The sequence below is a fragment of the Nocardia terrae genome (assembly GCF_009760405.1).
Lineage (GTDB): Bacteria > Actinomycetota > Actinomycetes > Mycobacteriales > Mycobacteriaceae > Nocardia > Nocardia terrae.
Map to the genome: position 1 here is coordinate 1015706 of NZ_WRPP01000002.1, position 111521 is coordinate 1127226.

Here is a 111521-nt window from a genome sequence, read left to right on the forward strand (position 1 = left end):
CGGGGCGCTGGTGGCCACATTCGACGACGGCACCGTTGGCGTCGGTGACCTCGGCACGGCAATCGCCGTTCTCGACGCAGACGGCGATGTTCTCGATCCCATCGGCCCGATCACGCTGGTCTACCCATGTGGTGACGGAGAATGCCAGGTCGTCACCGCGGTAGTCGGTGCGGATTCGGACCCGCTCGCTCGGCCTCAGCCACCGGTCCTCTCCCAGTGGTTCCAGCCAGAGAATGAGCCATCCAGTGGAGTCATTGCACACGTCCATTACAGCCATACCGAAGCGTAGCCAGCACTCTTGGGCTGTTCAGCATTCGTGACGGCAGTTGCGGACGATCCGCCGACCTCGAATCGGCACGGCCAGTGGGACTGTGGCGCCCCCGCCGGCTGGGTCGGTCAGGGTAGGTATTCGGATTCGAGGACCAGGTCCTCGAGGAGGGATTGGTATTCGGTGTGGGTGTGGTGCTCGGTGGTGTGCCAGATCGTGCCCTCGGAGTCGTGCATGTAGCGGCGGTAGCCGGGGGCGCCGGGGATGCCGACATTGTCGGCGACCACGATGCTGCCCGGATGTAGCCAGCCCTGGTCCAGGATGGTCTTCAGGTCGGGGAGATAGGCGCTCTTGTCGTGGTCGATGAAGAGGAAATCCAGTGTGCCGGGGGCGAATCCATGTGCGGTGGCCAGGCGCTTCAGGGTTTCGCCGCCGTCGCCGATCGTGCCGACCACCACACTGACCCGGTCGGCCAGGCCCGCGTGGGCGAGCAGGGTGCGGGCGATTTCGGCGTTGTCGGGGTTCATCTCGACCGATATCAGCCGGGCGTCGGCGTCGAGTAGGCGTGCGGTGCGGATCGCGCTGTAGCCGCAGTATCCGCCGAGTTCGAGGAGCAGCTTCGGGGTGGTCTTGCGCAGGGCCGCATCGAGAATCAGGCCCTTCTCGTCGCCGATGTTCACCAGCAGGCTGTGGTTGCGGGCGAAGTCGTCGAAGGCCGCGAGCGCACTGTCGGGATCGCCGGCGGGGGAGTGGGCCAGTACGAAGTCGCGCGCGGCCCGCTCCCGGCCGTCACCGACCTGCCCGGTACGCACGAAAGTCGGCCCGCCCAAAAGGAACCGGAGGACCGACCAGCGGAGGAGGGGCACCCGGTCGCGAACCGCGGCAGCGAAGGATCGTCCACTCATGGACCGATTATCCGCCCTGGTCATCGGCCTGAGTAGCGGAAACGAACATATGTTTACGTAGATATGCGCATCGAAACATGAATTACCTTCTCAGCTTCAAGTCACCTAACAGCCCCTCGCCTCTAAAGACTTCCTAGAGGCGAGGGAGCTGTCTCGTTCGAGCGGTTACCAGTTGGAGGGTTCGTAGTCCTTGAGGAAGCAGCCGAAGAGCTCGTCTCCGGCCTCGCCGCGCACGATCGGGTCGTACACCCGCGCCGCGCCGTCGACCAGGTCGAGGGGTGCGTGGAAGCCCTCCTCGGCGAGGCGGATCTTGGTGTAGTGCGGGCGTTCGTCGGTGATCCAGCCGGTGTCGACGGCGGTCATGAGGATCTTGTCGGTCTCGTACATTTCGCGAGCGCTGGTGCGGGTCAACATGTTCAGCGCGGCCTTGGCCATATTGGTGTGCGGGTGGCCGGGGCCTTTGTAGCCGCGGGCGAAGACGCCTTCCATGGCGGAGACGTTCACGACGTACTTGCGCTCGGCGGCCGCGGCGGCCATGGCGGGACGCAGGTGCGAGATGAGGATGAACGGCGCGACCGAGTTGCACAGCTGCACTTCGAGGAGCTCGGTGGCGTCGACTTCGCCGACGGCCTGCACCCAGCTGTTGGTGTGGGCGAGGTCGGGCACCAGTCCGCCGGCGTCGATGGCGACGCCGCGTGAAATGCGTTCGGGGGTGGCTGATCCCGCGACGAGGGCGAGGTCGGTGATGTCGGCGCCGGACAGGCTGGGTGTCAGCGAGGCGGTGAGCGAGGCCGGGTGGGCCTGCATGGTCTTGCCGAAGCTGATCATCTCGGGCAGTTCGCCGGCGGGCAGCGGCCCGTTCTCGGCTTCGACGAGCGCGCTGTAGGCGCCGGTGGTGCGGCGCACGGTCTGGGCGGCGTTGTTGATGAGGATGTCGAGCGGGCCTTGTGCGGCAACGTCTTCGGCGAGGGCGACGACCTGGGCGGGGTCGCGCAGGTCGATGCCGATGATGCGCAGGCGGTGGAGCCAGTCGGCGCTGTCGGGCTGGGCGGCGAAGCGGCGGATGGCGTCGTTGGGGAAGCGGGTGGTGATGGTGGTGTGGGCGCCGTCGCGGAGTAGTCGCAGGGCGATGTACATGCCGATCTTGGCGCGGCCGCCGGTGAGCAGGGCGCGGCGTCCGGTGAGGTCGGTGCGGGCGTCGCGTTTGGTGTGGCTCTTGGCGGCGCAGTCGGGGCAGAGCTGGTGGTAGAACGCATCCACTTGGGTATAGCGCTGTTTGCATATGTAGCAGGGACGCGGCCGCAGCAGGGTTCCGGCGCTGGCGCCGACGGTGGTGGAACTGATCGGGATTCCGGCGGTTTCGTCGTCGATCCGGTTGGGTGAGCCGGTAGCGGTGGCGGCGACGACCTGCTTGTCGGCTTCGGAGATGGCGTCGCGCTTGGCGATCCGCTTGTTTTGTTTGAACTTCTTGAACATGTATCCGACGGCGCGCTGTACGGCGACGGAGTCGGGGTGTTCCTTGTCGAGTTGTCCCGCTTGTTCGAGGACGCGCAGGCAGATGGCCAGCTCGTCGGGGTCGATGGCCGGTGCGTCGGTCGGTGTTGCCGGGGTCGTCTGGTCGGCCATCGGAAGCTGTGGTGATCCTTCGTGCGGGGGTGGTGGACGAGCCATTCTCTCAAAGGGCCGGATATGGGAGACGCCCGGCCGTGGAGGCGGCCGGGCGTCGGGGCTGGGGGTGTGGCTAGTTGGCGGTGGTGGTGAGGGGTTCGAGTTGGGCGGCGTCGGCGTCGCGGTCGAGTTCGCGGGCGCGTTCGGCGAGCAGGGTGAGCAGGCGGGCGGGGATTTCGGCGCGGACCTGGATGAGGGCCTGCCACACCGTGTCGGGGGTGTCGGGGGTGAGGGCGGAGAGGAATTCTTCGATGTCGTCCATGCCGTCGATGAGGGTGAGGACGCGGGTGCGGCCTTCGGTGTTCTGGGCGAGGGCGATGTCGACGAGGGTGTGGATGTTGTCGCCGCAGGAGGCGGTGAGGACGGCGGCGAGGAGTTGTTCGCGGGTGAGGTCGCCGATGAGGGCGGCGAGTGTGGGTTTGGTGGTGTCGGGGAGGGCGTCGACGAGAGGCAGTGCCTGCGACCACAGGTCGTGGTCGGCGGTGGCGGTGATGACGGCGGTGAGGACGTCGGGTTCGGTCATGACGGGTAGTCCGGCCAGGCGGCGGCGGTGTTCGTCGGTGAGGGCGAGGGCGACGGGGATCATGGCGGCCCAGAGTCCGGCGGTGTGGGCGTCGCGGATGAGGTCGCCGAGGCGGTCGTCGTCTTGGTCGCCGACGCGGGCGGCGATGAAGGCGAGTTGTTCGGCGGGTAGGTGGGATGCCAAGGGCAGCAGGTTGACCCATTGTCCGCCGTCGAGTGCGGCGTCCATGATGGCGGCGAGGATGTTTTCGTCGTGGACGGTGGGTCGTTCGGCGAACAGGCGCAGGCTGTCGGGGCTCATGGCGCTGGTGATGGGCAGCAGGGTGGCCCAGGCGTCGAGTTCGGCGACGGCGGTGATGAGGGCGTCGAGGACGTCGGGTCCGAGTCCGGCGGTGATGTCGCCGATCCAGGCGCGGTTGTGGGGTGCGATGGAGTCGAGCAGGTCGATGCCTTCGGCCCACATGTTCTGGTCGTAGGCGGCGCGGATGACGCCGGGGACGCGGTCGGCGACGATGTGCAGGACGCGGTCGATGGCGGTTTTGTCTTCGAGTAGGAAGCCGATGCGTAGCAGGTCGGCGTCGCTCATGACGGGTGCGGCGGCGCGCAGGGCGGGTTCGGGGACGACGTGGACGAAGCGGCCCATGGTGATGTGGTCGCCGCGGGCGAGGAGTTCGCGGGCGACGTCGGTGACCATGGTGGCGGGGACGGCGGCGATGATGGCGGCGGTGCGGCGGGGGTCGAGTTGGACGGCGCATTCGGCGAGGAATGTGGCGTGTAGGTGTTTGGCGATGTCGACGGCGCGGTGGGGTTCGACGGCGCTGGCGACGGCGGCGCACAGGACGGGTCCGAAGGCGCGTTCGGCCATTTTGGAGCTGAGGGCCACGGGGACGATCTTGCTGGCGGCGGCGATGCCTTTGAGTCGCTTGGTGTCTCGGTCGAAGAGTCGGTCGGTGACGCGTTCGCGGTATTCGCGGATGGCGGCGGATGGCAGGTCGACGAGGAAGTCGAGTTCGGTGGGGTCGGTGATGCCCAGTACGCGTGCGAGTTTGGTGGTCTCGGCGACGGCGGCGAGGTGCTCGCTCATAGTCCCAGTGCTTTCTTGACGGCCGGGCGCATGAGGCGCGGGACGATGTCGAGGGAGTGGCCGATGGCGGCGTCGAGGGTGGCGCCGTGGTGGTCGAGGGCCTGGGTGAGCAGGCGGTCGAGTTCGGCCAGGTCGGTGTCGGTGAGCTGGTCGAAGGCTGCGGGCAGGGGTGCTCGCAGGGTGTCGCTGAGTTGGCGTGCTGCGTGGGACATCGGCTGCTTTCCGGTTGTGCGTACTGCCGGTACGAAGATCGATACTGGCAGTACGTTCTGCGTCAAATCAATCCCGGGTTGCGGCTAGCGCTATGTGGCTTGTATCACGTGACGGGCCGGTAATCTAGGGTAGAAGGGCCCGGCGAAGGGAAGTTCCCGTGCGTACTGTCGGTACGTGTACACTCCGGGCGTGGCTCGTAGCAGTGCCGGAGCGGTCCGGATGGTGACCCGTGAGGACATCGTGGACGCGGCGATCCGGGTGATCGATCGGGCGGGTCCGCGTCCGAGCATGGATGACATCGCGCGCGAAGCGCAGATCACCAAGCCGCGGCTGTATCGGCAGTTCGCGGACAAGGGCGATTTGTTCACCGAGATTGCGGCGCGTATGTCGCGGCAGGCGTTCTCGGCCGCGGGGTCGGATATGACGTTGATGCTGCAGCCGCCGCGGCAGGCGTTGCGGCGCGTCTTCGGCGAGTATGCGGCCGGGATTCTGGAGCATCCCAACGTGTTCCGTTATCTGGGTCAGGCGCCGGTGTTGCAGCAGTCGGGTGCGGGTGTGCTGCAACTGGATCTGGGCCGGGATGCGGCGCGGCGGTTGGAGAAGCTGGCGCGGTCGGTGGCCGAGGCGGTGCCGTTGGATACGCGGGGCCTGGATTATCTGTCGCGGGCGTTGATCGGTGCGGTGGTGTCGATCACCGATCTGTGGTTGTCGGATTCGGATACCCCGTCGGTGGAGCAGACGGGTGAGTTCGTGGATCAGGCCACGGAGTTGGTGTGGGGTTTGATCGATGGGTTTCTGCGGCGTCAGGGCATCGAGGCGGATGCGGACACGCCGATTTTCGCGACTTTCGCGGAGGTGAATCAGTCGCGGGCGAGCGGCGACTGACACATTGTTGACACTCCGCCAATAGCCGTGCACGCTGAGGGGCGAGGCGCTGACGCGCACCCTGATGGCAAGCGAAGGATCACACCATGGCACGCCCCGCATGGAGCGACGACGAGGTCGAGGCGGTACGAGGACTGGCGACCACCTTCTTCGAGAAGGAGGTGATTCCGCACACCGAGAAGTTCATCGCGCAGGGCCATCCCGACCGCAAGCTCTACAACCGTGCCGGCGAACTGGGCCTGCTGTGTGCGGCCATCCCTGCCGAATACGGCGGTGGCGGCGGCACTTTCGCGCACGAGGCGGCCATCATCGAGGCCCAGGCGCACGCCGGTGACGGGTCGCTGGGCATGTCGGTGCACTCCTCGATCATCGCGCCCTATATTCACGAGTTCGGTTCCGAGGAACTCAAGCGCGCGGTGCTGCCCAAGGCCGCCAGCGGGGAGATGGTGCTCTCGATCGGCATGACCGAGCCGGGCACGGGGTCGGATCTGCAGGCGATCAAGACCCGCGCGGTGCGCGAGGGCGACGAGTACGTCATCACCGGTTCGAAGATCTTCATCTCCAACGGCTGGCTGTGCGACGGCATCATCATCGCCTGCAAGACCGACCCGTCGCTGGGTGCGGCGGGTGTCTCGCTGATTTTCGCCGAGGTCGGGGAGGACACACCGGGTTTCACCCGCGGACGCATCCTGTCCAAGATCGGCGGCAAGGCGCAGGACACCGCCGAGCTGTTCTTCGACGGCCTGCGGGTGCCCGCGACGAACCTGCTGGGTGCGGCCGAGGGGCAGGGCTTCTATCAGATGATGCAGATGCTGGCCCAGGAACGGCTGGTCACCGCGATCATGGCGGTGGCGATGACCGAGAAGGCGGTCGCGTTGACCGTCGACTACACCAAGGGGCGCGAGGCGTTCGGCAAGCCGCTGTTCGCGATGCAGAACACCCGGTTCGAGCTGGCCGAGTGCGCGACGATCGCCAAGGTCGGGCGGGTCTTCCTCGACGACTGCATCGGCAAGCACCTGCGCGGGGAGCTCGATATCCCCACCGCGGCCATGTCGAAATACTGGTTGACCGATCAACTCGGTAATGTGGTGGATCGCTGCCTGCAGTTCTTCGGCGGCTATGGATACATGACCGAATACCCGATTTCCCAGCTGTACACCGGCGCTCGGGTCCTGCGAATCCTCGCGGGAGCCAACGAGGTGATGAAGGATCTCATTGCCCGCTCACTCTGAAACCCCGACCATCGAGCCGGCCTCCTCCGAGGACACCGGCGACGCTCCCTCGCGTCGGCGCCGGCTCGAACCCGACGAACGCCGCGCGCAGATCCTGTCCTGCGCGATCGACATGTTCGGCGAACGTCCCTATGCCGCGGTGTCCACCGCCGAACTGGCCCAGCGGGCCGGGGTGGCGCGCGGACTGATCAACCACTACTTCGGCAACAAGCGCGATCTGTACCTGGCGGTGGTGCGGCGCATGGTGACGCTGCCGCGGCCGGAGAAGATGTCGGTGCCCGCCGGGTCGACCCGGGATCGGGTGGACGCGAGCGTGTCGTGGCTGCTGGACACCATCGGCGAGCACGGCAGCACCTGGGTCAAGGTCACCGGTCACGAAGGTGTGGGCGACGACCCGGAGGTGCAGCGCATCCTCGACGAGGCCGACTACGCCGCCGCCGACCGCATGGTCGCGATGATGGGCCTGGACGATTCGCTGCATTCGGGCGAATTGCGGGCGCTGGTGCGCTGTTACGGCGGTCTGGTCAAGGCGGCGGGGCGCGAGTGGATCGTGCGCGGCAGCCTGACCCGCGAGCAGGTGCACCACCTGCTCGCCGACGCGCTGCTCACCCTGGTCACCCAGACCTTTCCGAAGGTCGACTCGGCCAACTGAACACCACGTACTTCGCCCCGGTCCACCCGCATGGTGTGGGCCGGTGCGCAGTACGTTGCGGTGCAAGGGAACACGCCGCGGTCCGAAATTCGCGGCGCAGGCGCCCGGTGCGGACCGGATGAGCGGCGACGAGCTGCCGGTGCGGATCGGCCTGCCTGGGGCATCGGATGGGGTTGCTTCCGCCGCCGCCGATTCTGTCGAGGCGCCTGCCGATCACCGCCCCGCGCCGTGGATCAGACCGCCGCGAGCGTTTCCACCTGCCAGGTGATTCCGTGGTCGGTGAGTGCGGCCAGGAATCCGGCGGGGTCGAAGACCTGTGCGGGAGTCAGGGTTCCGGCCGGTGCGCCGTCGGTGACCAGGCGGCGGGCGGCCTCCACGGCGATGACCGCGGTGGAGCCGTAGGGGTCGAATCCGGTGACCCAGCCCCGGGCGCGGCGGCCGTCGACGCCGGTGGCCTCGGCCAGCACGAACCAGCGTGAGGCCGCCAGCACGGCCGGGTCGGGGATCTCCGGAATCGTCTCGGCCACTTCACCACTGAGCCCGGCGAAGAGCTCGCCCACCTCGGTGCGGATGACCCCGCGCACAACCGGGGAGTCGACGTGACGCGGGACGGTGTACACGCCGGGCAGGGCCAGCGGAGTCACCGTGACCGGTTCGGTTTCACCGGGTTCGGTCAGCGTGCTCGCCGAGTCGGCGGCCGGACGCCAGTCACCGTCGCGGTATTCGATCTGATCGAGTACCGCGATGGCGGCCATCGAGCGGGCGGTGCCGCGCGAGGCCGCGCCGGGGCGGCGCAGGTCGGCGACGACGATCTCGGCGATCGGGGCGTCGAGGCGAGCGGCGGCCAGGGCGGCGATCAGGTCGCCGGGTACGCCGTCGTCCTGGACGGCCGGAAGCACCGCGATCCCAGCGTCTTTGGCGGCCTGGTCGTAGGTGGTCAGGATCTTGTGCAGGTAGGCGGGTTCGCCGGTGGTGTCGAGATAGGGGCGGCGTGCGGCGATCGCGGCGCGGACCACCGGCTCACCCCAGAAGGTGAACGGTCCGGCGGCATTGATGACCGCGTCGCAGTCGGCGAACGCGGCGGCGAGGGCTTCGATGTCGTCGAGGGCGGCGACCCGGATCTCGGCGTCGGGCAGCCCCGACTTGTGCGCGACCCGGCGCAGCCGGGCCGCGTCGCGGCCGACCAGCACCGGGGTGATGTCGCGGCGAACCAGTTCGGCGACGATGAGCGAACCGGTGAAACCGCTCGCGCCGTGGACAGCAATACGCATGGGGGACAACTCCATCGAGTGGGAACGAAGCCGCGGGATCGGCTCGCTTTCTCACGCTAGGGACCCCGGCCCGGACGATCGATGCTCGAGAATCCGGTCCTGATATCCGATCGTCCGAAGCCGCCCCGGGCGCCGCTACGGTGGAGCAGTGGACATTCTCAGCGACGCCGTCGCCGCGATGCGGTTGGGCATCCCGCACTCCAACCGCACCGTCAAGATCGCGCCGTGGCGCACCTACTTCCCGGCGGAGGGCAACAGCGCCGGATTCCATGTGGTGCTGCAGGGTTCGTGCTGGCTGGTGCCCGACGGTGGCGCGCCGGTGCACCTGCAGGCCGGTGATGTCGCGTTCATGCCGCGCAGCCGCGGCCACGCCATCACCGACAGCCTCGACACCGCCACCGAAACCGGCACCGAAACCGTATTGCTGTGCGGCGCTTACTATCTCGACGGCTCGCGGGAGCACCCCGCGTTGGCGGAGCTGCCCGATGTGATCCACCTGCCCGCCCGGGTCGGTCACCACAGCCCGCTGCGCACCGCCATCGAGCTGCTCGGCCACGAGGTCGAGTCCCGCCACGGCTCGGGTGCGATCGCGCCGCTGCTCGAGGTGCTGCTGCTGTTCATGCTGCGCGCCTGGCACCAGACCCACCCCACCGACACCGGATGGGTCGCCGCGCTGGGAGATCCGGTGATCCACGCGGGCCTGCAAGCGATCCACGCCGAACCGGCCGCGCCGTGGACGGTACAGACGCTGGCCGCGCGCGCGGGAGTGTCACGCTCGGTGTTCGCCCAACGCTTCACCGCCACCCTGGGCACCGGGCCACTGACCTACCTGACGTGGTGGCGCATGACGTGCGCGGCGCGGCTGTTGCGCGAATCCGACCTGCTGCTGCGCGTGGTCGCCGAGAAGGCCGGGTACACCTCCGAATACGCCTTCGCCAAGGCGTTCAAACGCGAATTCGGGATATCGCCCGGACAATTCCGCACCCACGCGGGCCCCGAGGCCGCCTGAGCGGTACTCAGATCCTGCGGGCGCAGATCGGCGGCAGGGGTGTGGAAGGCGTTCTCGCGCGCCGTCAACCGGCGCGGGAAACCGAGGCCGTCGATACAGCATCGGCCGATGGCGCAGATCGGCGCTTACTCCGACGACCCCCGCGGGACGGGCAATGCCGCCGCCGACATGCTGACAGCGGCATTCCCGTGCGGGGCGCGGCGTCTAGGGCAGCAGCACCAGACGCCCGCGCAGCCCGCCCTTTTCGAAGCGGGCATGCGCGGCGGCGGCCTCGGTGAGGGGATAGGTTTCGGCCACGCGCAGGGTGAGGGCGCCGGATTCGACGAGGTCCACCAGTTCGGCCAGGCGGCGGCCGTCGGGAGCCTGCTGGACGGCGGTCACCGTGATACCGCGTTCGGCGGGCGGCGCGACCGTGGGCAGCAACGCGACGAAGACGCCGCCGTCGCGGACCACCGGCAGCACCGCGCCGCCCAACAACGCGGCATCGATGACGGCGTCGACACCGTTCGCGCCGAGTCGCCGCGCCAGATCCGCACCGCGCGTGGCGAATTCGTGCGCGCCCAGGGAGCGCACCAGGTCCTCGTCACCCGCCCCGGCCACCGCGATCACCGTGGCCCCCGCGGCGGCGGCCAACAGCACCGCGTAGCCGCCGACCCCACCGGCCGCACCCGTCACCAGCACCCGTCTGCCCGGGGCCGCGCCCGCGGCGGTGACGGCCAGGTCGGCGGTGATCCCGTTGAGCGGCAAGGTCGCCGCGGCCGTGAGATCGACACCGGTCGGGGCCGCGGCCACCAGCTCGGCGGGGATGACCAGGTAGTCGGTGTAGCTGCCCGCGAAACTGGCCAGCCACGGAATCAACCCGATCACCGGCTGCCCGGCCTGCGCGGAGCCGGCCTCGGGACCCACCGCCTCGATCCAGCCGGAGAACTCCACCCCGGGCACGTAATGCTCACGCTCGGGCAGCAATGCCGCGAACGCACCCGCCCGCGCCCCGATATCGACCGGATTCACCGGGGCCGCAGCGACTTTCACCAGCACCTCACCGGGTCCCGGCACAGGGACGGGCACCTCGAGCAGCTCGAGGACCTCCGGCCCGCCCGGACGTGAGAAAGCGACAGCACGCATGGAAATGCTCCTGTTGATGCGAAGGAATGAAAGCCCACCGGTGGAACGCCCGCCCGCCGATCCCGGCGGTGCGGGGCGTGATTTCACCGTAGGACGAGCCGACAGGTCCCGGCCAGTAGGCACCCGGAAGTTCCCAGGTCACCCCTATGCGTGCGGGCATCGGTGACACCGGCGGCTGCGGCGGGCGGCCTGTGGGGCGGGGAATGGCCGAAACCCGCTGCCGTGAGCGGGAATGCGCTGTGGGGTGCGGGCCGCTGAACCTGTGGTGACGACCACCACCGCGGCCCAGCGGCGCGAACAGGCCCGGGTCGACTACAACGCCTTCCTCGCGGCGTGTCCGACCCATCAGATGCTCGACACCATCAGCGACAAGTGGGTGTGTCTGATCCTGGCCGCGCTCGGGTCCGGTCCGCTGCGCTATGGGGAACTGGGCGCGATCGTCGCCTCGGTCAGCAACAAGATGCTCACCCAGACCCTGCGCACCCTCGAACGCGACGGCCTGGTCACCCGCCAGATGACCGCGCAAGTGCCGGTGCGCGTGGACTATTGGCTCACCGAGCTGGGCCACAGCCTGCTGCCGGTGCTCTCGGGACTGCAGCACTGGGCCGAGGGTCACATGGACCAGGTACTGGCCGCGCGCGCCGAGTTCGACGACGCCGGGAATGCCGACCGATCATGAGCTGTTGGCCGTCGATATGGCATTCGAGAACGTCGGAAAGTTCGGTGCATGGCAGTTCTACACGCAGTTCACCCCTGAAACGGTGGCCGAGCTCGAAGGACTCGGCTACGGCGCGGTCTGGCTGGGCGGCTCGCCACCGGCGGACTGGGACGGCTACGAGCAGCTGCTGGCCGGCTCGGACTCGATCGTGGTCGGCACCAGCATCGTCAACGTGTGGGGCTCACGGCCAGAGGTCGCCGCACGGACCTACCTGCGGCTCGAGGACAAATTCCCCGGCCGGTTCCTGCTCGGTATCGGTGTCGGACACCGCGAACACACCGCCGCGTTCACCAAACCCTATGACGCGCTGATGAATTACCTCGATGTGCTCGACGCCCACGGCGTCCCCCAGCAGGGACGCGCGCTGGCGGCGCTGGGTCCGCGGGTGGCCAGGCTCGCACGCGAGCGCACCGCCGGGGCACTGCCGTATCTGACCGTGCCCGAGCACACCGCCGAGGTGCGCGGCATTCTCGGCCCGGACGCGCTGCTGGCCGTCGAGCACAAGGTGGTCCTCGACCAGGACGCCCAGCGGGCGCGTGCGGCCGGCCGCGAGAAGGCCGGCTACTACCTGGGCCTGGTCAACTATGTGAACAACCTGGGCCGCTTCGGTTTCGACACCGACGATCTGACCCAGCCCGGCAGCGACCGCCTCATCGACGCCGTGGTCGCCCACGGCAGCGCCGACCAGATCGCCGACCGGCTCGCCGAGCATGTGCGCGCGGGCGCGGATCACGTCGCCGCGCAGGTCATCAGCGAGGACTACCTGTCGGTGCTGCGCACGCTGGCGCCCCTGCTGGCGGAACGGCTGAACTGAGCCGGTTTCACCGGGTTTCGAGGCCCTCGAGCGCCTTCCGTAGTCGTGAAGCCCGGGTATTCGGGGTGCGTGCGCGGTACAGCTCCAGCGCGATCGCGTACTGGCTGGTCCGGTCCAGGGCGTGGTAGGCACGCTTTCGCGTGCGGGTGCGCCGCGAGCGCGGCGGCCAGATCCTCGGGCACGGTGAACGCGGACTGTGAGGGATAGGCCGCCGCCCAGCGTCCGTCGGCGCGGGCGGCGGCCACCTCGGCCAGACCGGGCTCGCGCATGCGCCCGGCCGCGGTCAGGGCCGCGACCTTGTCGACATTGACCTGCGACCATTGGCTGCGCGGGCGGCGCGGCACATACTTCTGCAGATAGTGTCCGGCGTCGAAACCCTTGCGCTGCCCCGAGATCCAGCCCCAGCACAATCCGACATCGACCGCCTCGTCCTCGCTCAGCGACGCGATGCCCGAACCCTTCTTGGCCATCAGGATCCACAGCCCTTCCGGGCGTGCGTGATCGGCCTCGAGCCAGGTGTCGAAGGCGGCCGCGTTGGTGAAGAACACCGGATCCATGCCCTCATGGTGGCAGAGGCCACCGACAACCCGACCGCACCCCACCGGGCGAAAATTGTCCCAGACACACCTTGTTCGTGGGGTGTGCCGCGGTTACCGTGAATCGATGACGACCTCCAGCTCCGCCGCCGCTGCCGGACTGCCCACCGGGGTGAGCGGTTTCGCCGACCCCCGATTCGCCTCCGCCGTACGCACTTTCGCCCGAATCTTCGCCAACCGCGCCACCAACGGCGGCGCCCTGGCGGTCTACCGGCACGGCGAACCGGTCGTCGATGTCTGGGCCGGCGCCTCCGACACCGCCGGCACGCCCTGGAGCGCCGACACCGGCGCCATGATCTACTCCGCCTCCAAAGGTGTCTCGGCCACCGTCCTGCACCGCCTGGCCGACCGCGGCATGCTCGACTACGCCGCCCCCGTCGCGCAGTACTGGCCCGAATTCGGCGCAGGCGGCAAATCCGCGATCACCGTCGCCGAGCTGCTCAGCCACCGCGCCGGCCTGTCGGCCCTGCCCGCCACCACCGCCGCGGAGGTCCTCGACCACGAACTCATGGAAAACCGGTTGGCCGCCGCGAAACCCGACCACCTGCTGGGCAGGCCGATCTACCACGCGCTGACCATCGGCTGGCTCATGACCGGACTGGCCCGCGCCATCACCGGCCGCGACATGGCCGCGCTCTACCGCAGCGAGATCGCCGAACCCCTCGGCGTCGACGGCATCCACCTGGGCGCCCCGCCCGCCGGAGCCCGCACCCTGGGCGCGGACCTGGTCGGCTCGGTGAAAACCCTTGCCGAACGCGACATCCCGGCACCGGTGGCCACCCTCGTCCCGCGCTTGCCCCGCCTGCTGCGCGACCCGTTGTCCTCGATCTACGTCCCCGGCCTGGAATCGATCTTCCGCGGAACCAACCCCGCCATCCTCGACACCGCCCTGCCCGCCGGCAACGCCGTGTGCACCGCGCGCGCCCTGGCCCGGATGTACAGCGCGCTGGCCTGCGACGGATACGTCGACGGCCGCCCGTTCCTGTCCCCGGCGACCGTGCGCGAACTCGAACGCGTGCGCACCTACCGCATCGACCACTCACTGCTGGTCCCGTTCTGGCACTTGGGCTATCACAGCCTGCCCGCCGCCCGCGCCCCCCGCGGCTACGGCCACATGGGCGCCTTCGGCTCCACCGGCTGGGTCGACCCGGTCTCGGGCATCTCCGTCGGCTTCGTCCACAACCGCATGGCCCTGGGGTGGAGCCTGCTCGACCAAACCTTCGCCGTCCCGCTGCTGCACCTGATCCTGCGCGCGGCCCGCGTGCCCGCCCGCGAAATCGAACGCCGCACCGTCGGAGCCGCCTGACCTGTGCGGTACACCGTCACAGCGGCCGGACCTCCTCGATGGTGCCGGTCTGCTCGTCGCCACCGCCGTCGCGGCCGAAGACGCCGGGCCGCAGCGGACTCGGGCCGATCAGATCATCGATCGTGGTACGGGACTGCGGCCCGCGGACCGCGGCCAGGGCCCGCTCGACCGCGTCGGCGTGTTCGCCGGTCCACCAGGGATCGGTTCTGATCAGCACGGGCGGTGTGCCCGCGGCGAACAACACCGCCCGCCCCCGCGGCAACGACCGCAGTTCGGAGACCCCGAGAGTGTGCTCGGCCGAGATCGCGGTCGAATAGCCGAAACCCTTGGTCGACAACGACACCGTGCGCGAGTGCACCTCGTGGGTTCCGATCCCTTCGACCCGCTCACGCAGGAACGGCACATCGTCGACACCGCCGCCGATCACCTTCACCGTGGCCGCCGACCACAATTCGCTCATCCCGCCGTGCCCCCAGCAGCGCACGCCCTGCGCCCAGGACTGCAACACGGTCATCAGGATGATCCCGTGTGCACCCAGCGCGCTGTATCGCTGCGGAAGATCGTTCCAGGCCACCACGTTCGCGGCATCGTCGAACACCGCGAGCAACGGAATCGGCAACCGGGCACGAGGACTGTGCGCGGCCTTGCGGATCGCGACCTCGAGGACGGCTTCGGTGAGCGCGCTGACCAACGGCGCCGCCGACGAACGGCCCGCCACCGACAGCGAATACAGCGTCCCGTTCCGCTCGAGCAGATCCAGTTCGTCGAACCGTATCCGGTTTCCGCCAGCGGTCACCCACGGATGGACCTCGGGGAACTTCAGACAGCGGATCATCCGTGTGGCATGGGCGAAAACCCGGTCGCGACGCCACGGATCAGCGTTGTAGAGCGCGGCCAGCCCACTGGCCGCACGATGGTGCTCGTAGCGGCGCAGGATTTCCACCGGCTCGGTATCGATCTGATTGGCCGCCCATTCCCACGCCTGCAGGATCGATCGGCAATCCACCGACGCCGCCAGGAACAAGGCCGCCAGCAGCTCCTCGGCGTCCAGGTCCAGGTGGTCACGATCGTCGATACCGGTCAGCGCGTCGGCGAAATGGCCCGCCAGCTGGGTGGCCCGCACCAGACTGCGATCGACCCAGGCCATCGGATCCCAATACCAGTCCGGCGGCTCGTCACCGGCGATACCTTGGGGATCGAACACCAACACCGGATTGCCCTCGGCCGCGCGCACATCCCGGGTCGCGTCGACGACATCGCGGTGGGAGGCCGTCACGATGACCGGTCCCACCGCATCGAGGATGGCCGGAATCACCCGGCACGCCGACTTGCCCTGCCGCGGGCCCCAGATATCGAGGTGGAGGTCGGCATAGGAGCCGAACAGCGGTTCACCATCGGCGACAGCCGTGCCGATCGCGATGCCCGGCACCGCGACCGTGCGCGGCCGCCCCGGCGACCGCAACGAATGGACCGGGACATCCAGTGCCCGGGCCACTTCCGTGACCCCGGCCGCGGTGAAGGGTCGCAGGGCCTTGCCGGTTCCCATGAACCCGGCCTTGGCATCGATGCTGTGGCGCGCGCGTGCCCGCCGCGCACCGGTCACCGCGCGGACCACGAGCCCGACTCCGATCAGCGTGGCCAGCCCGGCCACGACCCCGGTGGCGGCACCCGGCCAGCGCAACTGCCCGCTCCACAGCTCACCGAGCAACGTGATCGGATCGGCAGGCACGTGCTGTCGTTGCGGTGACCTCGCGTTGCCCAGGTGCACGGCCACGACGACGATGCCCGCCGCGACCGCGATCCAGATCAGTCCACGCAGGAACCACGTGATCTCCGCGTCCTGCCTGCGCCGCACCTTCACCATGACGATCCCCCCTTCGAACATGCTTCGAATACAGGGTGCCAACGCCGGTCGGTGATCGCCAGTGGACCGGGGTATCGGAACGGACAAGCTTGCGGCGCAGCGTTATTCGCCGCCGGTGTCCTTACGGGCCTTGGAAGGCTGCACGCGCGCGGGCTCATTGGGCATCTTCGGATAGACCGGGGGCCAGGGGGCATCCATGAGGCCCGCGGCGATGTCCTTGTCCGACATCTCCAGCAGCGGGGCGATCGACTGCGGGGTGCGGTCGGCCCACGGGTCGCCCAACTCGGCGACGCGGGCGGGCACCGTGGCGATGGTCAGCTCGTCGGGCACGATCGCATCCAGCGCCTCCCAGGAGATCGGGGTCGAGACCTGTGCGCCGACCTTCGGGCGCACACACCAGGCACCGAAAACCGTTTTGTGGGGGGCGTTCTGGTTGAAGTCGACGAACACCCGGGAACCGCGCTCTTCCTTCCACCAGGCCGCGGTGATCTCGTCGGGGTGGCGGCGTTCGAGTTCGCGGGCCAGCGCCACCGCGGCCGCACGGACCTGGTAGCCGTCCCAATTCGGTTGCAGCAGAGCGTAAATGTGCAGGCCGCGTGAGCCGGAGGTTTTGACGCGGGCGTCGATGCCCAGCTCGGCGCACAATTCGCGCACCCGGAAGGCGGCCGCGCGCAGATCCTCGAAGCTGATGCCGGGGGAGGGGTCCAGATCGATGCGCAGCTCGTCGGTGACCCCGGTGGGCGGCAGCACGTTTCCGGCCGCGTCGTGCACCGGCGGGAAGGTGGAGGCGGCCTCGGCGCCGGCGTGGGTGGGCCAGACGTGGAAACCCAAGCAGCCCAGGTTGACCGCCCACAGGATGTGCGCCATGTCGACCGCGACCAGGGCGTCGGACTCGGTGCCGTTGGGGGTGGACACGACCGTGGTCTGCAGCCAGTCCGGCACCGATTTGGGCACCCGCTTCTGGAACCAGGATTTGCCCGAGGCCCCGTCGGGGTAGCGTTCGAGCAGCACCGGGCGACCGCCGATGGTCCGCATGATCGGATCGGCCACGGCCAGATAGTAATTCACCAGATCGAGCTTGGTTTCCTCGCGTTTGGTGAAGTAGACCTTGCCCGGATTGCTGATCGTGACCGTGTGCCCGGCCACCGCGAGATCCAGCGAATCACTCACCGCGCGGACCCTTTCGCCTCGGCGAAGATATCGGCCAGCTCGGCCGGGGCGACCTCGTCGAGCTGGGCGTAGGTGCACGACTCGGGAGTGCGGTCGGTGCGGAAGCGCACCAACCGGCCGCCGTGGCGCAACCGCCCGGCCATCACATGCTCATAGCGCACCTCGGCCACCAGCTCCGGACGCAACGCCTCCCACGACAGATCCTTGCCGCCGGTCCAGCGGCTCACCCCGCCGGGCATCTTCCCGTCGGCCTTGGCCTGCGCGGCCGCATCGGCCCACGAACGCCACGGATGATTCTCGAGGGCGCCCGCGCGCAACGGTTCCAGCTCCTCGACCAGCTCCTTGCGCCGCGCGGCGGTGAAACTCGACGCCACCCCCACATGGTGGAGGTTGCCCTCCTCGTCGAACAGCCCCAGCAGCAGTGAACCCACCCCCTGGCCGTCCTTGTGCCAGCGGAATCCGGCGATCACACAGTCGGCGGTGCGCTCGTGCTTGATCTTGAGCATCACGCGTTTGTCCTGCAGATACGGCAGATCCGACGCCTTGGCCATCACCCCGTCGAACCCGGCGCCCTCGAAGCGGGTGAACCAGTCCGCGGCGGTGTCGGCATCGCCGGTGATCGGGGTCAGGTGCGCGCGCGAAAACCGGCCGTCGAGCACCGATTCCAGTATCCGTCGCCGTTCGGCGAAGGGCCGGTCGGTCAGATCCTCCTCGCCCAGGGCCAGCAGATCGAAGCCGACGAAGCTGGCCGGAGTCTCCTCGGCCAGCTTCGCCACCCGGGAGGCGGCCGGATGCAGCCGGTTCTGCAGGGTGTCGAAATCCAGTCCGTTCTCGGTGACGACGACGATCTCCCCGTCCACCACGCACTTCTGCGGCAGCGCCGCGCCCAGTAGTTCCACCAGTTCGGGGAAATACCGGGTCAGCGGCCGATCGTTGCGCGACCCCAGTTCGATCTCGTTGCCGTCACGAAAAACGATGCAGCGGAAGCCATCCCATTTCGGCTCGTACAGTAGCCCCGGTTCGCGGGGCAGTTCGGAGACCGATTTGGCCAGCATCGGTTTCACCGGCGGCATGACGGGCAGTTGCACACGACCTCCTGAGGTTCGCGGTGGACCCGGAACCGATCGTAATGCGAACCGGTCAGTTTTCCAGCCACCCGTGCTGATCCGCGAAGCTGGTGAGCCGATCCCGGATCGTGATGATCTCCCCGGCCGTCAGCTGCGGCGACGCGTCGAGCAGCAACTCGGTGATCAACCGCCGATGCTCGGCCGCGCTCAACAGCGACGTCCCGCGATGATCCTTGTTCTTGTGCCGGACCGCCGGGGCGTTCTGCCCCGGCACCACCGCCAAGTTGATCGCCTTGGGCCCGCGATCACCCTCGGTCACATCGAATTCGAAAACCCGCCCCTGGCGCAGCTCGTCCTCGTCCAGCCCGATGTCGTTGACGTGCACGAACACATCCGGACCGCCGTCTTCGGGCCGAATGAACCCGAAACCCCGAGAACTATCGAACGACACCAATTTCCCGATGGACACCTAAACACCCGCTCCTCGTCGCCGCGTCCCTCTCAGACGGCCACTCTAGTCCGCGGCCTGATCATTGTTGGAAGAAAGTGCCTTTTGCAACGAATTGAAGACCGTCAAGCCTTGGCCCACCATCCCGTTGACGATCTCGGAGACCCCGTCGGGACCGTTGAGCACGGTCAGATTCGCCTTCGACAGCCCCGCCGAGGCCTGCTTGACGATCTCGGGCAACTGCTCGATCAGCAGCTGATCCAACGCGATCCGGTTGTTCGACGCCGCGGCCTCGGCCTGGATGCGCGTGCGGTCGGCCTCGGCCTCGGCCAGGATGCGCACCCGATCCGCCTCGGCCAGAGCGGGTTTGACCACCTCGGCCTGCAACTGCTGCTCACGCAGCTCGGCCTGCTTGCGCGCCTGCTCGGCCTGCGCGGCGAGCACCTCCTGCAGGGCGTTGGCCTGGGCGAGCGGACCGGCCTGCGCGGCTTCGGCATTGGCCTTGTCGATGTCGCGCTGGTACTGCGCCTTGAGGATCGCGGTCTCGCGCTGGTACTCGGCCTGCTTGCGCTGGGACTCCTGCTCGGCCTGGGCGGCGAGCTGCGCGGCGGCGGCCTGGGCGATCTGGGCGTCGCGCTGCACGGCGGCATTGTGCGGGGCCGCCAGGGCGGCGATGTAGCCGAGGTTGCCGTCGTCGATGTGCTGGATCTGGAACGAGTCCACCCACAGCCCGATATTGCTCATCTCCACCTTCGAGGCCACCAGCACCTCGTCGGCGAGCTTCTGGCGCTCGCGGATGATCTCCTCGACCGTCATCGAGCCCACGATCGAGCGCAGGTGCCCGGAGAAGATGCGCCCGGTCAGCACGCTCATCTCCCGCTCCTGCTCGGACAGGAACCGTTGGGCGGCATTGACGATCGACTGGGTGTCGTTGGCGACCTTGAACGCGATCACCGCCCGCACATCGAGCTGGATGGCCTGCTTGGTGACACAGCGTTCACCGATCTCGGCCTCGAACATCGCCAGCGACAGATACCGCACCTTGCGGAACAGCGGCACCACCCAGGTGCCGTGACCGATGATCACCTTGAACGGCGCGCCGCCGTCCTTGCCGCCGTGGCGGCCACCGCTGACCAGCATCGCCTCGTCCGGATCGGGCACGTGGTATCCGAGCATCGCTGTCTCCCTCTTCGCGTCGGTGAAAAAGATCTCTCGACCTATCGATCGCCCGGAAGGGGAATCCACGCAACAACATCGACCAGCCGCCCCGCATGCGCGGCCACCACGAGCACGGTGGCGCCGGCGGTGAGGGGTTCCTCGGCACGGGCGATGTAGAGCTCGGTTCCCCCTCGAATGGCGATGCGCACCTCGCCGAGGGATCCCTTCCCCCGGATCGGCGAGGTCAGCGTACCGGTCAAACCCACCACGGGGTCGGTCATCGCGCGCGAACTCCTCGGGAAGGACTGCCTGAAAACGCCAGCGTACGCGCGTGAGCCGGGGTGATCGGCGACGCCGACACATTGCCAGAGGATTGCTACCGCTCGGTATGATCGGCTGGTCCGGCTCCCAGGCGTATCCCGCACGGCAGAGAGGACCCGCTCGTGAACACTCCTGCGAGGGTGGTGGATCCCACCGGATCCCACGGTAGAAGCGATGTGGCGCAACCGGTTCCGGGTGATGGGCGCGCACTCGAAGCGCGCGGTCGCGCCGGTGCCCGGGACGCGGCGAACCCGCGCGAGCACGACGACGGCCGCCCCCGTGCACGGCTGCTGCGGTGGCTGCCACGATGCCGTCCCGCGCCGACATCAAAATGTGCTGGTTTCGTCACCGACCGGCTGGCAGGCTGAAGCGGTGACCACCCCTCCGGATACCGCGGCGGCCGATTCCGCCGACGACAAGCTGGACATCGGCGTCTTGAAGATCGCCGGTGTCGTGGTGCTCGGCGCCATCATGTCGATCCTCGACGTGACCGTCGTGACCGTAGCGATCCCCACCTTCCAGCACGACTTCAACACCACCACCGCCATCGCCGCCTGGTCGATGACCGGCTACACCCTGGCCCTGGCCAGCGTCATCCCCCTGACCGGCTGGGCCGCCGACCGATTCGGCACCAAACGCCTCTACATGATGGCGCTGGTGTTCTTCGTGCTCGGCTCGGTGCTGTGCTCCACGGCCTGGAACATCGAGTCCCTCATCGCCTTCCGCGTCCTGCAGGGCCTGGGCGGCGGCATGCTCATGCCCCTGGGCATGACGATCATGACCCACGCCGCGGGCCCGCAGCGCATCGGACGCGTCATGGCCGTGCTGGGCGTGCCCATGCTGCTGGGCCCCATCATGGGACCCATCCTGGGCGGCTGGCTCATCGACTCGTTCTCCTGGCACTGGATCTTCCTGATCAACGTGCCCATCGGCATCATCGCGCTGAGCCTGGCGTTCATCGTCTTCCCGCGCGACAACCCCGAACCCTCACAGACGTTCGACTTCGTCGGCATGCTGCTGGCCTCACCGGGCCTGGCGGCCTTCCTCTACGGCGTGTCCTCGATTCCCGGTGAGGGCACCGTCAAGTCGGCCAAGGTCCTCATCCCCGCGGTGATCGGACTGATCCTGCTGGTGGCGTTCGTGTTCCACGCGCTGCGCACCGAACACCCGCTCATCGACCTGCACCTGTTCCAGAACCGCTCGCTGCGTTTCGCGGTGCTGACCATGGTGTGTTTCGCCATGGCGTTCTTCGGATCCGGTCTGCTGCTGCCCAGCTACCTGCAGCAGGTGCGCGGGGAATCCACCCTCATGGCCGGTCTGCTCATCGCCCCCCAGGGCCTGGGCGCCATGCTCACCATGCCCATCGCCGGCCGGCTCGTCGACAAGATCGGCCCCGGCAAGATCGTGCTCACCGGCATCGTCGTCATGAGCGCGGGCATGGCGTTTCTGACCCAGGTCAGCGCCACCACCCCGTACGCGGCGCTGTGCGGGGCGCTGTTCGTGATGGGTCTGGGCATGGGCTGCACCATGATGCCGACCATGACCGCCGCCATCCAGACGCTCACCCACGCCCAGGTGGCGCGCGGCTCGACCCTGATGAACATCGTCAACCAGACCGCCGGATCCATCGGCACCGCCACCATTTCGGTGGTGCTGACCAGTCTGGAGAACCGGGGCGACACGCTCGGCTCGCGTGGGGTGCCGGTGCCGCCGGGAGCCAAGGATCCCTCCCTGGCCAACGCGGCCATCGGCTCGCGCTACAGCGACCAGCTCGCCCACCTGCCGCACACGCTGCTCAGCGAGGGATTCGACCTCGCCGCCAAGGCCTTCGCCCACACCTTCGTGGTGTCGCTGTGCATCCTGGTCGCCACGCTGATCCCGGCGTTCTTCCTGCCGCGCGCCAAACCGGCCGTGCCCGCCGAGGACGCCGCACCGGTCGTGGTGCACTGAGTGCGGTGAGGCACTCGATGCCGTGAGGCAGTGAACGAAAAACGCTGAACGAAAAACGCTGAACGAAAAACGCTGAACGAAAAACGCTGTGGCCCACCCGGAATCTCGATTCCGGGTGGGCCACAGCGCGTTTCAGGGCAGCTGCGAGCCGATCGTGGACAGGTGCTCGCCGTAGAAGGTGATCAACCCCGTCGCCGAGGCGATCGCCGCCAGCAGCCAGAACCGGATCGTGACCGTGGTCTCCGCCCAGCCGGTCAGCTCGAAATGATGATGGAACGGCGCCATCTTGAACAACCGGGTGCGGGTGGTGCGGAACATGACCACCTGCAACAACACCGACAGGATCTCGGCCACGAACAACGCCCCCACCGCGATCATCAGCAGCTCGGTGCGGCTGGTGATCGACAACCCGGCCAGCAGACCACCCAGCGCCAGCGCACCGGTATCACCCATGATGATCTTCGCCGGAGCCGCGTTCCACCACAGGAATCCGACACACGCACTGGCCGCCGCCGCGCACACGATCGACAGATCCAGCGGATCGCGCACCGTGTAGCAGCCCGGCACCGCCCTGAGCGCGCACGAATGGCTGTACTGCCAGAAGGTGATCAGCACATAGGAGCCCAGCGCCAACCCCATCGAGCCCGCCGCCAGCCCGTCGAGGCCGTCGGTGATGTTGACCGCGTTCGACCACGCCACCACCAGCACCGCGGCCGCCACCAGGAACCCGGCCAACCCCATCGACACCGTGGTGATGTCACGCACGATCGAGACGTGCTTGCTGGCCGGGCTCAGCCCGCCCCCGCCGCGGAACCCCAGCGCCAGCACCCCGAAAATCACCGCGGCACACAGCTGCCCGAGGAACTTGCCCGACGCGGTCAACCCGAGACTGCGCTGCTTGGACAGTTTGATGTAGTCGTCGAGGAACCCGACCCCGCCCAGCGCGGTCGCCAGACCCAGCACCAGCAGACCCGAGGCGCTGGGCCCGGTCCCCTCGTAGTAGACGCCCACCAGGTGCGCGGCCAGATAGCCCGCCCACACCCCGATGCCGATCGCGATACCGCCCATGGTCGGGGTGCCGCGCTTGGTCAGATGCGTCGCGGGCCCGTCCGCACGGATCTGCTGGCCCCACCGGCGATGGGTGAACACCCGGATCAGCAACGGCGTCACCGTGATCGACACCGCCAGCGCCACCATCGCCGCCACCAGAATCTGCCGCATCCGCCCCCCTCGAGACCCGAATCCGGTCACATGCTAACCGCCGCCCGGACGAAACGGACCGCCGTGATTGTTAGCGTGAGGTATGAACACCGTGGGCCGGCGCCGAGAACAGCTGCGAGAGTTCCTGCGCGACAGGCGCGCCCGCCTGACCCCCGAACAGGCCGGACTGCCCGCCGCCGGACGCCGGCGCACCCCGGGCCTGCGCCGCGAGGAACTGGCCATGCTCGCCGGCGTCGGCGTCAGCTGGTACACCTGGCTCGAACAGGGCCGCGACATCACCGTCTCGGCCGAGGTCCTCGACGCCGTCGCCACCGCACTGCGGCTCACCGCACCCGAACGCGGCCACCTCTACACCCTCGCCGGACTCAACCCGCCCTGCCACACCGCCGATTCCGGCCCCGCCATCAACGCGCAAACCCGCAACCTGCTCGACGCGTGGGGCACCCGCCCCGCCGTACTGCGCGACCGCTACTGGAACGTGCTGGCCCACAACGACATCGCCCACGCGGTCTTCGGCTACGACACCCCCACCCCCAACTGCCTGGTCACCTACTTCACCAACCCGCGCTACCTGGCCCTGCACGACACCTGGTCCGCCGCCGCGCCCGCGGTCGTGGCCGCCTACCGCGCCGACTCCGCGCGCTGCCCCGCCGACCCCGGTTTCACCGCCGTCATCACCGAACTACGCACCCGCAGTACCGAATTCGCCCGCCTGTGGTCGCGCCACGACGTCGGAACCCCCACCCAGGCCGTCAACGCCCTGCACCACCCCGAAGTCGGCGAGCTCCACTTCGACACCACCACCCTCACCCTCGCCGACCAGCCCGACCGCCACCTGGTCCTCTACAACCCCCGCCCCGGCCACGACACCAGCCGACGCCTCGAACACCTGCACCGCCTACGCCTGGCCCCACCGGCGTGAACCCCACCGCACCGACTCCTGCGTGTCCGACCCCCGGGCCGCCACGACCGCGTCGGTGACGAAGGTGCCGATCTGCGGAACACCGTCCAGCTCCGGCACCTCGGCCAGCAGGTGCAGACAGGTGCCATCGGCGAGGCATGCCGCGACGGGCTGCTCGAGACGATCGAGATCGGCCTCCCCCTCCGGACCGAGCGCGCCCAGCCGAGCCCTGGCGTGGCTTCGAGGGTGGTGGTGGCACACCCACGATCACTGCGCACTGTTTGCCAGCGGCCGGGTTCGGCAGGCTGAAGCCATGACAGACAACGGATTCCGGTACACCGACAAGATCGCGCTCATCACCGGCGGCAGCAGTGGGATGGGGTTGGCCACCGCGCGGCGGCTGATCGCGGAAGGGGCGCGGGTGATCGTCACCGGGCGCGACAAGACCCGGCTCGACGCGGCGGTCGCCGAGCTGGGGGAGCGGGCGTTCGGGGTGGCCGGGGACGCCACCGACGCCGCGGAGCTCGAGGCATTGGCGCGGGTGGCCGGTGAGCGGTTCGGGCGCCTGGACGTGGTGTTCGCCAACGCGGGAATCGGTGCGTTCCAGCCGGTTTCGGCGGTCACCGCGGCCGAGTTCGATCGCGTGGTCGCCATCAACGTCAAAGCCGCGTTCTTCACCGTGCAGCACACGCTGCCGCTGCTGGGCGCCGGGGCCGCGATCGTCATCAACGCCTCGTTCGCGCTGCATCGCGGGGCGGCGGGGGCCGCGCTGTATTCGGCCAGCAAGGCCGCGGTGCACAACCTGGCGCGCACCCTGGCCGCGGAGCTGGCGCCGCGCGGGATCCGGGTGAACTCGGTCAGCCCCGGCTACATCGACACCCCCGCCTTCCGCGCCGAACTCACCCCCGAGGCCCGGGCCGCCGCCGCGTCGCTGGTGGCGGCCGGGCGGGTGGGCACCAGCGAGGACGTCGCCGCCGCGGTGGCGTTCCTGGCTTCCGCCGACGCCTCCTACATCACCGGGGTCGACCTGCTCGTCGACGGCGGCCTGACCACCGTCGTGCCCACGGCCATGGTGTGAGCGGTGTTCAGGCGCCGCGCAGATCCGCGGCCGGGTCGGCGGTGATACGCCCGGAATCGGTGTCGTAGTCGTACAACTCGGCGTAGCGGCCCCACTCGATGGCCAACTCCAGCTGGCGGCGCGCGTCCTCGTCGGAGAAGCCACGTTCGAGCAGATCCAGGATGAAATCCGCGCGCACCGTCTCATCCGGCGAACCCACCAGCGCCGAACAGATGGTGCGCACCAGCGGAGCCCGCCGGCGCGCCTGCGCGGCGAAAACGGCCTTGCTGGCCTGGATGTCGGCGTTGGTGAAGTTCGCGCCCACATTGGTCAGGATCACATCACCGGATTCCACCAGCAGGAAACCCAGCAGCGCGGCCGCGTCGACCAACGGCATCAGATCATCGAGCTCGAAGTTGAGCTCATCGGCCACCACCGGCAGATCCGCGCGGCCGCTGTTGCCGTAGACCAGCTCGAGCAGACCCGCGATCCCGCCCACCGAGGCATCGGGCAGCGGCACCGCGAACGGGGTCGAGGTATCCACCGGGGCGGTGGAGATCTCGGTGTCGCGCCCGGTGAGCAGACCGTAGATCTGATCCACCAGCGCCTCGAAACCAGGGGCGCGTCGATCGCGCGGGCGCGGGGCGTCCACCGCGATCTCGGCGATGATGCGGCCCGGATTCGACCCCAGCACCATCACCCGGTCGGCCAGCTGCACCGCCTCCTCGATGTTGTGGGTCACGATGCACACGCACTTGGTCGGAAAGTCCTTGGTGGACCACAGATTCACCAGCTCGGTGCGCAGGTTCTCCGCGGTCAGCACATCCAGCGCCGAGAACGGCTCGTCCATCAGCAGCAGGTCCGGCTCGAGCACCAGGGCGCGCGCGAAACCCACCCGCTGGCGCATACCGCCGGACAGCTCCTTGGGGTAGGCGGTCTCGAAACCGTCCAAACCGATCCGGTCGATCGCCTCGAGCGCGCGCTGACGTCGCGCTGCCGGCGCCACCCCGCGCGCGGCCAGACCCAGCTCCACATTGTCCTGCACCGTCAGCCACGGCATCAGCGCGAAGGACTGGAACACCAGCGCCGCACCGGGATTGGCGCCCCGCAACGGCGCATCCCGGTAGGTGACCTGCCCGCTGGTCGGGGCCAGCAGGCCCGCGATCAACCGCAGCAGCGTCGACTTGCCCGACCCCGAGCGGCCCAGCAGCGCCACGATCTCGCCCTCGCGCAGTTGCAGATTCACCGCATCGAGCACATTGAGCCGCTCACCCGAGGCGCCGGTGAAGGACATGTCGATATCGCAGAGCTCCATCAGGACCTCGCCGGTGGCCAAGGATTCAGTGGTCATGGCAGGGTTCCCTTCACAGCGAGTAGCGGCGTTGCGCCAGGGCGTAGAGCCGACGCCAGAACAAACGGTTGATGCCGACGACGAACGCGCTCATGGCCAGCACGCCGATCAGGATGCGCGGCCAGTCCCCGTCACGGGTGGCCTCGGCGATGTAGGCGCCCAAACCCGTCGCGGTCAAGGTGGTGTCCTTCCACTGCACGATCTCGGCGACGATCGAGGCATTCCACGCCCCACCCGCGGCGGTGATCGCGCCGGTGACGAAGCTGGGGAAGATGGCGGGCAGGATCAGCGTGCGCCACCACAATCGGCGCGGCAGGCGCAGATTGGCCGCCGCCTCGCGCAGATCGGTGGGCACCGCCGCCGCGCCCGCGATCACGTTGAACAGGATGTACCACTGCGCGCCCAACGCCATCAGCAGGATCGCCGCCCATTGCAGGCTCGCCCCGGTGGCCACCAGCACCCCGGTCACCAGCGGGAACAGGAAGTTCGCGGGAAAACTGGCCAGCACCTGCACGATCGGCTGCGCCAGCCGCGACACCCGCGGATTCAACCCGATCCACACCCCGACCGGCACCCACACCGCGGTAGCGAAGATCAGCAGCACGACCACCCGGCCCAACGTGATCAGGCCCAGCCCCAACGCGTGGGCGACCTCCCCGAAACCGGCGGAACCCTCGATATAGCGCACCATCGCCACGGTGCCGGCCGCCAGGGCGGCCGCGACCACGATCGTGAACACCGCATCGGCGGCGCGCCGGCGCACCGGGGGCACATACAGCGGATGCTCGGCCAGCCCGAACACCCGCATGAACCGGTCGATCGGATACACCAGCGGACCGAAGACCCGGCCCAGCAGCTCCGGGATGTGGCTGCGGCGCAACAGATCCAGCATCAGGCTGCGCGGGGCGTCGGCGGACTCGGTGTCCTCCATGCGGAATCGCTCCGCCCACACCGTGATCGGCCGCCAGAACACGATATTGAGCCCGATCACCATCACGATCATCACCACGATCGCCAGTGCCACCTTGGACTCGTCGCCGTCGGCGGTGGCCACCGCGACATAGGAGCCGATGCCCGGCAACACATAGCTGCGGTTGTCGACGCTGATCGCCTCCGACGCCGAGACGAAGAACCAGCCGCCACCGAAACTCATCATCGCGTTCCATACCAGCGGGAACATCCCCGAGGGCACATCCACCCGCCAGAACCGCTGCCAGCGCGACAACCGCAGATTCCGCGACGCCTCATCGAGCTCGCGCGGCTGCGAGACCAGACTGTGGTGGAACGCGAACGCCATGTTCCAGGCCTGCGAGGTGAAGATCGCGAAGATCGACGCGCACTCGAGGCCCAGCGACGAACCCGGGAACAAGGCGATGAACCCGGTGATCGTCACCGACAGGAAACCCAGGATCGGCACCGACTGCAGAATGTCGAGGATCGGCAGCAGCACCTTGTCCGCGCGCGGCAGCCGCGCCGCCGCGGTCGCGAACACGAACGTGAAGATGATCGACGCACCCAGCGCGATCATCATCCGCAACAGCGAACGCGCCGCGTAATAGGGCAACTCGGCCGGATCGGTGGAAATGGTGGTGGGCGCGGCATTCTCGTCGAAGGGCACATGCATGCCCGCCGACACCTTCACAATCGCCCAGATCAGGATCGCCGCGCCCACGAACACCGCCACATCGGCCCACCGCGAACGCGGCCGATCCAGCGCCCCCCGCGAGGGATACGACCGCAGCGCGCTGCTCACTGCTCGACCTCCACCGGCGCGGGCACCGTGCGCCAGCCCACACTGGTCACCGACGGCTCGAGGCTCAACCGGCTCACCGCCGCCTCCATCTGCCGATCGTCACGGCGATCCCCGGTCAGCTCCGCGCGCACCTGCACCCGGCCCTCGGCGGTGTCGTGGCTCGAGATCGAGTTCAACCGGAAATCGGTGCGCGTCAACGACTGCACCAGCAGCGCCCGCACATGCGCCTCGTGCGCGTCGTCGGTGTCGGCGGTGAACGCATACAGCGCCTCCACCGCCTCGGGGCCGTCGGTGATCGGGCGATCCACCGTGCGCGCCACCGTGCGCAGCGCGGTATTGACCACCACCACCGCCACCGTGCCCGCCGCCGCGGTCGAATACATGCCCGCACCCGCGAGCGCACCCACCGCGGCCGCACACCACAGCGTCGCGGCCGTGTTCAGGCCCCGGATATTGAACCCGTCACGCAGGATCACACCCGCGCCCAGGAACCCGATACCCGAAACGATCTGTGCCGCAACACGAGTCGGGTCCGCGGAGGCGCCGTTGAACCCGTGCGCCGACAACAGCACGAACAGTGTCGCCCCGGCGGCGACGAGCGAGTTGGTGCGCAGCCCGGCCATCCGAGCCCGGAACTGGCGCTCGAACCCGATCACCGCACCCAACCCGACACCGGTACCCAGGCGCAGCAGCATTTCCCACGTGGTCATTGCGATCTCCGAACAAAAAGGGAGGACGGCGCACTCGCAATCGGACGCTACAGCCAGCGCGGTAGCGGACAGAGGATTGCGGCGGTGTCGCCGAGTGAACGATTGGCTAACGGACTTCGATCCGGTCCACCGGGCACGACCACCACCTCCTCGACGCAGTAGGCAAGGACTGCCGCACAGGGTGGGACCAGCGGGAAATCGCCGGAACGGGTACCACCCCTCGTAAGACCTTCAGCACTCCACGGCGTAAACCCACCCGCGGGGGTAGGAGCCGGTCGGGGCGGCCCCTTAACTCGGGGCAACCTGTCCTGATCCGGGGCGTCTCTCGACGTTCGGGATCGCCGGCCTGTATCCGTGAAGGAGCCTCAGCTAACGACGGCACCTTGCGGGGACGAGTAAACACCCGCCCGCCGCGATCGGCAACTCGGCGTGAGCGCGGTCGCTATCGGTCCGGCGGATGCCGATGGATCGGTGGCGGTGGACACAGCCGGGCCGGCAGTGCCGCGCGAGCAGGGGCGACGGCGGTGGGCGCATCCAGCAGACGTGCGCGGGTCACCACGGCATGACTCAGGGCGTCCGGCTCGTAGGCCCGCAGCTGCGGCGGGGTGTCGGGGGCCGCTCGCCCGCCTCGAGGGCGTCGCCGATCATGGCTACCTGCAGGGCTTCCCAGCCCCGCAGTAGTTCACGCAGCCGATCGTGGACCGGGCCGGGCGACGACCCGGTCGGCCCACTACCTCACGCTGCCCTTCGACGTGCAACCGGCGTAATACTCAGCGGGACACGAGGATTCGCGGGTGGTCGAGCGCGACCCGCGCCCCGAGTCGCAGCAGGCACAGGCCCGCGACGGCGGCACCGAAAATCTGTACCGCCGACAGCAAGCCGGTCGTGCCCGCCAGCAGGCCGACTCCGATCACCGGGCCGCCGGTGCCGCAGTAGGCCATGACGAAATAGGTCGAGATGACATCGGCGTGGCGCTCGGCGGGGGCGGCCGCGTTGATCGCGGTCAGGCCCGACAGGAACACCAGCCCGTGCCCGGCCCCGGCCAGGGCCGCGGCGGCCAGCAGCAACCACAGCGAGGACACGGCGCCGGCCACCGCCAGCAGCACCAGTCCGGCCGCCAGCAGCGGCAGCCCGGTGAGGTCCAGTGCCCGTTCGGATCGGCCGTAACCGGCCAGCTGCGCCAGTGCCCAGGTCACCGGCAGCAGGGCCGCGGCGGCACTGGCGATGACCAGGTTGGTGCTGCCCGACAGGGTGGCCGCGTAGGTGGGGATCAGGGTCAGGGACACACCGACCACCGCGAAACCCAGGAAGGTCGCCGAACCCGCGGTCGCGAAGGTGCGGCCCATCCCGGCCGGGATACTCGGGCGGCGCGGTCGCCACGGTGTGCGGACACCGGTCTCGGGCAGCCCCGCCACGACCATCACCGCCGGCGCCAGCAACACCAGGTGCGCCACGAACGGTGTCACGTAGGGGTCCGGAAGATATTGCGCCACCAGCGCCCCCATCAGCGGACCCGCCACCATGCCGCCGGCGGTGGCCACCGCCGCGACCAGGGCCGCGCGGCGGCGATCACCGCGCGGCTCGAGCTCGGTGATGGCCGCGGTCAGCGTGCCCGAGGCCGCACCCAGCGCCACACCCTGCAGGATCCGCGCCGCGAACAGCCACCCGACATCGGTGGCGAGTGCGAATCCGAGACTGCCCGCCGCGGCCGACCCCAACGCGGGCAACAGAATCCGCCGCCGTCCCAGCGCATCCGAGGCCGGGCCCGCGATCAGCAGCGAGGGGATCAGCGCCCCGACATAGACCGCGAACACCAGCGTCGTGGTCAGCGCCGAGATCCCGAAGCGCTGCGCGTAGCCGTGATACAGCGGTGTCGGAATATTGGTGCCGGTCAACAGGATCAGCAGCGCATAGGCGCTGCCCCAGAATCTCGTTCGGCTCCCCACCGGTGAATCATGCTGTGCCCCAGCGCCCGCGGCGCCGACTGTGATCGATTCCTCGACGGTCATGCGTTCCTCCCAACCCAAACATGTTCGATAATTCCGAACATAACAGGATGTTCGGAAATTGTGAACATATGGATTAGGCTGAAGCCCATGGCAAGCCGAACCGCCACCGAACTGACCCACCCCGCCCGCGATCAGCTGCGGTTCACCACCGTGCTGGCCGCGCTCTCGGACCCGGTGCGGCTTTCCATCGTGGCCCGCCTGGCCGCGGCACAGGGCGCGGAGCTGGCGTGCGCCACCTTCGATCTACCGGTCAGCAAATCCACCCAGAGCGGGCATTTCAAAACCCTGCGCGAGGCCGGGGTGATCGCCCAGCGCGACGAGGGCACCCGCCGGATGAACCGGCTGCGCACCGCCGACCTCGAGGCCCGCTTCCCGGGCCTGCTCGAGCTGGCGATCACCCACGGCCGCAACCCGACCCTGGGCGCCGAGGCCGGGCCTCAGTCGCGATAGACCCCGCGGTAGGCGTCGATGGTGGCCACCAGGTGATCCACGATCTGCTCGCGGGTGGCGCGCAGGGTGCCGTTGAGCCAGGCCGAGAACATCCCCGCATTGCCCGAGGCCATGGTGACCGCGGCCAGGCGCCGGCGCACCGGATCCTGCACGTGGGCGAACAGGTGGTCCTGGATCAGGCGGGTGAAGGTGGGCATCACCGCGATGGTGGTCTGGCCCAGTCCCGTCGAGGAATACGGCTCCACCAGAAACAGCCGCGATTTGCGCGGATCTTCGAGGACCTTGTCCACCAGCGCTTCCGAGAGCGCGCGATCGCGGTCGGGATCATCGCCGACGGCGAAGGCGGTCATCGGATCCAGGAACTCCTCGGCGATCTGGCGGTAGAGCACGTCCAGCAGTTCGTCTCGGCTGGCGAAGGATTCGTAGAAGTAGCGGTCGGTCAGTCCCGCGCGCCGGCACACCGCGCGCATGGTGACCGCGCCCGCCCCCGATTCCCCGATCAGATCCAGTGCGGCCTCGAGCAGCGCGGCGCGGCGCGCCTCCCGGCGTTCGGTCAGCGTCGTGCCACCCCAGATGCGGGGCTCGGCGTCGGAAGGCGGTTGCTCGGTCTGCACCGGGTCAAGAGTAATGCCGGTGCCGGGCCGGCACGCACACCCGGCACCGGAGCCGGGCGATCGCGACGACCCGCCGGGTGGTGCGCTCAGCCGGTGACGAAGCAGGCACTGCCCAGATTGATGCCGGTATTGACGGTCAGCACCGCGTACTGCGAGCCGTTGTAGGACCAGGCCTGCACGTAGTGGGTGCCCGTGGAGGTCGGGGTCCAGCTCGCGGTGGCGCTGCCGCCGCTGCCCAGGCTGAACTGCTGCGGATTGAACGTGGCCGAGGCGCTGTCGTACATCCACACATATTCGTTGGGACTGCCGTTCACGGTGATCGTGTAGGAGCAGTTGGTGCCGTAGCCGCCGCCGATGCTGGTGCCGCTGGACACGCTGACGCTGGTGACGTACGCCCCGGCGTCGGGTGCGGCCAGCACCAGGGCCGCGGCCGCCGCGGCGAAGGTGGTGCATGCGGTGAGAACCGGCTTTCGTGACCGAATCATCGTCGATCATCTCCCCAGAGGAGCGGGTGAATGAGGAACCTGCGACGCCATTGGCGCATATAGGCAGTGTCTGCGTACAGGGGACCCGACACGCGAATATCGCGGTACTCGTTGCGGATTCGGCCAAGCCGTGCCGTACTCCGCCGGAGCCCGCAACCCTCCGGTGCCGCGCGGTTGAAGCGAAAACGCCACAGCCCCTAGTGATCCCCTAATTCCGCTCCTCGGCTGGCTCAGGAGCTAACGGCCCGCTACCGTACCGATTGTCCGGATCCGCGAGAGGGCGAAACGCGCAGGCGCCTCCTCGCGGCAGGACCGCGGCGAGCCCGCTTCCCCGAGGCTCGCACCGGCGTCCCCGCACCACCGCGAGGCCGCGCGAAACCCGGCGTCGCCGAGGCGGATCCGATCCCCGCTTCGGCGACGCCGTCTGCTCCCGCCGCGGCCGCGGCTGTGAAGACCGACAGGATTCCGGCACAAAGACTTCGCGAAACGGACAGCGCTGGAATGATCACGGGCGTTCGATTCCCTCGCAGAAGGACCGCCGATGATGGCTCGCAGTCTGTCCGTGCAGAACCCGGCCCCCGCCCGGGCTCCCGAACCCGTCGAACCCTCCGAATGGGGACACCATCTGGGCGTGGGCGAGGACATCGCCGACAGCCTCTACGCCGACCAGCTCGGCGCGCTGATCTTCGTGCGCAAACTGGTGCGCGCCGGATACCTGTTCAACGCCCTCGTCGCGATCGCGGTCTGGGTGGCGATCACCCTGTGGGGCCGCTATTCCGGGCCGCGCTCCTTCCACGACTGCGCCGCCGTGCCCGGCTTCCAATCCGGCTGCAACCCCGACCTGGAAGCCTGGATCGTGGGCGGGCTCAGCGGTTTCGTGCTCGCCATCGTCGTGTTCACGCTGCTGTCGTTGCCCTGCTTCGTGGTCGCCTACGCGGTGCGCTGGTCGGCGCGGGCGATGGCCGACCGCAACTAGCGCGGCCCGGGTGGGGGAGCGGCGGCGACGATCTCGCGCAGCGCCGCGATATGGCCGTCGAAAGCCGCACGCCCGGTGGCGGTCAGGCGCGCGCGCAGCTTGTGGCGGCGGCCTTCCAGGCGGCGCTCGGTGGCGACGTAGCCGGCCTCCTCGAGCGTCGAAAGCTGTTTCGACAGCGCCGAATCCGACAGGCTCAGCCGGTCCTTGAGGTAGGCGAACTCCGCCCAGTCCGCGGCCGCCAGTGTCGCCACCAGGTTCAAACGCGTACTGGGATGGATCAATTCGTCGAACCGCGCCCCGCTCACGCGCGTGCCCAGCGTCGCAGCACCGACAGGATCTCCGGCCCGCCGAACCCGACGATCGCCGCGATCAGCACCGCCGACCAGGTGCGCGGATGTTCGACGCCGTCGGCGTTCAGGGCCAGCGCCGCGGCGACGGTCAGCCCGACCAGCCCCAGCAGCATGACGATCACGACCAGGGGGGTGCGCCGCCCGGCCACCGCGGTACTGACCTGGATGCCCGCGGTGCGCCGGCGCCCGTCGAGCAACCGCGACGCCAGGCCCGAATGTCCGGCGCCGAACACCAGCGTCGCCACGATCATCAGCCACGGCGGCCCGAAATCCCCGAGCAGTCCCAGCGTGACCCAGCCGCCCGCCATCGCCCACCAGTACCCGCGCGGCAGGCCGACCTCGTCGGCCACCTGCCGACGTGCGTGTCCGGCGGCGTCGAGCGCGGCGCGCGCCTGATCGGGAGTGATGCCGTCCATGATGACCCCTTCACTTTCCTGCTTGGAAAGTAAGACTCCACTTTCCCGGTGGGAAAGTCAAGGGGTGGGTGAAACCGCCGCGCTAGCCCAGCAATTCGTCCAGGTAGCACCAGCGCCAGGACTCACCCGGCTCGACGCTGCGCATCACCGGGTGGCCGGTGTCGTTGAAATGCTTGGTGGCGTGATTGCCCGGCGAGGAGTCACAGCAGGCGACATGACCGCACTCGAGGCACATGCGCAGGTGCACCCACACCAGGCCCTCGTCGAGGCATTCGCCGCAGGCGTCGGGGGTGTCGGGCACCCGCACACACGGCGCCTCGCGCAGATGCTCGCAGGCCCCGGCGGTGATCGGGGACGCCAGGACAGTGCCGTCGTCCTCGTCGGCCTCGGAGATGCGGTCGATGGTCGACTCCTCGATGTCGAGGGTCGACATGACCGCCTGCAGCACTTCCTGGTCGACCTGCCCCGAATCCCGGATGCCCAGCACCGTCTCGCGTTCGGCGGCCAGCATCGCCAGCCGCAGTCGCCGGTATTCACCGCTGGGGGTGACCCGCTGGGATTCCGAGCGGCCCAGCAACTCCCACGCCGCCTGCGCGCGCACCACCACCCGGTTGCGCAGCGCGTCGACCACATCCGGGGGAGTCTCCGGGGCGATGTTCTCCTCGAGCGCCTTCAACCCCGCGGAGGTGGCCTGCTGCAGCAGATTCGCCTGTTGCAGCAGGTCTTCGGCCTGGCTCGGTCCGCGTAGGCGCAGCACCCGCACCAGCGCCGGCAGCGAGAGTCCTTGCAGCAGCAGCGTTCCGCCCACCACCACGACCGCCACCAGCTGCAAGGTCGCCAGCTCCGGGGTGTCGGCGGGCAGCAGCAGCGCCGCGGCCAGCGTCACCACCCCGCGCATGCCCGCCCACGACACCACCGCCGGGCCGGTCCACTGCGGGCGGGGTTTGCCGTGGCGGCGGCCCGCGAACCGCCAGGTCAGATACGTCGTCGGGAACACCCAGATCGGGCGCGCCACGATGACCGTGGCCAGCACCGCCACACACGTCAGCAGCAGTGTCGTGTGCGGCAGATCGCTGTGCCAGGCCGCCTCCACCAGATGGCGCACCTGCAGCCCGATCAGCAGGAACACCGCGGACTCGAGAATGAATGCGATGGTGCGCCAATTGGTGTGCTCGGCGATGCGCGAGGCCGCGCTCTGCCACTGCGGGGCGCCGTGACCCAGGATCAGCCCGCAGGTGACCACCGCGATCACCCCCGAGGCGTGCACCGCCTCGGCCGGCAGGTACGCGATCCACGGGGCCAGCAGCGACACACTCGTATCCAGCACCGGGTCGCTGATGCGCCGGCGCAGGAACGCCAGCACCATCGCCGCTACCACACCGAGCAGCGCGCCACCTCCGGCCGCGCCGATGAAATCCGCGCCCGCCTCCCACAGCGTCACACTGCCCGCCATGGCCGCCACCGCGGTCCGCAAGGTCACCAGCGCGGTCGCGTCGTTGAACAGCGACTCACCTTCGAGCAGGGTCACGATCGGGCGCGGCATCCCCACCCGCCGCGCCACCGCCGTGGCCGCCACCGCGTCCGGCGGGGCCACGATCGCCCCGATCGCCACCGCCGCCGAGAACGGCACCGGCAGCAGCCAATACACCACCGCGCCCACCGCGAACGCGCTGAACAACACCAACCCCACCGACAGCAGCGTGATCGAGGTCTTCTTCGGCCGGAAATCCACCAGCGAGGTGCGAATCGCGGTCGTGTACAACAACGGCGGCAGCAACCCCAGCAACACCAGCTCGGGTTCGATGTCGAACTCCGGCACGAACGGCAGATACGACGCGATCACCCCGGCCACGGTGAGCACGAACGGCTCACCCAGCCCCAGCCGCCGCGCACCCGCGGCCAACGCCACCGCCCCCGACACCAGCACGACCAGTCCGAACGCCCACTCCACGAGAACATCGTGCCAGCCGCACCCGGCGATCCCGGCATCGGCTCGCCACGGGCGAACAGCGCCGCCCGCACCCGATGGCTACTCGGCGTGCCCCGAACGCGAGCGCGAGATCGCGAACACCGCGATCCGCGCGATCAGCGCCACTACCCACAAACCCACCCCGACCAGCTTCAGATCCGACTCCGCATCGGAATAGGCCCCCACCAGGATGGCCACCACCCCCGCCCCGAAACACAACGCCGTCACGGCATTACAGATCGTCCGGGTGACATGCAGGCCCACGGGCAACCCCGCGGTTCGCTCGATGCTGATGGTGAAACTCCCTGCCCGACTACTGAACTGGACCCCGCGCACCCTATCGCGTCACCGGCGAAACCGCCGACCCGCTCCCGTTTCCACTGGCCCGCAGCCCGTTTGACGCCGCGCTCACCTGCGGCGAAGCACCGGCTGCGGCGCCGACAGCGCGAACAGCCCGCAGCCGCCCGCCGGTCTCGTCCCGGCGTCGGGAGCAGGTGTCGACGCGGGGCCCTACCATCGGCTGATGATCTTCGGGGCGGGCAGGCGGGGATATCCCGGCTGGCTGAGCTGGGTGCTGGCACTGGTCCCGGTGTGGTCGTGCGGACTGCTGACCACACCGTTGTTCATCGTGCTGGCCATTCGCGCGCGCTCGGGACGGCTGGCGCTCGCGGCGCTCGGATACACGCTGGCGCGGGCGGTGGCGCACTGGTCCAAGGACTCGCATCCGGTGCCGTTCTACCTCGCCTGGGCAGTCCTGTACGACTACCGGACCGATGACAGCCCGGTGCTGTGCGCGGGATCCCTGCGCGGCCCGCCGCGATGTCCTCGACGGCGAAGTGCCGGTGGACCTTTCACAGCACACGATCCAACTGATGCTGCCGGCCTTCCTGTGGGCCGTCTTCGCCATCGGGCCCGTCCTGCTGTTCGCCGGGACCCTCGGCCGACTGGGCCACCATCCATCCGCCACCTGGCTGGCCCTCGGCGTGATCGCCCTCGCGATCCTGACCTCCCTGCTCGAGTCGCTGCTCGTGGCCGTGTGGAAACGCGACGCGGGCGAGATGCTGCTGGCAGCACCTTTCACCCTCGCCGCGGGCGCGGGCCTGTGGTGGGTGCTGCATGCCATGCCCCCAGCGTCGCTGCACATCTGACCGCTGAATCACGTGGCCGACCGGCTCGAACTTCCCGGGTAGGCGGATCATCTCCACGCGCCGATGCTGCTGCGCGACGACAGCGTCGTGTCCGGACGAAGCCGTTCACCGCAGGGCGTCGATGTTCGTGCCGCGGTTGCGTGTCAGTCGGGGCGGGGGGAGGACTCCATCGGTTTGCCCGCATCCCGCCACGCGGTGATACCACCGGCCAGGCTGAAGGCGTCGTAGCCGGCGCGGCGGGCCAGAGCGGCGAAACGCAGGGAGACCTCGCCGACGGGGCAGACGAAAACGACTGGGCGGGAACGGGAGAACGGGACGCCCTGGGTGAGCATGTCGTCGAGCTGGTCGTCGCGGATGTTGAGCGCGCCGGGGACGTGGGCGATGCGGTAGGCCATCGCGCCGCGGGTGTCGACGATGGTGGGGCGGGCGGTGCGGTCCAAGGATTCCAGGGCGTCGGGGGACAGGGCCGGGGTCGCCGACAGTTCGGCCGGGGTCGGGGCCGGGGCGCGGCCGGGTTTGCCGAACAGTTCGGGGCGGCGTTTGCGAATGTAGGACAGGTACGGTTCGAGCCGGTCGCAGACGATGAACACCGCCACCAGCGGATCGGGTTGCGGCGGCAGGGCTCGCAGGTGTTCGAGGGCGGCGGCATAGGTCGCGCCGCTGGTCGGGCCCGCCAGCACGCCGTGGGCGGTGGCCAATTCCAGGGTGGCATCGACCGCGCGCCCGGCCTCGATGGCCATGATGCGGTCGTAGAACTCGGGCTGGAACAACCCCACATCCCACATCTCGGTTTCCGAACGGATGCCGGGAATGAAGTCCCCGCGCTCGGAGACCACCGCGACCGTGGCCAGATCCGGATTGTGTTTGCGCAGAAACGTCGCCGTGCCGCGCGTGGAGCCGGTGGTGCCCAGACCGCCGATCAGACAGTCCACGCGGGTGATGCCGTCACGGGCGAGATCCTCGTGGATCTCACGCCCGGTGCCCTGATAGTGGGCCTCGATGTTCTTCTCACTCGTGTACTGCGAGGGGTGATACCAGGCGCCCGGCGTGCGGGCCATGGTCGATTCGATGACCGAGTACACGTCGTTCGGCGCGGTCGGGTCCGGGCATTCCGACAGCCCCGGCAGCTCCTCGATGTCGGTGCCCAACAGCGCCAACAGCTCTCGCACCTCGGCGACCTTGATCCGATTGGTGACCGCGCGCAACCCGACCCCGTGCATCGCGGCCAGAATCCGCAACGCCTTGGCCGTATTGCCGCTCGACGCCTCGATGAAACTCTGCTTGCGGGCGACGATGTCGTCGAGATCGTCGCGGATCATCCCCCACGCCACCCGGTCCTTGACCGACCCGAACGGGTTGTAGAACTCGAGTTTCGCGTAGAGCTCCACGTGCGCGAGCCCGTGCACGGCCGGATCCAGCCGCAACAACGGTGTGTTGCCGATCAGTTCGGTGATGTGGTCGTAGCGCATCAAGCCCCCTCGTGCCGGTAGTCGACGTCACGGCACACCGTGAACGTCCCCGACCGTTGCACCACCGCCAATTTCGGTGGCACCGAATGCATCGATGCGCGCGCTGCCGACAAATCCATGTGATAAGCGCCGGTATTGGGGAACACGATGAGATCCCCGGGCGCCGGGCACCGCGGCAGCCACACCTTGTGATTGGTGATCAGATCCCGCTCCAGGCACAACCGCCCGGCCAGGAACACCCCCACCGCACCGTCATCCGCGCCGGGGTTCATCCCGGCGGGCACCAGGATCGGATCCACCATCACCTCCTGATCGGCCGGGGTCACGGTGTCGCGGCTCAGATCCAGATTCACCAGCGTCGACCCGTCGGCGGTCTCCTTCACGAATTCCACCCGCGCCACGGTGATTCCGGCATGATCCACCAGAGCCTTGCCCGGCTCGAGCCAGATGTCGAGCAGGTTCTCCGCGGCGATGCGGGCGATCGTGCGGCCCCCGTGCGCCTCCAGCCCGGTATCGAGCAGATCGGCCAGCATCGTCCGGGCATCCACAATGTTGGCATATTTGTGAAAAACCGGTGTCCCGTGCACGGCGCCGTCCTCGAGATGGAACCCGAAAGTGTTGCCGCCCCAGGTCATCGGCTCCCCACGCCCCAACAGCGATTCCCGCAGCGCGTGCACGTATGCATCGAACGCCGCCGCGTCGGCGGTGAACACCTGCCGGAACCCGCCCCCGATATCGAGCACCGACGGCGTCAATCCGGCCGCGTACGCCTGCTCGGTCAACATCAGGCAACTCTCCACCGCCCGCACCCGCTCGGCGGGCTCACCCGAATCCAGGTGAAAGGCGAACCCGCGGAACTCGATCCGCTCCCGCTCGGCGACCAGCACCTTCACCACCGCCTCCAGCCGCGCCACCGGCACCCCGAACCGGCTGACCGGAGTCCCCGCGAACCCGCTGACCCGCACCAGCACCGGCACCCGCACCCCCGGACCCGCCAGCGCGGCAATGCGTTCGAGCTCCCACACATTGTCCACATTGATCGTCACCCCACTGCCCACCAACCGCGCCAGCAACCCCTCGCCCTTGGGTCCGGTCACCTCGATCCGCCCCGGAGCGAATCCCGAGCCGAGCGCACTGTCGAGCTCGGCGGCCGAGGCGACATCGATGCCCACCCCCGCCGCCTGCGCCACCTCGACGAACGCCCGCGACTGATTCACCTTGTGCGCGTAGCAGATCCGAAACCCCGCCACCCGCGCCGCCAACTCCACCCGCAACCGCTCCAGGTTCTCGGCGAACACCTGCGGAAACACCAGATGCGCCGGCGCCCCGAACTGCGCCACCGCGGCGTGGACCGCGCCCGGCTCGGCCAGGAACGCCCGCACCAGCGCATGCATCTTCGCCGGGAGTCCCGGCGGCGCGGCAGCGCTCATACCGCGGTTTCGGTGGCGGCGGGCGCGGGCGTGACCAGGGTCGGGGTGTAGCCGCTGTCGCGCAGCGCCTCGAAGGCGCGGTGGCGGTTGCGGGGGCTGCGGAACTCGGCGATCACCCGCTTGCTGACCAGATCGATCTCGGCGACCCCGATGCTCATCGACTCGAGCACCCCGGTGACGGTGCGGATGCAGTGCTTGCAGGTCATGTCGGGCACGTAGAAGACGCGGTCCTCGGCGCCGAGTTCGGCGGTGTCCGAACCGGTGTCGGCCGCGACCTCGGCGACGGTGACCCGGTCCACGATGCGGGTGAACGCGTCGGTGAACTTGTCGATGACCACCGGCAGGATGCTGTAGTGCTCGCCGTCGAGCTGATGGGGCATCGCGGCCAGGCACGCCGGGCGGGTGCCCGGCGCCAGCAGCGCGTACTGGCGCGAGATCAGATCCAGCTCGTCGTGGTACTTGGCGATGGCCTCGGGCACGCTCAGCCCCTCGACGAGGGTGGCGCGGCGCATCACCCGGTGCGCGTCCTCGATGGTCATGTCCTTCATCGCGCGCAGCGTCGCCACCGTCTCCGCCGAATACCGCACGGTCCCATCGGGTTGGGTGGCCAGGGTCACCGCGATCATGCCGCGCCGGTAGCTCGAGGCTTGCAGCTCCCAATACCAGCGGGTCGCCACCGCCGAATAGATCCCCGAATCCCGCATCCCGACCGCGAATTCGGCCGGACTGCGATACGGGGTCCAGCGCGCCAGCAGCGCATGCTGGGCCAGTGCGCGCCCGGCCGCCTCGATGCCCACCCGGAAGATCTCGAACGGCTCGTGATCGGTGGTGGTGCCCTCGAGCACCGCCTCGTCGCGGGCGCTGAGCTGCGACATGCGCTGGGCCAGAGCGGTATCGGCCTGCAGCGCGTGCCACAGCGTCAGCACCGTCTCGCGCATCGCGATCGGCACGATCGGACCCAGGCCCCCGGCCCGGAAATGCCCGGTGTTGGGGATGCCGTCGCTGTCGGTCCAGGCGATGCGATGGCTGGCGCTGGTCACCTGATCGGCGCGGCAGGGCCGCATGAACCGCTCCAGATACAGTCGCTGCGACATCGTCAGATGCGAGCCCGGCTCGGGTTGCAGTGGCGCGCACGTGTATTCGATGCGCCGCGGCGGCGGCAGCACCGCGGGCGCGCCCAGCCCGGGCCGGGCCAGCGCGGCCAGCACCCGGGAGGCGGCGCGGCGGTCGTAGCGGGGTTCGGGGCCGCTGGTAGTCAAGAGACCTCCTCGGCAATCGTGGCGACACACTCGGTGAACCGGTCGATCTCGTCGAAGGTGTTGTAGACGTGGGCCGAAACCCGCACCGAGTCCTCGTCCATGGGCACATCGTCGGCGGGCACACAGTGCGCGCCGGTGCGCACCAGGAACCCGAGCTCGCTGAGCACGAAACCCAGATCGGTGGCGCTGATCCCGGCCAGGGTGAAAGACACGATCCCGTAGCCGGTTTCGCACGGGGCATGGGCGGGGCCGGGCAGGAACTCCACGCCCGCGATCGCGCGCAGCCCGGCGATCAGCCGTTGCGTCAGCGCCCGATTGTGCTCGGCGATGGACTCGAGGCCCAGCTCGCCCAGCACCTCGAGGGCCGCGCCCAGGGCCAGGATGCCGGGCAGATTGTGGGTGCCGCCCTCGAGCAGCTGCGGCATCGACCCGCCCAGCAGCCCCGAATCACCCAGCGACACCGCCGAATTGCCGCCCGGCAGAAACGGCGCCAGCTCCCCGTGGCGTCGGCGGCGGCAGTACAGCACCCCGGTGCCGGGCGCACCGAACATCTTGTGCGCGGAGAACACCGCGAAATCCGCGTCCAGCTCCTGCACCCGCACCGGCAGATGCCCGCCGGACTGGCTGCAGTCGAAACACAGCGCGATCTGCGGATCGATGCGCCCGCGCAACTCTTCCAGGGTGCTCAACGCCCCGAACACATGATGCAGATGCCCCACCGTGATCAACCGGGTGCGCTCGCTGACCCGTGCCGCCACATCCTCCACATCGGCCTCGCCCAGTGCTGTCACCCGATACGGCACCAACCGGATCTCGCGCCCGAACCCGCCCAGCAGCCGGCGCAGATGATGCCAGGGATACACATTCGACGCATGATCGCGCGGACTGTAGAGGATCTCGTCCCCATCCCGAAGATTCGTCAACCCCCACGACAACGCCACCGCGTTCAACCCCGCCGTCGACCCGCCGGTGAACACCACTTCGTCGGGTGCGGCCCCGATGAACCCCGCCATCGCCTCGCGCACCTGCTCGAGCCGGCGGCTCAAACTCGTCGCCCACGGATAGGTGCCGCGCCCGGCATTGGCGGTGCGCTCGGTGTGATACCGGTGCACCGCCCGGATCACCGCCAGCGGCTTCTGCGTCGTCGACGCCGAATCCAGGTAAATATCGGACGTTTCACCCAGGGCGGGAAAGAGTCCGCGCACAGCAGCCCCCGCCGATCCCCGAGCAGCGGGCGGCGTGGGTATAGAGGCCGCAGGTGCGGAGGCGCGCACCGGTGCCCTCCCTCCCAAGGAGTTCGCGCTGGACCTCACCAACGATACGCACAATCACCGACCCGCTCGAAGGTTCTCGCACCCAACCACTTTCGCCGGTACCCCTTCGTTACCGACCAGAACGATGCAGCGCGCGGTGCGCTGTGGTGCCCGCGCACGGGCTCGACTCGGGATCGGGTGCGGATCGATCGATCGACCCGAACCACGATCGGGCCGCCGCTAGCGCTCGGGGCCGCCGGGGTTGCAGAAGGCCGCGACCGTCGCGTCGTAACCGACGGCGGGACGCCAGGGTTCGAGGTTCCAGCTGGGTTTGTCGGGGGCCACGACGCGGGCCCATTCCCAGTGGCAGCGGAATTGGTCGTACATGCCGGGGGTGTCGGCGTCGGGGGCGGAGGTGAGGACTTCGGACCAGGCGCGGTCCAGGGCGGCGGGGTAGGTGTCCTTGCGCCCGGCGGTGGTGGGGTAGACGTGCAGGCGGCGGCCGTCGATCTCGTCGGTCCACTCGGTGTGGTCGATGAGGGCTTGGTCGGGGTAGGGATCGACCGTCGGGACCACCGCGGCCTGAGCGGTCGGGGACGGGGCGGCCACGGGGGCGGCCGAGCCGGTGGGCTGGCCGGGAGCCGGGGTGGGCGAATGTGGCGCCAGCGTCAGCGAACTCACCACCACCGGCGCGGACTCCTCGGCCGCGCCGCAACCGGTCAGTACCAGCGCCAGTGCCAGCACGGGCGGGCCACCCGCGAGTTTCCAGCGCCACCGCATGGGCTATTGCCCCTTTCATCCGATCCGTCCCGCCCGGACTCGACGCTACCAGCGGTGAACATCCGCTCACCGAACCCGGAGGCAAATAGGAACTTCAGCGTTCCGAAGTGGACCCCGCGCTGGTGCATTGGCCCAGACAGACCCTACGATGGCACGCGCAGGGCGGTTCGTGAAAGAGGGGACCGTCCGGCACCCTTGGTACCGGATGGTTGCTGACTGGTAGGGGCTCGATGAACGCCGCAACTGTGAAACTGCTTGTGTGGGAGTGCGACAACACCCTGTGGGACGGGGTGGTGTGCGACTCGACCGCCGGAGCGCTGCGCGCCGAGGCGGCGCGCTCGCTGCGCATCCTCAACGAGCGCGGCGTCATGCACGCCGTCGCCTCGCGCGGCGAATGGGCCTGGACGGTAGAGCAATTGCGCCGCCACGGGGTGGCCGAGCGCTTCGCCGCCGTCGAGGTCGGCTGGGGCCGCAAGTCCGCGGCCATCTCCCGCATCGCCGAAACCCTCGGCGTGGGCCTGGACCAGGTCGGCTACATCGACGCCGAACCCCTCGAACGCAGCGAGGTCGCCCACGCCCTGCCCCAGGTCCGCTGCTACGCCGCCCGCCACGTCGATGTCCTTGCCGCCCTGCAGGAATTCCGCGCCCCCGTCGGCGACGTCCCACCCCCCACCTCACCCATGGCCCACATCCACGCCCGCTGACCCCAGCCCCGCCATGGCGCCGAGTGCCACATCCTGGAGCGGCTTTTCCCGAATCCACCTCCAGTGTGTGCCACTCGGCGCTATCGCGTGCGAGGTGGCCGCTGCTCGGGGTGCCGGTGCACGCTGACCGCGGTGGTGCGGTGGGACCTGCATCGGGGGTGGCGCGCAGACGAACCGGCCGCCGGTCCTCAGGGACCGGCGGCCGGCGTTCGGGGGGATCTCAGGCGGGGGTGGATTCGGTGCCGCCGCTGCGGATCTCGACGATCGGCAGGACCAGGGCGGCGGGGGCGGTCGCGGGGACCATCGGCTGCTTGGGTGCGATCGGTGCAATACGGGTGTAGCCGGCGGACTGGTCGGGGCGGGTGTCGAGTTCACCGTTGTTGGGCCACATGGCCGCCGCGCGTTCGGCCTGGGCGGTGATGGTCAGCGACGGGTTCACGCCCAGGTTCGCCGAGACCGCCGCACCGTCGACCACGCTCAGGGTCGGGTAGCCGTAGACGCGGTGGTAGGCGTCGATGACACCGTGCTCGGCGTCCGCGCCGATGGCCGCGCCGCCCAGGAAGTGCGCGGTCAGCGGGATGTTGAACACTTCGCCCCAGGAGCCGCCCGCCACGCCGCCGATCTTGTCGGCGACCTTGCGGGTGACCGCGTTGCCGACGGGGATCCAGGTCGGATTCGGTTCGCCGTGGCCCTGTTTGGAGGTCAGCTTGCGCCCGAACAGCCCGCGTTTGGTGTAGGTGGTGATCGAATTGTCCAGGTGCTGCATGACCAGCGAGATGATGGTGCGCTCGCTCCAGTTCTTGACCGACATGAACTGCAGCAGCGTCAGCGGGTGCAGCAGCACCGTCCACAGGAACCGCAGCCAGCGCGGGATCTTGCCGCCGCCGTCGACCATCAGCGTCTGCAGCAGGCCCATTGAGTTGGAGCCCTTGCCGTAGCGCACCGGCTCGATGTGGGTGTCGGGGGTGGGATGGATCGAGGAGGTGATGGCCACACCGCGGGTGAAGTCGATGTCCGGGTTCACCTTGCGGGTGGCCGCGCCCACGATCGACTCGGAGTTGGTACGGGTCAGCACACCCAATCGCGGTGACAACTTCGGCAGCACGCCCTTGTCGCGCATGGCGAACAGCAGCTTCTGGGTGCCGCGGGTGCCCGCGGCCAGGATCACGTGCTCGGCGGTGTAGGTCTTGGGCTGCTTGCGGAACCAGCTCCCGGTGCGCACGGTCTCCACCTGCCAGGAGCCGTCCTCGAGCGGGCGCACCGTGTCGACCGTGGTCATCGGGAACACCTGCGCGCCACCGGCTTCGGCCAGATACAGATAGTTCTTGACCAGCGTGTTCTTGGCGTTGTGGCGGCAGCCGGTCATGCACTCGCCGCATTCGATGCACCCGGTGCGGCGCGGGCCCGCGCCACCGAAGTACGGGTCCTCGACGGTCTTGCCCGCCTCGCCGAAGAACACCCCGACCGGGGTCTGCACGAAGGTGTCACCCACACCCATGTCCTCGGCGACCTGCTTGAAGACCTCGTCGGCCGGGGTCATGTGCGGGTTGGTGACCACGCCGAGCATCTTGCGGGCCTGCTCGTAGTAGGGCATCAGCTCGTCGTGCCAATCGGTGATCTCGCGCCACTGCGGGTCGGCGAAGAACGGCGCGGGCGGGACATAGAGGGTGTTGGCGTAGTTGAGCGAGCCGCCGCCGACGCCCGCGCCCGCGAGGATCAGCACATCACGCAGCGGATGGATGCGCTGGATGCCGTAGCAGCCCAGCTTGGGCGCCCACAGGAACTTCTTCAGATCCCAGCTGGTCTCGGGCAGCTCGTCATCGGCATAGCGCGCACCGGCCTCGAGCACCCCGACCTTGTAACCCTTCTCGGTCAGGCGCAGCGCGCTCACACTGCCGCCGAATCCGGACCCGACGATGAGCACGTCGAAATCGGTGTCGCGTTGGGTCATGGATTCTCCCTGTGTCGTCGTCGACAGTGTGGCGGCGGTTACGCTAACGCCGACAGTGGCAACTGTCAACGTTGGCCGGTTGCGGTATCTATGCTGTTCGCGTGGACCGATACAGCCGCCTGCAACTCGCCGAACTCAGCGGCGTGGCCGCCCGCACCATCCGCTACTACCACTCGGTCGGCGTGCTGCCCAAGCCCGGACGCGCGGGCAAGGAGGCGGTCTACGGACCCGAACACCTGGAACGACTGCGCGCGATCACCACCATGCAGGCGCGCGGGCTGCGCCTGGACGCCATCCGGGAGGTCTTCGAGGCCGAGGTCCCCGGGGACGGGGACTGGCGCGAGGTCTTCGACCCGCGCTACAGCGGCGACCCCGAGACCGGCACCGTCCTCGACGACGAAGCCCTGACCGCATTGCTCGGCGATCGCCGACCCGAGATCCTCGAGGACCTGATCGGCGCCGGATACCTCGAACGCCGCGGCGAGCGCTGGCACGTGCCCGAACCGGCCATGCTCTCCGGCGCGCTCATCCTCTACGACGTGGGCACCGACATCGCCCTGTCGGGTGTGCTGCGCAAGCTGATCCGCAGCCACATCGGGACATTGGCCGACGAGATGATCCGCGCCGTGCGCGAGGCCTCGGGCGCGGAGTACACCGGCGAGGGCGTGGGCTACGACCTGGATCGCTTCCGCGACCGGTTCCGGGCCGCGGCCCACGAGGTCGGCGGGGCCACCTTGGTCGAGGAGATCGAGCGCGCCGTGCGCGAACTGGACCGCTGAGCCCGCGCCGATCAGGGTGCCGGTACCGCGGTCGGAACGGTGACGGGGGAGTCGCAGCTGGCGGGCGGATCGACCAGATGGCACTCGGCGGGGAAACGCACCGGCTCGTAGGCCGCGGGCACACCCGAGGCGGTGATGATCTGCCGGTAGGTGTCCACCGCGTCGGTGGCCTTGCGCGTCAGATTCGGATCGGTGAGCGCATCCACGCTGTAGAGGCCGAAACGCGGTGTGTAGGAACCCCACTCGTAGTTGTCGGTCAGGCTCCAGTAGTTGTAGCCGACGACGTTCATGCCGTCGGCCTTGGCGCGGGTCAGCCAGTAGACGGTGTCGCGCAGGTGATCGGAGCGGGTGTAGCCGTCGGGGCGGGGCTTGCCGTTCTCGGTGGGCATCCCGTTCTCCACCACCCACAGCGGTTTTCCCGGGAACTTCTGCGAATAGTGCTGCAGCGCATAGTAGATGCCCTCGGGCCGGATCGGCAGCTCCCACATGCCCACGGGCGGTGCGGCCGATCCGTCGGGCAGGTTCACGGTAGTGGACTTGGGCGGGTCGACGGCGAAGTAGTAGTCCACCCCGATGAAGTCGAGCTTGTCGCCGATGCGGTCCATGAGCGGCCCGTTGACCTGCGACTCCGCGCCCGCCACATAGCCGACATTGCTGGTGACCAGCGCCTTGGGCTGCACCTGGTGGATGTAGTCGTAGATCTGGTTGTGCACCTGGGCGACCTTGTCGAGCATCTGATCGGCGTCGGTGTCGTTCTGGCGGACCTCGTGCATGATGTAGGCGACCGGTTCGTTGACGGTGACCCACACCGGATTTCGCGAGGTGTAGCGGTCGACCACCTTGCGGGCGTTGGCCAGCCAGTCGGTGACCATGTCGGGGTTCTTCCACCCGCCGCGCTCGGCCTCCCAGCCCGGATACACCCAGTGATCCAGCGTCAGCATGGGTTCCATGCCGTTGGCCACGATGTCGTCGACGACCTGGTCGTAGAAGGCGAAGCCCGCCTCGTCCCAGACCCCGGGCTCGGGCTGCAGGCGCGCCCATTCGATGCCGATGCGGAACACCTTGGTCCCCAGGCTCGCCGCCAGGGCGATATCGCTCTGGAACCGGGAGCGGAAGTCGATGGAATTGCGGTAGCGGTCCCAGCCTGGGTTGGCGTCGATGTAATGCATCCAATTGCTGTCGGGTGCATGGCCCTCGGACTGGAATCCCGACGCGGCCACACCCCACAGGAACTCCGGTCCCAGTCCGCCGCGCGTGCCCGCCGCGGGCGGGGTGGCGGGGGTGGCGTGGGCGCTCGCGACCGGCAGCAGCGTCGCGGCGGTGGCGAGCCCGGCCAGGACGAGAGCGTGCAGGCGTCTGCGCATCGGGGCTCCTCCTCGGGGACAGGTGGTCGGAATGTCCCGATTCGGAGCGTAGCTGTCAGTTAGCTGAATTCCGGGGCAGCCGAGGGCGTGTCGCGGTGCCCGATTCGGCGGCCGAGCCGCCGGTCGGGGCTCGTTTTTTCCGGTCCGGAAAACCGCTGCGAGGCTCTCACCAGCCGTGATGGGGGTCCGCGCGGGAGCGGCGGTGTCGCGGCGCCACCGGCGCGGCCTACCTTCGAGTCGTGTACCGGCCTGTGGCCCAAGCGGTTCCAGGAGGGGGAGTCACAGTCCGGTGCAACCAGCTAGAGAAGGAAGCGCACATGCCCAGCATCTACGACCGAATCGGCGGGACCCCCGCCATCACCGCGGTGGTCGACGACTTCTACCGGCGCGTCTGCGCCGACGCCGATCTGGCCGGCTTCTTCGCACGTGTCGACCTCGACCGGCTCAAAGCCCGCCAGGTCGAGTATTTCTCGACGGTGCTGGGCGGGCCCGCCGTCTACACCGGCGCCTCGATGCGGCAGGTGCATCGGGGACTGGGCATCTCCCGCCGCCACTTCGACCGCGTGGTGCGGCATCTGGTCGCGGCACTGACCGTGGCCGAGGTGCCCGGGGAACTCGTGGACGAGATCGTGGCGGCCCTGGCACCGCTCGCCCGCGACATCGTCGTCCCGCGCGCCCCGCGCAGCGGACTGGGCCGCAGCGGATCGCGAATCTGGGTGTGGTCGAGCACGTTCGGGGCTACCGCGGGACGGTGACCGGATCGGCGCAGCTGTCGAGGGCGTCGACCAGCGAGCAGCCCGCCGGGGGCCGGGTGGGCAGGTATCCGGCCCCGACACCGGCGTCGTGGGTGATGGCGCGGTAGGCGTCCACGGCGTCGGTGGGGCGGCGGGTCAGGGCGGGGTCGGTGCGGGCGTCGACGGTGTAGAGGCCGAAACGCGGTTCGTAGGAACCCCATTCGTAGTTGTCGGTCAGGCTCCAGTAGTTGTAGCCGATCACGTTCATGCCGTCGGCGCGGGCGCGTTGCAGCCAGTAGACGGTGTCGCGCAGGTCGTCGGCGCGGGTGTAGCCGTCGGCGCGGGGCGCGCCGTTGTCGGTGGGCATGCCGTTCTCGACGATGTAGAGCGGCTTGCCGGGGAACAGCTGCGCGAAATGGCGCAGCGTGTAATAGATGCCGTCGGCCTGCAACGGCAGCTTCCACAGCTGCGAGGCGGCGAAGGCGCTGTACCGGTCGGCCACCTCGGGGGAGAGCCCGTAGTAGTAGTCGATGCCCACGAAATCGAGCTTGGCCGCGATCAGAGCGAGCATGCCGCCGTTGACGATCGGGTCCGCGGCTGGCACGTAGGCGACATTGCTGGTCACCATCGCCCCGGGTTGGCGGGCATGGATGTAGTCGTAGATGCCGTTGTGCGCCTGCGCCAGTCGCGCCTGCATGGTCGCGATCTCGCCCGCGGGCAGCCCGCCGTTGCGGACCTCGTTGAGGATGTAGGCGAAGGGCTCGTTGATGGTCACCCACATCGGATCCGCCCAGGCGTAGCGATCGACCACCGCACGCATGTTCGCCAGCCAATCCTCGACCATCCCCGCATTGCCCCAGCCGCCCCGATCGGCCTCCCACCCCGGATACACCCAGTGGTCCAGGGTGATCATCGGCCGCATGCCCGCCGCCCGCACGGCCGCGATCACCTTGTCGTAGAAGGCGAATCCGTCCTCGTCCCACACCCCCGGCTGCGGTTGCACCCGCGCCCACTCGACGCTCAGGCGGTAGGTGTTCACCCCCAGATCCTTGGCCAGGGCGATATCGGAGGCGTACCGGTCGTAGAAGTCGACGCTGTCGCCGTACGGGTCGTAATCCGGATGCGCGGCGACGTAGCGTCGCCAATTGCTGTCGGGCGCATGGCCTTCGTTCTGGAACCCGGCCGCGGCCACACCCCAGGAGAAGTCCGCGCCCAACCCCGGCAGGCTCTGCGGCGCGGGCCGCGCGGTAGCCGGCGCGGCGCTCGCGAGCACAGCGGTCGCGGCCACCGCGACGGCGGCCACGGCATGGCGGCGGGTATACGCGCGCATGGGACTCCTCATCCTGCGGGCAGTGAATTGATCAGGCGACCAGCATTATTGCCGACGCCCGCCCGCACCAGCCGCGCTTCGCGCGAATCCGCCTGCTCGGGCGCGTCGCCCGGCGGACGGCGGGTCAGCGCTCGGACGAAACGGCCTCGATGCCGGACCCGGCCGCCGCGCTCATTCGCCGGGCTCGTCGCCGTGCGGGTCGCGGCCGGCGGCCGGGCCCATCGGTCCGGGGTGCCGGTGTCCGTGCTGGTCGGGGCCGTGGGGGCCGGGCCCGTGGTGTTCATGGCCACGGAAGGGCCACGGCATGTTCGGCATGCCCGGAAGCTTGGGCATGCCAGGCATTTTCGACCAGTCGGGCGGTTCGGGCATCGGCGGCATCTCGGGCATGGGCATGCGCGGCATTTCCGGCATCGGCGGGATCGGGGGAACCGGGGGAATCGGGAATCCGGCGCCCGCGCCGCCGAAGCGCTGGAAGGCGGCTTGTCGTGAGGTGCCGAAGATTTCGCCGATCTCGGCCCAGGTGCGGCCCTCGTCGCGCGCCTGGCGCACCAGCGAGCGCAGCACGTCGTCGACGACGCCGTCGAGGCTGCGGGCCGCGCGCAGCGCCGCCAGCACCGACGGGACCGGTTTCCCCTCGGCGGGCCGCAGCACCTCGGCGAGGAATTCGGCATTGGTGGACAACAGTTTTGCCAGGACCACCCGCTCGTCGGTGGGGTCTCTGTGCGGTACGTCACTCATATGTAAATGCTGCCTTTACATCAAAGTGGCTGTCAAGGAGCGATTTACGCCCTCGCGGATACTGGCCATTAGCTGAAAGAGGGGCGGCGCATTTGCCACCCCTATAACGTGTTCGTCAGCGATCAGGAGGTGCAGGGTGAGGACACCGACGACATGACCGATCCTGAGAGATGTGCGGTCGAACATGAGCTGTTCGAGCTGGTCCGCAAGGCCGGGTTCGAGGGGCCCGCCTGGAAACTATTGGCGGACAGGTTGGTTCGCCACGGGTTGGCGGTACTGGGTCCGTGGATCCGCAGCGGGTGGATATTCAGTGTGGCCGAGCAGAAACGGATGCCGCTGCGGCCCACCCCGCAGGAACGGGTGCTGGTGGAGACCCGCTTCGCCGAGGACTTCGTGCAGGAGACCGTCACCCGGGCCCTGGAACGCTTCCGCCGCAACGCCGTCGACGGCGACGGCTGGGATCCCGATCTGGGCGCGAGCCTGGCCAGCTATTTCATCGGCGCGTGCGTGCTGGCCTTCGTCGAGCAGTTCCGTCGCAGCCGCCGCACCGGGGACCTGTACCAGTACCAGGCCACCGGCACGGTCGCCATCGTGACCGAGGACGGCCCGAACCTGATGGACGTGATCGCCTCCACCGAGGACGTCGCCGGATCGGTGGTGGACCGGCTGGCCTTCCGCAGCCGCCTGGCCGGGCTGAGCGACCGCGACCGCGGACTGGTGTGGGGCAAGGCAATGGGCTTGCGCGGCAGCGAGATCGCGCACCTGTTCGGGTTCCCGTCGGTCAAGGCGGTAGAACAACGCTGGGCCCGAATGAAACGAGACCACGGCTGGATGTCCGGCCTCGACGGCAAGGAGGCGGACCGATGAGCCCCGACGACGCCCCCGACCTGGTGGCCCGCATCGCCGAACTGCTCGAGCAGTCCTCGCTGAACGAGCCCGCGCTGCACCGCCTCTACGCCCGCATCCCGCGCCGGGCCGCCGAACTCGACCACACCCGCACCCCCACTCCGGCAGCGGTCCCCGAGTTCGCCACCCGCCTCAACGCCCTGTTCGACACCGCCCCCGGCGAGCGCCCGCACACCAACGGCGAGGTCGCCGCCCAGCTCACCGCCTGGGGCCACCCCATCTCCAAGCCCTACCTCAGCCAACTCCGCTCGGGCCTGCGCACCGACCCCTCCCGCGAAACCATCGCCGCCCTGGCCCGCTACTTCCGCGTGCGCCCCGGCTACTTCGCGGGCGAGGCCCACCGCTCGGCCACCGACGCCGATTACGTGCTGCTGTCGCGCCTGCAATTCCACACCCTGCGCGAGTTGTCCACCCGCGCCTACGACCTGAGCGAGGAATCCCAGAACCTGCTCACCACCATGGCCGACCGCCTGCGCATCACCGAAGGACTCCCCGATATCGGCACCGGCGGGGTCGAATAGATCCGGCACGTCTGGGGGCCTCGCCGCACGTCCGGTCGAAAGTGCCCGAGTCCCGCACGATCTGGAGCGGTCACGGATCTCAAACACGATATTTCATATATGTTGCCCTCGCGTGGTCACGGAAAAGCGCTGGTCTGTCACCGTTAGCGGGTGTCCACGCGCGAACTTCCGATGATCGATCCCGCCCCCGACCAGACCCCGTCGTTCGCGGCCGGGATATCGCTGGGACGGCGTGCGGTGGCGGAGTTCGTGGGGACCGCGGTGCTGGCGGCGGTCGTGATCGGGTCGGGCATCGCGGCCGAGCAGCTCTCGCCCGGTGACATCGGCCTGCAGCTGCTCGAGAACTCGACCGCCAGCGCGTTCGGTCTGGCCGTGCTGATCCTGGCGTTCGCCCCGATCTCGGGGGCGCACTTCAATCCGGTGGTGTCGCTGGCGGATTGGCTGGGCGGGCGGCGCCGCCGCAGCGGGCTGGGCACCCGCGAGCTCGGCGCGTACATCGGCGCCCAGTGCGGGGGTGCGGTCTTCGGCGCGCTGCTGGCCAACGCCATGTTCGACCGTGCGGCGGTGCAGATCGCGACCCATCACCGGGTCACCGGCGGACATCTGCTCGGCGAGATCCTCGCCGCCGCCGGACTCATCGCGGTCGGCTTCGCCGCGGGCCGGCACGGACACCGGGTGGCCGCGGTGGCGGTGGCCACCTACATCGGCTCGGCGATCTGGTTCACCAGCTCGGGGTCGTTCGCCAATCCCGCACTGACCCTGGGCCGCATGCTGTCGGACTCGTTCACCGGTATCGCCCCGGCCTCGGTGCCCGCCTTCGTCGCGGCCCAGATCGTGGGCGCGCTGGCCGGTCTGAGCCTGATGACGTTGCTCTACCGGCCCGCCGCCGGACGCTAGCTGCCCCCGCGCGTGGTCGAGGGGACCGCGAAGGAGGTGCGGTCGCCCGACCAGCCCTCGGCGGGCACCAGCTTGTCGAGCTCGGCCAGATCCTCGGCGCCGAGTTCGATCGCGGCGGCCGCGGCGTTCTCGAGGATGCGCGCCGCGCGGCGGCTACCGGGAATCGGCACCACGTCGCGGCCCTGGGCCAGCAGCCAGGCCAGGGCCAGCTGTCCGGCCGAAATATCCAGGCGCGCGGCCAGTTCCCGCAGCGCCGCCACCTGGGCCAGGTTCTCGTCGAGGTGTTCACCCTGGAAGCGGGGGTCGTTGCGGCGGAAGTCGCTGGTCGCGACGGTGCTGGAATCGAGTGTGGCGGTGAGCAGCCCGCGCCCGAGCGGGCTGTAGGCCACCAGGCCGACGCCCAGTTCGCGGGCCACCGGGACGATATCGCGCTCGGGTTCGCGCCACAGCATCGACCACTCGAACTGCACGGCCGCGATCGGATGCACCGCGACGGCCTCGCGCAGCTGCTGCGGGGTCGCCTCGGAGATGCCCAGGTGGCGCACCTTCCCGGCGGCGACCAATTCGGCCATCGCGCCGACGGTTTCGGCGACCGGGACCTGCGGATCGATGCGGTGCAGGTAGTACACGTCGATCACCTCGCGGCCCAGCCGCGCCAACGACGCCTCGCAGTATCCGGCCACGTGCTCGGGCCTGCCGTCGAGTCCGACGCCGGATTCGGTGCGCACGATCCCGAACTTCGAGGCGATCGCCACCTCGGTCCCCGCCAGCGCCCGGCCCACCAGCTCCTCGTTGTGGCCGCGCCCGTAACTCATCGCCGTGTCGAACAAGGTGATTCCGGCTTCGACCGCCGCGCGGATGGCCGCGGTCGACTCCGCGTCGTCGGCCTCCCCGTAGCCCTGGGAGAAGCCCATGCACCCCAGTCCCACCGCCGACACCGTCAAACCGTCCCCGAGCCGCTGTTCACGCATGCCGTCCACTCTGTCAGTGCGGCCCGTCCACGGCCAATCGGGGCAACGAGAAGGATCATTGACGGCCAACGGGTGTCGTCCGCGAGCCGAATGCCGGACCGCCGCGGGTGTGCTCGGAGATTGCTACTCAAGGAAACCGGTCGGTATTGCGTCTCACGTGGCAAAACGGCTCACGGGGATCGCTAATGGTCGAGCGACCAGCTGGCGGCGTGTGGACCTCGGCTTCGCTCCGCCGCGACGCGAGGGTGGTTGCGCAGCGAGGCTTCACCCTGCAATCCGCGATGAAATGTCGTGAGCTGCACGGCCTCCGGCTTGCGGTTTGCTCGGAGATACCGAAAGGTAAGGGGAGACAGACGATTCTGCTATGGTGGCTCCGCCGATTTCAGGATCGGCCGGACGACAAGAGAATTGATGAATCAAGACAACGCCGTGCTGCTTTCCTGGGTTCTCGCCGCCGCGCTCCTGCTGGCCGTGGTCGGATTGGTAATGCTGTGGCGCGCCGTGCGCGCCGAACGCGGGCGTGTTGCCGCCCTGCGCGCGGAACAGACCGACCGCGATGCCGCGGTCGAGGAGATGATCGCGAATCTCACCGACAATGTCGTGCCCGCCATCGGCGCGGCCGTGCGCCGCTCGGACCCGGACAATCCCACGGTGGACCTGCCGATCGTGCTCGAGCAGTCGCGCATCGCGGAGTTGGTGTGGCAGTGGACCGCCCGCTGCGGCGAGGAGCTGCAGAAGGTCGCCACCGACACCGCCGAACGGGTCCGGCGCGACGCCGAGACCGAGACCCAGCTCGCGCTGGCCCAGGCCGAATCCGAGCGGCAGACCGCGCTCGCGCAGGCCGAGGAGATGACCCAGCGCGGCGTCGCCCAGGCCGAGGAGATGGCGCAACTGGCCATCGCCCAGGCCGAGGAGGCTTCCCGGGTCGCCGTCGCCCAGGCCACCGAGGCCTCGCGCCTGGCCGTCACCGAGGCCGCCGACGCCGCGCGCGCCCAGGTGGAAGGCTCGGCGCGCGAGGCGACCTCGGCCGCGGTGCGCGCCTTCGGCGCCTCGGTGGTGAGCCTGGGCGCGGACGTGAGCCAGGTCGTCAGCGCCGCGCTGCGCCGCCACCGCAATGACGAGACCTTCGAGACCCTCACCCGCATCGACCATTCGGTGCAGCAGATGATCCGCCAGGCGCAGTCCTATGTGATCGTCTGTGGCGGTCTGCCCGGCCGTCGCTGGCCCCAGCAGACCCTCACCGACGTGGTGGGCGGCGCGACCGGCCGCGTGCGCGACTACACCCGGGTGCGCGCCACCGAACTGGACCGCCCCGTCGTCAGCCGCGTGGTGGAGCCGCTGGTGCACACCATCGCGACGCTGCTCGACAACGCGCTGCGCTACTCGCCGCCGACCTCGTTCGTGGACATCGGTTTCCAGGAGGGCCACCACGGCGTCACGGTGATCATCGACGACGCCGGTGTCCGGATGAACCCCGAACAGCTCGAGGAGACCCGGCGCGTGCTGGCCGGCGACCAGGTCGTCGACATCCACGCCCTGGGCCCGACCCCGCGCGTCGGCTTCCCCGGCGTGGCCGCGCTGGCGCGCCGCTACGGCTTCTCGGTCTACATCGACGGACCCAACATGTACGGCGGTATGCGCGCCATGGTCTTCATCCCGGAGACCCTGCTGGCCGCGCCCGCACCGATCGCGGTGGCCGCCCCTGCCCCCGTCCCCGCCCCTGCTCCGGTGCCCGCGCCGGACCCGGAACCCACACTGGTGGCCATGGATTCGGTGCCCCACGACCTGACCCCCGGCGGCCTGCCCAAGCGTCGCCGCCGTTCCGCCACGGTGTCGGCGGCCCCCGTCCGCGCGGTCGCGCCGGACGAGGGCACCGGCCGACCCGACATCGCCGCTGCCTGGCACAGCGGCTCCCAACGCGGCCGAGCGGCCGCGTTCGAGCACTCCGAAGGGATGACATCGTGACCGGTACGCACGCCACGGCCGTGAGTGAGATCAACCGGCTTGCCTGGCTCCTCGACGATCTGGAGGCGCCCGGGGTGCGCTTCGCCGTGCTGCTATCAGAGGACGGGCTGCGCATCGCCCACACCGGCGGGGTCAGCATCGACGACGCCGAACGCTTCGCCGCGGCCGCCTCGGGACTGCGGGCCCTGGGCAAGGCGCTGGCCGAATTCTGCGGCGGAACCGCCGATAACGCCGTGCGCCAGAACATGACCGAGTACAACGACGGCATGATCTTCATCACCGCCGCCGGGGCCGGTGCGCTGCTGGGTGTTTCGACCACCCAGGACGTGGACGTCAGCCTGGTCGCGCACCGTATGAATCAACTGGCCGTGCGAGTCGGGCGTGAACTCGGCAGTATGTCGCGGACCAGGACCGACCTGCCGCGCGCATGAGCCGGCCGCGGCGCGACCCCGACCTGGTCCGGGCCTATGTGCGCACCGGCGGCCGATCGCGTCCCACCCGGACGCTGGATCTGGTCAGTCTGGTTGTCGCGGTGGCCGATCCGGCCCCCGGCGCGTCCCCCGACGCCCGCCGCATCTTGGCGCTGGCCCGGCGCGGGGTGCTGACGCTCGCCGAAGTCGCGGCCTACCTGGACCTGCCGCCCTCGGTGGTGAAGATCCTGGTCGCCGACCTGCTCGACAGCGGTCACCTGGCCATCCCGACCCCGGCGCAAGAGTTGCCGGGAACAGCCCTCTTGGAGGAGGTACTGCATGGACTCCGCGCTCTCTCCGCATGAGCGCGTCGTCGACTATGTGCCGCAGACCGTCACCCGCACCGTAAAACTGCTGGTGGCCGGTAACTTCGGCGTCGGGAAGACCACGTTCGTCGGCAGTGTGTCCGAGATTCGGCCGCTGCGCACCGAGGAGACGATCACCGAGGCCAGCGTCGGCGTCGACGACATGGCCGGGCTACCGGGCAAGACCACCACCACGGTCGCCATGGATTTCGGTCGTATCACCCTCAATCCCCGTCTGGCCCTGTATCTCTTCGGCACCCCCGGCCAGCGCCGCTTCGTCCCCATCTGGGAAGACCTGGCCGTCGGCGCGCTGGGCGCCCTGGTCCTGGTCGACACCCGCCGCCTGGAAAAGGCCGACGAATCCCTGTCGATCCTCGAAGAGCGCGGCGTCCCCTACGCCGTGGCCGTCAACGACTTCGAAGGCGCCCCCCGCCACCCCCTCGACGAGGTCCGCGACGCCCTCGACCTCGACCCTGGCACCCCCTTGATGCGCCTGGACGCCCGAGACCGCAACCCCTGCCTCCACTCCCTCATCACCCTGGTGGAATTCCTCCTCCAACCCTGACCCCGGTAGCCGGATCGATTCAGCCGATCGCCTTGGTGAAGAACGCGGCGGCGGCGTCGGCGGCGGGGGCGATGAGGGTCGGGTCGTCGTAGAAGTCGATCTGGCCCTGGGAATTCAGCCACAGGTCCGACTTCGGGGTGGTGACGGCGGTGTAGAAGGCGCGTGCCCACGGCGGGACCAGGGCGTGTGCGGAGTGGACGAGCAGGAACGGGACCGTCAGGCGGGCGGCGGCCTCCTGGGCGTCGAAACCGGGGGTGTGTTCGTAAGATTCGACGGCGAAGGCGTTGGTGTAGTTGGGGACCGCGCCGCGCGGGGTGCCGTAGTACTCGTAGGCTTCGGTCAAGGGCATGGCGACATCGCCGTTGTCGGCGGCGACGGCCGGGATGGACAGGATCTCGCCGGTGGATTCGCGCAGTTCGCGTGCCGCGCGGCCGCGGGCGAGGACGGCGGGGTCGGCGCCGCTGCCGTCGGGGTAGACTCCCGCCACGCCGGCGAAGGCGCGAATGCGGGTGTCGTCGGCGACGGCGCGGGCCATGTAGCCGCCGCCCGCGCAGACGCCCACGGCGACAACGGGTTTCCCGGCCAGGCGCGGATCGGCCTGCACCGCGGTGACCGCGGCGCTGATATCGGCCGCCTTGCCCAGCGGATCCTCCAATTGCCGCGGGATGCCTTCGCTTTCGCCGAAGGTGCGGTGGTCGAAGGCCAGGGCGGCGAAGCCGCGTTCGGCCAGCGCCGCCGCGTAGACCCCCGCGGCCTGCTCCTTGACCGAGGTCAGCGGTCCGGTGGTGATCACGACCGCGGTCGGGTCACCGGCCGGTAGAAACAGGTTCCCGACCAGTCGATCGCCGTCGCGGGTGAAGGTGAAAGGGACTGGGGTGACAGTCATGTCAGCCGTTCTCTCGTGCCTCGGCACCGGAGGGTTCTCCAGTACCGTGGAATCGACCATAGGTCCGAATCCCGCTACCCGACAGAAGGCACCTCGAAGTTCCCTTCCCGGCGGCGGCCGCGCGAGCAGGAGCCCCGATGGCCCTCACCATCCCCGATGTCCTCGACGAAACCTGCGACACCCGCCGCGCTCTGGAACGTCTCGCCGCCAAATGGCGCATTCTGCTCATCTACGCCCTGCTCGACGGCCCGCACCGCCCCGCCCGCCTGCGCACCCGCCTTCCCGGCATCAGCCAGAAGGTCCTGACCCAAACCCTGCGCGACATGGAATCCGATGGCCTCATCGAACGCCACGTCTACAAGGAAACCGCGCCGCAGCACATCGAATACGGTCTCACCGAACTGGGCAAATCCTTGGAAACCCCGCTCGCGGCCATCTGCGCCTGGGCCCTCGATCACCCCGCCGGCTAGTTCGTTCACGCGAGATACAGGGTTCCGATGCCCGCGACGACGGCGACGGTGGCGGCGACGCGGGCCGTGCCGAACCGTTCACCGAAGACCAGCGTGCCGATGAGAGCTCCCACGATGATGCTCGATTCGCGCAGCGCCGCGACATCGGCGAGGGCACTGCGGGTTTGGGCCCACAGGATCAGGCCGTAGGCCGCGAAGCTGAGCACCCCGCCGAGCAGCCCGATGTGCCACACCGGCCGCAGGTCCGACCACAGCGCGCCGCGTCGTCGAGCCAGGGCGTACAGCGGCACGGCCAGACCCTCCAGCAGCAGCAACCACCCGATATAGCCCAGGACACTGCCGGATTCGCGGACCCCGATGCCGTCGACCGTGGTGTAGGCGGCGATCATGACCCCGGTCACCAGCGCCGCCCCGACCGCGCCACGCGGGCTCGCGCTCCTGCGCCGCCCCCAGAACACCAGCCAGCCCAGCCCCAGCGAAATCAGCAGCACACCCGCGATCTGCCCACTGCGCGGCGTCTCGCTGAACAGCAGCGCGGCCGTCAAAGTGACCACTACCGGCGAAGTCCCGCGCGCCAGCGGATAGGTCTGACTCAGATCCCCGAGCCGATAGGAGGCCATCAACAGCATGTTGTAGGCAATGTGCAACACCACCGACGTGCCCAGGAAGATCCACGATCGCGCACCGGGCGCGGCCGCCCACACCACCAACGGAACCGCGCACAACGACCCACCGGCATTCACCAGCGTGATCGACACCAACTTGTCGGGCACCCAGTGCGCGATCGCATTCCACGCCGCATGCCCACACGCCGCGATCAGTGTCGCCACCAGCACCAGAGCGGGTATCCGCGGCGAAACACTCAGCCCGGCAACACTTCCCGCAGCGACGAACAGAACCTCGGCAGCCATACCACAGCACTCTCTGTCATCCGGCCCGATATCCGGGCAGGCGAATAGGAGTACTCCAGGCTTTTATCCCTTCATATGACGACCGAGCCCCCACTGGACCCGCCCGTGGCGCCGCTCGGACCAGCCCTCCCAGACCTGATTGTCGTTACTACCTGACGGCCTGCTCGCGGAACCCTAGACGCGTTCACGTTCACCCCGAACGCTATCACCACCAAGACCAGACGCCCATGCGTCCTGACTCACGGTGCACGGAAGCCGTTGCCGCGCAAGCTCCCACTAGGGTGGGACCCGAGGAGGAACGATGTCGGATGTGCGGCGCGAGGTAGTCGCCTCGCAGGTACAAGAGATCCTCAACTACTTCGGCAAATGCCCCATGTGCGGCGAATCGGCGTCGGCACGGCGCATCACGGCACAGTTCACCGACGGGCGCGTCCTGAGCGAGGACATCGCCGAATGCCTCGGCTACTGCGGCTGGAAGGGCGCTGCGGATTCCGCATTCCTCGCAGGAGCTCCACCGGTTCTCTCACACGGACACAAGAACTTTCAGGCTCCAGATCATGCCCTGCCGATCGTAGCGAGTGGCGACTGACTCGGGAGGGCCGTTTGCTGCAGCGAATTGTGCACGAACAGGCCCACCGCATCAAACTCCGCGAGCGGCGTGGTGCCGCCGTCTAGTGCGGACGCACCGCCGATGCGCGCAGGCCGCGCTCGTCGCGTTCGATGGTGAACGTCACCGGCTGATGCTCGCTCAGGGTGCGATAGCCGGGAAGGTCGATGCCGGAGTATTCGACGAACAAGCGCCGGGCAGGCTGTCCGTCCGGAGCGATGAACCCGAAACCTTTCGCGGTGTCGAACCACAGGACGACACCGCACACCCGTAACTCGGCAGCGTCGGCGTGAGCCGCGTGGGCAGCGAGAGCTGTTGGTGCCTCCGGCATTTCAGGTCTCCTTCGGTCCGCAGCCGGGTCCGGCGCTGGGGAAGTTGTCAGAAGTAGTGGGAGCGTCCGCCGATCGGGCGGCCGACCGCCCCGAGTACCGCGAGGATCGCACCGACGATCAGCAGGATGACGCCGATGGTGGTGAGGATCGGTATGCCGACGACGATGCCGATGACGAGAAGGATGATTCCCAGGACGATCATGTTCGATCCCTTGTACTGGTTGTGCTGATGGGCAGGCGATTCCCGGTGCCGCGGGTCTCAAACCGGCGTCTCGTGCAGTTTCGATCGAGTCGATGTGGGCAATCGCGCGGCATGAGCCCTGAATCCGGTCCGGACGACACCCTCGGCCCCACCGAGAGTCTCGACTCCGACGACGTACGCAATCACGATGGCGATGTGACCGTCACGCCACCCGACCATTGGCAGGCGGCCGACCGCGACGAAATGACCGCGCGGGGGCAACGCGCAGGGGAATCACACGCGGAGCGTCTCGCGCAGGAACAGCCCGACGTGCCGGAAGCCGAAAGTGGCGAAACACCGGCGGAGTCGGCGCATATCGACACGACGAACGCCTCGACCGACGACCCTCGCCCCACGCGGCGTCACCATGGCCAACTCGACGACACCCCGGAAGATGGCGGTGGTTTCTTCGATGAGACGCCCTGAAGCCGCTGACGAATAGCTGTCGTGTGAGCGGGTATGCGCCGAGCATGGAGATTCTCACCATCATCGGCCTCGTCGTGGTGGTCGCGCTGGTGATCGCGGGCCGAAGGTTCACAGGTCGTGGACGGGAAACCGATCTGTCCACCGGCAATCCGCCGTCGAGCAAGAACGTCGACGACATTTGACCGTGACGTGCCGGCACTCGATGGGGGTACGTAGGAGGTAGTCATGGCAGCCGAACACCCGATGGACCGCCCGACCGGTGTGCGAGCCGGTCGGGCCCGCACCCAGCGGTGGGGCATGCGTCGCCGCCACACCGGAGAAGGGATCGAAGACGATGTGAACGTATCGGGCTTCGTACTGCTCGGATTCGGTGTGGTCGCATTGGCGCTCGCACTGATCGGCGCCGGTTACGGGGCCGGTGTGTGGGCCGTGGTGGCCGCCATCGCGTGTGCGGTGTTGCTGCTCGCGGGCACTGCGGTGCTCGCCGTCGAGTGGCGGCGCCGCAGGTCTCACTCGTTGTCTGATCCCGTAGAGCGGCAAGGGCATTAACCGGCCTCGGGATCGAAGAATATGGCCGCGGACGACGGCCTGGCCAGAGACGACCGGCCCGCCACCATCACCGTCGCCGTCCTGCTGTGCGAGGATCAGCCGAGGTTCTTCGCGGCGAGTTCGGTGAGGAATCGCGGCATGCGTCCGGTCCCGAAATCGTAGAAGCGTACCCAGGTCGGGGTAATCGCGATCCGGGCCATGCGGTCGTACATTTTTCGGCAGTTCTGTTCGAATTCGGCCGCCGCCGCGGCGCCCATGGATTTGCGGGCCGCGGCGAGATATTCCTCGACCACGCCGTCGACCATGGTGATGGACGCCGTTCCGCGTATGGACAGAGCCCGTGCGTCGCCGGGTGTGTCACCGCGGTCGATGGCCAGTGCGACATCCGGATGCGCCGACAGCGTCGCGACCTTCGGCGCGGTCTCGGCTGTGGAGATCACGAATTGTGTTCCGGTCCAGAAGAATCCGACCGGAACGACGCGGGGTGTGCCGTCTTCGGCGGTGTAGGCCAGATGGGCCCCGGAGGTCGCCTCGAGCAGACCTCGGGCGCCCGGGAGGGCCAGCTCCGCGTCGATGTGATGTTGCTTCACGACGTTTCCTTTCGCACTGCGCTTTTCACGCGGATGTTTCCGGTGGGGGAGGTCGGTGTGGTGGCGATGCCGCCGAGCAGGACATCGGCGACATGATCGGCGTATGCGATCGGGTCGAGGTCCGGGTCGGCGTCGAGGCGCTCGAGCATGGTGTCGACCATCCCTTGGTAGGTCACTGCGAGCAGGTGCGCGTCGAGATCGGCACGGATCTGCCCACGGTCTTGACCACGCTGAATGAGCTCAGCCTGCCGCGCATACAACTCCTTGTACTCATGGGCGGCCGAGGCGATGCCCGTACCGGACGCCTGCAGTCGCCGTGCGATCTGACGCGCGGCCCGCAATTCGCTGCCGTGCGTCGCCGGCAATACCGCGGCCCGGCGGATGGCTGCTCTCAGGAGGTCGGCGGTGTGCGAGTCGAGGTCGACATCGGTTGCCACGGCAGCTTCCAGCGTGGTCAACGCGCGTCGCCCCGCGTGCAGGATCAGGTCGTCGAGGTCGGTGAAGTACCGCCACAGCAGGCCCTTGGAGACGTCCGCGGCGCGGGCGACGGCCTCGGCGGTGGCCGCCGCGAGCCCGTCCCGTCCGATGATCGCGATGGTGGCGACTTCCAGTTGCTGACGGCGGGTTTCCGCGCTGAGTCTCTGCCGAGGCCGCGGTGTCACATGCGCTCCCGAGCCACGAAGAAGATGACCAACGCCATCAGTACCGCGATACCGACCATCTCCACCCGCATCCATCCCGGCGCGAAATCCGGAAGGATGGCCTCGACGACATTGGCCAGAAGCAGTACCGCCGCAATCAGCCCGACGGCACGCAATGCGCCGACGCTGCCACGGCGAGCCGAGCGCAGACGCAGCGGCAGCACAATCGCGAACCCGGCGACGATCACCGCGTGCACCCACGCCTCGCGCGGCGCCTGTTGCGGCGCGACTACCGACAGCGCGGCAAGGACACCCAATGTCGCGACGACCGCGACGATGTAGATCCGCAACAAGATCCCGATGCGATCCAATTGGATTGACGATCGCGATGCTTTCTCGACCACCTGATCCACGCTAATGACCGTGCAGTCATTAAGTCAAGGCTCGCAACGCGATCGCCCCATCGAGCCCCGCGCAAACCGTCGATGTCCTCACGTCGAGCTGACAGCGCACTATGGACGCGCATCCTCAACTCGACAGTTGCGGATGGTCCGCGCCGCACCAGGTTCCGGGCGCCGCGGCGCGCCGACTGGTTTGGTCGGCGGAAGAGGGGTGCATCGCCGCGGAGGGCCGCACGAGTTGATCATGGGCCTGAACGTGCACGCAGGCAGCGGAATTGGCGGAAAGCTGCCTTTCGGCAGCGAATTCTGCACGGATAGGCCCACTGCGCCAACCTCCGCGTCACCGCCCATTGGATCAGCTAGAGGCAGCTACTGCGAGGGCTGCTGATAAGGCGGCGAGCAAACCGCATAGCGGTGTCGCATGCCTACGGTTGGAGGCGGATAGGGAGACGGTCGAGGCCGCGCAGGACGACGTTGGTTTGCCAGTGGGGAGTGAAGGTTTCGTCGGCGAGGCGGAGGTGGGGGAAGCGGGAGAGTAAGGCGGTGAAGGCCGTGGTGGCCTCCAGGCGGGCCAAGGGGGCGCCTACGCAGAAGTGGAGGCCGTGGCCGAAACCCAGGTGGCCGGTCGGGTCGGCGGTGAGGTCGAGGTGGTCGGGGTTGGGGTAGCGGGCGGGGTCGCGGTTGGCGGCGGAGAGGGCTACGTAGACGAGTTCGCCTGCGGGGATGTCGGTTTCGCCGATGCGTACGGCTTCGGCGGTGTAGCGGAGGGTGGCCCAGCCGACGGGGCCGTCGTAGCGGAGGAACTCCTCGACGGCGGCGGGGATGGCGGTGGGGTCGGCGAGCAGGGCGCGGTGTTGGGCGGGGTTCTGCAGTAGGCGGTACATGCCGTTGCCGATGAGGTTCACGGTGGTCTCGTGGCCCGCCAGCAGCAGCAGGAACGACATCGACACCAGTTCGTTCTCGGTGAGGCTGTCGCCCTCGTCGACCGCGTGGACCAGGCCCGAGAGCAGATCCTCGGCCGGGGTCGCGCGTTTGGCCGCGATCAGCCCGCGCAGGTAGCCGGTCATGGCGGCGGCCGCGGCGGGGGCGTCCTCGGGGCCGCCGCTGACACCGATGAGCACCTTGGTCCAGCCCTGGAAGTCGTCGCGATCCGCGAGCGGCACGCCCAGCAGTTCGCAGATGACGGTGGTGGGCAACGGATTCGCGAAGGCGGCCAGCAGATCGACCTGCTCGTGGCCCGCCATGTCGTCGAGCAGCGTGGCGGTGATTTCCTCGATGCGCGGGCGCATGGCGGCCACGTGCCGCGGGGTGAAGGCCCGGTTGACCAGTTTGCGCAGCCGGGTGTGATCGGGTGGATCGCTGTTGAGCATGTGCGCGTTGAGCGCACCCGCGTCCTCGAACAGCGCCTGCCCGTGTGCGCGCAGGATCTCGGCGATCCCGGCGATTCCCTTGCGCAACCTCGGATCCGTCAGCGCGGCCCGCGCCTCCGCGTATCCGATGATCACCCAGAACGTCGCGCCCCGGGTGCCCCGGACGTGCTGTACCGGCCCGTTGCCGCGCCAGCGCCGGTAATAGGCGTGCGGATCACTGTGGAAATCGTCGCCGATCTGCTCGATGCGATCCACCGTGGTATCGGTCATCTGGCCCTCGCTGTCCCCGCCGGAGCGAACTGCTCCACCACGCTACCGAATCCCTTGCCGCCCCGCCCTTTCCGCAGGATGCGTGCTCGCCGGAGATCTGGTGGGCCGGGTGATGCGTGTCGCATCGGCGGGGAAGGGCAGGGGGATCTGTTGTACGGTGAGCGATCCTGAAGGTGAAGCGAGGAAGTTTCGGAATGCCGTTTGCGAGCCGGGGGGCCGTCAAGATTCACTACGCGGATACCGGCGGGGTGGGCCCGGCGCTGGTGTTGGGGCACAGCTTGTTCATGGATCGGGAGATGTTCACCGCGCAGATGGACGCGCTCGCACCCGAGTACCGGGTGATCGCCATCGATTCGCGAGGGCACGGGGACAGCGAAGAGGATGAAACCCCTTTCAGCTATTGGGATCTGGCGCGTGACGCTTGGGCGGTGGTGGACGAGCTGGGGCTCGAGCGGGTCGTGGTCGGCGGGGTGGCGCACGGGGCGTTCACGGCGGTGCGGATGGCGCTGCTGGCCCAGCCGCGGGTGGCGGGGCTGATCGTGATCGGAGGCAGCGCCACCGCCATGACCCCGCAGCGGCGCAGCGGCTACCGGGAGGTGTTCGACGCGTGGATCGGCAGCCCGAACCCGGCGCCGACCATCAAGATGGTGTCCTCGCTCATGATCGGCGCCACGCCCGCCGATCAGCAGCCCTGGCGGGCGAAATGGGCCACCGGGCAACGGGATCGGGTGCGGCTGGCAGGTGAGTGCCTGGTCAACCGGGATTCGGTGCTGGACCTGCTCGGCGACATCGGCTGCCCCGCGCTGGTGGTCCGCGGGCTCGCCGACCAGGCCGTCAGCGCCGAAGAAGTCGCGCAACTGGCTGCGGCGCTGGGTGTCCCGGTGCCGGTGCACACGATCACGGGAGCGTCGATGACCCCGAACCTGACCCACCCCGACGAGGTCAACGCCCTGCTGCGCGACTTCCTCGCGGGCCTGCCGAGGTGATCACGGCTCCACCAACCCGATGAACAGCTGGTGCGCCGGGCCCGGCGCGGTCCCGCGATAGCGCTGCACCCGCACGTCGAACACGGTGGCGGTGCGCGGATTCCGCAGCGTGAAGGTGGGGTCGTGGCGGCCGATGTGCACGTGCCCCTCGGTCCACAGCCGCCGGAAATCGGCCTGTTCGCCGAGCTCTTGCAGCAGCCGGTCGATATCGCCGTCGTCGCGCACCCCCGCGGCGTAGGCGCGGAAACGCCCGACCATCAGCCGGGCCTCGCGCTCCCACTCCTCGACCACGATGCGCGCCCGCGGATCGGTGAACATCCACCGCAGCACGTGCCCGTGCCGGAACAGCCCGGGCAGCGCCTCGTCGAAGGCGCTGTTGCAGGCCACGATGTGCCAGCCATCGTCGAGGGCGGCGGCCAGATGCGGTAGCAGCGCGTCCAGGGTGGTGCGCACCGCGCTCGCGGCCGGATCGCCGCAGCGCAGTCCACGACCGCCGCCCGCGGCCGGACGCTGCTGGGCCAGGTGATAGAGGTGAATGCGCTCGGCGACATCCAGCTCGAGCACCGCCGCCAGCGAATCCAGAATGGCCGCACCGGGATTGAGCGCCTCACCCTGCTCGATCTTGGCGATGTAGCCGAGGCTGGCGTGGGTGGCCTCGGCCAGTTGCTTACGGGTCAGTCCCGCCGGATAGCGCGTGGTGGCCCGCGCGCGGCGTTCGCGCACGAACTCGGCCAGCGTGGGCGCGCGCAGTTCCACGGCGGTCTGCGGCCCGAAGTCGGTGTCGGCCAACGGCATCCCCTCGTCCAAGTCAGCGTGGCACCCCAGCCTAGGTGCCCGCGCACGGTCGCGGCGGCCGGAACGACGGACCGGGGTGCCCGGCCCGGCCGCCACCACCGCCGGTGGTGGCGGCGCGAAAACCTGATTCGCACAGTGGTACTCGCCAATTCACCCGCTCATGACTGGGGTATCCCAGCGGTTGCCAAGCCGGGCGCACGCATTCGATATTGAGCCGAGCGAGGGACGGCAAGGACGCCGGCCGGGGGAGTCGTCGGGGGATCGAAACTAGGAGCGGCACCGGACATGGTCGGTAATTCATTGTCGCGCGGCGAAACGGGGTTGCGGTCGCGCACAATAGCGATCGGGGAGAAGACCTTCCCCTACCATTTCGGCCGCGAATGCGTGACCGAGATCGGCACGGCGATAGCGCAACTCGCGCCCGACAAACTGGTATTCGTCACCGACGACGATGTCCTCGCACACTACGGTCACGCCATCGACACCATGGCCGGAGCCATTCCCTCGGTGATCCTCTCCCACCCGTCGGGCGAGTCGATGAAGACGCTCACCTGCCTGTCCCAGCACCTGGAAACCGCACTGCGCGCGGGCATCACCCGCCGCTCGGTGGTGGTGTCCTTCGGCGGCGGAGTCCCCGGCAACCTGGCCGGCCTGATGGCGAACCTGCTGTTCCGGGGCGTGCGCCTGGTCCATGTGCCGACCACCACCATCGCCGCCATGGACTCGGTGCTCTCGCTCAAGCAAGCCATCAACAGCGGCGTCGGCAAAAACCACCTGGGCACCTATTACGCACCCGACGCTGTCTTCACCGACGTCGACTTCTTCACCACATTGCCCGAGCGCGAATTGCGTTCGGGCCTGTGCGAAATGGCGAAGAATTGCCTCGCGATCCAGCCGGAGGCGCTGGACGGGCTGCGCGCCATCGTCGCCGGCGGGGATCCGGCCGCACCGGATTCCCTGCTGTGGCTGCTGGATGCCAGCATTGCCGCGAAATCCTCGGTCACCCGCGACGACACCTTCGAACGCCGCGCGGGACTGGTCCTGGAATACGGCCACACCGTCGGCCACGCCATCGAAATCTGCGACCACCGCGCGCGCGGTGCGGCGGGGCTGCCGCACGGCACCGCGATTGCGCTGGGAATGCTGGTGGCCGCCCACATCTCGCACGCGCGGGGCTGGCTCTCCGACGACGAGGTGAGCACCCATTACGAGATCGTCACCGGCCTGGGCGTGGAACCCGCGCTGCCCGCGAGCGTGCGCGCCGAGCAGGTGCTCGCGGTCGTCGCCGACGACAACAAGAAGGGCTATCTCCCCGCTCGTCCCGATGCCGTGCCCTTCGTGCTGCTGCGCGGTCTCGGCCGCCCGGAAATGAGCGGAGACCTACCCCTGACCCCGGTGGAGGTGCGCGAGATCCGCGCCGCGCTGGACGTGATCACCCAGCCCTCGGCGTCCACGCCGATCGTGGTCGGGTAGGCCCGCTGTGCTCGCGATCCACGGCGGCACCCCGGTGCGCGGCCCGCGGCCGTGGCCGGTCTGGCCCCAATACGACGCCCGCACCGAGACTGAACTGCTTGCCGCGCTGCGCTCCTCACGCTGGTCGGTCAGCTGGTACAGCCCGCGCGGCGAGAAGTCGCGGGAACGGCTGTTCGCCGAGGCCTTCGCCCGCTACCACGACGCCGCCTACGGCGTGAGCGTCGACCACGGCTCCGGCGCGCTGGTCATCGCGCTCGAGGCGCTGGGCATCGGGCCCGGCGACGAGGTGATCGTGCCCGCCATGACCTGGGTCGCCCCCGCCACGGCCGTGCTGCGGGTGGGCGCGCTGCCGGTACTGGTCGACGTCGACCCCGACACCGGCTGCCTGACCGCCGAGCACCTGCGCGCAGCCGTCTCCACCCGCACCAAGGCCGTGATCGTGGTGCATCTGGCCTGCACCACAGCCGATCTCGATGCTCTCGTCGCCGCCACCCGCAGCGCGGGACTCGCCCTGATCGAGGACTGCTCGCAATCGCACGGCGCACGCTGGGCCGGACGCACGGTGGGCACCTTCGGCGACATCGGGGTCTTCAGCCTCGGGGCCGCCAAGTCTCTTGCCGCCGGGGAAGCCGGAGCCGCCATCACCGACGACCCCGACCTCTACCAGCGAATGCTCATGCTGCGCGCGGACTCTCGCGGCTACACCCCCGAAGCGCCCGGCGTCGGCGAATACGAACTGGTCGAACACGGCACCGTGATGGGCGCGAACTACTGCATGTCCGAACTGACCGCGGCCGTGCTGCTCGAACAGCTCACCCGCCTCGACGACCAGCACACGCTGCGCGAGACGCGCGCCAAGGAACTCGAAGCCGCCCTGCCCGACATCCCCGGCCTGGCGCCCATTCCCGTCCCGGCTCCGGTCGACCGCCGCGCCATCTACGAATACGGAATCCGTTTCACCCCCGGCACTTTCGGCACCGCCACCGTCGACCAGGTCGCCGCCGCCCTCACCGCCGAACTGGGTACCAGGATCTACCCGCCGCGCGTGCCCCTGCACCGCAGCGTCCTGCTGCGCCCGCACACCAAACCCCGCTTCGCCCACTGGTGGACCCAGGCCGCCGACCGCGCCGCCGGGCGCCCCTTCACCGGGGCCGACCACTACCGCGAGCACACCCTGCTCATGCATCACAGCGTCCTGCTCGGCGACCGCGCCGACGTCGAGGACATCCTGACCGCCCTGGACAAGGTGCGCACCCACGCGGCCACCCTCGAGACGAAAGGCAAACCATGACTTCGGAACTGATGGCCGACTGGCAGAGCCGCACCATCGACGGCATCCGCACCCGCCGCGCCGTCGAATCGGACTGGGCGGCGCTGCGGCAACGCTACGCCCGCGCCTTCGGCGGGGTGAAAACCCACGACTTCGAGGCGTGGAAGCGGCAATTCCGGCTCGAGGACATCGCGATCGTGGAGGACACCGGCGGCGCGGGCGACCCGCGGCTGGTCGGCACCGCGGCCATTCTGCGCAGCACCGTCACCGTCCCCGGCGGGGCGCAGCTCAGCGTCGCGGCCTGCGCACAGGGCATGGTCGCCACCACCCATCAAAAGCGCGGCATCTACGCCAAGGTGCAGGCCGAGCTGATGGCGATAGCCATGGAGACGGCCGCGGACGTGTTCGCCGCCATGCCCGGTCCCGGCGGCAGCTACGCCTATGTCGGCGTGACCACCCACACCCGGCGCCTGCGCATCGACCGGGCGCGGGCGAAACTGCGTGTGTCCGAACCGGATCCGAGCACGGTGCGGGAAGCCGGCTTCGACGAATCGGTCGACGAGCTGCGCCGGATCTACGCCCGCTGGCAGCGGCTCACGCCGGGCGCCCTGGACCGCGGCGAATCCTGGTGGCCCAGCTCCATCAGCCCGCACGCGTTCGTCATCGTGCACCCCGACGGCTACGTCGTCTACGAGCTGACCGGAAACACGGTGCTGGTCAAGGACTTCTGCGCGGTCACCGTGGCAGCGCACCGCGAGCTGCTGCGCTGCCTGCTCGGGCAGGGCGAATACGCCGAGATCCTGATGGACACCGCCGTCGACGACCCGACCCCGCTGCTGCTCGAGGACTCCCGCGCCGCCGCGACCACCGGCATCGAGGCGGGCGTGTGGGGCTGGATCCTGAACCTGCCCAAAGCCGTCGCGGTCCGCGAGTTCCGCGCGGACTTCCACGGCGTCATCGAGATCGCCGACCCGTGGGGTCTGAGCTCGGGCACCTACCGGCTCGACGTCACCGGCGGCCACGGCACCTGGACCCCCGCCGGGGGCGCCGCCCCCGATCTCCGGATCGGCCCACTGGAACTCACCACCGCCTACTTCGGCGCCCACACCGTCGGCGAACTCGAACGTGCCGGCCGCGTCGAGGAACTCACCCCCGACGCCGTCGCCGCACTCGATCGCGCCCTCACCCCCGCGCGCAAACCCTTCAACACCACCCCCTTCTGATCGCCGAGGAACCACCGTGACGACATCTCCTCACGTCGGGAACCAGCCCGACGCCCACCGACTTTCACTACTGGACGCCCAGGCCGCAGCCCAGGTATCTCGGCCGCGGGCCGCCGACCCCGCACCTCGAAGAGGTGTTCGGCGGGCCGCCGATCCTGCCGCCCTCGACCGCACGGCCGTAGCCGTGGCCGGAACCCGGTAGGCGGCCGCTGTGCAGAGCTCACCACCCTCGGTCTGCCCCGTCACCGGCGTCGTCGGCTCGGGCGTCACCCCGGTGACCACACCCACGGGTGACCCCGCCTGGCTGGCCACCGGCTACGAGCTGGTCCGCGAACTGTTCACCGACCCGCGCCTGGGTCGCGCCCACCCGCAGCCGGAAACCGCTGCGCGCCTGGGAGAATCGGCCTTCTCGGGCGGCCCGATCGGCAACTTCGACACCGAACTGGCCGACCACGCCCGCATGCGGGCCCTGCTGGCACCGCACTTCACCGCCAAGCGGATGCGGGAACTGCGCCCGCGGGTCGAACAGCTCACCACCGAGCTGCTCGACGCCATGACCGCCCAGGGATCGCCCGCCGACCTGCAGGCCGCACTCGCACTTCCCCTGCCGCTGCTGGTGATCTGCGAGCTGCTCGGCGTGCCCTACGCCGACCGGAATCGGTTCCGGGACTGGGTCGATGCCGTCGGCCACGTCACCGACCGCGCCAAGGTCGAAGCAGGGGTGGCCGAGCTGTTCGCCTACTGCCTGCATTTGGTAGGGGAGAAGCGGCGCGAGCCCGGCGACGACGTGGTGTCGCGGCTGTGCGCGATCGCCGACGTCACCGATGACGAGATCGCCACCCACGCCATGGTGCTGCTGTTCGCCGGGCACGAGACCTCCGCGGTGCAGATCGGCGTCGGAGCCCGCATGCTGCTCGAGAACCCCGACCAGTGGCGGCTGCTACACGAACGTCCCACCCTGGTGCCCTCGGCCGTCGAAGAACTCCTGCGCGCCTGCGACGCCAGCAGCCTGCCCCGCTACGCCCGCGCCCCGATGACGGTCGCCGGCACCGAGATTCCCGCCGGTGATCTCGTACTGCTGGGCATCGCCTCGGCCAATCACGACACCGGTGTGTTCACCGAACCCGCCCGCGTCGACGTCACCCGCCAGCAGGCCGCGCACTTCCTGTTCGGCTACGGTCCGCGCTACTGCCTGGGCGCGCCACTGGCCCGCATCGAATTGCAAGTCGCCTTCGGGCAACTGGTCGCCCGGTTCCCCGAGATGACCCTCGCCGTCGACCCGTCCACGCTGACCGAGCGCGACGAGGTCTTCACCGGCGGACTCACCGCCCTCCCGGTCCGGTGGTGACGACATGACCTCCACCACCACCGATTCCGCGCCCATCGTCATGACCGCGCGCCGCATCCGGTTCATCTTCGCGGCGCTCGCGGCTGGACTGTTCCTGGCCAGCCTCGATCAGATGATCACCGGCGCGGCCATGCCCACCATCGTCGGACAGCTCGGCGGCGTCCCGCACATGGCCTGGACCACCACCGCCTACCTGTTGGCCACCACCATCGTCATGCCGCTCTACGGAAAATTCGGCGACTTGTTCGGGCGGAGAAGGCTTTTCCTGTTCGCCATCACCATCTTCACCGCCGCCTCGCTCGGGGCCGCCCTCTCGACCGGCTTCTGGGAGTTCATCGCCTTCCGGGCACTGCAGGGCGTGGGCGGCGGCGGACTGATGATCCTGGCCCAAGCCACCATGGCCGACGTGGTCCCGGCCAAGGACCTCGGCAAATACGGCGCCCCCATGGGCGCGATCTTCGCCGTCACCGCCGTCGGCGGGCCGGTGCTCGGCGGCGAGTTCGCCGACCACCTCGGATGGCGCTGGTGCTTCTGGATCAATGTGCCGATCGGGTTGGCGGCCTTGGTCATCGCCGCGCGCTACCTCACCCTGCCGAGCAAGCGGCCCAGCGTCCGCCCGGACTATCCCGGGGCGGCCCTGATGACCCTGGGCACCACATTGCTGATCCTGGTCAGCGACTGGGGCGGGAAACGCTACGGGTGGGCGTCACCGACCATCCTGGCCATGATCGTCGCGGTGGCCGTGGTGATCTCGGTGTTCGTGACCGTGGAATCGCGCGCGGACGAGCCCATGCTGCCGCTGCGGCTGTTCCGCAACCGCACCTTCTCGACCACCTCGCTGCTCGGATTCCTCATGGGGCTGATCATGTTCGCGTCGGTGGCGTTCGTGCCGACCTTCCTGCAGATGGCCACCGGGGTGTCCGCGTCGACCTCCGGGCTGCTGTCGATCCCGATGACGATCGGCATGCTGGTGTCGGTATCGGTCTCCCTGGGCGCGGTGACCCGCACCGGCCGCTACCGCCTCTACCCGCCGCTGGGCGTGGTCGTCATCGCCGCCGGGATGAGCTGGATGACCCGGCTCGACGCCCACACACCCGCCTGGATGGTCTCGGCCATGCTGTTCGTCGTCGGCATGGGACTGGGCATGGTCATGCAGCTGCTGGTGATGCTGGTCCAGAACGCCGTTCCCGCAACCGATGTCGGCACCGCCACCAGCGCCAACAACTACTTCCGGGAAATGGGCGGCGCGCTGGGGGTGGCCATCTTCGGTTCGATCTTCACCCATCGCCTCACCGGCGATCTCGACACCGCCTTCCACACCCATCCCCGCGAGGTCATGGCCACCGGTCTCGACCCGGCCGCCCTGCCGCCCACGGTCGTCGGCCATCTCCCGGCTCCGTTGCGCGACGCCATCGTCGGCTCCTACGCCGACGCCCTGGTCCCGGTCTTCGCCTACATGCTGCCCGGCCTCGCCCTGGCTTTCGTTCTGGCCCTGCTGATTCCGCATATTCCGCTGGCGGAGGTGTCGGGTCTGGTCGCGCGCAAGGAAGCGGTCGGCGAACCCGTCGCGGAATCGTGAGCGGCGGGGTCAGCTCATGGTCGACGGCCAGGCGCGGTCGTCGATCGTGAGCCATGGTTCCACGGCTGCGGAAGTCGGTGGCGCACCGGTGAATTCGCGGATCTCGCGAATGAGATGGGGTTGGTCGGAGTATCCGCTCTCGGCCGCCACCAGCGCGTGCGCATGCCCCTGAACCAGCCGGTGCACGGCGTGATCGAAGCGCACCAGTTTGGCGGCTCGTTTGGGTGTGAGCCCGATCTGGGCTCCGAATCGCGACCACAACCGTTGACGACTCCAGCCGATCTCACCGGCCAGCTCCTCGACCCGGAACCGGCCCCGGGTGCCGACGATCCGCGACCATGCCCGGGCGACCTCGGGATCCGGCGACAGATCCCCGACCCGTGCCCGCAACATCGACTCGACCAGCGCGAATCGTTCCTGCCAGCCCGCCGCGGCGCCGAGCCGCTCCCGCAACCGCTCCGCGTCACGACCCCAGACATCCGCGAGCCCAACGATATCCCCGCCCAGCTCGACCAGTGGAAACCCGAGTACCGCTGGCGCGACCAGCGGCGAGAGCCGCACCTGGACACAATCGACGGCGTCGACCCGCACCGCCGGCGAGCTCCCGGCCAGGCCGCGGACCAGGCTGCTCGAGTGGATTCGCCCTGCCGAATCGCGAATATCGAAGCAGCGCTCACCGAACTCGACCACGATCGTGACCGCGGGATGCGGAACGGCCCGCACCAGCTCCGTCCCATCACCGCGAATCCGGAACCCTGCCATATCGACGCCGCGCAACGCGGGCATCCGCGACGGTCGCGCGATCTCCCAGCCCACACGGCGATTGTACGAGCACCCGCGTCGGCGCGAACGCCGACATTCCTTCAAGACGAATCCGGTTGTCCCACAGCAGCAGTGCACCCGGGCAACAAGATCAGGGAGCTGTCAGCGACGCGAACCCGACGACATTCCGCTCTGACAGCTCCCTGATCTCGAATTGTGTTCAGAGGTGCGGGGAACGGGGGCGCCAGCCCGGGGGTGGGTCCTCGCCGACACGGCCGTCGATGGATTCGCGCAGGAGGTCGGCGTGGCCGGTGTGGCGGCCGTATTCCTCGATGAGGTCGCAGAGCAGGCGGCGCAGGCTGAGGTGGTGGCCGCCGGGCCAGGCCAGGTGGACGAGCTGGTCGGGACCGCCGGTCGCCAAGGCGGCATTCAACTTCGATCGGGAGCGGGCGACGGTGGTGTCCCACAGCGTGTAGAGGTCGGCCGGGGTATCGGTGGCGGCCGAGGTGAAGTCCCACTCGGGGTCGGCGTTCCAGTCGACGCCGTCCCATGGCGGGCTGACGGGCGCGCCCGAAAGCTTGCGCGTGAACATCTCGTCCTCGGCGCGAGCCAGATGCTTGAGCAGACCACCCAGGGTCAAGGCGGACGCGCCGATCCGGGTGTTCAGAGCGGGCGTATCGAGGTCGTCGGCTTTCCAGCGGAAGGTGGTGCGGAGCCGCTCGAGGGCACCGATGAGGTGTTCGGCCTCGGTGCCCGCCAGGGGTGGTTCCCACGGCGTCGCGCTGTCGGTCACATCGCCACCGTAGAGTGCGCGCGGCCGATTTCGTTGTCGCAGTACAGTATTGCCATGGCTGTGACTCCTCGACTACCCGGCCTGACCTTGGCCGACGCCGATCGGCTGGTGGCCGCCGCCCTCGACGTCGGCGCCGAACGCGGGTTCCCACCCCTCGCCGCGGCCGTCGTCGACGTCAGCGGCGCGGTGATCACCCTGCGCCGCGCCGACGGCGGGATGCCGATGACCAGCCGTATCGCGGTGGCGAAGGCGCGCACCGCCCTCGCGACCTTGGGGGCCTCGGGCGGCGTGCAACTGCCACCCGCCATCACCGGCAGCATTCAGCACCTCACCGGCGGGGATTTCATCCCGCACGCGGGCGGGCTGCTCGTCACCGACGACGACACGATCCTGGGCGCGATCGGCGCCTCCGGCGCGATCGCCACCGAGGACGAGCAGGCCGCGCGAGTTGCCGTGGAGCGCTGGCACGAATCCCGCCTTCGCGCATCATGAACGATCGGCCGGAGTTCGCCGCGGGCGATGTCGTCTATTTCCCGGAGGGGCCGTTCAGCGGCGTGTGTGCCGTCGTGCGTTCCGTGGACGCGCGAAGAGCGGAGTTGCGCATCGACTTCAGCGAAGGGCTGACCCACCGCGAGGGCGGTGTTCTGCGCGAACGCCGACACAGTTTCACCGTTGCCTTCGACGAGGTCGAACTGGTTTAGCTACCGGTCGCCGCCGTCTCGAGCGAAGGCATCGGCGTGAATCGTGGCCCAATGCCGGAAGGTTCGCGGGGCGCGACCGGTGACCTGCTCCACGGTGGGTCTCACGATGGACTCGTCGACTGCGCCGTTGACGTAGAAGTCGAAGAAGGCATCGACGTATTCGACGGGTGTGGTCTTCAGCATGTCGGCGCGCGCCTCCTCGTCGCTGAGACCCACGCACCGCAGGTCACGGCCAAGGACTTCACCGAGAATCGCGATCTGATCGGCGGGCAGCAGGGATTCCGGCCCGGTGGGCCACAGGATTTCACCGCGCAGCCCGGGATCGGCGAAGGCTCGCGCCGCCACCGCCGCCAGGTCGAAGGCATCCAGATTCGCCGTCCGTACCGTCGGGAACGGTACGCGCACGGTGTCTCCGGCCCGGAGCTGCGGCAGCCAGCGCAGCGCGTTGGAGTCGAAAGCGCACGGGCGCAGCATCGTCCATGCCGCACCGCACTCGGTGACCTCCTGCTCGGAGGCCATCATGTAGCGGCTCACGGCGTTGCCGGTGTCGCCGGTCGCGGCCGAGACGCCCGACAGCTGGACGATGTGCTCGACCCCGGCCTTGGCCGCCGCGTGCGCGATTCCGGGGTAGCCGGGCAGCAGGAACAGAGCCCGCACCCCGTCGAGGGCCGCGGCCAGGTTCTCCGGCGCGGTCATATCGCCCGTCACCGCCTCGACATCGGCGGGCAGTCCGGCCTTCGCGGGGTCGCGCACCAGCGCCCGCACCGGCTCCCCGCCACCCGCCAGCGCTCGCACGAGTTCGGCCCCGACATTGCCGGTCGCGCCCGTCACCAGAATCATGTGTGCCCCTTCGCTTTCGGCCCAGGTTTCGCGATATCGGTTCCAGCCCACCGTATCCCCAGGAGAGAGCGCCGGTCGAGCGATCGTGAGTCCGATCTGCCCGGCCCGGTGCCGGTGTCGATCTTGGTGGGCGGGGATCGGATCGACGATCGGGCGCGGCCTCGCGCACGGATGTCACACTTCCGGCCCGATCGGTGTCTATGGGTCGACACCGGAACGGGCGAAGGAGCGGACATGACCGAGAACATCGAAGTCGTCGTGATCGGGGGCGGGTACGCGGGCGTGATGGCCGCCAACCGCCTGCGCATGCGGGAGGGCCTGTCGGTCACCGTGATCAATCCGCGGCCGCGGTTCGTGGAGCGGATCCGGTTGCACCAGTTGGCCGCCGGCAGCGGAGCGGCGGTGGCCGAGTACGACGAGGTGCTCGGCCAGGGCATCCGGTTGATCGTCGACGAGGCGGTGGAAATCGATGCGGTGCGGCGCAGTGTGGCGCTGCGGAGCGGAGGCAACGTGGCCTACGACTACCTCATCTACGCCGTCGGCAGTCACGGCGCCGCCCCGACGGTCCCCGGCGCGGCCGAATACGCCTACGCCCTGGCCGAATTCGAGCAGGCCGAGCGGCTGCGCGAGGCCCTGGCCGTCACCGATCCCGCCGCACCGGTGACGGTGGTCGGCGCCGGTCCCACCGGCATCGAGACCGCCGCCGAGCTGGCCGAGGCCGGTCGCACGGTCACCCTGGTGTGCGGTGGCCTACTCGGCCCGTACCTGCGGACACCGGCCCGCCGCTCGGTCGCCCGCCGGCTGACCGGGCTGGGCGTCACCATCGTCGACGGCCCGCACGCCAAGGTCGCCGCCGTCACCGCGCACACCGTTGTCCTCGGCGACGGCCGCGAACTGCCGAGCGCGATCACCGTGTGGACCGCCGGTTTCGGTGTCCCCGACCTGGCCACTCGCAGCGGCCTGAGCACCGACGCCCTGGGCCGCCTGCGCACCGACGAAACCCTCACCAGCATCGATGATCCCCGCATCCTCGCCACCGGCGACGCCGCCGCGCCTACCGACCACCCGCTGCGCATGAGCTGCCAGGCCGCGATTCCGCTCGGCGTGCACGCCGCCGACACGGTCCTGAGCCGTCTCGCCGACGCCGAACCGCCCCTGCTGAACATCGGCTTCGTGGGCCAGTGCATCAGCCTCGGCCGCCGGGCCGCCACCGTCCAACCGTCCCGCCTCGACGACACCCCGATGCGCTTCTACCTCGGCGGCCGCCCCGCCGCCTCGATCAAGGAGGCCGTCTGCAAGAGCACCGTCTGGAGTCTGCGCCGCGAAGCCCGCAGGCCCGGCTCGGCCTTCACCACCAAGGGCGGCAAGCGCCAACAACGGCTGGCCGCGACGAATCCCGTAGCGCCGCTGGTGAAGTGACACGAGGCCGCGCGCCGCAGGACGGGTCGAAGCGCGGTAGCGGACCGACCAGTCGTGCCAAGGCCGCGACCTTGTGTGCCTACCGGCGCGCTCGAAATGACCGAGGCCGCCGGATACGCGAAACTCGTTGGCACCGGCGGAACTTCGCCGCCGGATCCGGGCACTTCGCGGCGCATTGCGCGCGGCATCGTGCAGGGCGTGCAATCGTGCGTCACCGGCGGCTCGCTTCCGACTCCCCGCTGCCGGTTATGTCGCATGCTCTCCGGTGCCCAGCGGTGCGCTGGGCAGCGCATGCAGTGCCGGGCTGGTGATGGTCCGGACGTCTTCTCCGCGGCGTCCGGGCCATCATCGGGGCCGGAGCTGGTCAGAGGCCGAGTTTGGTTACGGCGTTGTCTTCCAAGGGGTTCGCGGTGCGAATGTAGCCGTGGACGGTGCGAGGGTTGGACCAGCGGCCCTGGCGCATGATTTCGCGGTCGCTGGCGCCGCCGAGAGCGGCCTGGGTGGCGAAACCGGCGCGCAGGGAGTGGCCGGAGAACAGGGTGGGGTCGAGGCCGGCGCGGGCGGCATAACGTTTGACCAGCTCGGCGACGGCGCGGCCGGACATGGCGGTCGGGGCGATGCCGCCGTGGCGTGAGATCGACGGGAAGAGCGGGAGATCGGGGGCGGTGAGGGTGGTGCCGGTGAAGCCGTGACAGCGGTGGATGCGGGGGTCCGGGGGCGGGGTGGCGGTGAGCCAGGCGCGCAGGTCGGCGGTGTGGGCCTCGCGCAGGCGGGTCCAGTCGGCGAAGGCGCACACGGGGCAGGTGTGGGGGCGTTGGCCGCGGGGCAGGGCGACGCGCTGTTCGGTGACGCCGGTGGGGTCGGTCTTGGTGGTGGGCAGCTGGATCAGCAGCAGCGGCTCACCGGTGGCGTGGTCGGTGGTCACCGTCACGTCGGCGATGCGTAGCGCGGCGATCTCGCTGCGGCGCAATGCCCCCGCGAACCCGACCAGCAGGAGCAGTGTGTCGCGACGCCGTGCCGGTTCGGTGGGCCAGCCCGGTTCCGGCACCTCCGCGAGCAGCTGATCGAGGGTGTGCAGCAGCACCGGGCGCTTGCGTTTGGGCTGGCTGCGCCGAGTCCGCCGGATGCCGCGCAAGGTCAGCCGCACGACGTCGGCGCGAGTGGGGGAGGGCAGCCCGTTGGCGGCGTGCACCGCCGCCAACGCGGCCGCCTTGCGCTCCAAAGTGGCCGCGCTGAAGGCCCATTCGCCGTTCTCGCGCCGCGCGTCGGCCGCCGCGGCCAGATACACCGCCACATCGAGCGGATCCGCCGGCAGCGCCTGCCGCGACTCGGCCGCACACCAGGCCGCCCACGCGATCCAGTCGGTTCGATAGGCGCGCAAGGTGTTCGCCGACTGCGACGCCTCCAGATACCGTCGCAACGAACCGGCCTGCACCTCGTCGAAGCGATCCCGCACCAGCCGTAATGCCGCCGCGTCCACCAGCACACTGCGCACCCCGCGCCGCAGCTCGCCGCGCACCTCCTCGGGCACCGCGATCACCGCGCCCTGCTCGACCGGCGACTGCGGGCTGTCCTGCGTCGGCTCTGCCATGCCTCGACCTTAGATTGATCATGTGTTCCCGTTGCAGCAGACTCCGATTCACGTGTCCGACCGAACACTCGACGACCTCCGCCGGCGGCTCGAGTCGACCCGCTGGTACGACGACGACGGCAATGCCGACGCCGGATGCGATGTGGGCTCGCTGGTCACCGGCCAACTCGGCCACAAGTATGCCGACGCCCTCTACGGCATCCATATCGGCTCGGGCCAGCGCCTGGGCATGTTCAACGGCGAACGCGCCTGGGACATCACCGGTGGCCGCCCGATCCCCGAGGGTCTGCCCGAGGACGTGCACGCGCGAATCATCGCCCTGGAGAAGCGATTCGCCGTGCACGTCACCGCCCACGACCACGGCGGACATTTCATCCCCTGGGAGATCCCGGCCGAATGGACCGACGATCTCCGCCGCACCTTCCGTGGCCGCCGCTAGCCCCGAGCCACCCTTCCCGCCGGGCTTGCCGAGTGATGGCTCGCGGTCCGGCGGGCGGTGCCGGCAATCGTGTCAGGGGGCTTTCCACGGTCGTCGGCGTGGTGCGGGTTTCAAGCCGAGGTCACGGCGGGTGTCAGCGCCACGACGGGGATTTCCCAGTCGAGTTTCGCTTGGAAATCGGCCAGAAACGGCGAAGCCACCAATTGCCGCTGCCAGAGCTCTGCGCGCTCGTCTCCGGTCACGATCTGGGCGGTGACGGGCCAGGATTCGGTGCCCACCTCGATCGTGGCGGCCGGGTTTGCCAGCAGGTTGTGAAACCACCCGGGCCGCGTCCCGCGGCCGCCATTGGCCGCGAACACCACCACGCGCTCACCGTCCTGCTGATAGGCCAGGGGCCAGGTGCGCGACACCCCGGTGCGAGCCCCGAGGGTGGTGAGCAGCAACAGCGGGGTGTCGGCGAACTGTCCGCCCACCCGGCCGCCCCCGGAACGGAATTGCTGGATTATCTTTTCGTTCAGCCGCTGACGTGCAGTATCGGTCACGTGCAGTCAAACCACTGTGCCGCGCTGGGCATTCCGTGACCGGGCATCCGTTTGCCTCAGTGCTGCAGCCGCCATGCCGCGTCCGGTTTCGGAAGCGGCCAGTTCCAACCGTATTTGCACCGCAGCGCCAGCAGCTGCTGGCGTCGGGCGCACGACTGCTCGGTGTCGCCGTCGCCCTCGATACAGTTGCGGTGGATCCACATCATGGCCTCGACCGTGCCCGAGAGGCGCATGGCGTCATGCTCAGGCATACGATGATGCTTGAGCACAGACGGCGTGTCCGACATGGCCCAATCATCCCTCACCCGAGCCGAGCTGTCGTGTGGTCCGGTCGCCTTCGCCTCTTGCGAGAGGAGTCGTTCATGTGCCGTCTGTTCGGATTATCGGCCGCGCCGCATCGGGTGCGAGCCACTTTCTGGCTGTTGGACGCGCCCGACAGTCTCTCCCAGCAAAGTCACCGCGAACCCGACGGCGTCGGTTTGGGCACCTTCACCGCCGCGGGCGCGCCACTGGTGGAGAAGCAGCCCATCGCGGCCTACGAGGATCGGCTGTTCGCGCGGGAGGCACGCGAACGCGAATCGCGGACCTTCGTCGCACACGTGCGCTTCGCCTCCACCGGCGGGCTGACCGCGCGCAACACCCATCCGTTCGAGCAGCGCGGGCGGCTGTTCGCCCACAACGGGGTGCTGCACGGGCTCGACGAGCTCGAGGCCGAACTCGGCGAGTACCGCCGACTCGTCCACGGCGACACCGACTCCGAACGGTTCTTCGCCCTCATCACCGAACGCGTCGACCGGCACCGTGGCGACATCACCGCAGGCATCGCCGACGCGGTCGCGTGGATCGCCGACCGGCTACCGATCTACGCGCTCAACCTCGTCCTCACCACCGCCACCGAACTGTGGGCGCTGCGCTATCCCGACACCCACGAGCTGTACGTGCTCGAGCGCGCCGCCGGTGGCGCACACGGCGATCGGCATCTCGACCACAGCGGCCGCACCGGCATCCGGACCCGTAGCGCCACCCTCGCCGATTACCCCGCCGTCATCGTCGCGAGCGAACGCATGGACGACGATCCGGGCTGGCGGCCAGTGGCTTCGGGTGAATTGCTGCACGTGGACGGGCGTCTGCGGGTGCGGTCGCAGATCATTCTGGATGGCCCGCCCCGGCGCCTGCTCACGCTCGCCGACCTGGACGCGCACGCCGCCGCCTCGCAAACGGCGCGCTGACGGTCACCCCTCCCGGGAGGCGCGCGTCAATTCGACTGTCGCCGCCCGCAATTCGCCGATGCTGTCCAGCGGCGCCAGATAGCCGATGCGGGTCACCGCGATCCCGCGCGGCGTGGTGACCCGCAGATCGAGGCCGTAGCGGTCGGCGCGCTCGCACACCGCCGCGGTCGCGTCCGGGTAGCCGCCGCGGGCGTGCGCCATGGCAAGCAACGCGTCGGCGTGATCGTCGTTGAGGTGCGCGATGGCGCGGGCCGCGGCAGGAATGATCGGATCGGCTGTGGCGGCGGTGTATTCCTCGGCGGTCGCCGAATCCATGCGCCCGTAACCGCCCACCCAGCGGGCGCGCTGCACCCGCAGCACCCACACGGTGAAGTCGCTGAAATCGATGTAGTACTTCGCGGACGGCACCGCGGCCAGATGAGCCTCCCGCGCCGCGACGGCCTCTTCACCCTCGGGCCGCTCCGCGATGCCCGCCAACGTCAATCGGGTACCGGCCAGCGGATCCGAGGGCAGCTCCGGCGCGACGATGGAGACGCTCGCGCGCGGATCGGCGGCCAGATTCCGGCCGTGCTCGGCCAGCCGCGAGACGCACAGCACCGGCTGCCCCGCCAGCAACCCGTACGTGACGAAACTGGCCCAGGGTCCGCCGTCGGGGGAAAGCGTCGCCAGGGTGGCCGTATTCGTCGCGGCCGCAACGGTTCTGGCCTCATCGGCCGGGGTCGGCCGGGTGGTGATCGCGATCGGGGTCAGCGGCGGGGGAGTCGAGGGCGCATCGCCCGGGTCGCCGTGGTCGAGAGCCATGGGCACAGGCTACCGCGCGGTTCAATCGGGAAGGATCGGCACCGAGAGCCCTTCGCCCCGGCGCAGCAGCGCGGCGCGGGTGACCGTGCCCGCGCCGAAGCGGTCGCGCAATGCGTCCAGGGTCGAATCCAGGGTGGACTCCGCGCGCGTCTCGAGCGGCAGCGACAGCTGCATGCTGTCGGCATTGTCGAGGTTGGTCAGCGACAGCCCGATCAGCGTGAGCCCACCGCGCTCGTGGATCAGCGGCTGCGCGGTCTCGAGCAGGGTGCGGGCCGCGCCGAGGATCACCGTGCCGCGGTCGGTCGCCTCGGGCAGCGTGTGCGAGCGGGTGGCGCGCCCGAAATCGTCGAATCGCATGCGCAACACCACCGTTCGGCAGACCCGCCGAGCCGTCCGCAGCCGGTGCCCGAGCCGATCGGCCAGCCCGTGCAGATACGCCTCGAGCTCCTCGTCACTGCGCTGCCGCCGCCCCAGCGCCCGCTGCGCCCCGATCGAACGCCGTCGCCGCCCGGTGTCCACCCGCCGCGGGTCCCGCGCCCAGGAGAGTGCATGCAGATGCCTGCCGACCGCGGGTCCGAGCACCGCCGCCAGCGGCCCCTCACCCATCTCCGCGAGCTGCCCGACCCGGGTGATTCCCCGTTCGCGCAGCTCCCGCGCGGTCACCGCGCCCACACCCCACAACCGCTCCACCGGCAGCGGGTGCAGAAACTCCAATTCCTCGTCCGGTGGAACCTCCAGCAGCCCATCGGGTTTGGATACCGCACTGGCCACCTTGGCCAGAAACTTCGTCCGCGCCACCCCCACCGATATCGGCAACCCCACCTCCGCTCGCACCCGAGCCCGCAACCCCCGCGCGATATCCACCGGCGCCCCCGCGATCCGCCACAACCCGGCGACATCCAGGAACGCCTCATCGATCGAGATCCCCTCCACCTCCGGCGTCGTATCCCGGAAGATCTCGAAAACCCGCTTACTGGCCTCCGAATACGCCCCCATGCGAGGCGGCACCACGATCGCGTTCGGACACAACCGCACCGCTTCCCGCACATTCATCGGCGTCCGCACCCCGAACGCCTTGGCCTCATAACTAGCCGCCAGCACCACCCCGCCCCCGACGAGCACCGGCCGCCCCCGCAATCGCGGACTGTCCCGCTGCTCCACCGACGCATAGAACGAGTCCAGGTCAGCATGCAGAATGGCCGCCCGCTCCGAGCGGTCTGGAATGCTCCCCAAAGGTCCGGACACGAACATATGTTCGCATACCCGTTGGTCTGATGCGTCGAGCTCCCTTGATCCGACGCGGTGAGCCCCGTCCTGTTCCGACGCCGGGGTCGATCGTGCCGGTGCCGAGCTAACCGAGGGGGATGGTCCAGCCCGAGCGGTCGTCGCAGAAGAAGAGGCAGCCGGGGAGGCCCTGGTCCGGAAGCACATTCGAGGACGGCGGGGCGGTGCACAGCATGACGCAGGTGCCGGCGGGCAGGCCATTGCCCGGTTGCGGATAGTCCGGATTCACGGCGGAGCCGAGGGCGATTGCCGGGAGGAGCGCCGCCGCCGCGCCGAGGACGGTGAAGACAGCCATGGCCAGGTCGTGCCCATGCGGTTCGGCGATAAACGCGTACCGCGGGCCGGTCGGGGTGTAGGACCAGGACGGCGGCGCCCAGCCGGATTGACGAGACTCGTTGGGGTGAGCCGTGATCCGGGGGCGCCGCCGTGCGGTCGGGTCAGTGCGGTGGTGCGGTCAGGTCGTAGACGGCCAGTTCACCGAACTTCTGGGTGGACGTGTAATGCGCCGAGACCCAGTCGAAGATCTCCTTGTTGCCTGCCGGATGCCACACGCCCGGCTTCGAGTCCGTCGGCGTGGCCGTGTTCCCGGGTTCGGCGGGCTTGGGGTCGGTTCGCCAGGAGTCGGGCAGCGTGATCTCGGGGACCAGGTAGTAGGTGATCTGGTGGTCGCGGACCATCTGCTGGAACTGCGGCAGTGTCGGAACCGGGTCGGCGGAGGTGAATCCACCGATCGCCATCACGGAAGTGCGGCTGGCCAATTCGAGACCGGCCGCGGGGGAGGAGCGATCGATGGCGGCCGACCACTTGGTCTGGGTGGTCTGCAGCAGCGCCACCAGTTTCGGATCGGTCTGACCGCCGAAGAGCCTCTCGAGCTCCTTGCGGAACTGATCGGCGGGCCCGGGCTTCTTCGTTCGCTCCGGACCCACGACCGGGCTGCCGCCGACGTGCGACTGCGGCAGCGTGGCCACCGCGTACGCGGTCGAACCCGACAGCCCCGCGATGACACCGGCGATGATCAGCACGGCGGTCACCCGCTCACGCGCTCGCCCGAGGCGGGCGGTCGGCGGCAGGGTCAGCACCACCAGCCCGAGCGCCACGATCACGGCGACCGCCAGGATCGTCCACCGCAGCCACGGCTGCCAGCCGGAATTGCGTTGCAGCAGCACGAAACCCCAGATGCCCGCCGCGAGGACCAGCGCCGCGCCGCCCACCCGGCCGAACGCCTCGCCCCGGCGTCGCCACAACTCGTGCACGCCCAGCGCGAAGCAACCGGCGATCGCCGGTGCGATGGCCAGCGTGTAGTAGGCGTGCATGCCCGACTTCATCCCCGCGAACAACGCGCCGTCGATCACCAGCCACAGCCCGAACACCAGCGCCGCGCCGCGCAGCAGGTCGGTGCGCGGCCGGCGTCCCCGCGACACCAGCACCAGCACGAATGCCAGCAGCGCGGCGGGCAGCAGCCACGAGATCTCGAATCCGATCTCACCGGTGAACAACCGGTCCGGGCCGTTGCCGAAACCGCCGGGCCCGAAACCGCCCTGCTTGAACGCCTCGGGAATCTGATACCCCGCCGGCAGCTCGAACGGATTGGTCTTGCTGCCGCCCATGTGGTTCTTGCCCAGGTAGCGGGCGAACCCGTTGTAGCCCAGCACCAGATCCATGAACGTGTTGTCCTTGGATCCGGCCAGGTACGGGCGCGAGTCGGCGGGCCACAGAATCGTCAGCAGCACAAACCAACCCGAGGACACGATCAGCGCGCCCAGCGCGGCCAGCGAATGCAGCAGCCGGTTGCGCAGCGTCGTCGGCGCGACGATCACATAGGCCAGCCCCAGCGCGGGCAGCACCATCAGGCCCTCGAGCATCTTGGCCAGGAACGCGAATCCGAGTGCGACACCGGCCAGCACGACCCATTTCAGGCTCGCGCGCGGCAATGCCCGCACGATGCAGTAGGCCGCCGCGGTCATGAGCAGCACCATCACCGCGTCCGGATTGTTGAACCGGAACATCAACGCCACCACCGGCGTCACCGTGAGCACCAGGCCCGCCAGCAGTCCCGCGCCGCGGCTGAGCGTCACCCGCGCGACCGCGCCGTACATGAGCGCCACCGCGCCGACGGCCATGATTGCCTGCGGTGCAAGCATGCTCGCACTGCTGAATCCGAAGATCTGGCCCGAGAGCGCCATCACCCATTGCGAGACCGGCGGCTTGTCGACGGTGATGAAGTTGCCCGGGTCCAGCGACCCGAACAGCAGCGCCTTCCAATCCTGTGACCCGGACCAGACCGCCGCCGCGTAGAAGCTGTTGCCCATCGCGTTGACGGTGATGTTCCAGAGATAGGCGACGGCGGTGCCGACGAGCAGCAGCGCCAACGCGAGCCGCTCCCAGCGGCGCGCAGGTGAGAGCTCTCCTGAGGGCTCTATGGGAGGGGTGGTCGGTTCGGACGGGGCCAACTCGGCAGTGGTCACGCTCACCGCGGGAGTGTGTCTGCCCAGCCGGTGAGGACCCTGGCTCCAGGCTGGGAGATTCCTGTGAACCGTGATCTCCCTATGCTGGTCCAATGAGCCCAGGTACGACAGCGCTGGTGCGGATCGGCGCGGACCTCGACGCGGTGACCACCCGCGGACCCGAATCCGATCCGGCCGACTCGGGTCTGACGCCCGGCGATATCGAGGCGATCTGGCAGTCGGTGCAGGACTGGTACCGGATGGGCACCACCCCGGCCATCCAGGTGTGTCTGCGCCGACGCGGCCATATCGTGTTGAACCGGGCCATCGGGTACGGCTGGGGCAATGCGCCCAAGGATGCACCCGATGCCGAAAAGCGTCTGGTGACACCCGATTCGCCGTTCTGTGGATTCTCCACCGCCAAAGGTGTTGCCGCGGCGCTGATGTTCATGCTCATCGAGCAGGGCGCGTTCGCGCTGACCGATCCGGTCAGCGCGCATGTTCCCGAGTTCTCCGGTCATGGAAAGGACCGCATCACCATCGGCGATGTGCTGTCGCATTCCGCCGGTGTCCCTTTCATCACCGCGCCGCATCGAGGCGCGGAGATGGTCCTGGACGAGGAGCTCGCCGTGCAGGGGCTGGCCGATCTGGTGCCGAGCTGGCCGCCGGGCCGATTTCGCGTCTATCACGCCATGACCGGCGGCCTGATCCAGCGCCTGCTGGTGCAGCGCGCGACCGGCAAGTCGATGCGCGAGCACCTGCGTGAACAGGTCCTCGAGCCGCTGGGGTTCCGCTGGACCAACTTCGGGGTCCGGCCCGAGGACGTCGACCAGGTGGTCCCCAGCGTGAAGGTGGGTCCGGGACCGTCGAAGGTGTGGCGGCATCTGGCCGGGCGGGCCCTCGGCGGCGGTCTGTCCGGGCCCACCGATGAAGCGGCCGCCCGGGCCTTCCTCACCGCCGAACTGCCCTCCGGCAATCTCGTCACCACCGCGGTCGAACTGTCCCGCTTCTACGAAATCCTCGTCCGCGGCGGCGAACTCGACGGGGTTCGCATCATGCGCCCCGAAACGCTGGCCGCGGCAACCCAACCGGCGCCCTGGCTGCCCGGCGTGGCCGGTCGGGTGTCGGTCGCGGGCTATGAGCTGGGTGCGCGCCGCTCGAAGTTCGGGCGCGATACCGAATCGCATTTCGGCCGTAGCGGTCTGACGACCCAGTACGGTTGGGCCGACCGCGCCCGCGGGCTCTCCGGCGCGATCCTCACCAGCGGCAAGGCGCAGGCCGATGCCGCGCGGCCGACTCGTTTGGTCGCCCAGATCTCGGAGCTCACACACCCGTGAAATAGTGTCGTTTCGAAAACGGCGCGATCGGGAGAAAACGCTTGACAACGTGTCGAGTAACCCCCTTGTTGATGGGTTGTTCGGCACCGCCCTTCTCGGGCGTCCTCGACTCACACCGGCAATGCTGCGGTGTGAGTGTCGGTTCCCGCGTCTACCGGGCCGGTTCCACCGACACCACTAGAGTGTCGGCCAGCGCCTTCCCGTCGGCGAGCTTTGATGACCCGGCCCCCTGCTGGGAGGTCCGGGGATCGTGAAACGTCTTGCCGTGCAGCCGCCCACTCCGCGAGGTTGATCGCGGCGTTCAGGTCCCGGTCGGCGCGAAACCCACACCCACAGACGAACTGTCGATCCGACAGGGTGAGGGCAGTATTGATGGTGCCACACGCCGAACAGCGTTTACTCGACGGGTACCAGCGATCGGGGGTGACTACCTCGCCGCCGCGCCACTGTTGTTTGTAGGCCAGCAGCCGCGCGAACTCGCCCCATCCGACGTCGCTGATCGCGCGCGCCAACCGGCGGTTGCGCAACATCCCCGCCACGTGCAGGTTCTCGATGACAAGCCGGTCGTGGGTCTTGACCAGCCTGTTGGTGACCTGGTGCAGGAAATGGCGACGTACATTCGCCACACGATGATGATGGCGCGCCAGCCTGGCGACGGCACGCTCGCGATTGCGTGATCCTTTCTCCTTGCGGGTCACCGCCTTCGACAACTTTCGCAACTGCCGCAGACCGACAGCGAGAGGCCTCGGTTGACTATCGATGCGGTCGGTTTCGCTGCCGTCAGCGGTGGCCGCGACCACGAACGTCGACAAGCCCCGGTCTACCCCCACCCACCCTTCACGGTCCTCGGAGTCCCGACGGCGGTGTTGGTGAGCCGAATGCAAGTCCGCGGCCTCACACGTCACGCTGATCGACCAGCGGCCCAGTTTCTCGGTCACGGTGACCGACAAGATCTTGGCCCGCCCGCTGGCAAGGAGACGACGCAGCCTGCGGGTGTCCTCACATAAGGCCAACATCCCGATGATGGGCAGGGTCACCGATCGTGGAATTTCGTTGTCGCCGACCCGGATCGACGGACTCCCACCGGTGCCGTATTTGTTGCGCAGTCGAAACGACGCGGTGGCGCCTTTCTTACTCTTGAACCGTGGAAACCCGACGCGAGGGCCGCGGCGTTTGCCGTTGCGGGAATTGGAGAACGCGGCCAGCGCGCGCCCACAGTCGGAGGCAGCCTCTTCGAAAACCTGCTGGCTCACCTGCTTGCGCCAGGCCAGCCCTGTTACCACGATCTCTGCTGGTCCGTTTGAGCCCGCCGCGAAGACGCGTCCGGCAGCCTCAGTCTTCTTCCACCGGTTGAAGGTGTTGATCAGGTCGAACCTTGTCCACGGCACCGCGTGCTCGGGGTCGCCTTCATGTTGCGTGAGAGCAGTTTTCACTATGCCAAGGCACTGGTTGAATGCGAACCGCGCGGCTCCGGCATGGCGGGCGAGCGCCGCTGCCTGCTCGACCGTAGGGTCGAGACGATAGCGGAAGGTGGTGTGCCTGCTCATCTCCGCGAGTGTGGCACACACCACCGACACCAACGGTGTAGCGATCGGCGGCTCCTCAATCTTCGTCCAAAAGGGCGTGCCGCAGCCGCCGTAGCCAAACCCATCCTGTCGGTTTCGGGTACTGCCCCGACCTCACCGCCGCCCTGATGCACGGCGCGGAAACCTACCTGCGGCTGTGGGAAACCGTCCGCCCGTAGCCCTTCCGGCCCACACGGCTCTCCGATCGGAGGCTGGTATCGGCCCCTGACCATGCCTTTCGTCTCGAGTGACCCACATCACAAGGTCGGATGTCGATCTTTTTCGCGGCCGTGTCGATCCGGCGAGGGGCTGTTCGACCTTGGTGTGAGAGGGTCGGACGGCGACCCAGGATTTGGAGGATGACCATGAAGTACATGCTGATCTGGCGGGCCACCGACGAGGGTAATGCGGCGATGGCCGGGGCCGATTTCGAGAAGGTGCTCGAATCCGTCGGGCGCTACAACGACGAACTGATCCGGGCCGGGGTGTTGCTGGCCGCCGAGGGGCTGGCCGATGCCGAGGAGGGTGTCGTGGTGGACTTCGAGTCCGAGCCGCCGCTGGTCACCGACGGGCCCTACGGCGAGACCAAGGAGCTGTTCGGCGGCTTCTACATCCTGAACGTGGCGTCCAAGCAGGAGGCCGTCGAATGGGCAAAGCGCGCACCGTCTTTCGGTGCCGGGTTCAAGACCGAGATCCGGCGGGTCACCACCATCGACGAGTTCCCGCAGGACAACGAGTGGATCCAGAAGGAACGCGCGTGGCGCGAATCCACCGGGCAGCTGTGAGCCGCTGACCCATGGTCGACTCCACCGGTCGCGCGGCAGTGGGCGCGGTGTGGCGCATCGAATCCGCCCGGATCGTGGGCGCGCTGGCCCGCTATACGGGCGATTTCGCCCTCGCCGAAGACCTTGCCCAGGAGGCTCTCGCCGAGGCCTTGGTGACCTGGCCGCGTGACGGTGTGCCCGGCAATCCCGCGGGCTGGCTGCTGACCGTCGGCAGGCGGCGGGCCATCGACGCCTTCCGGCGCCGGGCCACCCGCGACGACCGGTACGCCGCCCTCGCCCGCGATCTGGGCGAGGGCGGGGCGGCCACCGGCGGCCCACCCGCGGAAACGCCCGGCGCGGAACCGCTCTGGGATCCCGGCCAGATCGACGACGACGTGCTCGCGCTGATGTTCGTGTCCTGCCATCCGGTGTTGTCACGCGAAGCTCAGGTCGCGTTGACGCTGCGGGTGGTCGGGGGTTTGACCAGTGACGAGATCGCCCGGGCCTTCCTGGTGCCGACGGCGACCGTGCAGGCTCGTATCACCCGCGCGAAGAAAACCCTTGCGGCGGCGCGGGTTCCGTTCGCCGTGCCCCCGGCCGACGAACGCCGGGCCCGACTCGCCTCGGTGCTGAGCGTGCTCTATGTGATCTTCACCGAGGGCTCGACCGCCACCTCCGGCGAGAACCTGATCCGCCTGGACCTGGCCGCCGAAGCCCAGCGGCTCGCCCGGGTGCTGGCCCGCCTCATTCCCGGTGAACCCGAGATCCACGGCCTGCTGGCCCTGCTCGAACTCACCGCCGCGCGGTTCCCCGCCCGCACCGACGCGAGCGGGCAGCCGGTCCTGCTCGAGCATCAGAACCGGCTGCGCTGGGATCGCGCCGCCATCGGCCGCGGCCGGGCCGTCCTCGCGCAGGCGGCCGAGGTCGGGCGAGGTCTGGGCGCCTACGGGCTGCAGGCGTCGATCGCCGAATGTCACGCCGTCGCCTCCTCGGTCGAGGACACCGACTGGGATCGCATCGTCGTGCTCTACGAGGCCCTCGCCCGCCTCGCTCCGTCTCCGATCGTGGATCTCAACCGCGCGGTCGCGGTCTCCATGGCACAGGGCCCGAAGGCCGCGCTGGCCATTGTGGACGAGCTCAAAGCCACAGGGGCACTGCCGAATTCGCATCTGCTTCCCAGTGTCCGCGGTGAACTGCTGGCACGCATCGGCCGCGCCGACGACGCCCGGACCGAATTCGAACTGGCCATCGACCTGTGCGGCAACGACCAGGAACGCGCCCTGCTGAAGGGCAAGCTCGCCGACCTGGATTGACGGCCGCCCGGCTTGACCTTGCCCCCGGGGGCAGCGTTTAGATTCGGCGCTATGCGGATTGGTGAACTCGCTCGACTGGCGGACGTCAGTCCGAAGGCGATCCGGCGGTACGAGGCACTGGGTTTGGTGGTTCCGGCCCGGCAGGCCAATGGTTACCGCGAATACGACGACGACACGGTCCGGCTCGTGCGCGAGATCCGGGTGCTCAACCGGCTCGGAATCCCGGTGGAGGAGACCCGCCCGTTCCTCGAGTGCCTGGTGGCCGGTGGTGAACACGGTGACGACTGCCCCGAATCCCTGGCCGAATACCACCGGGCCATCGACGATCTGACCGCTCAGATCGAGCTGCTCACCGCCCGCCGCGACGGCCTGGTCCAGCGTCTGCGCGAGGCCGCCTACCGGCGCAGCGTCGCCACCCCGGCACCGGAGGTCGACGATCTGATGACCCTGCCCCGGGATCTGGTGGTACCGGTCGATGACGGTGCCACCGCACACCTGCCGGGACTGCGGATGCCCTCGCTGGCTCTCGGCGACACCGACGGCGCGCGCATCGATCTGGCGGCGCTGGGCACCGGCCGCACGATCATCTACCTGTATCCGCTGACCGGCCATCCCGACGCCGATATCCCCGTCGGCTGGAACGAGATCCCCGGCGCCCGCGGCTGCACTCCGCAGGCCTGCGGCTTCCGCGATCACTACGCGGAGCTCCGCGCGGCGGGAGTCCAACACCTCTACGGCCTGTCGAGCCAGACGTCGCTGTATCAGCGCGAGGTCGTCACCCGCCTGAGCCTGCCGTTCACGATGCTGTCCGACCCCGATTTCCGCCTGGCCGACGAATTGTCGCTCCCGACATTCGAATTCGACGGCACACGCCTGTACAAACGTCAGACGCTCGTCATCCGGGACGGGGTGATCGAGCACGTCTTCTACCCGGTATTTCCCCCTGACCAGCACGCGGGACAACTGCTGCGCTGGCTACACGACAACGAGGTGACCCCGTGACCGCACACCACTCCGAGACGGCGATAGCAGCCATCACCGACGACACCTTCGAGCCCATGGTGCTGGGGCATCCCGGCCTCGTCCTGGTGGATTTCACGGCCGAGTGGTGCCCGCCCTGCCGCATGATCCGTCCGGTTCTCGACGCGATCGCGAGCGAACGATCGGGCACGCTGACCGTCTACCAGATCGACACCGACGAAAACCCCCGCACGGTAGCGGAATACCGGATCCTGTCACAGCCCACGCTGATGCTGTTCCGCGACGGCCGTCCGCTGCTGACCCTCGTCGGCGCACGCTCCAAGACGAAGCTCCTCGCGGAGATCGACGCGGCCTTGCGGGACTGAACCCCGCGATCCGCGCGTCCCCGGTTCCGAGTCGGCCTCGCTACAACCGGTCGCGCGCTGCGGCGAACCATGCCTGGGTATCGACCAGACCGGAGGCGATTTCCTTGCGAGCCCCTTGGAACCCGTACAGCTCCCCGGCGAAACGGGTCAGGATGGAGCCTTCGGGCTCGTCGAGTTCTTCCAGGACCGCTCTGTCGCCCAGCAGGTACGCGACGGCGGCGCACTCACCGGCGGTCCACGACTCGCGATAGGCGTCCCATCCGTTCTGCCTGACCGCGCGCCCGCGCTCGACCAAATCCGTCTGCAGGGCGGCGCGTTCGGTTTCGGAGGGCTGGCGTGCTTTGAGGTGGTCCCAGCTGACGCGAGGGGTATCGGACATGGGGATGAGTATCCTCCACCCGATCATTGCGATCGCAGCGCCAGCAGGGTGTGGAGTTCGGCGGCGGCCGTGAGCAGCGCGCGGGAGCGGGCCTCGATCGCCGCGTCCCGGGCGGCGAGGCGGGGGAGGATGTCGGCCCAGCGTTGAGTGGCACGCAGCTCGGGGAGAAGCAGCCGCAGTGCCGGGATGCCGTAGCCGGCGCGGCGGAGCTGGTAGGTGACGCGGGCGTCGCGCACGTCGGCGGGTGTGTAGGTGCGCGCGTCGCGGGCCTTACCGCGGCCCGGAGTCACCAGACCCATGGCGTCCCAGTGGCGCAGGGTCGAGGGGCGGATGCCCAGAGCCTCGGCCAGTTCGGAGATGGTCATCGAATCCGAGACGCGGACATCGGCGATCGGCTCGTCGCCGATGGCGTGTACCGCGGCGCGGGTGGCCTCCAGGTCGCGGCGCTCCGCATCGAGCCCGGCGTGGGCGGCGTCCAGGAGTGCCAGCATCACGGCGGGGGAGTCTCGATGTGCCGCGCGCACAATGACTTTGGCTTCTATCGGGCCCACTCCGGCCGCGAGGGCGCGATACGCCCGTGCCGACACGACATGTATCCGGCGGTAGGTGCGATACCCGGCCGGCGTGCGGGTCGCGGCGGGCAATACCTCATCCCGCTCGAGATTGCGGATCTGCTGGACCGAATAGCCCGACAGGCGTGCCACCTCGGCGGTGCGCAGTGACTCCGAGTTGCGACTTTCCACGCATCCACCTCCCAGTTTGCTGCCCAACCCTCCACAACCACTTCAAGATGACGATAGAACTCATGGAAATCGACGAGATCACCGAGTACATCGAATCCCTGGGCGGCGTCCTGACCCTCGCCCCCGGCCCGGACAGCGGTTTCCCGGAAATCGCCTGGGGCGACAAGTTCTTCTACTACGCCCCCGACGGCCAGATCCCCACCCGAACCCAGCCCTTCGCCACCATCGTGACCAAGAACTACCCCGACGACACGACCTCCGACCTCGACCGGCCCGACGTCTTCCGGCTCAACATCAACCCGGGCCGCGACGCCTTCCTCACCCACCTGGGCTACCCCCCTCGCAACACCGCCGACCATCCCGTCGACGCGAGCAAACCCGACACCTGGATTCCGCACCCGGTGTACGCGAGCGCCGGTTGGGTCGCAGTGGTCGCTCCGGGAGACGGCACCGAATCGACAGCCAAAGAACTACTGACAAGGGCACACAGTCGTGCCCGATCGAACTACGACCGCCACGCTGACTGACCGATCATCTATCGGCGACCTCGAGCCGAGCCGCGAGCTCGGCGCGATGCAGGAAGCCTTGCAGCGCTTGCGATTCGGAGCCCGGACGCCACGCGAGCACCGTGGTGACCGGCTCCGCATCCGGAACCGGCTGGATGCCCGCCCACAGCGAAGAATCCGTTGACTGGGAACCGATTCGAGCCAGAAGGCCGAGCCATATGCGGTTGCCCGACGGCGGACCGGTGTGTACGGTCGGCCGCATGACGAAGAGAATCGAGACCGTCTCCGGTCGATGACCGAGCGGGACGAGCGCAGGGCGCTCGCACCGCGATCCCGGCGGTGGACGGATTTCGCAGGGCGTAAGTCCGCCTTGATATCCACACTGCGGGACTTGCTCACGGACACGTCGATGTCGCCTCGGGAGTTCCGGAACCGATGTAGCGGGCTGACTGTCGACCGTGTGGTTCTGTTCCACGTACTCGACGAGCTATCGCTCGAACCATCGGCGCGGATCCGCGAGACAGCGCGGTTGCTGCTCGAGAACAGTGCGCACCATGCATCCCTGATGGTCGGACTCGGCCTGTTGCGGTCGAATGCCGAGCAGGCGGATATCGAGCTCATCAAGGCTGCCGGGCTGCGGGGTAGGACGGATTGGGTTGCGATCCAGGTACTCTCGACGATCCCAGGTGCCGCGCGTGAAGTGATCTGGCTTGCCGAACAGACCCGGGGTTACATGCGGGCGGTGGCGGCGGAGCTACTGGTGGCGGATCCCGATCCGGTCGTACGCGACTGGGTGTTGTCGACGCCGCGGAAGCTGCTGACGAATTGGCTGGCGCGTCGGATTGCCGAAGGGTACGGGCTGGCCGAAGCGCTCCAGCGGCCGGATGTCGATGACAAGGTGTGGGATCGAGCCGGAAACCTGCTGCTCGCGATAGCCAGCACGTGCGGCGGCCGCTGCGAGATCGGGCGGTATTCGGAAGCGGTTGAGGCGTATTCGTGCTGGGTCGCCGCCGCGCCAGCGCGGGAGCCGTCGCTGGATCGCGCCGCGCTGCTCGTCTCGATCGCGGAGGACCTCTATACCGGTGCGGGAGCGCTCGCGGTGGGCTCGCACCGTCAGGCTCTGGTCGGCCGTATCGAGAACCTGCTGTCCTCTCGACCCTGGACCGAGCTGCTCGAGCGCGCCGCCCACTCTGATGAGCCGGACGACGCCGCGCGAGCGGCCTGGGTGCTCGGCTACGAGATCCCGACCGGATTCTCGACACAGCGGTTCGCCGTGCGGATTTGGATCCCTGATCCGGCGACGAACTCCATCTCCGAAGCCGAGGCCCGAATCGTCATTGACGGAATGCCGGTGGTGGCTGGATCTTTCGATCGAGGCCCGGCCGGAAGTCCCGAGGTGATCGTCGGCAGCGGTCGGCTCCGGGCCACGGCCGAGCCTCGAGAGGTCCGGTTGGCCGAAGCGATCTGCACTGAAGGCTGTTGCGGCGCAATGCATGTCACGATCGTGAGGGATGGTTCCGAAGTCGTCTGGAGGAACTGGCGCACCCCACAGCCCGGAGGAGCGCCCGCGGAGGTCCGATTCGATGCGGACGAGTACGACGGCGAAATTGCGCGCGCCGAGAATGAATTTGCTGAGATCTGGGGGAGCTCCGACTCTATGCACGATCCGCTCACTGTCCGCCGTGTACTCGGCGACCGCCCTTTTGTCGAGATCGGTGACCCGACGACGGTAGCCGTCAACCAGGCGGGTGACCTCGTCGCCGTGGGTGGCGACCTGGGGCATCTGCAGTGGTCCGGTTCGGCGACCGCCGACACCCGGTGGCGACGGTACCGGGTGGGCGTCTATGGCGCGCAGGACCTTCGGTGCCGGTGGGTCGTGGAGACCCAGCGGCCCGTGCATGCGGCGGCCTTTCACCCGACACTGCCCGTCGTGGTCGTGGGGACCGGGGCGTACGACGGCGGCTACTTCTTCGAGGGCGAGTTGCTCATCATCGACCTGAGGTCAGGCAGGTCGACCTCGGTACTCCGCGGGAGCCGTGAGTGCTTACACGTCGAATGGGCGAGCGATCGGGTGTTGAGACTCGTGGTCGCGCCGCCGGACGATTTTCCCGACGGGCAGCACGACGCCACAGCCCGCTCCTACGCGTTCTCCGTGGCCATCGAACGGCCCGACTGGAGTGAAGTCGCTGAGGGCTCGGTGCACTCCGACGAGTTGCGCGGGCCACGGATCGAGTTCGACCGGCTCGCAAGAGAAGCCGTGACGAGTCGAAGCATCGAGGCGTTGGCTGCGTTGACCGGGAAGCCGTGGGAACCGCGCTTGCACGTGCGGGATGTCCAGGAGCTACCGGACGGGCGAGTGCTGGCGTGCGCGGAGGGCGTTGTGGCCGAATCATGGCTGCCCGACGGGCGACTGGAGTGGCGCGTACCAGACGAGGAAGGCGGCCGGCAGATCGTGATCCGGGCCGGTCAGCGCGATGCCTGGGTCAATGTGGAGCGGGGGCGATGGCACTGGGAGGGCAAGGAACGGGTCACCGATTCACCGCTCGTGGTCCGGATCTCGCTGGCGGACGGGACAGTGCTCGACAGTCTGCACCCGGACGCCGCGGTCACCCTCGCCACACGCGACGACGGTTGGCTCGCAATGCGTTCCACCGACTCGCAAAGCCAGGGATGGCTGGATTTGATCCACCCCATGGGGCAGGCCCCCGAGATGCGTGTGCCGATCGGAGGGTTCGACGTCTTCAATCATCCGTTTCCGATCCGGCACAGTCAGCAGTTGTTGTTCCTACGGGGCCGCGAGGCGGAGAAGCCGTGGAAGGACAAGCGTGTGGTCGCCGTCGACCCGGCCGATCGCGACTCCGCGGTGCGGGAGCTGTTCCCGCTCGAGTGGGACACCACACGCGCGGGACACCTTTTCGGTGGACCCGGGATAGAGGTGTGCAGTCTCGGGAACCGGGACCTGGTGCACGCCGGGGCCGTTCACGACGGCGCCGGCCTGCTGCCCGGCAATGCATTCGTGGTCCGTCGGAGCGGCGTGTACAGATCGCCACGATGGGTTTTCAAGGCCGATTTTCCCGTTACCGCTCTGGACGGGGACGAGGACACCGTCTACGTGGCCTTCAATTCCGGTGAATTGGTGGCCCTCCGCACCGAGGACGGGACCGTGCGATGGCGGCAGCACCTGGAGGTCGGCGGTCAACCCGCTGTGCCGCTGGCACTCTCGCTCACGGCAACCGGGCGGCTGCTGATCGGAACCGTGGACGGACGAATTCTCGACTGCTCCCTCGGCTCGGCGGATCTCGCCACACAGTGAAGCGGTCGGTGCGGCTTCGGGGAGCTGCACCGACCGGGTGTTCGGTTCGTGGGCGGGAACGAAGTGCGTGTCAGGGCTTCTGGGCGCACGCGGCGGGCGGTGCGAAGCCCTGGTTGGCTACGTTGTCGCCGAGGAGGACGGTCTCGGTGGCCTCGATCGACTGCTGGCCGGTGGCCGTGATCTTGACGGTGAAGGATTGGGTCTTCTCGGTCGGGGTCGCGGTGCACAGGGCGGTCCAGGTGATCTTCTGACCGTCGGCGCTGATCGCGGAGCTGATGTAGTTCTTCTTGGGTTCGGCGTTGGTGACCAGTTCGATCTTGGGGGTGACGCCGGCGGGGGCGTCGACCAGGTTGGTGATGGGGGTTTCGGCGCGGCCGAAGGTGTTGACCGAGGCACGGCCCACCTTGGCGACCAGCTTGGTGTCCTGGCCCGCGTCGACGCGGGTGGTCACGAGCGTGTTGGAGGTTGTGTTCGTGGTGAACGCGCCGTTGGGGGCGAAGCCCTTGACCACCGCGTCGCTGGAAACGGCGGTCTTCGCGGGGGTCTGGCCGTCGACCATGACGGTGAGGGTCGCGGAGCCGCTCTTGGCCTTGGTGATCTCGCCGAGATCGAAGGCGACCTTCTGGGTGCCCTGGCGGGTGCCGCCGGATTCGTAGACGGTGCCGGTCGGAATGGTCACCTCGGCAACGACATTGGAGAATGTGTCGTTGCCGGCGGTGCTCACCGTGAGGGTGCACGCGATCTCGTCACCGGGGACGACGTTGCCGGTCTTCTGCAGATCCTGGCAGTCGTACTTCGCGGTCGGACCGGTCACGGCGTAGGCCGGGGCGGTGCCGAGCTGCAGGGCGCCGGCGGCGAGCGCGAACGCCGAAGCGACCATGACGGCACGTTTCAGCGCGGGCTTGGGGGTAGTGGTCATTGTCCTCTCACCTTCTTGGTTGGTTGATCGGCCCCGCGCTGACTGCGGTTCGGATCACCCAGGTTCTCTGTTGCGCCCCAAGAGTCGGGCGCAGGACTCTGTATCCACCAATGAGCGGCTAACGGAGATCAGCCCACTGACCGGCTGTGATCAGGACCTTCGAGGCGCGCGGACACCCCTTGACAGTTAGTGACCGATCGGTTGCAATGTTGGTGTGAGCTACGACACGATCATCAAGAGCGGCCGCTGGTTCGATGGCGCCGGATCCCCTTCTGCCATACGCCATCTCGGGTTGCGCGGTGATCGCGTCGTCACGGTGTCCGCGGAGCCGCTCGACGAAACCGATTGCGCGAACGTCATCGATGCCGCGGGCAAATGGGTGCTGCCGGGCATGATCGACATTCACACCCACTACGACATCGAGGTGCTGCGGGCTCCGGAGCTGAGTGAGTCCGTGCGGCACGGGATCACGACGGTGATCCTCGGTTCGTGCTCACTGTCCACGGTGCATGCCGAAGCGACCGATGCGGGCGATCTGTTCGGCCGGGTCGAGGCGATTCCGCGTGAGCACGTGATCGCGGCGGTCCAGGGCAAGACCTGGAACTCCGCCCGCGAGTACGTCGCCGCGCTCGAGGATCTGCCGTTGGGACCGAATCTGGCTGCGATGATCGGGCATTCGGATATCCGGACCGCGCTCATGGGGCTGGACCGGGCCACCCGCAAGGACGTCAAGCCGACCGACAGCGAGCAGGCAGCGATGGAAGCCGCGCTCACCGAGGCGCTCGACGCCGGATTCGTGGGAATGTCGGCGCAACAGCTGCTCTTCGACAAACTCGACGGGGAGATCGCTCGCTCGCGAACCCTGCCGTCGACCTATGCGGGCGCGCGAGAACGCCGGCGGCTCAACGCGATTCTGCGGCGGCGCGGGCGGGTGCTGCAGGGCGGACCCGACGTCACCTCGCCGCGCAGTATCGCCGCCATGACCTTCAGCAGCGTCGGGCTCTTTCGGCGACGGTTGAAGACCACGCTGATCTCGGCGGCCGACCTCAAGGCGAATCCGCTGCTGGTGCATCTGATGGGAGCCATCACCCGGGTGGTGAACGGGCTGGGCGGTGACTTCCGCTGGCAACATCTGCCGATCCCGTTCGAGGTGTACGCCGACGGCATCGATCTGGTCATCTTCGAGGAATTCGGTTCCGGCGCGGCCGCACTGCACCTCGCCGACCAGGTGGAGCGCAACGCGCTCATGCGCGACGAGTCCTACCGCCGCCGATTCCGCAAGGACTACGACTCCAAGTTCGGAATCCGGGTGTGGCATCGCGACTTCTTCGACGCCGAGATCGTCGGCTGCCCCGATGCCGACGTCATCGGCAAGACCTTCGGGCAGGTGGGCGCCGACCGCGGCGGCCTGCACCCGGTGGACGCCTTCCTCGACCTGGTGGTCGAACACGGCACCAAACTGCGTTGGCGCACAACGATCTCCAATCATCGGCCCGACATGCTCAACAAGCTCAGCGCCCATCCCGGCGTGCAACTGGGGTTCTCCGACGCGGGCGCGCACCTGCGCAACATGGCCTTCTACAACTTCGGTCTGCGCTTCCTGCGGCGCGTCAAACAGGCCGAGGAGTCCGGGAATCCGTTCCTCACCCTGGAACAAGCGGTGCGGCGGGTGACGGGCGAGATCGCCGACTGGTACGGCCTGGACGCCGGATACCTGCGCGAGGGCGACCGCGCGGATCTGCTCGTCGTCGACCCGTCAGGTCTCGACGAATCGCTCGAGGCGTATGCCGAGTGCCCCGTGCCGACCTACGGCGGCCTGCCACGTATGGTCAATCGCAATGACAAAGCCGTCTCGGCCGTATTCGTCGGTGGCCAGTACGTCTTCGGCGATGGTGTACCCGCCGAGGTCCTGGGCTCCGCCCGCACCGGCCGATTCCTGCGAGCTGGAGGGTAATTGACGACCGCGCGACGAACTCAGGCCGAGCGCCGCGCCACCACCATCGCCAAACTCGTCGACGCCACCATCGAGGCGATCGCCGAGATCGGCTACCACAATGCCTCGCTCGGCGAGATCAGCAGTCGTGCGGGTGTTTCCAAGGGCGCCGTCTTCCGCCACTTCGAATCCCGCACCGACCTGGTCGTCGCCGCGGCCGACGAGGTCCGCCGCCGCCACATGGCCGCGGCGGCCGAACTCCGCAACGCCGACAACACAACACAGCAGGTCGACCTGGAAGCGGTCATGCGGCTGATCCGCCGCGAAATCCGCGACACCACCAATACCGTCTGGTTCGAGTTGCTGGTGGCCGCCCGCACCGAACCCGACCTGCGCACCCGCCTCGAACCCGTCCTGCGCGACATGATGCGCGAGATCGAAGACCTGGCCATCACGATCCTCGGCCCCGACATCTCCCCGGACGTCGCCCGCCTGCTGGTCACCTCCCTGATCCACATGTTCGACGGCGAGGCGATCATCCGCCACACCTACCCGCGCCCCGAACTCGAGGAAGCCCGCATCGAGCAGGTCGCCGCGGCGTTCCGGCAATTGACCGTCGGCCGGAACGGGATCGCCGCAGCACCGTCCGAATCCCGGGCGGGTAAGGCGTAACACACTGGTAGGCACCGGTTTTCGCATTCGAGAGCTCGGCTCGCGCGGGCGGCGCCGGATCAGCTCAGATGCTCCAGACGATCGGGTAGTCGACGATCGGGGCGAAGGTCAACGCACCGAGCGCCGTGAACTCCCCGCGCGCGATTTCGGCCATCTCCTTCAGCGTGTACATCTGCTCGGCGTGCTCGCCGGTATCCCAGATGCTGATGTTCACGATCGAACCCACCGGTGAGACGGCCGTATACCAGTGCAGCAATCCCGGCAGCGCCCCGATGGCCGGAACCAGATAATCCGCTTGTTTCACGGCCAGCGCGTCGACCTCCCCGAACCGGCTCGGGTCGAAGCTACCTCGTGCGACATGAATGACTGCGCTCGAAGGCAACGACCCGGCCGCGGTGGGTTCGATGGCCCAGTCGATCGGGTAGTTGATGATCGGCCGTTCGAAGACACCCCCGATCGCCTCCATCTCCCCCCGCGCGACCACCGCCATCTTCCTCAACGTATCCATCTGCCGGGCATGCTCTTCGCTATCCCAAATACTGACCTGCACCGTCGAGCCCTCCGGAGAAACACCGGTGAACCAGCGCAACAGCCCCGGCAATTCCTCGATGGCCGGGATCAGATACTCGGCCTGCCGACTGATCAGCGCCTCGAACCCCTCGAACCCGGCCGGGTCGAAGCTGGCGCGCCCGACACGGACAACCGCGGTAGACGGCAACGATTCGATCATGGTGATCCCTTCTCACGGAATTCGAATCCTAACTCGCGCAAGGATCGTCGCCCGCGCTGGCAGTCCGCTGGCAGACGGCGAGCGTCGATCGGCCAGGTGGTGTCTCGGTGGTTGGGCGAGCACGATTCGCGTCGCATGTACGCGTCAACCACCGTGACATCCGGCCTCAGGCGGTGCTGTTCTGCACCGGGTAGTGGATGACGACCACGCCGCCGGTGGCGTAGTTGGGGACGTCGGCGGTGAGGCGTTGGCCGTGTTCTGAGGCTTGGGCTTCGGCCATGGCGGTGGCGGTGGGGAAGTCGGCTTCGAAGACGGCGAAGTAGGGGGAGTCTCCGTTGGTGGACGCTACGTCGAAGGTGTAGCGCCAGGCGAGGAGGCCGGGCCAGTTCTTGACCAAGGGGAGGTGGTTGTTGACGTAGTAGTCGCGGAAGTGGTCGGGGTCGGCGGGTTTGGGGTAGAGGACCAGCAATCTATGCATGGTGGCCTCCGGTCAGGGCTGGGGCGATGTGTAGTACCGCGGTCGGTTGAAACGTCATATGCGCAGGTTAGGGCTTGATGGGTGGTCGGGGGAAAGACCGGTACGGGATAGGCTTAGAACGGATCGTTATCAATTGGCGGGGGAGGGCATGTGGCGCCGGATACGGTGAGCTTGCGGTATTTTCTGGTGCTGGCGCAGGAGTTGAACTTCACTCGGGCGGCCGCGCGGATCGGGATCGCGCAGCCTGCGCTCAGTGCCCGGATGCGCCGGTTGGAGGCGGAGCTCGGGACGAGTCTGCTGGTTCGGAATACGCGGAGCGTCGTGTTGACCACGGCCGGTGCGGCATTGGCGGAGTCCGCGCCGCCAGCGCTGGCGGCGTTGGACCGGGCGTGGGATGCCGCCCGGAATGCGGGGGCCGGTGAACTGGGCACGCTGCGCATCGGATACAGCCTCAGTGCCGGGGCCGAGACGGCACCGGCCTTGGTGGACAGGCTCATTCGCAGCAGCCCGGGACTCGAGGTCGGCGCGGTCCCGATGGCCACGCCGGACATCACCCCGGCGGTCGCCGACGGCCGCATCGATGCCGGGATCACCCGCGGTGAACAGCCGGGCCGTGGCGTGCGCCGCTTCCTGCTGCGCCGCATGCGCATCGGTGTCCAACTGGCCCAACATCATCCGCTGGCGGGACACCCGGAGATCGAGATCGCCGACGCGGCCGCCTACCCGCTGCGACTCCCCGACCGTGCGTCCAACCCTGTGATCCACGATCAACTGGCCGCGATATTCCGGGACACCCGGCCGAACCCCCGATTCATCACGCCCGCGGTCTCCTTCGACATGTCTCAGCAGGACCTGCGCGCCGGACTCATCCTCGCCCCGTCCGGTGAAACAGCGGTCATAACCCAAACGGCCGGTCTCACATGGCGACCGCTACACGGCGCACCCACCATGACGTTCCACCTGGTCCTCCCACGCGAGCAGTCCCCACTCCACCACCGCATCCGCACCATCGCCAAAGCCCTCGTACACGACCTGCACTGGCTGCCGGACTGACGCGCACCAGGTCCGCGTGGAACCCGGCCGCGGTCACCGGTCGTGCTCGTCGAACACCGGAAGCCGTCTGCCTCTACTGCCAGAATCCGGCATGTACGGCGGCCGCCCGGTCGGCCAGGAAAGGTCCCTCGACCTCGACGCGGCGCTGGCCGGCGGCGAACACCGTCCGGCAGGGCAGTGCCATGGTCGGGTTTTCGTGGTGTGCGCCCGTCAGCGCGAGCAGCTCGTCCTCGCCGAGTGCGTACACCACCCGTCCGATTCCACTCCAGTACACCGCGCCTGCGCACATCGCACAGGGTTCGGTGCTGGTGTACAGGCTGGCCGTGTGCAGCTCCTCAGCGGAGAACCTGCGTGTCGCCTGGCGCACCACGTTGACCTCGGCGTGCCCGGTAGCGTCTCGCTCGGTGACGACGGTGTTCCCCGCGACGAGCACCGTGTCGCCATCCATCACCAGCAGTGCGCCGAACGGATGGTTGCCGCGCACTCGGGCGAGAGCAGCCAGTTCGATAGCCCTGAGAAGATACTGTTCATCGCTTCGACTCGAGTTCTGAGACAAGGGTTTCCTCCGGTCTGTACATGATTCATTTCTGCGTCGGCTCATTCGGCGTCGACAGCGAGCATCGGTGCGGGAGCTGCTTTCCGTGCGGTCAAACCGAGGTATGTGAGTCCTGCGGCGGTGAACCCGATGAGCTGTCCGCATGCGCCGAGGGCCGGAAATTTCGCGGCCACCGGACCGGTGTAGAGACTCTGGGTCATGAACGGCACCGACGCGATCACTCCGACCAAGGTGGCGGGCAATCCCCAGCCGAATCGATGCCCGGTGTCGTAGAGCTCGCCGATCCGCGGATTACGGCCACGTTCACGCCACCAAAATGCCACCAGGTTGACGGCCGCCCAGGGTGCCACCCAGTAACTGGTGAGCAACAGGAAATCCTGGAAATGCCCAGCGAAGCCGTGTTCACCCACCCACAAGGTGAGTACCGTGCTGACGCCACATACTCCGATAACCGACAGCCAGCGCGGAACTCGGACACCCGCGACCAGCGCAGCCATCGATCCGGAGTAGAGGTCGAGCACGGTGGATGCGAGGGTCGAGGCGAGAAGCGTGACCAAGATCAGTTTTGCGGTCATGCCCGGAACGAGATGGCTTATCAGACTTGTGGGTTCGGTGATCTTTCCGACCGTGCCGAGTGCCGCGCCCAGCACGCCGATCCATATTCCGGCGACCGCCGACCCGCCCGCCGCGGCAAGGAAGGTTCGCGCCGGGGGCGTGTCCGCGGGTAGGTAGCGGCTGTAATCCGACGAGTACGCACTCCAACCCAAAGCCCGCGCGGAGGTGACCGACAGGGTGAGAACGAAAGCCGTCAGGCCACCCGGCGTCGAATCCACCGCCGCACTCGACCCCATCTTCCCGAATGCCAGGACCGACACCACGGCAAAGGCGATCACGAGCACACCGGAGAGAAACTTCTCCATGGAATGGATCAATCGATATCCGATCAGCGGAACAATGAGTTGCGCACCCGCCACGATCGCGACAGCCGTGGTGAATCCGATATCGAGCAGACTGCGCAAAATAAAGATTCCCAGCAAGCTGTCGACAACACACCAACCGACTCCGTTGAGAACGGTGAATATCGCCGAGGGGAGGTTTCCGAACCAGCCGAAGGGGCCTCGAGACTGAATTAGCTGACCAATTCCGATTCGCGCCCCTCGCGTGGAGAACAGTCCAACAAGAGTGGCGCTGAACAGTGTGCCCAAAGCGATCGCACAGGCTGCCGGAATGAGATCGAGCCCGAACACCGAGGTCGATAGCGCGCCCACCGACAGCGTTGCGAACTGGATGTTCGCCCCGAACCACAGCGTGAAGAGCGTGCGCGGCCGCCCATGCCGCCTATCGCCAGGGATGGGCTCCGTTCCTGCCATTTCGATTCCTATCGGATTGGCATCGGACCCGCTACCTATTCTCCTGAACAGGGAAACCATGATGACTCCTGAAGACTCCCGGGCCTGTGTTCGGCCGTGAGATCAGTCAACAAGCGAAGGCAGGTGTCGCGGTATGTCGTTACCCGACGGACTCGGATGAAATTACATCCATTGCGCTGTATGATCCTCCAACCGATCAGGCGAACAATTAAACAGGCACGTAATATTTTGTTTTCCAGTTTTTACAGGAGGCCCATACATGCAGGCAGCTGAGCTACTCGAGATTCCCGAGCTCGGATTGATTCCCGTGGTGTCGGGCGTTTCCCCCAGCCGGCCGGTGCGCTCGGTGTACACCACCGATCTGCCCGATCCGATGGCCTACCTGTCCGGCGGCGAACTCGTGCTGACCAGCACCACCTGGTACCGGCAACCCGGGGATGCCGAGGTCTTCGTGGCCGCGCTGGCCGCCGCGGGATGCGCGGGGCTGGTCGCGGGAACCGCCCGCATCCACGTTCTTCCCGACGCACTTGCGGAGGCCTGTGAGCGAAAGGGCTTACCTCTGTTCACGATCGCCGACGACGTCTCCTTCGGAGCCGTGGCGCAGTTGGTGCACGCGGCCATCGGTGACCACACAGCCCAAGGACGCGGTGTGACCGCGCGGCGCGCGTTGCTGACGAGTTTCGCCGCCGGCGAGGGCTTGATGGGCCTGCTCGCCAATCTGGAGCGGGCCACCGGTGTCTCGACTGCCGCGCTGTCGGCGACCGGACGCCACATTATCGGCGAGATTCCAGGCATCCCCGCCGAGGAACTGGCGAGTCTGCATCGAAAAGCGCTGGCCGGTTGGATGTTTCCCAGCGTGCAGAAGTCCGCGCAGGGGAGGGGCATAACCTTTCACGCGGTGGCGGCACCAGCGCCGCGCCGGGCGCCGTCCGCCTATATCGCTGTCGACGACGACCACGGAGTCGCCGATCCTGTTGTCGCCGATATGGTCGCCGACATGTGCGCACTGCTGTCCATCGATCGTGCCGCCAACGACGAAACGCGCACTCTGCGACAGCGACTGCTCTCCGAGGTGATCGATCTGATGTATGCGAGAAATCGGCGCCGCGCGAAGTCGACTGGTCAGCATCGGCTTGGAGCCGGACGTCCGATACCACGCGGTCCTGGTCAGCAGCACGAATACGGCGTATGCGTCGACCATTGCGATGGATCTACTGGACGATGTTGCGCAACAATGGAATCGGTCCTCTGTTCCGATCGAGATGGACGGCGGGTACCTGATGCTCGTTCCCGCGACAGCGGACGATCAAGAGGACGAACTCGTCGTTTGCCTGGAGGCGGCCGCCGATCGTATACGCCCACTGCTGGGCCGGGGTTGGGTGTCGATCGGCACCAGCGGTCCCGCACCCGACCCGTCGAACCTGCTCCGCGCCATCGACGATGCGCGCCACACGCATCGCATCGCCACCGTGCGCTCCGGGAGTCTGCGCAGTGCGACCAGCAGCGACCTCTCACCGCGCCTGACACTCCTTTCCTTCGTTCCCAAGGACATGCGAATCCTGTTCCGTAACCGACTCATCGGGGTCCTGGAGGACTATGACCGCGAGCATCGCACCGAATTGGTCGACACGCTCGCCGCCTTCCTCGACGCGTCCGGCTCGTGGAGTCGTTGCGCCGCTCGGCTGCACGTTCACGTGAACACCCTGCGATACCGCCTGCAACGCATCGAAGCCCTCACCGGCCGCGATCTCGCCGAGTTGCCCGACCGTCTGGACTTCTATCTGGCTTTGCGCTGCCTCCAGGAGGAATTCGCATAAGACACGCCCGGCCCGCGAGCGTCTGCCCCCGAAGAACTGAGGGCATGAAACCGTCATACCCCTTCGCTATCTTGTTGTTTCAGCTTGTGGTTCGCGCTGGGGGTGGGGCGAATGTTCGGTCGTGCATCGGGTCCGGTCATACCTGCTCCGAGCCTCGGGACTGCCGACGCGGAAACGCGTGCCGCCTATCGCCGGTGGTTGCGTAGGCAGGCGCTGCCCTGGTCGATCGCGATGTTGCTCGTCTCGTGGCCGATTCCGTTGTTGACGAGTCTGCTGCTGTTCCGGTTGGGCGGTCTGATCGCGCCGTGGGCGGCGGTGGCCGTGTCCGGCGTGTGGCTGATCGGCGGCGTCGCCGTTGAAGCGCTGCCGACGCCCAAGTGGGATGGGATCGAGTCGGACCGTCACGCTCATTCGGTGCTACCGCGTCGGCCGACGCCCGAAGAAGCCGAGGCACTGAATCCTGCGTGGCGCCGTCTCATGCGCGCGATCGGACTGACCGAGTCGACTTTTCAGGTGTGCGTGCGGGATTCGCCGGGGCCGTTGGGGCAGGCGCACCACCGCGGGCTCGTCATCATGTCGGCGAAGGCGGTGCGCGAGTTGTCGCCAGGTGAACTACGCGGAGTTCTGGGGCATGAGATCGGCCATCTCGTCGGCGACGGCGGCGGGTTGTGGTACCGGGTTTCCTACTGGTGCGGCAGCCCGGTGCGGATGCCGTTCTGGGTGGCCGAGCGAGTATCGGCCCGGTGGGCGCCCAGATTGTCGTCGCGCCACTCCGCGATGCTGTCCGCCGCAGGACAGCTCGGTGTGCTGATCGGGCTGATCACACTGATGCAGCTGCTGTTCGGCACGATGGTCGCCGCCGCGCTCACGGCCGCCGCGGCCGCGCAGATGCTCGGGCAGCGAGCGGTCCTCCGTCGCAATCAGCTCAACGCCGACCGAGTGTCGGTGGATCTGGGCGCGGGTCCCGGGTTGCGGTCTCTTGTCATGCGGGGGAATCGCCGAGTGTCCTTGTACCCGCGCCGATACCGTCCCCTGTGGGTCCGCATCGCCCTGTGGTGCCTGGAGGCGTCCTCGCCCGACCCGCATCCGGATCGGGAGCTGGCGGCCCTGGAGGCCCGTATGCGCGAAGGCCGCTCGAGGCGACAGGAACCCCCGGCACCCGGATGGGCGGAGCGGGCCGGCCATGCCGCATTCCGTCCGCTGCGGAACCTCTTGCTCTGGAGCATGACCGCCACCTGGCCCCCACACCCTTTCGTGCGCAACCGGGCCCAGATCACCGCGCCGCCCCCACGCCACCGTCCCCGGTCCGCTCGGTCCCGGCATCCCAACGTCAGCCGAGCCAGCCAGCGCCAGCGGCGCGGCCACAGGATCGGCTGAGCGCCAATTTGGTACGGGCGTACATGCCTACCCAGTTTTTGATTGGTTTCGTAGACCTTTCGTAGCGTTTGTGCCAACCAAACGGAAACGAAATAAATCCAACGGGTTAGGGGAGAACGGCACGGCCTGACCGCCGATAACGTTCACTTATCGGGGGTCAGAACGAGATGGATCGATTTGAGGCTCTTGGGGATTCGTTTCGTGTTGTTCCGTTGGAAATGACGAAACCAACGCTACGATTCTCTGGTGTCGAGCATCTGCAACTACCCGGGCTGCACTAAACCGATTACTCGTGCCGGAGGGCCGGGGCGGCCGTCGGAATACTGTGAGCACCCGGACCACACGCGGTGGAGGGCCTGGCGGGAGCGGCAGAAGCGGCAGCAGGCGGAGGGTGAGAGTCCGGCCGCGAACGTCACTGTGACGCAACAGGGTCCGGTGACCGTGGCGCGGCTGCGGGCCGATGAGCTGCTGGGACAGTTTCGTGGGTTGGCCGATCAGTTGGGCAATACGTTGACCGCCGCGGTGGCGGAATTGTCGACGCTGGCGGATCCGGCGGTGGCGGAGGCCCAGGTACAGGCGGTGCAGGCGGATGCGGCGCGGCGGATTGCCGAGGCCGAGGTGGCCACCGTGGCCGCCGAGCAGGCGCGGCGCGATGCCGAGGAGGCCAGGGCGGCAGCCGAATCGGCGGCCGAGGACGCGGCGCTGGCCGCGGAGAACGCGGAGGCGCGCATTGCCGAGGCGCTCGCGGCGCGCGATGACGCGCTGAAGGAGGTCGAGCGGGTCACCAAGCAGGCGGCCGACGATGTGTTCGCGGCGCGCGCCGAGGCGGAGGCCGAGATCCGTACCGTGCGAAGGGAAGCCGCCGAGGACATCGAGTGTGCCCGGCAGCAGGCCAGCGAGGACATCGAACTGGCCCGGTCCAAGGCGACCGCCGAGATCGAGCAGGTCCGCCGCGAGTCCGCGCAGCGCATCACCGCCGCCGGCGCGGAGCGCGATCTCGCCGTCCAGCGGGCCGCGGACGCCGAACGCACCATCGAACGCGCCGAGGCCGCGGTCACCGAGCGCAATCAGGTGGTCGCCGAGACCCGGGACGAGTTGAAACAGGCTCGCGGGGAACTGGATCGGGCCCGCACCGAACTGGCCGAGGCGCGCCGGCAGGCCGCTGCCGATCTCGCCGTCGTACGCCAGGACTCGGCGGCCGCGGTGGAGAAGGCGCGCCAGGAGGCCACCGAACGTCTTGCCGCCCTCGACGATGCCCGCGCCCAGACCCTGGCCCGCGCCGAACGCGCCGAACAGCAGCTCGATGCATTGCTCGCGCAGCAGACGGTCGCACAGCGCTCAATCGATAAATGATCACCTCCATCGATAAGCGGCCCACAGAACTATGGGCAGTTGACCGATAGCGGCCGCTTGGTACAGCCCTTAATCTCGAGCCGGGGTGCGATCGCCCCTGGATTCGAGAAGGCTGGTCCGGTGTACGGACCGGCCGAAGATGTTCTGGTGCAGCGGATGAGTCGGGGCTGGGGCTGCACGCTCAGGAGGATTGAATGTCCGCTTTGGCGGAAGGGCGTTCGCGCCCGCAGGTGGCCGCGCGCGTCGCGGTGTTGCTGATGATCCCGATTGTCGCGCTGGTGACAGGGTGTTCCAGTGATTCGGACAAGTCGGTCGCGAGCCCCACGGTGAAGCTGTCGGGAAGCGTGACGAGCACCGTCGCGGCATCGACGAGTTCCCGTGCGCCGGTGTCGGGTTCGCCGACGGCGCAGCCCGGTGGCGGCAACCCCGGCGGCAGCCAGGGCGGTGGAAATCCGGGCAATCAGGGCGGAGGCAACCAGCCCCAGCAGGGTGGCGACGTGTCGGCGCCGCAGCCCGACCCGGGAACCCCCGCGGCCTCGCCCGTCCAGGATCCGGGCACCGTGACCCCGAGCCCGACGGCCAAGTGCACCGACCAGATCAACTACGCCGGTGACCCGCGCTCCAACGCCGAGATCAACAGTCTCGGTGACCAATCCGGTCACTGCCCGGCACCGGCCAAGTGCACCGATCTGATCAACTACGCGGGCGACCCGCGCTCGAACGCGGAGATCAACTCG

118 protein-coding genes, 2 pseudogenes and 1 riboswitch (2 of these 121 running past the window's edge) are annotated in these 111521 nt (G+C 68.7%); of the genes and pseudogenes, 54 read left to right on the forward strand and 66 right to left on the reverse strand.

The features are described from left to right. The 5 genes from GPX89_RS14680 to GPX89_RS14700 all read right to left on the reverse strand — a co-directional run. On the reverse strand, positions 1-277 hold the 5' portion of the coding sequence (locus GPX89_RS14680; protein ID WP_157387960.1) for a hypothetical protein. The gene continues 83 nt to the left of window position 1, outside the view; the window shows 277 of its 360 coding nt (coding positions 1-277); its start codon is at positions 275-277; the stop codon falls past the left edge of the window. 119 nt (positions 278-396) lie between these two features. After that, entirely contained in the window at positions 397-1173 is a 777-nt protein-coding gene (locus tag GPX89_RS14685; protein WP_157387961.1) for an O-methyltransferase, read from the reverse strand. A 165-nt stretch (positions 1174-1338) separates the two neighbouring features. Continuing rightward, positions 1339-2799 carry an SDR family NAD(P)-dependent oxidoreductase gene (locus tag GPX89_RS14690; protein WP_157387962.1) on the reverse strand — a complete coding sequence of 487 codons (1461 nt, stop codon included), beginning with the start codon at positions 2797-2799 and terminating at the stop codon, positions 1339-1341. A gap of 115 nt (positions 2800-2914) precedes the next feature. Continuing rightward, positions 2915-4447 carry a hypothetical protein gene (locus tag GPX89_RS45435; RefSeq protein WP_157387963.1) on the reverse strand — a complete coding sequence of 511 codons (1533 nt, stop codon included), beginning with the start codon at positions 4445-4447 and terminating at the stop codon, positions 2915-2917. Further along, positions 4444-4659: a hypothetical protein gene (locus tag GPX89_RS14700; protein WP_157387964.1), complete on the reverse strand. Its 216-nt coding sequence runs from the start codon at positions 4657-4659 to the stop codon at positions 4444-4446. The genes GPX89_RS45435 and GPX89_RS14700 overlap by 4 nt, the downstream gene beginning before the upstream one ends. Before the next feature lie 190 nt (positions 4660-4849). Between GPX89_RS14700 and GPX89_RS14705 the strand changes: the two genes are divergently transcribed. From GPX89_RS14705 to GPX89_RS14715, 3 genes are all read left to right on the forward strand, one after another. Beyond that, positions 4850-5545 (forward strand): TetR/AcrR family transcriptional regulator, encoded by a 696-nt coding sequence (locus tag GPX89_RS14705; protein WP_328601826.1) that lies wholly within the window; start codon positions 4850-4852, stop codon positions 5543-5545. Positions 5546-5631: 86 nt separating this feature from the next. Then, positions 5632-6777 carry an acyl-CoA dehydrogenase family protein gene (locus GPX89_RS14710; RefSeq protein ID WP_157387965.1) on the forward strand — a complete coding sequence of 382 codons (1146 nt, stop codon included), beginning with the start codon at positions 5632-5634 and terminating at the stop codon, positions 6775-6777. Further along, positions 6761-7429: a TetR/AcrR family transcriptional regulator gene (locus GPX89_RS14715; protein WP_157387966.1), complete on the forward strand. Its 669-nt coding sequence runs from the start codon at positions 6761-6763 to the stop codon at positions 7427-7429. The genes GPX89_RS14710 and GPX89_RS14715 overlap by 17 nt, the downstream gene beginning before the upstream one ends. Positions 7430-7662: 233 nt before the next feature. Here the strand turns inward: GPX89_RS14715 and GPX89_RS14720 are convergent, their stop codons facing one another. Beyond that, positions 7663-8700, reverse strand: a complete 1038-nt coding sequence (locus GPX89_RS14720; RefSeq protein WP_157387967.1) for a saccharopine dehydrogenase family protein — start codon at positions 8698-8700, stop codon at positions 7663-7665. Positions 8701-8848: 148 nt separating this feature from the next. On the opposite strand from GPX89_RS14720, the gene GPX89_RS45895 reads away from it, so the two are divergent. After that, entirely contained in the window at positions 8849-9709 is an 861-nt protein-coding gene (locus GPX89_RS45895) for an AraC family transcriptional regulator (protein ID WP_328601827.1), read from the forward strand. Between the two features lie 204 nt (positions 9710-9913). Here GPX89_RS45895 and GPX89_RS14730 read toward each other — a convergent pair whose 3' ends face one another. Further along, entirely contained in the window at positions 9914-10834 is a 921-nt protein-coding gene (locus GPX89_RS14730; RefSeq protein ID WP_157387968.1) for an NADP-dependent oxidoreductase, read from the reverse strand. Positions 10835-11099: 265 nt separating this feature from the next. Here GPX89_RS14730 and GPX89_RS14735 point away from each other — a divergent pair, with 265 nt between their 5' ends. Together GPX89_RS14735 and GPX89_RS14740 are read left to right on the forward strand one after the other, a co-directional pair. Further along, complete coding sequence (locus tag GPX89_RS14735; protein ID WP_328601828.1) at positions 11100-11513, forward strand: winged helix-turn-helix transcriptional regulator; 414 nt, start codon at positions 11100-11102, stop codon at positions 11511-11513. Then, complete coding sequence (locus GPX89_RS14740) at positions 11497-12366, forward strand: LLM class F420-dependent oxidoreductase (RefSeq protein WP_235947141.1); 870 nt, start codon at positions 11497-11499, stop codon at positions 12364-12366. Before GPX89_RS14735 ends, GPX89_RS14740 begins: the two co-directional genes overlap by 17 nt. Here GPX89_RS14740 and GPX89_RS14745 read toward each other — a convergent pair. After that, positions 12312-12923, reverse strand: coding sequence for a YdeI/OmpD-associated family protein (locus tag GPX89_RS14745; protein WP_198347435.1), 612 nt, complete (start codon positions 12921-12923; stop codon positions 12312-12314). The two genes, GPX89_RS14740 and GPX89_RS14745, sit on opposite strands and share 55 nt — an antisense overlap. A gap of 106 nt (positions 12924-13029) precedes the next feature. Here GPX89_RS14745 and GPX89_RS14750 point away from each other — a divergent pair, with 106 nt between their 5' ends. Beyond that, entirely contained in the window at positions 13030-14268 is a 1239-nt protein-coding gene (locus tag GPX89_RS14750; RefSeq protein ID WP_235947143.1) for a serine hydrolase domain-containing protein, read from the forward strand. 16 nt (positions 14269-14284) lie between these two features. Here the strand turns inward: GPX89_RS14750 and GPX89_RS14755 are convergent, their stop codons facing one another. The 6 genes from GPX89_RS14755 to GPX89_RS14780 all read right to left on the reverse strand — a co-directional run bounded on the left by GPX89_RS14755 (position 14285) and on the right by GPX89_RS14780 (position 20256). Then, the gene (locus tag GPX89_RS14755) at positions 14285-16153 is read right to left on the reverse strand and encodes a type IV secretory system conjugative DNA transfer family protein (RefSeq protein WP_157387970.1); all 1869 of its coding nucleotides are present in this window, start codon (positions 16151-16153) and stop codon (positions 14285-14287) included. 81 nt (positions 16154-16234) lie between these two features. Beyond that, entirely contained in the window at positions 16235-17302 is a 1068-nt protein-coding gene (locus tag GPX89_RS14760; RefSeq protein ID WP_328601829.1) for a DNA polymerase domain-containing protein, read from the reverse strand. Continuing rightward, positions 17299-18390 (reverse strand): ATP-dependent DNA ligase, encoded by a 1092-nt coding sequence (locus GPX89_RS14765; protein ID WP_328601830.1) that lies wholly within the window; start codon positions 18388-18390, stop codon positions 17299-17301. Before GPX89_RS14765 ends, GPX89_RS14760 begins: the two co-directional genes overlap by 4 nt. Positions 18391-18442: 52 nt before the next feature. Next, the gene (locus tag GPX89_RS14770; protein WP_328601831.1) at positions 18443-18838 is read right to left on the reverse strand and encodes a cold-shock protein; all 396 of its coding nucleotides are present in this window, start codon (positions 18836-18838) and stop codon (positions 18443-18445) included. A gap of 45 nt (positions 18839-18883) precedes the next feature. Further along, complete coding sequence (locus GPX89_RS14775; protein WP_157387971.1) at positions 18884-19993, reverse strand: SPFH domain-containing protein; 1110 nt, start codon at positions 19991-19993, stop codon at positions 18884-18886. 41 nt (positions 19994-20034) lie between these two features. Beyond that, entirely contained in the window at positions 20035-20256 is a 222-nt protein-coding gene (locus tag GPX89_RS14780) for a hypothetical protein (RefSeq protein ID WP_157387972.1), read from the reverse strand. 412 nt (positions 20257-20668) lie between these two features. Here GPX89_RS14780 and GPX89_RS14785 point away from each other — a divergent pair, with 412 nt between their 5' ends. Further along, positions 20669-22246: a DHA2 family efflux MFS transporter permease subunit gene (locus tag GPX89_RS14785; RefSeq protein ID WP_328601832.1), complete on the forward strand. Its 1578-nt coding sequence runs from the start codon at positions 20669-20671 to the stop codon at positions 22244-22246. 132 nt (positions 22247-22378) lie between these two features. Here the strand turns inward: GPX89_RS14785 and mraY are convergent, their stop codons facing one another. Further along, the gene (gene mraY / locus GPX89_RS14790; protein WP_157387973.1) at positions 22379-23467 is read right to left on the reverse strand and encodes a phospho-N-acetylmuramoyl-pentapeptide-transferase; all 1089 of its coding nucleotides are present in this window, start codon (positions 23465-23467) and stop codon (positions 22379-22381) included. Between the two features lie 82 nt (positions 23468-23549). Here mraY and GPX89_RS14795 point away from each other — a divergent pair, with 82 nt between their 5' ends. Continuing rightward, a complete protein-coding gene (locus GPX89_RS14795; protein WP_157387974.1) occupies positions 23550-24389 on the forward strand; it encodes a helix-turn-helix transcriptional regulator in 840 nt (279 codons plus the stop codon). On the opposite strand, the gene GPX89_RS14800 is transcribed toward GPX89_RS14795, so the two are convergent. Beyond that, positions 24366-24629, reverse strand: a complete 264-nt coding sequence (locus tag GPX89_RS14800; RefSeq protein ID WP_157387975.1) for a hypothetical protein — start codon at positions 24627-24629, stop codon at positions 24366-24368. The genes GPX89_RS14795 and GPX89_RS14800 overlap by 24 nt on opposite strands. A gap of 52 nt (positions 24630-24681) precedes the next feature. On the opposite strand from GPX89_RS14800, the gene GPX89_RS14805 reads away from it, so the two are divergent. Then, a complete protein-coding gene (locus tag GPX89_RS14805) occupies positions 24682-25446 on the forward strand; it encodes a glucose 1-dehydrogenase (protein WP_157387976.1) in 765 nt (254 codons plus the stop codon). A 7-nt stretch (positions 25447-25453) separates the two neighbouring features. Here the strand turns inward: GPX89_RS14805 and GPX89_RS14810 are convergent, their stop codons facing one another. The 4 genes from GPX89_RS14810 to GPX89_RS14825 form a co-directional block, all read right to left on the reverse strand. Next, positions 25454-26776 carry an ABC transporter ATP-binding protein gene (locus GPX89_RS14810; RefSeq protein WP_157387977.1) on the reverse strand — a complete coding sequence of 441 codons (1323 nt, stop codon included), beginning with the start codon at positions 26774-26776 and terminating at the stop codon, positions 25454-25456. 13 nt (positions 26777-26789) lie between these two features. Next, the gene (locus GPX89_RS14815) at positions 26790-28529 is read right to left on the reverse strand and encodes an ABC transporter permease (RefSeq protein WP_328601833.1); all 1740 of its coding nucleotides are present in this window, start codon (positions 28527-28529) and stop codon (positions 26790-26792) included. After that, positions 28526-29239 (reverse strand): MgtC/SapB family protein, encoded by a 714-nt coding sequence (locus GPX89_RS14820; RefSeq protein WP_157387978.1) that lies wholly within the window; start codon positions 29237-29239, stop codon positions 28526-28528. Before GPX89_RS14820 ends, GPX89_RS14815 begins: the two co-directional genes overlap by 4 nt. A 208-nt stretch (positions 29240-29447) precedes the next feature. Beyond that, positions 29448-29623, reverse strand: a riboswitch (M-box (ykoK) riboswitch). Positions 29624-30009: 386 nt separating this feature from the next. Beyond that, entirely contained in the window at positions 30010-31248 is a 1239-nt protein-coding gene (locus GPX89_RS14825) for an MFS transporter (RefSeq protein ID WP_157387979.1), read from the reverse strand. An 87-nt stretch (positions 31249-31335) separates the two neighbouring features. Between GPX89_RS14825 and GPX89_RS14830 the strand changes: the two genes are divergently transcribed. After that, positions 31336-31698: an ArsR/SmtB family transcription factor gene (locus GPX89_RS14830; RefSeq protein ID WP_157387980.1), complete on the forward strand. Its 363-nt coding sequence runs from the start codon at positions 31336-31338 to the stop codon at positions 31696-31698. Here the strand turns inward: GPX89_RS14830 and GPX89_RS14835 are convergent. Together GPX89_RS14835 and GPX89_RS43820 are read right to left on the reverse strand one after the other, a co-directional pair. After that, on the reverse strand, positions 31686-32312 hold the full coding sequence (locus GPX89_RS14835; RefSeq protein WP_328601834.1) for a TetR/AcrR family transcriptional regulator: 627 nt from the start codon (positions 32310-32312) through the stop codon (positions 31686-31688). The genes GPX89_RS14830 and GPX89_RS14835 overlap by 13 nt on opposite strands. Positions 32313-32398: 86 nt before the next feature. Then, entirely contained in the window at positions 32399-32797 is a 399-nt protein-coding gene (locus GPX89_RS43820; RefSeq protein WP_198347436.1) for a hypothetical protein, read from the reverse strand. A 541-nt stretch (positions 32798-33338) separates the two neighbouring features. On the opposite strand from GPX89_RS43820, the gene GPX89_RS14845 reads away from it, so the two are divergent. Further along, positions 33339-33773, forward strand: a complete 435-nt coding sequence (locus GPX89_RS14845) for a hypothetical protein (RefSeq protein WP_157387982.1) — start codon at positions 33339-33341, stop codon at positions 33771-33773. Here GPX89_RS14845 and GPX89_RS14850 read toward each other — a convergent pair. The 5 genes from GPX89_RS14850 to GPX89_RS45450 form a co-directional block, all read right to left on the reverse strand. Next, positions 33770-34078 carry a transcriptional regulator gene (locus tag GPX89_RS14850; protein ID WP_328601835.1) on the reverse strand — a complete coding sequence of 103 codons (309 nt, stop codon included), beginning with the start codon at positions 34076-34078 and terminating at the stop codon, positions 33770-33772. The two genes, GPX89_RS14845 and GPX89_RS14850, sit on opposite strands and share 4 nt — an antisense overlap. Continuing rightward, on the reverse strand, positions 34075-34539 hold the full coding sequence (locus tag GPX89_RS14855; protein WP_157387983.1) for a hypothetical protein: 465 nt from the start codon (positions 34537-34539) through the stop codon (positions 34075-34077). Before GPX89_RS14855 ends, GPX89_RS14850 begins: the two co-directional genes overlap by 4 nt. 82 nt (positions 34540-34621) lie before the next feature. Beyond that, a complete protein-coding gene (locus GPX89_RS14860) occupies positions 34622-36490 on the reverse strand; it encodes a Na+/H+ antiporter (protein ID WP_328601836.1) in 1869 nt (622 codons plus the stop codon). Positions 36491-36568: 78 nt separating this feature from the next. Beyond that, the gene (locus tag GPX89_RS14865) at positions 36569-36772 is read right to left on the reverse strand and encodes a hypothetical protein (RefSeq protein WP_157387984.1); all 204 of its coding nucleotides are present in this window, start codon (positions 36770-36772) and stop codon (positions 36569-36571) included. A 246-nt stretch (positions 36773-37018) separates the two neighbouring features. Beyond that, a complete protein-coding gene (locus GPX89_RS45450) occupies positions 37019-37147 on the reverse strand; it encodes a hypothetical protein (RefSeq protein ID WP_268893295.1) in 129 nt (42 codons plus the stop codon). 233 nt (positions 37148-37380) lie between these two features. On the opposite strand from GPX89_RS45450, the gene GPX89_RS14870 reads away from it, so the two are divergent. Continuing rightward, the gene (locus GPX89_RS14870) at positions 37381-37656 is read left to right on the forward strand and encodes a hypothetical protein (protein ID WP_157387985.1); all 276 of its coding nucleotides are present in this window, start codon (positions 37381-37383) and stop codon (positions 37654-37656) included. Between the two features lie 143 nt (positions 37657-37799). Here GPX89_RS14870 and GPX89_RS14875 read toward each other — a convergent pair whose 3' ends face one another. From GPX89_RS14875 to GPX89_RS14895, 5 genes are all read right to left on the reverse strand, one after another. Then, positions 37800-39125 carry a pyridoxal-phosphate dependent enzyme gene (locus GPX89_RS14875; RefSeq protein WP_157387986.1) on the reverse strand — a complete coding sequence of 442 codons (1326 nt, stop codon included), beginning with the start codon at positions 39123-39125 and terminating at the stop codon, positions 37800-37802. Continuing rightward, positions 39125-40555, reverse strand: coding sequence for a type III PLP-dependent enzyme domain-containing protein (locus GPX89_RS14880; protein WP_157387987.1), 1431 nt, complete (start codon positions 40553-40555; stop codon positions 39125-39127). Before GPX89_RS14880 ends, GPX89_RS14875 begins: the two co-directional genes overlap by 1 nt. Next, positions 40552-41814: a heavy-metal-associated domain-containing protein gene (locus tag GPX89_RS14885; protein ID WP_157387988.1), complete on the reverse strand. Its 1263-nt coding sequence runs from the start codon at positions 41812-41814 to the stop codon at positions 40552-40554. The genes GPX89_RS14880 and GPX89_RS14885 overlap by 4 nt, the downstream gene beginning before the upstream one ends. Then, positions 41811-43019 carry an aminotransferase class V-fold PLP-dependent enzyme gene (locus tag GPX89_RS14890; protein WP_328601837.1) on the reverse strand — a complete coding sequence of 403 codons (1209 nt, stop codon included), beginning with the start codon at positions 43017-43019 and terminating at the stop codon, positions 41811-41813. Before GPX89_RS14890 ends, GPX89_RS14885 begins: the two co-directional genes overlap by 4 nt. 288 nt (positions 43020-43307) lie before the next feature. After that, a complete protein-coding gene (locus GPX89_RS14895; RefSeq protein WP_157387989.1) occupies positions 43308-43847 on the reverse strand; it encodes a DUF2599 domain-containing protein in 540 nt (179 codons plus the stop codon). Positions 43848-44077: 230 nt separating this feature from the next. Here GPX89_RS14895 and GPX89_RS14900 point away from each other — a divergent pair, with 230 nt between their 5' ends. Beyond that, on the forward strand, positions 44078-44551 hold the full coding sequence (locus GPX89_RS14900) for an HAD family hydrolase (protein ID WP_157387990.1): 474 nt from the start codon (positions 44078-44080) through the stop codon (positions 44549-44551). A 220-nt stretch (positions 44552-44771) separates the two neighbouring features. On the opposite strand, the gene GPX89_RS14905 is transcribed toward GPX89_RS14900, so the two are convergent. Beyond that, on the reverse strand, positions 44772-46502 hold the full coding sequence (locus GPX89_RS14905) for a GMC oxidoreductase (RefSeq protein ID WP_157387991.1): 1731 nt from the start codon (positions 46500-46502) through the stop codon (positions 44772-44774). 101 nt (positions 46503-46603) lie between these two features. Between GPX89_RS14905 and GPX89_RS14910 the strand changes: the two genes are divergently transcribed. Continuing rightward, positions 46604-47281, forward strand: coding sequence for a MerR family transcriptional regulator (locus GPX89_RS14910; RefSeq protein ID WP_328601838.1), 678 nt, complete (start codon positions 46604-46606; stop codon positions 47279-47281). Positions 47282-47292: 11 nt separating this feature from the next. Here the strand turns inward: GPX89_RS14910 and GPX89_RS14915 are convergent, their stop codons facing one another. Continuing rightward, positions 47293-48645 (reverse strand): family 1 glycosylhydrolase, encoded by a 1353-nt coding sequence (locus tag GPX89_RS14915; protein WP_157387993.1) that lies wholly within the window; start codon positions 48643-48645, stop codon positions 47293-47295. A 317-nt stretch (positions 48646-48962) separates the two neighbouring features. On the opposite strand from GPX89_RS14915, the pseudogene GPX89_RS14920 reads away from it, so the two are divergent. Then, positions 48963-49322, forward strand: a pseudogene (locus tag GPX89_RS14920) (group I truncated hemoglobin); the annotation flags it as partial. Between the two features lie 61 nt (positions 49323-49383). Here GPX89_RS14920 and GPX89_RS14925 read toward each other — a convergent pair. Continuing rightward, complete coding sequence (locus GPX89_RS14925; RefSeq protein ID WP_157387995.1) at positions 49384-50709, reverse strand: family 1 glycosylhydrolase; 1326 nt, start codon at positions 50707-50709, stop codon at positions 49384-49386. Between the two features lie 171 nt (positions 50710-50880). Beyond that, positions 50881-51447, reverse strand: a complete 567-nt coding sequence (locus GPX89_RS14930; protein WP_157387996.1) for a hypothetical protein — start codon at positions 51445-51447, stop codon at positions 50881-50883. A 153-nt stretch (positions 51448-51600) separates the two neighbouring features. Between GPX89_RS14930 and GPX89_RS14935 the strand changes: the two genes are divergently transcribed. The 3 genes from GPX89_RS14935 to GPX89_RS14945 all read left to right on the forward strand — a co-directional run bounded on the left by GPX89_RS14935 (position 51601) and on the right by GPX89_RS14945 (position 53771). Further along, positions 51601-52314 carry an RNA polymerase sigma factor gene (locus GPX89_RS14935; RefSeq protein ID WP_157387997.1) on the forward strand — a complete coding sequence of 238 codons (714 nt, stop codon included), beginning with the start codon at positions 51601-51603 and terminating at the stop codon, positions 52312-52314. A gap of 179 nt (positions 52315-52493) precedes the next feature. Next, positions 52494-52874, forward strand: a complete 381-nt coding sequence (locus tag GPX89_RS14940; protein WP_157388277.1) for a helix-turn-helix domain-containing protein — start codon at positions 52494-52496, stop codon at positions 52872-52874. A gap of 150 nt (positions 52875-53024) precedes the next feature. Continuing rightward, on the forward strand, positions 53025-53771 hold the full coding sequence (locus GPX89_RS14945) for an MIP/aquaporin family protein (RefSeq protein ID WP_328601839.1): 747 nt from the start codon (positions 53025-53027) through the stop codon (positions 53769-53771). Here GPX89_RS14945 and GPX89_RS14950 read toward each other — a convergent pair. Beyond that, positions 53768-54742, reverse strand: coding sequence for an aldo/keto reductase (locus tag GPX89_RS14950; RefSeq protein ID WP_198347437.1), 975 nt, complete (start codon positions 54740-54742; stop codon positions 53768-53770). The two genes, GPX89_RS14945 and GPX89_RS14950, sit on opposite strands and share 4 nt — an antisense overlap. Before the next feature lie 411 nt (positions 54743-55153). Here GPX89_RS14950 and GPX89_RS14955 point away from each other — a divergent pair, with 411 nt between their 5' ends. Genes GPX89_RS14955 through GPX89_RS14970 form a run of 4 tightly spaced genes read left to right on the forward strand, consistent with a single transcriptional unit; the run spans position 55154 to position 58047 of the window. Beyond that, positions 55154-56707 (forward strand): sensor histidine kinase, encoded by a 1554-nt coding sequence (locus GPX89_RS14955; protein ID WP_157387998.1) that lies wholly within the window; start codon positions 55154-55156, stop codon positions 56705-56707. Next, positions 56704-57138, forward strand: a complete 435-nt coding sequence (locus GPX89_RS14960; protein ID WP_328601840.1) for a roadblock/LC7 domain-containing protein — start codon at positions 56704-56706, stop codon at positions 57136-57138. The genes GPX89_RS14955 and GPX89_RS14960 overlap by 4 nt, the downstream gene beginning before the upstream one ends. Continuing rightward, positions 57135-57482, forward strand: coding sequence for a DUF742 domain-containing protein (locus GPX89_RS14965; protein WP_157387999.1), 348 nt, complete (start codon positions 57135-57137; stop codon positions 57480-57482). The genes GPX89_RS14960 and GPX89_RS14965 overlap by 4 nt, the downstream gene beginning before the upstream one ends. Continuing rightward, entirely contained in the window at positions 57457-58047 is a 591-nt protein-coding gene (locus GPX89_RS14970; protein WP_157388000.1) for a GTP-binding protein, read from the forward strand. The genes GPX89_RS14965 and GPX89_RS14970 overlap by 26 nt, the downstream gene beginning before the upstream one ends. Positions 58048-58066: 19 nt before the next feature. Here GPX89_RS14970 and GPX89_RS14975 read toward each other — a convergent pair whose 3' ends face one another. Then, positions 58067-58933 carry an alpha/beta hydrolase gene (locus GPX89_RS14975; protein WP_157388001.1) on the reverse strand — a complete coding sequence of 289 codons (867 nt, stop codon included), beginning with the start codon at positions 58931-58933 and terminating at the stop codon, positions 58067-58069. Between the two features lie 137 nt (positions 58934-59070). On the opposite strand from GPX89_RS14975, the gene GPX89_RS14980 reads away from it, so the two are divergent. Beyond that, positions 59071-59403, forward strand: a complete 333-nt coding sequence (locus tag GPX89_RS14980) for a winged helix-turn-helix transcriptional regulator (RefSeq protein ID WP_157388002.1) — start codon at positions 59071-59073, stop codon at positions 59401-59403. Positions 59404-59408: 5 nt separating this feature from the next. On the opposite strand, the gene GPX89_RS14985 is transcribed toward GPX89_RS14980, so the two are convergent. Continuing rightward, a complete protein-coding gene (locus GPX89_RS14985) occupies positions 59409-60314 on the reverse strand; it encodes a DMT family transporter (RefSeq protein ID WP_157388003.1) in 906 nt (301 codons plus the stop codon). Between the two features lie 301 nt (positions 60315-60615). On the opposite strand from GPX89_RS14985, the gene GPX89_RS14990 reads away from it, so the two are divergent. After that, on the forward strand, positions 60616-60903 hold the full coding sequence (locus GPX89_RS14990) for a hypothetical protein (RefSeq protein ID WP_157388004.1): 288 nt from the start codon (positions 60616-60618) through the stop codon (positions 60901-60903). An 82-nt stretch (positions 60904-60985) separates the two neighbouring features. Here GPX89_RS14990 and GPX89_RS14995 read toward each other — a convergent pair whose 3' ends face one another. Continuing rightward, positions 60986-61252, reverse strand: a complete 267-nt coding sequence (locus tag GPX89_RS14995; protein WP_157388005.1) for a cold-shock protein — start codon at positions 61250-61252, stop codon at positions 60986-60988. 47 nt (positions 61253-61299) lie between these two features. Then, positions 61300-61455, reverse strand: coding sequence for a DUF6131 family protein (locus GPX89_RS43825; protein ID WP_198347438.1), 156 nt, complete (start codon positions 61453-61455; stop codon positions 61300-61302). A 111-nt stretch (positions 61456-61566) separates the two neighbouring features. Here GPX89_RS43825 and GPX89_RS15000 point away from each other — a divergent pair, with 111 nt between their 5' ends. Genes GPX89_RS15000 through GPX89_RS15010 form a run of 3 tightly spaced genes read left to right on the forward strand, consistent with a single transcriptional unit; the run spans position 61567 to position 62469 of the window. Further along, a complete protein-coding gene (locus tag GPX89_RS15000; RefSeq protein ID WP_157388006.1) occupies positions 61567-61920 on the forward strand; it encodes a hypothetical protein in 354 nt (117 codons plus the stop codon). Positions 61921-61964: 44 nt separating this feature from the next. After that, positions 61965-62102, forward strand: coding sequence for a hypothetical protein (locus GPX89_RS15005; RefSeq protein WP_157388007.1), 138 nt, complete (start codon positions 61965-61967; stop codon positions 62100-62102). A gap of 43 nt (positions 62103-62145) precedes the next feature. Then, entirely contained in the window at positions 62146-62469 is a 324-nt protein-coding gene (locus tag GPX89_RS15010; protein ID WP_235947146.1) for a hypothetical protein, read from the forward strand. 95 nt (positions 62470-62564) lie between these two features. Here GPX89_RS15010 and GPX89_RS15015 read toward each other — a convergent pair whose 3' ends face one another. From GPX89_RS15015 to GPX89_RS15030, 4 genes are all read right to left on the reverse strand, one after another. After that, positions 62565-63059, reverse strand: a complete 495-nt coding sequence (locus GPX89_RS15015) for a pyridoxamine 5'-phosphate oxidase family protein (RefSeq protein WP_328601841.1) — start codon at positions 63057-63059, stop codon at positions 62565-62567. After that, positions 63056-63721, reverse strand: a complete 666-nt coding sequence (locus GPX89_RS15020; RefSeq protein ID WP_157388008.1) for a TetR/AcrR family transcriptional regulator — start codon at positions 63719-63721, stop codon at positions 63056-63058. The genes GPX89_RS15015 and GPX89_RS15020 overlap by 4 nt, the downstream gene beginning before the upstream one ends. Next, positions 63718-64113, reverse strand: coding sequence for a hypothetical protein (locus tag GPX89_RS15025; protein WP_157388009.1), 396 nt, complete (start codon positions 64111-64113; stop codon positions 63718-63720). The genes GPX89_RS15020 and GPX89_RS15025 overlap by 4 nt, the downstream gene beginning before the upstream one ends. Before the next feature lie 413 nt (positions 64114-64526). Further along, positions 64527-65741, reverse strand: coding sequence for a cytochrome P450 family protein (locus GPX89_RS15030; RefSeq protein WP_157388010.1), 1215 nt, complete (start codon positions 65739-65741; stop codon positions 64527-64529). A gap of 194 nt (positions 65742-65935) precedes the next feature. Between GPX89_RS15030 and GPX89_RS15035 the strand changes: the two genes are divergently transcribed. Beyond that, positions 65936-66727, forward strand: a complete 792-nt coding sequence (locus GPX89_RS15035) for an alpha/beta fold hydrolase (RefSeq protein ID WP_157388011.1) — start codon at positions 65936-65938, stop codon at positions 66725-66727. Here the strand turns inward: GPX89_RS15035 and GPX89_RS15040 are convergent, their stop codons facing one another. Then, positions 66728-67516 (reverse strand): helix-turn-helix domain-containing protein, encoded by a 789-nt coding sequence (locus GPX89_RS15040; RefSeq protein ID WP_198347439.1) that lies wholly within the window; start codon positions 67514-67516, stop codon positions 66728-66730. It lies immediately after the preceding gene. 291 nt (positions 67517-67807) lie between these two features. Between GPX89_RS15040 and GPX89_RS15045 the strand changes: the two genes are divergently transcribed. From GPX89_RS15045 to GPX89_RS15065, 5 genes are all read left to right on the forward strand, one after another. Next, positions 67808-68995 (forward strand): 2-deoxy-scyllo-inosose synthase, encoded by a 1188-nt coding sequence (locus GPX89_RS15045; protein WP_157388013.1) that lies wholly within the window; start codon positions 67808-67810, stop codon positions 68993-68995. Positions 68996-69002: 7 nt separating this feature from the next. After that, positions 69003-70286, forward strand: coding sequence for a DegT/DnrJ/EryC1/StrS family aminotransferase (locus GPX89_RS15050; protein ID WP_157388014.1), 1284 nt, complete (start codon positions 69003-69005; stop codon positions 70284-70286). After that, complete coding sequence (locus tag GPX89_RS15055; protein ID WP_157388015.1) at positions 70283-71488, forward strand: GNAT family N-acetyltransferase; 1206 nt, start codon at positions 70283-70285, stop codon at positions 71486-71488. Before GPX89_RS15050 ends, GPX89_RS15055 begins: the two co-directional genes overlap by 4 nt. 211 nt (positions 71489-71699) lie before the next feature. Then, positions 71700-72836, forward strand: coding sequence for a cytochrome P450 (locus tag GPX89_RS15060; RefSeq protein WP_328601842.1), 1137 nt, complete (start codon positions 71700-71702; stop codon positions 72834-72836). Between the two features lie 4 nt (positions 72837-72840). Then, a complete protein-coding gene (locus GPX89_RS15065) occupies positions 72841-74415 on the forward strand; it encodes an MDR family MFS transporter (protein WP_157388016.1) in 1575 nt (524 codons plus the stop codon). A gap of 9 nt (positions 74416-74424) precedes the next feature. On the opposite strand, the gene GPX89_RS15070 is transcribed toward GPX89_RS15065, so the two are convergent. After that, a complete protein-coding gene (locus tag GPX89_RS15070; RefSeq protein ID WP_328601843.1) occupies positions 74425-75231 on the reverse strand; it encodes a helix-turn-helix domain-containing protein in 807 nt (268 codons plus the stop codon). Between the two features lie 166 nt (positions 75232-75397). Further along, positions 75398-75970, reverse strand: a complete 573-nt coding sequence (locus GPX89_RS15075; RefSeq protein ID WP_328601844.1) for a mycothiol transferase — start codon at positions 75968-75970, stop codon at positions 75398-75400. Positions 75971-76024: 54 nt separating this feature from the next. Between GPX89_RS15075 and GPX89_RS15080 the strand changes: the two genes are divergently transcribed. After that, positions 76025-76462 (forward strand): GlcG/HbpS family heme-binding protein, encoded by a 438-nt coding sequence (locus GPX89_RS15080; protein ID WP_198347440.1) that lies wholly within the window; start codon positions 76025-76027, stop codon positions 76460-76462. Next, positions 76459-76671 carry a hypothetical protein gene (locus GPX89_RS15085; protein WP_157388017.1) on the forward strand — a complete coding sequence of 71 codons (213 nt, stop codon included), beginning with the start codon at positions 76459-76461 and terminating at the stop codon, positions 76669-76671. Before GPX89_RS15080 ends, GPX89_RS15085 begins: the two co-directional genes overlap by 4 nt. Here GPX89_RS15085 and GPX89_RS15090 read toward each other — a convergent pair whose 3' ends face one another. After that, positions 76672-77511, reverse strand: a complete 840-nt coding sequence (locus GPX89_RS15090; protein WP_157388018.1) for an NAD(P)H-binding protein — start codon at positions 77509-77511, stop codon at positions 76672-76674. A 234-nt stretch (positions 77512-77745) separates the two neighbouring features. On the opposite strand from GPX89_RS15090, the gene GPX89_RS15095 reads away from it, so the two are divergent. Further along, entirely contained in the window at positions 77746-78930 is a 1185-nt protein-coding gene (locus tag GPX89_RS15095) for an NAD(P)/FAD-dependent oxidoreductase (protein ID WP_157388019.1), read from the forward strand. 364 nt (positions 78931-79294) lie between these two features. Here GPX89_RS15095 and GPX89_RS15100 read toward each other — a convergent pair whose 3' ends face one another. Then, positions 79295-80521: a site-specific integrase gene (locus GPX89_RS15100; protein ID WP_157388020.1), complete on the reverse strand. Its 1227-nt coding sequence runs from the start codon at positions 80519-80521 to the stop codon at positions 79295-79297. 52 nt (positions 80522-80573) lie between these two features. Between GPX89_RS15100 and GPX89_RS15105 the strand changes: the two genes are divergently transcribed. Next, on the forward strand, positions 80574-80960 hold the full coding sequence (locus GPX89_RS15105) for a hypothetical protein (protein WP_198347441.1): 387 nt from the start codon (positions 80574-80576) through the stop codon (positions 80958-80960). Between the two features lie 110 nt (positions 80961-81070). On the opposite strand, the gene GPX89_RS15110 is transcribed toward GPX89_RS15105, so the two are convergent. Both GPX89_RS15110 and GPX89_RS15115 read right to left on the reverse strand, forming a co-directional pair. After that, entirely contained in the window at positions 81071-81502 is a 432-nt protein-coding gene (locus GPX89_RS15110) for a nitroreductase/quinone reductase family protein (RefSeq protein ID WP_198347442.1), read from the reverse strand. A 56-nt stretch (positions 81503-81558) separates the two neighbouring features. Further along, entirely contained in the window at positions 81559-81753 is a 195-nt protein-coding gene (locus tag GPX89_RS15115; protein ID WP_157388021.1) for a hypothetical protein, read from the reverse strand. Between the two features lie 111 nt (positions 81754-81864). On the opposite strand from GPX89_RS15115, the gene GPX89_RS15120 reads away from it, so the two are divergent. Further along, positions 81865-82731: a class II glutamine amidotransferase gene (locus GPX89_RS15120; protein WP_157388022.1), complete on the forward strand. Its 867-nt coding sequence runs from the start codon at positions 81865-81867 to the stop codon at positions 82729-82731. A 3-nt stretch (positions 82732-82734) separates the two neighbouring features. On the opposite strand, the gene GPX89_RS15125 is transcribed toward GPX89_RS15120, so the two are convergent. The 4 genes from GPX89_RS15125 to GPX89_RS15140 all read right to left on the reverse strand — a co-directional run bounded on the left by GPX89_RS15125 (position 82735) and on the right by GPX89_RS15140 (position 87287). Further along, the gene (locus GPX89_RS15125) at positions 82735-83532 is read right to left on the reverse strand and encodes a HugZ family pyridoxamine 5'-phosphate oxidase (RefSeq protein WP_157388023.1); all 798 of its coding nucleotides are present in this window, start codon (positions 83530-83532) and stop codon (positions 82735-82737) included. A 21-nt stretch (positions 83533-83553) separates the two neighbouring features. Next, positions 83554-84783: a DNA polymerase IV gene (gene dinB / locus GPX89_RS15130; protein WP_157388024.1), complete on the reverse strand. Its 1230-nt coding sequence runs from the start codon at positions 84781-84783 to the stop codon at positions 83554-83556. Between the two features lie 100 nt (positions 84784-84883). Then, a complete protein-coding gene (locus tag GPX89_RS15135) occupies positions 84884-85111 on the reverse strand; it encodes a hypothetical protein (protein WP_157388025.1) in 228 nt (75 codons plus the stop codon). Positions 85112-85253: 142 nt separating this feature from the next. Continuing rightward, positions 85254-87287: an ArnT family glycosyltransferase gene (locus tag GPX89_RS15140; protein ID WP_407939391.1), complete on the reverse strand. Its 2034-nt coding sequence runs from the start codon at positions 87285-87287 to the stop codon at positions 85254-85256. Between the two features lie 86 nt (positions 87288-87373). Here GPX89_RS15140 and GPX89_RS15145 point away from each other — a divergent pair, with 86 nt between their 5' ends. Beyond that, on the forward strand, positions 87374-88597 hold the full coding sequence (locus GPX89_RS15145) for a serine hydrolase domain-containing protein (protein WP_157388026.1): 1224 nt from the start codon (positions 87374-87376) through the stop codon (positions 88595-88597). 110 nt (positions 88598-88707) lie between these two features. Here the strand turns inward: GPX89_RS15145 and GPX89_RS15150 are convergent, their stop codons facing one another. Further along, a complete protein-coding gene (locus GPX89_RS15150) occupies positions 88708-90144 on the reverse strand; it encodes an RNA-guided endonuclease InsQ/TnpB family protein (RefSeq protein ID WP_157388027.1) in 1437 nt (478 codons plus the stop codon). A gap of 383 nt (positions 90145-90527) precedes the next feature. Between GPX89_RS15150 and GPX89_RS15155 the strand changes: the two genes are divergently transcribed. From GPX89_RS15155 to GPX89_RS15170, 4 genes are read left to right on the forward strand one after another with little or no spacing between them, the layout of a single operon-like run. Further along, positions 90528-90947 (forward strand): YciI family protein, encoded by a 420-nt coding sequence (locus GPX89_RS15155; RefSeq protein ID WP_157388290.1) that lies wholly within the window; start codon positions 90528-90530, stop codon positions 90945-90947. An 11-nt stretch (positions 90948-90958) separates the two neighbouring features. Further along, positions 90959-92239 carry an RNA polymerase sigma factor gene (locus tag GPX89_RS15160; RefSeq protein WP_157388028.1) on the forward strand — a complete coding sequence of 427 codons (1281 nt, stop codon included), beginning with the start codon at positions 90959-90961 and terminating at the stop codon, positions 92237-92239. Positions 92240-92290: 51 nt separating this feature from the next. Further along, a complete protein-coding gene (locus GPX89_RS15165; RefSeq protein ID WP_157388029.1) occupies positions 92291-93241 on the forward strand; it encodes a MerR family transcriptional regulator in 951 nt (316 codons plus the stop codon). After that, positions 93238-93585 (forward strand): thioredoxin family protein, encoded by a 348-nt coding sequence (locus GPX89_RS15170; RefSeq protein ID WP_328601845.1) that lies wholly within the window; start codon positions 93238-93240, stop codon positions 93583-93585. Before GPX89_RS15165 ends, GPX89_RS15170 begins: the two co-directional genes overlap by 4 nt. A gap of 40 nt (positions 93586-93625) precedes the next feature. Here the strand turns inward: GPX89_RS15170 and GPX89_RS15175 are convergent, their stop codons facing one another. Then, positions 93626-93964, reverse strand: a complete 339-nt coding sequence (locus GPX89_RS15175; RefSeq protein WP_157388030.1) for a hypothetical protein — start codon at positions 93962-93964, stop codon at positions 93626-93628. A gap of 23 nt (positions 93965-93987) precedes the next feature. Next, complete coding sequence (locus tag GPX89_RS15180) at positions 93988-94707, reverse strand: MerR family transcriptional regulator (protein WP_328601846.1); 720 nt, start codon at positions 94705-94707, stop codon at positions 93988-93990. Positions 94708-94769: 62 nt separating this feature from the next. Between GPX89_RS15180 and GPX89_RS15185 the strand changes: the two genes are divergently transcribed. Continuing rightward, a complete protein-coding gene (locus GPX89_RS15185) occupies positions 94770-95234 on the forward strand; it encodes a DUF6194 family protein (protein WP_157388031.1) in 465 nt (154 codons plus the stop codon). 4 nt (positions 95235-95238) lie between these two features. Here GPX89_RS15185 and GPX89_RS15190 read toward each other — a convergent pair whose 3' ends face one another. After that, complete coding sequence (locus tag GPX89_RS15190; RefSeq protein WP_157388032.1) at positions 95239-95475, reverse strand: hypothetical protein; 237 nt, start codon at positions 95473-95475, stop codon at positions 95239-95241. A 198-nt stretch (positions 95476-95673) separates the two neighbouring features. Here GPX89_RS15190 and GPX89_RS15195 point away from each other — a divergent pair, with 198 nt between their 5' ends. Continuing rightward, the gene (locus tag GPX89_RS15195; protein ID WP_157388033.1) at positions 95674-98526 is read left to right on the forward strand and encodes a PQQ-binding-like beta-propeller repeat protein; all 2853 of its coding nucleotides are present in this window, start codon (positions 95674-95676) and stop codon (positions 98524-98526) included. A 70-nt stretch (positions 98527-98596) separates the two neighbouring features. On the opposite strand, the gene GPX89_RS15200 is transcribed toward GPX89_RS15195, so the two are convergent. Next, the gene (locus GPX89_RS15200; protein WP_157388034.1) at positions 98597-99445 is read right to left on the reverse strand and encodes a DUF11 domain-containing protein; all 849 of its coding nucleotides are present in this window, start codon (positions 99443-99445) and stop codon (positions 98597-98599) included. A gap of 214 nt (positions 99446-99659) precedes the next feature. Between GPX89_RS15200 and GPX89_RS15205 the strand changes: the two genes are divergently transcribed. Beyond that, positions 99660-101399 carry an N-acyl-D-amino-acid deacylase family protein gene (locus GPX89_RS15205; protein ID WP_328601847.1) on the forward strand — a complete coding sequence of 580 codons (1740 nt, stop codon included), beginning with the start codon at positions 99660-99662 and terminating at the stop codon, positions 101397-101399. After that, complete coding sequence (locus GPX89_RS15210; RefSeq protein WP_157388035.1) at positions 101400-102050, forward strand: TetR/AcrR family transcriptional regulator; 651 nt, start codon at positions 101400-101402, stop codon at positions 102048-102050. It abuts the gene before it with no gap. Positions 102051-102114: 64 nt separating this feature from the next. On the opposite strand, the gene GPX89_RS44600 is transcribed toward GPX89_RS15210, so the two are convergent. Together GPX89_RS44600 and GPX89_RS15225 are read right to left on the reverse strand one after the other, a co-directional pair. Beyond that, on the reverse strand, positions 102115-102780 hold the full coding sequence (locus tag GPX89_RS44600) for a hypothetical protein (RefSeq protein ID WP_235947150.1): 666 nt from the start codon (positions 102778-102780) through the stop codon (positions 102115-102117). Positions 102781-102946: 166 nt separating this feature from the next. Further along, complete coding sequence (locus GPX89_RS15225; protein ID WP_157388036.1) at positions 102947-103258, reverse strand: EthD family reductase; 312 nt, start codon at positions 103256-103258, stop codon at positions 102947-102949. 150 nt (positions 103259-103408) lie between these two features. Here GPX89_RS15225 and GPX89_RS15230 point away from each other — a divergent pair, with 150 nt between their 5' ends. Continuing rightward, the gene (locus GPX89_RS15230) at positions 103409-104311 is read left to right on the forward strand and encodes a LysR family transcriptional regulator (RefSeq protein WP_328601848.1); all 903 of its coding nucleotides are present in this window, start codon (positions 103409-103411) and stop codon (positions 104309-104311) included. Positions 104312-104384: 73 nt separating this feature from the next. Here GPX89_RS15230 and GPX89_RS15235 read toward each other — a convergent pair whose 3' ends face one another. Both GPX89_RS15235 and GPX89_RS15240 read right to left on the reverse strand, forming a co-directional pair. Then, positions 104385-104867, reverse strand: a complete 483-nt coding sequence (locus tag GPX89_RS15235; protein WP_235947152.1) for a nucleoside deaminase — start codon at positions 104865-104867, stop codon at positions 104385-104387. 41 nt (positions 104868-104908) lie between these two features. Further along, positions 104909-106297, reverse strand: coding sequence for a purine-cytosine permease family protein (locus tag GPX89_RS15240; protein WP_157388038.1), 1389 nt, complete (start codon positions 106295-106297; stop codon positions 104909-104911). Positions 106298-106496: 199 nt separating this feature from the next. On the opposite strand from GPX89_RS15240, the pseudogene GPX89_RS46235 reads away from it, so the two are divergent. Beyond that, positions 106497-106799: pseudogene (locus GPX89_RS46235) on the forward strand (PucR family transcriptional regulator ligand-binding domain-containing protein); the annotation flags it as partial. Here GPX89_RS46235 and GPX89_RS43835 read toward each other — a convergent pair. Next, the gene (locus GPX89_RS43835; protein ID WP_198347466.1) at positions 106791-107438 is read right to left on the reverse strand and encodes a hypothetical protein; all 648 of its coding nucleotides are present in this window, start codon (positions 107436-107438) and stop codon (positions 106791-106793) included. The pseudogene GPX89_RS46235 and the gene GPX89_RS43835 overlap by 9 nt on opposite strands. Between GPX89_RS43835 and GPX89_RS43840 the strand changes: the two genes are divergently transcribed. The 4 genes from GPX89_RS43840 to GPX89_RS15265 form a co-directional block, all read left to right on the forward strand. Beyond that, complete coding sequence (locus GPX89_RS43840) at positions 107326-108054, forward strand: PucR family transcriptional regulator (RefSeq protein ID WP_235947154.1); 729 nt, start codon at positions 107326-107328, stop codon at positions 108052-108054. The genes GPX89_RS43835 and GPX89_RS43840 overlap by 113 nt on opposite strands. A 198-nt stretch (positions 108055-108252) precedes the next feature. After that, on the forward strand, positions 108253-109431 hold the full coding sequence (locus GPX89_RS15255) for a M48 family metalloprotease (RefSeq protein ID WP_157388041.1): 1179 nt from the start codon (positions 108253-108255) through the stop codon (positions 109429-109431). A gap of 417 nt (positions 109432-109848) precedes the next feature. Further along, the gene (locus tag GPX89_RS15260) at positions 109849-110784 is read left to right on the forward strand and encodes a coiled-coil domain-containing protein (RefSeq protein ID WP_328601849.1); all 936 of its coding nucleotides are present in this window, start codon (positions 109849-109851) and stop codon (positions 110782-110784) included. A gap of 194 nt (positions 110785-110978) precedes the next feature. Continuing rightward, positions 110979-111521, forward strand: partial view of a hypothetical protein gene (locus tag GPX89_RS15265; protein ID WP_198347444.1) — the 5' portion only. 195 nt of this gene lie beyond the right edge of the window; only the first 543 of its 738 coding nucleotides appear in the window; it begins with the start codon at positions 110979-110981; its stop codon lies off the right edge, out of view.

Bases quoted from the DNA above. Each gene is read 5' to 3' on its own strand.
- GPX89_RS14685 (WP_157387961.1), bottom strand. From the start codon at position 1,173: ATGAGTGGACGATCCTTCGCTGCCGCGGTTCGCGACCGGGTGCCCCTC.
- GPX89_RS14690 (WP_157387962.1), bottom strand. From the start codon at position 2,799: ATGGCCGACCAGACGACCCCGGCAACACCGACCGACGCACCGGCCATC.
- GPX89_RS45435 (WP_157387963.1), bottom strand. From the start codon at position 4,447: ATGAGCGAGCACCTCGCCGCCGTCGCCGAGACCACCAAACTCGCACGC.
- GPX89_RS14700 (WP_157387964.1), bottom strand. From the start codon at position 4,659: ATGTCCCACGCAGCACGCCAACTCAGCGACACCCTGCGAGCACCCCTG.
- GPX89_RS14710 (WP_157387965.1), top strand. From the start codon at position 5,632: ATGGCACGCCCCGCATGGAGCGACGACGAGGTCGAGGCGGTACGAGGA.
- GPX89_RS14720 (WP_157387967.1), bottom strand. From the start codon at position 8,700: ATGCGTATTGCTGTCCACGGCGCGAGCGGTTTCACCGGTTCGCTCATC.
- GPX89_RS14730 (WP_157387968.1), bottom strand. From the start codon at position 10,834: ATGCGTGCTGTCGCTTTCTCACGTCCGGGCGGGCCGGAGGTCCTCGAG.
- GPX89_RS14740 (WP_235947141.1), top strand. From the start codon at position 11,497: ATGCCGACCGATCATGAGCTGTTGGCCGTCGATATGGCATTCGAGAAC.
- GPX89_RS14745 (WP_198347435.1), bottom strand. From the start codon at position 12,923: ATGGATCCGGTGTTCTTCACCAACGCGGCCGCCTTCGACACCTGGCTC.
- GPX89_RS14750 (WP_235947143.1), top strand. From the start codon at position 13,030: ATGACGACCTCCAGCTCCGCCGCCGCTGCCGGACTGCCCACCGGGGTG.
- GPX89_RS14755 (WP_157387970.1), bottom strand. From the start codon at position 16,153: ATGTTCGAAGGGGGGATCGTCATGGTGAAGGTGCGGCGCAGGCAGGAC.
- GPX89_RS14775 (WP_157387971.1), bottom strand. From the start codon at position 19,993: ATGCTCGGATACCACGTGCCCGATCCGGACGAGGCGATGCTGGTCAGC.
- GPX89_RS14780 (WP_157387972.1), bottom strand. From the start codon at position 20,256: ATGACCGACCCCGTGGTGGGTTTGACCGGTACGCTGACCTCGCCGATC.
- mraY (WP_157387973.1), bottom strand. From the start codon at position 23,467: ATGCGGCAGATTCTGGTGGCGGCGATGGTGGCGCTGGCGGTGTCGATC.
- GPX89_RS14795 (WP_157387974.1), top strand. From the start codon at position 23,550: ATGAACACCGTGGGCCGGCGCCGAGAACAGCTGCGAGAGTTCCTGCGC.
- GPX89_RS14805 (WP_157387976.1), top strand. From the start codon at position 24,682: ATGACAGACAACGGATTCCGGTACACCGACAAGATCGCGCTCATCACC.
- GPX89_RS14810 (WP_157387977.1), bottom strand. From the start codon at position 26,776: ATGACCACTGAATCCTTGGCCACCGGCGAGGTCCTGATGGAGCTCTGC.
- GPX89_RS14820 (WP_157387978.1), bottom strand. From the start codon at position 29,239: ATGACCACGTGGGAAATGCTGCTGCGCCTGGGTACCGGTGTCGGGTTG.
- GPX89_RS14825 (WP_157387979.1), bottom strand. From the start codon at position 31,248: ATGACCGTCGAGGAATCGATCACAGTCGGCGCCGCGGGCGCTGGGGCA.
- GPX89_RS14830 (WP_157387980.1), top strand. From the start codon at position 31,336: ATGGCAAGCCGAACCGCCACCGAACTGACCCACCCCGCCCGCGATCAG.
- GPX89_RS43820 (WP_198347436.1), bottom strand. From the start codon at position 32,797: ATGATTCGGTCACGAAAGCCGGTTCTCACCGCATGCACCACCTTCGCC.
- GPX89_RS14845 (WP_157387982.1), top strand. From the start codon at position 33,339: ATGATGGCTCGCAGTCTGTCCGTGCAGAACCCGGCCCCCGCCCGGGCT.
- GPX89_RS14855 (WP_157387983.1), bottom strand. From the start codon at position 34,539: ATGGACGGCATCACTCCCGATCAGGCGCGCGCCGCGCTCGACGCCGCC.
- GPX89_RS45450 (WP_268893295.1), bottom strand. From the start codon at position 37,147: ATGGCCAGCACGATGAACAACGGTGTGGTCAGCAGTCCGCACGACCAC.
- GPX89_RS14870 (WP_157387985.1), top strand. From the start codon at position 37,381: ATGCTGCCGGCCTTCCTGTGGGCCGTCTTCGCCATCGGGCCCGTCCTG.
- GPX89_RS14875 (WP_157387986.1), bottom strand. From the start codon at position 39,125: ATGCGCTACGACCACATCACCGAACTGATCGGCAACACACCGTTGTTG.
- GPX89_RS14880 (WP_157387987.1), bottom strand. From the start codon at position 40,555: ATGAGCGCTGCCGCGCCGCCGGGACTCCCGGCGAAGATGCATGCGCTG.
- GPX89_RS14895 (WP_157387989.1), bottom strand. From the start codon at position 43,847: ATGCGGTGGCGCTGGAAACTCGCGGGTGGCCCGCCCGTGCTGGCACTG.
- GPX89_RS14900 (WP_157387990.1), top strand. From the start codon at position 44,078: ATGAACGCCGCAACTGTGAAACTGCTTGTGTGGGAGTGCGACAACACC.
- GPX89_RS14905 (WP_157387991.1), bottom strand. From the start codon at position 46,502: ATGACCCAACGCGACACCGATTTCGACGTGCTCATCGTCGGGTCCGGA.
- GPX89_RS14915 (WP_157387993.1), bottom strand. From the start codon at position 48,645: ATGCGCAGACGCCTGCACGCTCTCGTCCTGGCCGGGCTCGCCACCGCC.
- GPX89_RS14925 (WP_157387995.1), bottom strand. From the start codon at position 50,709: ATGCGCGCGTATACCCGCCGCCATGCCGTGGCCGCCGTCGCGGTGGCC.
- GPX89_RS14930 (WP_157387996.1), bottom strand. From the start codon at position 51,447: ATGAGTGACGTACCGCACAGAGACCCCACCGACGAGCGGGTGGTCCTG.
- GPX89_RS14935 (WP_157387997.1), top strand. From the start codon at position 51,601: ATGACCGATCCTGAGAGATGTGCGGTCGAACATGAGCTGTTCGAGCTG.
- GPX89_RS14950 (WP_198347437.1), bottom strand. From the start codon at position 54,742: ATGCGTGAACAGCGGCTCGGGGACGGTTTGACGGTGTCGGCGGTGGGA.
- GPX89_RS14955 (WP_157387998.1), top strand. From the start codon at position 55,154: ATGAATCAAGACAACGCCGTGCTGCTTTCCTGGGTTCTCGCCGCCGCG.
- GPX89_RS14965 (WP_157387999.1), top strand. From the start codon at position 57,135: ATGAGCCGGCCGCGGCGCGACCCCGACCTGGTCCGGGCCTATGTGCGC.
- GPX89_RS14970 (WP_157388000.1), top strand. From the start codon at position 57,457: ATGGACTCCGCGCTCTCTCCGCATGAGCGCGTCGTCGACTATGTGCCG.
- GPX89_RS14975 (WP_157388001.1), bottom strand. From the start codon at position 58,933: ATGACTGTCACCCCAGTCCCTTTCACCTTCACCCGCGACGGCGATCGA.
- GPX89_RS14980 (WP_157388002.1), top strand. From the start codon at position 59,071: ATGGCCCTCACCATCCCCGATGTCCTCGACGAAACCTGCGACACCCGC.
- GPX89_RS14985 (WP_157388003.1), bottom strand. From the start codon at position 60,314: ATGGCTGCCGAGGTTCTGTTCGTCGCTGCGGGAAGTGTTGCCGGGCTG.
- GPX89_RS14990 (WP_157388004.1), top strand. From the start codon at position 60,616: ATGTCGGATGTGCGGCGCGAGGTAGTCGCCTCGCAGGTACAAGAGATC.
- GPX89_RS14995 (WP_157388005.1), bottom strand. From the start codon at position 61,252: ATGCCGGAGGCACCAACAGCTCTCGCTGCCCACGCGGCTCACGCCGAC.
- GPX89_RS43825 (WP_198347438.1), bottom strand. From the start codon at position 61,455: ATGATCGTCCTGGGAATCATCCTTCTCGTCATCGGCATCGTCGTCGGC.
- GPX89_RS15000 (WP_157388006.1), top strand. From the start codon at position 61,567: ATGAGCCCTGAATCCGGTCCGGACGACACCCTCGGCCCCACCGAGAGT.
- GPX89_RS15005 (WP_157388007.1), top strand. From the start codon at position 61,965: ATGGAGATTCTCACCATCATCGGCCTCGTCGTGGTGGTCGCGCTGGTG.
- GPX89_RS15010 (WP_235947146.1), top strand. From the start codon at position 62,146: ATGGCAGCCGAACACCCGATGGACCGCCCGACCGGTGTGCGAGCCGGT.
- GPX89_RS15030 (WP_157388010.1), bottom strand. From the start codon at position 65,741: ATGACCGATACCACGGTGGATCGCATCGAGCAGATCGGCGACGATTTC.
- GPX89_RS15035 (WP_157388011.1), top strand. From the start codon at position 65,936: ATGCCGTTTGCGAGCCGGGGGGCCGTCAAGATTCACTACGCGGATACC.
- GPX89_RS15045 (WP_157388013.1), top strand. From the start codon at position 67,808: ATGGTCGGTAATTCATTGTCGCGCGGCGAAACGGGGTTGCGGTCGCGC.
- GPX89_RS15055 (WP_157388015.1), top strand. From the start codon at position 70,283: ATGACTTCGGAACTGATGGCCGACTGGCAGAGCCGCACCATCGACGGC.
- GPX89_RS15065 (WP_157388016.1), top strand. From the start codon at position 72,841: ATGACCTCCACCACCACCGATTCCGCGCCCATCGTCATGACCGCGCGC.
- GPX89_RS15080 (WP_198347440.1), top strand. From the start codon at position 76,025: ATGGCTGTGACTCCTCGACTACCCGGCCTGACCTTGGCCGACGCCGAT.
- GPX89_RS15085 (WP_157388017.1), top strand. From the start codon at position 76,459: ATGAACGATCGGCCGGAGTTCGCCGCGGGCGATGTCGTCTATTTCCCG.
- GPX89_RS15090 (WP_157388018.1), bottom strand. From the start codon at position 77,511: ATGATTCTGGTGACGGGCGCGACCGGCAATGTCGGGGCCGAACTCGTG.
- GPX89_RS15095 (WP_157388019.1), top strand. From the start codon at position 77,746: ATGACCGAGAACATCGAAGTCGTCGTGATCGGGGGCGGGTACGCGGGC.
- GPX89_RS15100 (WP_157388020.1), bottom strand. From the start codon at position 80,521: ATGGCAGAGCCGACGCAGGACAGCCCGCAGTCGCCGGTCGAGCAGGGC.
- GPX89_RS15115 (WP_157388021.1), bottom strand. From the start codon at position 81,753: ATGCCTGAGCATGACGCCATGCGCCTCTCGGGCACGGTCGAGGCCATG.
- GPX89_RS15120 (WP_157388022.1), top strand. From the start codon at position 81,865: ATGTGCCGTCTGTTCGGATTATCGGCCGCGCCGCATCGGGTGCGAGCC.
- GPX89_RS15125 (WP_157388023.1), bottom strand. From the start codon at position 83,532: ATGGCTCTCGACCACGGCGACCCGGGCGATGCGCCCTCGACTCCCCCG.
- dinB (WP_157388024.1), bottom strand. From the start codon at position 84,783: ATGTTCGTGTCCGGACCTTTGGGGAGCATTCCAGACCGCTCGGAGCGG.
- GPX89_RS15135 (WP_157388025.1), bottom strand. From the start codon at position 85,111: ATGGCTGTCTTCACCGTCCTCGGCGCGGCGGCGGCGCTCCTCCCGGCA.
- GPX89_RS15145 (WP_157388026.1), top strand. From the start codon at position 87,374: ATGAGCCCAGGTACGACAGCGCTGGTGCGGATCGGCGCGGACCTCGAC.
- GPX89_RS15150 (WP_157388027.1), bottom strand. From the start codon at position 90,144: ATGAGCAGGCACACCACCTTCCGCTATCGTCTCGACCCTACGGTCGAG.
- GPX89_RS15155 (WP_157388290.1), top strand. From the start codon at position 90,528: ATGAAGTACATGCTGATCTGGCGGGCCACCGACGAGGGTAATGCGGCG.
- GPX89_RS15160 (WP_157388028.1), top strand. From the start codon at position 90,959: ATGGTCGACTCCACCGGTCGCGCGGCAGTGGGCGCGGTGTGGCGCATC.
- GPX89_RS15165 (WP_157388029.1), top strand. From the start codon at position 92,291: ATGCGGATTGGTGAACTCGCTCGACTGGCGGACGTCAGTCCGAAGGCG.
- GPX89_RS15175 (WP_157388030.1), bottom strand. From the start codon at position 93,964: ATGTCCGATACCCCTCGCGTCAGCTGGGACCACCTCAAAGCACGCCAG.
- GPX89_RS15185 (WP_157388031.1), top strand. From the start codon at position 94,770: ATGGAAATCGACGAGATCACCGAGTACATCGAATCCCTGGGCGGCGTC.
- GPX89_RS15190 (WP_157388032.1), bottom strand. From the start codon at position 95,475: ATGCGGCCGACCGTACACACCGGTCCGCCGTCGGGCAACCGCATATGG.
- GPX89_RS15200 (WP_157388034.1), bottom strand. From the start codon at position 99,445: ATGACCACTACCCCCAAGCCCGCGCTGAAACGTGCCGTCATGGTCGCT.
- GPX89_RS44600 (WP_235947150.1), bottom strand. From the start codon at position 102,780: ATGATCGAATCGTTGCCGTCTACCGCGGTTGTCCGTGTCGGGCGCGCC.
- GPX89_RS15225 (WP_157388036.1), bottom strand. From the start codon at position 103,258: ATGCATAGATTGCTGGTCCTCTACCCCAAACCCGCCGACCCCGACCAC.
- GPX89_RS15240 (WP_157388038.1), bottom strand. From the start codon at position 106,297: ATGGTTTCCCTGTTCAGGAGAATAGGTAGCGGGTCCGATGCCAATCCG.
- GPX89_RS43840 (WP_235947154.1), top strand. From the start codon at position 107,326: ATGCGAGAAATCGGCGCCGCGCGAAGTCGACTGGTCAGCATCGGCTTG.
- GPX89_RS43835 (WP_198347466.1), bottom strand. From the start codon at position 107,438: ATGGTCGACGCATACGCCGTATTCGTGCTGCTGACCAGGACCGCGTGG.